This is a genomic window from Chryseobacterium binzhouense (assembly GCF_007474545.1).
Classification (GTDB): Bacteria; Bacteroidota; Bacteroidia; order Flavobacteriales; family Weeksellaceae; genus Chryseobacterium; species Chryseobacterium binzhouense.
On the sequence record NZ_VKOG01000003.1, the window covers coordinates 173,015 to 288,357 of the forward strand.

A 115,343-nucleotide genomic window follows, 5' to 3' on the forward strand; every position below is an offset into this window, starting at 1 on the left:
TGGGCAAGGAAAATTTTAAGCCCGTTTTCTAAGGTGTATATTCTTACCTTATTTTCATCATGCTCTACTGTAATGTATTCATAATTATTTTTATCAAATTGTGTCTGTTCAGTATATTTCTTATGCATCATAACAAAAAAGATGAATTCTGATTATTCAGAAATCTTACAAATTTACGGATTAGAAAGTGGAATGTGGGATATTAATGATGATGATTGAGAAAATTGATAAACAAATTCTGAATCTATGATAATGTACAAGTCTTTTTACATTCAGCTATATCTGTGATGAACAATTTTTAAGCTTGATGAAACCAATTAAATTATAAATCTCTATCCCGTAGTCAGGTTATTTACCCAATGAAAAAGCCGTCTGCGAATAGAGACGGCTTTAAAATTTATTTTGTCCAGTTGATTTTTGAATGTTGCACTTCTTCAGAATTGGTTCCGATCATGATGTCAAACTCACCCGGTTCCCAATCGTAATTTAGTTCTCCATTGTAAAATTTAAGCTGTTCTGGGGAAATATCGAAAGTGATTTTCTTAGATTCTCCTTTTTTAAGCATAACTTTCTGGAAGCCTTTCAGCTCTTTTACAGGTCTTGTAATACTTCCCACCATATCTCTGATGTACAGCTGTACAACCTCAGCTCCGTCATAATTCCCGGAATTTGTTACGGTAACTGAAGCCTGAATTGTCTGATTGCCTTTTGGATTTGCATTCGACACCGTAATATCAGAATAATTGAATTTTGTGTAGCTTAAACCAAAACCAAACGGATATAAAGGCGTATTACACTCATCCATATAATTGGAACGGAATCTTTCATACTGACATTTATCTACCTTATCTTGAGCTAAAGGACGACCTGTATTTTTTGAATTGTAGTAGATAGGAACTTGTCCCAAACTTCTTGGGAAAGTCATTGGCAGTTTTCCCGAAGGGTTAACTTTTCCGAAAAGAACATCAGAAATCGCATTTCCTGCTTCTGAACCGGCAAACCAAACATTAAGAATTGCATCCGGAACATCTTTCATATTCGTTAAAGCTAAAGGACGCCCCGTGAAAAGGACTACCACAATTGGTTTTCCTGTTTTCTTCAATTCGTTTAACAAATCAATCTGAGACTGTGGAATTGTAATTTCAGTTCTTGAAGAAGACTCACCGCTCATCTCTGCAGATTCTCCGATGGCCAAAACAATAACATCTGCTTTACTGGCAACATCTACTGCCTCTTTTAGTAAAACTTCTTTGGAACGGTTATCTCTGTCGGTTTTTTTACCGTGCGCTGCATAAATATCTTCCAATTTTGCATCGTAATCAATATTGGCACCTTTTGCCGAAATAAACTTTACATCTTTCCCGTAGTTTGCCTGCAAACCTTGCATTAAATTGACTGCATTAGCATGTTTTGCTGCTACACTCCAAGTTCCTGCCATATTCATTGAGTTGTTGACCAATGGTCCTATAACGGCGACAGTTGCAGACTTTTTCAAAGGAAGAACCTGATTGTCATTCTTCATCAAAACCATAGACTGTGCTGCTGCACTTCTCGCGATGTTGCGGTTTTCTAAATTATAAACTTCTTTTGCTGCTAATTTTGCATCGCCGTAACGGTAAGGATCATCAAATAAACCTAAATCATATTTTGCTTCAAGAATTCTTTTGGCTGCCATATCAATTTCAGCCTGAGTAACTTTCCCTTCCTGTAAAGATTTTTTAAGTGTTGTTAAAAACCCTTCACCTACCATATCCATATCCACTCCCGCTTTTAAAGCTAAAGCTGAAACCTGCTGCAGATCACCCATTCCGTGATCTACCATTTCGTTGATTCCAGTATAATCGGTTACTACAAAACCTTTGAAATTCCATTTATTTCTTAAAACTTCTGTCTGCAACCATCTGCTTCCCGTTGCCGGAACTCCGTCTACTTCATTGAAAGAAGCCATCACAGAAGCTACACCTGCATCTACTGCAGCTTTATAAGGTGGAAAATACTCGTTGAACATTCTTACATGACTCATGTCTACCGTATTGTAATCTCGTCCTGCTTCACCCGCTCCGTACAATGCAAAATGCTTTACACAAGCTAAAATAGTATTGCTAAGAGATAAATCTTTTCCCTGATAACCATATACCATGTGCTTTGCAATTTCGCTTCCCAAATAAGGATCTTCACCAGAACCTTCAGAAACTCTTCCCCATCTTGGTTCGCGGGAAATATCAGTCATTGGAGAAAACGTCCAGTTGATTCCGTCTACAGAAGCTTCTTTTGCCGCCACTCTCGCTGACTGCTGAATGAGATTCATATCCCAGGAAGCTGCAAGTCCCAAAGGAATTGGAAAAGTAGTTTCGTAACCGTGAATAACATCCATTCCGAAGATCAAAGGGATTTTCAGACGACTGTTTTCAACAGCAACTTTCTGTACGGCACGAATTTTATCCGCACCTTTTATATTGAAAAGTCCTCCGACTAAACCTTGTTCCACTTTTTTTCCGATGTCTGAACTTTTAGCCAAACCTGTGGTAAAATCTCCTGAACTTGGTAAATTGAGCTGTCCGATTTTCTCGTCTAAAGTCATTTTTGCCAAAAGACTTTCTACGAAAGCTTTCTTTTTAGCCTGATATTGTGCGGTCTGAAAAGACTGAACTGGTTTCGTGACGATCTCCTGCGCTGAAAACATAGGCGCAAGAGCTAATGCTGCTATTACAATTAAATTTTTACTCATAACTTCTTCATTTTTTGAGGAACTTGTGAATCTCAGATCTCATAATTCCTATACCTTAATACTATTTCTTTCGTTTAATACTCAATGATTCTTTTTAAAGCAAAGAAAAACTAAATAGTTAATTTCTCAAAGTTTTTTATCATTTAATTACGCTGATGCTTTTTCTTTTTGACAGCATCCATTCGTATAACTTAGGATTTGAATAGGTAGAATCCCAAGAATTGTGATTGTCATTTGGGAAAATTGTTAATTCTGCCGTTGGATTGATAGGATGAAGTTTTTGGTAAAAATTAAAGGCATTTTCCGGTAAAACCACATCATCCATCCCGCCGTGAAAGATTTTCATATTTAAATTTTTGTACTGATGAATATTGGCATACATTACGCGGTCTGTAGGCGCACAAACCGAAACTACCGCAGCAAACATTTCAGGATGTTCCATTGCTAATTTTAATGTTCCCCATCCTCCCATAGAAAGTCCTGTAAGGTAAATTCTGGAGTCATCAATTTTATGCTTTGACTGAATTTCTTTGATTAAATGATATACGGTTACCGTATCCCACCACGTATTTTCAGGACATTGAGGTGCCAAAATTGCAACAGGCTCTTTGATGAGATTTTTGTACGTAAACGGACTGTGCGCTTTTACTTTTTCGAGATCGTTTCCCCTTTCTCCGGAGCCGTGTAAAAACACGATCAATGGAACATTTCCTTTTGCATTTTGAGGATAATCTAAAATGTAGGAAATTTTTTCCTGTCTTTTGATTTCTTTATTGAGTTCTGTTTTTATTTCCTGAGCTGTTGTAATTGTGGTAAGCCCGAAGAATAAAACAGGAAGTAATTTTATGCTTAATTTCATTTAATATTTTTAACATTGATATTTTAATTAATAAGTCGCTCCTATGGAGCTTTCTTAACTGGTCTTATTTTGCTATTAACTGATCGCTCCTCCGGAGCTTTTTGCCATTAAGTTTTCTATATTCTGCTTTATAATCCTTGTCAAGGTTTGAAACCTTGACAAGGATATTTTTGCAGTTCTTTGTTATTAGCCCCGATAGAAGCGGCATCCTTTTTTGTTGCAGGCGGAGTGAAGCGGAGACTGCAACAAAAAAGATACAGCGGATAGCGGGAAATAGCTCCTAAAAAAATTATTTGATGTTATATTTCTCTGATTTGAAACTTAACTTCTTTAATCCTTGTTGAATTTCCGGTGCGTTCATGAATAATTTCCAGAGAAATCCTGTGCGGTAATTTTCGATCATCGGCGCAATTGTACCCTGATCTATCGCTAAATATCTTGTCGTAAACCAATTGTCATAATGAATAGAAGTTGCATCATAAGGTCCTGCAGAACCAATAAATTCAGGCTTTTGAGTATAAATAAATCTCAAAAATTCCATAGATTCTTTTGGTGAATACGGAAAACTGCTCAATGCTGCTGTAGGAGTAATTACTCCGTGATCATTCTGCGGAAAATGTGCATTGTAGCCTGTTCCACCGTTTTTATTGCGTGTGTAACTTGCCGTTAATCCCCAATAATTGGGTCCGTAACCTTTCCACTGCTTTGGATTTTCTAAGCAGTATTTATAATCAATAAGTACCTGATTTTTATTTAAATCGAAGTAATTTTTGATAAGTTTATCTGATAAATTCGTAGGATCTAAACCGATATAGGAATAATGCGCCCAGAATAGAGGCCCGCCATATTCTTCGGCTCCGTTGTGTTTCACATACATCGGCAGTCCGTATTTTTCTTTATCTGAAAGGTAAGTTCCGTTTCTTGTCCAGCCTTTGTAATACGTTTCTGCGTCGATAGAATACGTAGGCGACGAAGCAGCGAGAATGTAAGTAATCAGACATTCATTATACCCCTGCAAAGGAAAATTCATATCCCATTGATATTCTGGTGACCAATGCCAGTACAAAACTTTTTCTCCACCCTTGGTGTACCAGTTCCATTGAATTCCTTTCCAAAGTTCGTCACACTTTTTGGCTAAAGCTTTTTCCTCGGTGTTTCCGTTTTTGAAATATTCGCGAACCATCAAAATACCTGAAGTTAGAAATGCCGTCTCCACCAAATCTCCTCCATTATCTTTTTTTCCGAAAGGAACGGTTTTGCCTGTCTCTCCGTTGATCCAATGTGACCAGGCTCCTTTGTGACGCTCGGCTTTCGCCAGAAAATCCATCATGGTTGTGAGCCTTTTAACAGCTTCCTTTCTTGGAACAAAGCCTCTTTCAACTCCAACTAATATTGTTGCCAAGCCAAATCCTGAACCTCCTGTTGTAATAACGTGCTTGTCTTTATCGGGATAAATATCGTCTTCGTGGTAGCGCTCTCTCCCTAAAAAGGAATTGGGTTCTGCGTAATCCCAGAAGTATTTGAGTGCATCTTTTTGAACTTTGTCCATCAACTGCTCGTCAGTTGTGTTGGATTTGACAGCAGCTGTGTCTGAAATATTCTGACTGATCTGGTTGTTTTTGCAGGAAATTACGGCTAATGCTAAACCTCCTGTCAGTAGTATCTTTTTCATTTTTAAATTTTATGGTTAAAACTTAACTGAAGATTTTAAACTTCAGCTAAGCAAATTTTGATTTTATTAAAATCCGTATTGCGATGAATGAAAGCCAAGCTTGATTAAACCTTGTTTTACATCCGGCGCATTCATAAATAATTGCCATAAAAACTGAGTTTTATGGTTCTCTATCATAGGAGCAATGGTTCCCTGATCTATTGCCAAATACCGTGGTGTCACCCAATTATAATGTACAGAGTATGCATCATAAGGTCCTGCTACACCGATATACTTATTATAATTTTCGTTATAAAGAAACCTCAACATATTCATACTTTCAACTGGTGTATAAGGCATATTTGAAAGTGCTGCCGTAGGCGTGATGATTCCTAAATCATTGCTTGGCTGATGTGCAGCGTAATCATGACCTCCTGTGAGCGGATTTCTGGAATAACTTGCTGTAAGTCCCCAACTTTTTGAATTGTAACCCAGCCAGCCTTTCGGATTTGCCACGCAGTATTGGTACATGATTTTTGCATGATTTGTAGTAGCATTGCCGTAATTGACATATTCATCCGATAATCCTCTAGGATCTAATCCCATAAATGAATAATGTGACCAAAACATAGGACCTACATTTCCGGGTGCTGTATTATGACTGACTACTAATGGGAGACCATATTGAGAAGTTCCATTGACAATAGCACCACTTCTCGCCCAACCTTGCTGATAAACCGGTTTGGTAATTGTATGAGTCGGAGAAGCTGCTGCCATTACATATGTAATTAAAGTTTCGTCAAAACCTTTCAACTGCATATTCATTTCAAAATTATAATTTGGAGACCAATGCCAATACAATGTGTTTTCACCTTTGGTGTACCAACTCCACTCGATTCCTTTGAAAAGTGTATCTGCTTTTTGCGATAATGCGATCTCCGAAGGATCTGTAGAGTTTTTGAAATATTCTCTTACACAGATTAAGCCCTGAGCTAAGAAAGCTGTTTCTACCAAATCTCCGCCGTTATCTTTTTGACTGAATGGGATTACCTGACCATTGTTTCCGTTCATCCAGTGAGGCCATGCTCCGTGAAAACGGTCAGCGTTCTGAAGGAAATTCAATGCAGTTGATAATCTTGAGATAGCTTCAGCTTTCGTAACGTAGCCATTTTTAATACCTACCAGAATTGTCATTAATCCAAAACCAGATCCTCCCGCTGAAACAACGTGAGCATCTTGTCCCGGATTATCGGTATGGTATCTTTCTCTGGCCAGTTTAGAGTTACTTTCTGCATAATCCCAAAAATATTTTAATGCATCTTTCTGCACCATCTCGATGAGCTGGGTGTCGGTGTATTGGGTAGGCTGCGTGACAATAGGATTTTCGTTTGTTCCCTCTTCAGAAGAGTCAGAAGAACAACTGCCACATAGAAATATGGCAGTTGCTATTGTTAATATGGGTTTTAAATTCAAAACTATTTTTTGTTTACAAATAAATCATTTATTTCAGTACTACTTAAAGCACTATCATACATTCTAAATTGATCTAAGTTTCCTGCCCAAGGTTTCATCCAACTATCTGTACCAGATTGACCACCAAGATTAAAGCCTGTTACTTTAGTAGCATCCATATTAACTCCCCCATGTGTTCCCCAAGTCTTTGGAGTTCCAAACTGAACACCATCCTTATAAAATGTCAATGAAGAGTTATTAGCATTATAAACAAATGCACAATGATGCCATTGATTATCAAAAAAACCAGAAACCGGAACTGCATTTCCTGCACCTTCCCAAGTAAGCCAAGTATCAACTTTATTTTTATCTACTAAAATCATTTTTACAGCAATACCATTTGATGTAGATTCATTCATGAGCATCATAGAACCTTTTGACCAATGCCCATTAGATGAAGGAATACTGAAAATATGTTCTGCATTGTTTGTAGTAGCTCCATGTTTCATCCAATACGAGATAGTAAAACTACTTGCTTTAGCTGCAAAATCATTAGGATTAAGATATTTCAAAAATGCACTTGAAGATCCTTTGTATGCCTTTCCTGAGATACCAGCTTCACTTTGAATAGATTTATCTGGAGTAAAAGATGGGTAGCCCGAAAGTTCTTCTGAAAACTGATATCTTAATCTGCTATCCTCTTTATCAAAAGGAACATAAAACCTTAATGATCCGGCTGGTAAAACAGCATTATCCTGAGGATAGTCTTCCAACTCTGGTCTATCCAAATCTTGACATGACAAAACAGCTGCAGATATTGTATATAATGCACCTATGTTGATTAAAAACTTTTTCATTCTAAGCATTTTAAATTAATAATTTGGATTTTGAACTAGTACACCTTGAGCTTTATCGATTGCTGTTTGTGGAATAGGGAAATACTTATTTTTATCCTGATAACCTTTTGATGAAAGAACATTTATCGCATCTCCCCATCTTACTAAATCATAAAATCTTTCAAACTCCATAGCAAACTCTACCCTTCTCTCGTGTTTAATTGCTGCTAAAGTGGCAGTAATGTTTGATAAGCCTGCTCTTGATCTTATCATATTAAGATAAGTTGTAGCTTTTCCTGCATTTCCAGACTGTAAAGCAGCTTCGGCAGCTATTAAAATAATATCAGCATATCTTATAAGTTTAATATTTTCCCAATGATTTTTATTTTGAGCATAAAAAGTTCGTTCAGAAGGTAAAGTATAGGCTTTTCCATTCCAATATTGTTGTGCCAGTGGAGGAGAAGATGGTAATGTTAAATTGGGAGTATTATAAATATCTGGACCTCCAGAAGTAAGGATAGTAGTTTTTTTTCTAAGATCCCCATTTTCATATATTGAAACTAATTCTGTTGACGGCACATTGAAACCCCATCCTAAATCCCAAGTTCCTGAACCTCTAACCCCTTGTGATTCATAGAAATTATTGGTATATTTTGTTGGAAAATCATATGTCTTCTGAACCTCTAAAATAGATTCTTTTGAATTATTACCCGCTTTTGTAAACTCAGCATCATAGGAGCTATTTAACTGATACATTCCAGAATTGATAACAAATTCTGCATACTCTAAAGCTTTAACATAATTTCCTTGGTATAAATACAACTTTGACAAAAGAGAATTTGCCAATCCTTTCGTTGCTCTTCCAAGATAAACTGAAGGCCATTGATTAGGCAAAATATTTGCAGCTTCTTCTAGATCTTTTTTTATTTGTGTATCAACTTCAGCTATAGTTTTCTTTGGAGCAATTTCGTCTACTGGTGTTGCAATTGTTTTTAATATTACAGGTATTTCGCCGAAATCTCTTCTCAATTCAAAATAGCAGAATGCTCTGATTGCCTTTGCTTCCGCAATATTAACTAATGTCCCAGATGATGTGTCCCCTGAAGCTTCTGCTGTATTTATTAATTCATTGGCATCATAAATAATTTTGTAATGACCATTCCAATCGCTTGTGATGTTTCCATTTGTAGCAACATAAGCAAAGTTATTAAAAACATTTCCGTCTGTAGCACCATCATTTGTTGTACTTCCTTTCTCATTATCATCTGCACGAATGCAATGTGTCCAGACATAAGAAAAATCACTTACACCGCCTTGAGTTCTTAAACTAGAATAAAGACCGAACGCTTTTGCTTCAAAACCACCTAACGGCACTTCACCAACAGTAGGTCTGCCTTCAGGCTTTAAATCTAACCAATCTTCACCACAGCTGTTAAAAGATAAAACTGCTGCAGAAAAAGCTACAGTATATAAAATTTTGCTAAGATTTTTTATTTTCATTATTTTCTTTTTTAAAATGTTGCACTAATTCCAAAACTAGTTATTCTTGGATTTGGATATCCGCTGTTATTAATTCCAAACCTTGTTGCAGAACCTCCAAATTCTGGCGTGAATCCGTTTACACGATCCCATGTTTTCAGATTTTGTACGTTTACATAGAGTTTTAATCCTTCAAGTTTATATCTTCCTACAAGCTCTTTACTAAAGTTATAACCTACTTGTACATTTCTAATTCTAAAAAAACTTCCATCTTCTATCATATAAGTTGAATTTTCTCTATTGTATGCTGATCCAGTATAGCTTCTTGGTTCCCAATTAGATGTACCAGGTCCAGTCCATCTATCCATTCTCTCACTTCTATAGTTAAACGGAGCAAAAGAACTACCATTTCCCCAATCTCTAAATACCTCATTACCATAAACTCCATAAAAATCTGCACTAAAAAACACTCCTTTATAATCAGCACCTACACTAAAACCATACGTAAAATCAGGAGTAGGATTACCAATCATTGTTCTGTCATCTGGTGTTATTTGACCATCTCCATTAATATCTCTATATTTTAAATCACCTGGTCCTGGTGTCCCAATCGTGGAAGTTGGGGAAAGTAAAATATCAGCATTAGTTTGATATACTCCATCTACAACATAACCATAAAATGCTCCAATTGGCAATCCCTGTTTATATATTGATGGTCCATTTATAGAATAGTAACCGTCTTCATAAGTGTTCAAAACCTTTGTTTTTGTTGTTGTCAAATTACCATTGATGTAATAAGAAAAATTTTCACCTACTTTATCTTTCCAGCCAATTGTAAATTCGTACCCTTTTGCTTCTATAGAACCTCCATTGATGAAGAAATCAGGATTTCCTGGAATAAAAGTTAATAAATCTTCAGTCCTCTTATTGTAATATGCAGCGTCTACTGACAATCTTCTGTTTAAAAAGCTTGATTCAAATCCATATTCGTATGATTTTAAATGTTCCCAACTCAAATCAGGCGTTGTTCTAAATTCTGGTACAAATGCCGGATAAAGATTACCATTAAAAACACCAGTTCCCCCTTCCAAGAAAACAGGATACCCAAAATAGCTTCTCGGTGTATATTGATTACCTAGATCTCCGTAAGAACCTTTCAATTTAAAGTAATTGATGAAAGATAAATTTTTCATAAAATCCTCCTTGGTTACTTCCCAAGCAGCACCAACTGACCAGAAAGTATCAAATCTATTACCTGGAGCTAGCATAGAAGAACCATCCCTTCTTAAAGACCCATTTAACATGTACTTGCCTGCAAAATTGTATAACATTCTACCAAAAAAAGAAACTTGTCTCTGTTTATATTGACTGGTATTAATTGATTTAGTAGCAGGATCAACAAAATCTGAGCTTAGATACCAGAATCTTGGATCATTTGGCATTTGCCCCATAGGATTTGTTAAACTGCTTCGAGCATTACCGGACATTGAAGTAAACTCTCTATTTACTGTTTCAAAACCTGCCATCACAGTCAAATCATGCTGTCCAAATTTATTTTTATAGGTCAATAATTGATTTTGTTGGAAAGTTAAATCTCTGTTTTCAAATTGATTTACTGTGGATAAAATTCTTCCAGAATATGGTGCTATGCTGTTTGTTTCAGGAATATATACGTTAAACACAGGTTCATATCCTCTACCTGAACCATTTCTATAGGTTAAGAAATAATTTGACCTAAATGTAAAGTTTTTGAAGAAATCAAATTCTATGTAAGCATTAGGGTTAAACTGAAAGTCTCTATTTCTCTGCGTAAACCTGTGACCTTCTACCAAAGCAAGAGGATTACCAATCTGTGCAGCACCTAATTCTTGAGGTAAGGAATTGTATAAACCAAAATACTGACCCGGAGTCATATTTATTGGGGAAATAACAGGTGTTGCGTTTAGTGAAGATCCAAAGCTTCTCAACTGAGGTAATTTGCCGTATGAGCCTGTAAATCCAAGACCTGTTCTTATAGAATTGGAAATTTTCAGATCATCGTTGAATTTAAAAGTTAATCTTTCATATTCTTCATACTTTATAGAACCATCTTCTTGTTGATAACCAAAAGAAAAACTCATTCTATTCTTCTCACTACCATTAGCTATAGTTACATTATGCTGATTGATTATGCCTCCTTTTTTACTTATCTCATCTATCCAGTTGGTATCACCGTTGAATAATCCAAAATCATAAGCAGGCTTATTTTGCTGAAGTAAATCTTCGTTATACAAAGTTTTAAATTGTGCAGCATTAGTAAGATCAGGTCTGTTATCAAACGATTTTACTCCAATAGATGAATTTAAAGTAATACTTGTTCTTCCAGTTTTCCCTCTTTTTGTTGTAATAATTATAGCACCATTTGCCGCCCTGCTTCCAAAAATAGCAAGTGATGATGGATCTTTCAAAACCTCCATGGATTCTATATCGGCAGGATTTAGGAAGTCAATATTGTTTGCAAATACTCCATCTACAATATAGACAGGATTTACACCATTGATGGTTACAGTACCTCTAATCCTTACATCCGCTTGTGAACCCGGCTGTCCTGAGTTTACAATAGATAAACCTGCAACTTTACCTTGTAATGAGTTCAATGGGTTAGATGCTGGCTTATCAGCAACTTCACCACCATCAACCTTAACAATGGATCCGGTTAGATCACGTTTTTTCGCAGTACCATACCCAATCATCACCACCTCCTCTATTTTCTGCTCTTTGGCGACAGTGTCCTGAGGAGTAGTCTGTCCGTTGACGTTCATTCCGAAGTAGAGAACGGCAATAAGACAGGAATACTTTAAATTAGTTTGTTTCATATAGTTTAATTTTATCTTGTTTTCTTTAATGTCGTCAGTTTGTTATGTTCAAAATAAGACATTATCTCAAAAATAGAAAAATTTATGAAAGTTGTTAATATTTCTTAAAAAAATTTTAATAAAGCTAGTTTTATTAGTTTATTTTTAAATTATCCACAATTTTAACTAATTCTTTTTTTATTTATATGGATAATTTTATCAATTTCACATTACTTTTTTTTTCATTTTTTCATAATGAAGCAATAAAAAGATCCAAAAATGACAGCAAGAGTTCTTTTTTGAAATTTTTAACAAAAAAGGGCATTAAATTTGTCTTAAGTTTAGGCTTGAAAAAATCTCATTATAGAAGTTTTTTGATGCAGAGTTTATTGTAACTACCTTTGGAGTTTTAAAAGGAATCAACAGTAACTCTTATTATTTTATTAATAACAACAGTAATCTCTACTATGAAAAAATATATTTTTGCTGCAATTATCATTTTTAGTACAACAGCAGTAATTACTACAAGTGTTCAGTCGTGTTCTACGCTTGCCACCACAGATTTAGGTTTAGCGGTCATCAAAAGAGTTCTACTGGGTGGCATCAATAAAGGAGCCAATATCTACGGAAACAAAGAAGCTTTTCTACAAAACAATCTTGTAGACAAGGCTTTACCGGGCGAACTAAGAAATATTAATTCAACTCTGGAAAAAATTGCACCCTCTCTTGTTGCCAAACAAAGAGAATATATTGCCGAAGCTGCAGCCTACACCGTACAAATATCCAAGCCTATTCTGGAGAACGCAGTCAACAGTCTTAATGCACAGGATGTCACACGCATTATTCAGGGAGAGAAAGGAACTGCTACTTTAATTTTGAAAGAAAAAACTCAGGCACAGCTTATCCAGGCTATTGCACCAAGAGTTGAGCAGGAACTTAATAAATATGGCATTGTAAAGACAATCAATACCGCTCTTTCGGGAAGCAATTTATTGGGAAGCCTTTTAGGAGGAAATACAAATAATGTCAACGCAGGCGGACTGAGCATTCTGGCTTCCGAACAGATTGTGAACGGACTTTTTAACATCATTGAAGATCACGAAAAGCAAAATTCTGCGACCCTTCTCGGACCTTTCGGGAAAAAATAATTTTTACTATCTTTAAGTATGGAAATATTACAAGGAAATAACCACGCAAGTCCTGAGGATTTTTATAATTCTTTAAAGGAAAAACTGGAAAATAATCATGATTTTCCGGAAGATTATCTGTTCAAATTCATCATTCCGACCGATGAAGCCAAGATTACCGAAATCTATAAAGTTTTCGACGGCATCAAATTTACCATGAGCAACCGCGAGAGTAAAAACGGCAAATATACTGCCTGCAACATCAATGCGTTCGTTTTGGATGCAGATCAGGTAGTATTTATTTATCAGGAAGTGGCAAAAATTGAAAATGTTATTTTGTTATAGAATAAAAATTTTTAAATTACAGGGTCGGCAATTGCCGGCCTTTTTTGTTTACAAATAATGCATCAACCAGCGGAGCAATCCGGAACTTACAAACACTGTTGTTTTAAATCAAATAAGTTCTCAGGAGTTTCTATATAACTTGCACGAGAATTCAATCATAGCCCTTCGGAAGCTAAAAAAGATTGTTTAAACAAATGAAGAAGTCAGGACGTTTACAAATATGTTTTGGATGATGGAAATTTTTAATATTACACTTTGCTAACGTAAACTTCAGGCTCGTGCTGGGATTTTTTAATACAAGCAAGATATTCGTACCAGTGAAGGAGAAATTTCCTTATTGGACTGAGCTAAAAAGAAACATTCACTTAAACGCTTTTACATTTTTCCCTTTATTCAGGCAACCATGACAGGATTTTTAGCGTCTTACAAATAAAGAACGCAATTGTTTTCAGAAACATTTTTTGTCTCTTTTTGATCAACCTAAAACATCACTGTCATGAAAAAAACATTCTATATTCTAGCACTTTCAGCAGGCACATGTTGTTTTGCGCAAACAGATCAATTAGCCGTTTATGCAGGTGTCGAGATGCAGCCTGCAATCCGCAGTTATCAGCCTGCCTCACAATTCAATGCGAGAGCTTATCTTAATGAAAAAATTTCTTTGGGTGGTGCCGTAAGTTTCGCTCTGGAAAAGCACCCTCAGAATTTTGGCTTTTCAGCAGAAAGAACCCGCTCTCAGCATACCACGCTCAACTTTATGGTTCAGAATGATTTTGCGAATACCGAAAAGCTTTTTTTTAGTACTTATCTTTCTAGCGGAATGTATCTTGTGGCACTCGTCAATCCCGATGACAAAACGAACGAAATTTTTTATAATGATCTGGACGGTGTCTGGAACGCAAATCCGTATAAAGTTCCCAGAAGACTCAACCGCGACTTATTCTATAACATTCAGGGCGGATTTGATTTTTCCTACAGACTTACTACGATCAGCAAACAGAAAGTTTCACTTTACCTTACGTCACGGGCAGGTTACCAGTTCGTTTTCGGAAAAGGAGATTTCTCTACCGGAAGCCAGTTCACAAAACCTGTCTTTTCTTTGGGTGTGACCTTTAAAGCAAATAAATAAAAAGCAAAAACACATCAATGGCAGGAATATGAAAAAACTCAGCGGTCTGCTGAGTCATTATTTACGATGGTTTTTCACCTTTCTTTACTTCCGAATTTTTCGCTGCTTTTACCAGTTCATTCGTATCACTGTAGAGCAGTTGCCAACCGGGAACATTCTTCATTGCCGTTAAAAGACCGAGGTAGGTTTTCAGGTTTTTCTCAAGATCTTTGCGGATGGCACTTGCACTCGTCATTTGTCGGAGGTCTGCATTGGCTTCTGCCTGATCTGCAAACTGTACTTCAAAATCTTCATGTTTGGTTTTCATATCTGCGAAAGCCGTATTTAAGGAAAGAGCCGTTATTTTCTGGCTGTTTTCGTGAGTTTCCAGTTCTTCGATCAGTTTTTTTATCTGTGCGGTTTGTGAAGAATAACTTAAACGATCCAGATTCAGCCCAAAGGTTTTGAAGATGCCGTACAAATCCTCCGCCAACTGATAATTGGGTGCAGAAGACAGCTTTCGGTAACCGTTGAGAAAGGCTTTCAGATTGGTATAAGCGACATCCCTTTCATGATCTGCTGTGGCAACATCTTTTCCTTTTCCGCTGTAGATTTGTTTGGTGTAGACCTTATCGTATTCGGTGTAAGAGTTTTGCAGAGTTGTGGTAAGAGGATGATCGGTAATGACAGAATATTTGCCCGACTGACTGTTGGAAATAATTCTTTGAGCTAAAGTCGCAAGATCTTTAGTGCTCAACTTAGTGAGTGTAATTTTCATACGTTTGTGTTTTTTAATTAATAAATGATATTTCAAATATATAAAAATTAGAATATTATTTAATATTTCTTTACTTACTAATTCTCAAAAAAGGTCTTCGACAGGCTCAGACTGACAATCCTAATACTACATGTATATGATAACCTGTCAGGTTGAGCTTGTCGAAACCTTTGCGGTTAATTATAGCGATTTAAAAAGCTGAAAAACTTCTTTGGTTACAAACAGACTTGTTTCAAACCAACGGAGTGCTCCGGAAGTTACCAACAGGTTTGTTTTAAACTAAAGAAGTCCTCCAAAGGTTTCCCGCAACTTGTTGGAGACTTCCGAAGGACTACAGAAGTTACAGATAACTTTGTTTTAAACAAAATGAAGATGTAGGAGGTTTGTTTTAAGGGTGTTTGTGAGTTATTGCTTATACGAGTGGTTTTAATTCAACTACTAAGTGAATTTCCGTTAAAATACGGAATTGTTTATCATATATGTTTAATATATTTGAAGATCATAATATTAAATTTACTTAAAAAAGAATACAAGTCATGAGTAAAATATACAATTACTGCGCATTTTACGTTAAAGAACCATTTAGCGAATCATCATTAAGAGCTTATGCAACTGAAGATTTTTGTTATTATAATATGTTAAAAGCTTGGAAAGGTTTTGACAGTACATTTCCATTTAGTAATGCACACGACACAACATATAATGTTCGTGATAGTAGTGATTGGGAAAATACACTAAAGCCAAGACTTCGTGAAAGGTTAAGAAATTCGAAAAATATTATTTTATTTCTAAGTGATCATACTCTAAATTCTAGAGCTATAAATGAAGAGATAGACTACGGAATTAACACTTTAAACTTACCAGTAATTGTAATATATCCTAATTTGAAAAATAAAGAAGATTTATTAACTTCTGATAAAAATATAAACAATAGAGTAAAATCTTTATGGAATAAATTACCCATTTTTAGAGACTCAAAATTTAAGGTACCTGTATTACATATACCTTTAAATAAAGAAACCATAAGAACTGCTTTAAATAATTCTGATTTTAGATATGGTTCAGCTAAAAAAAATGATGACTATACTTATAAACAATAATCAATGAAAGTTAAATTTTTAGATAAAAATGTTAGAAGCAAATTTTGGTTTCTGTTTTCAGTAATTTCAGGTGTTTTATCTTTTATATTATTATTTAATATAATTCCAGAGGAACATAAAAATTATTTAAAATATCTCGGATATCTATCGTTTGGTTTGTTAATATTGGCGTACTTCGGAATTTGGATTTATGCAAATAAACTTACTAACATAAATATAAATATAGATGGAAGTAATGTAAATATTAAATGTGGTGATTTATTTCTAGAAAATGGTCTTAAAACAATTCCTTTCAATGAGTTTTTTGACACTATTGTTGATGATAAAATTATATCACAAAGCTCACTTAATGGAATTTTTATTGATCGTTTTTTCCAAAATAAAGTTTACGATCTTGATAACTTTATTGCTACTCAAACAGATAACTCAGATGTTATTGATAATCAATTCTACAGAAAAAAGGGTGGGAAAAATGTAAAATTTAAGTTAAGTACAATTTTTGTCTATAATGATTTTGTAATTACTGCCTTTGCCAAATTTGATGAGTATAATAGAGCGACGTTAACAATGCCTGAATATATTGAATTTTTAATCAATTTTTGGGACAGAATCAATCGCGTGTATGCTCAAAAAAATGTTTCAGTTCCAGTTTTTGGATCTGGTATTACTCGTTTAAAAGAACATAAAAACATTAATGACGAAGATTTATTAAAGATAATGATTTGGACATTTAAACTAAGTGAGATGAAATTTAAATATCCTGCCAAATTGACTATTGTTATACATAAAGACAAAATAGATCAGATTAATCTATTCAATCTTAAATCAATTGAATCAGGATTGTAATTTTTAATTATGTAGAAATTATTTACAGTTTTTTAATAAAAAATAACACCCATTTTATATGAAAGTTTTTATAAGTTGGTCTGGAGAGAGAAGCAGGCAGGTTGCTGAATTGTTGGACGATTGGATTCAATGTGTTATCCAAGTTGTTGACCCTTGGATGTCATCAAAGGATATAGATCGTGGAGCTTTATGGTTTACCGAAATATCAGATCAATTGGCAGCAACTGGAGTAGGAATCGTTTGTTTAACAAAGGAGAATAAAAACAAACCTTGGATTTTATTTGAATCTGGTGCTTTAGCTAAAGGATTAAATTCTAATAGAGTATGTACATTTCTCATAGATTTAACTCCGAATGATTTGGAAAATCCTTTGGCTCAATTTAATCATACATTTCCAACAAAAGAAGGTGTATGGGAATTAGTTAGAACTATTAATTTAACATTAAAAGATAGAGCACTTAAAGAATCCATTCTTGAAAAAGTTTTTAACACATATTGGCCACAGTTTGAAAGTAAATTTTCTACTATTATAATTAATACTCCAGAAAATGAAAATTTGGAAAAAAGAGATGAAAGTGATATAATGGGCGATGTATTATCGACAGTTAGAATGTTAGATAGAAGACTTAGAAACATGGAATCATTTAACAGAAATAAATTACAATCGGCTGATTCAAATCATATTAATAGAAGAGAATTGTTACAATTAATAAAAGATCATCTTGACGCAGGATTCACCAAAGATTTTATTAAACAGCTTCTAAAGGATAAATACAACATTCCAAATATTACAATTGCAAGAGAAATTGATGCAATATTAAATATGCAAAATGAAGCCGAAGGTGAATGAAATAAGCTTGATCTTTTATTATTAAACACAAAGAAAATTATAGATCAGCATTATCACAAAATGAGTCCGTCTCGGAACTCTACGAAGTGGGTTGAGAATCTCTTAAATGAAAACCATTCTCAGACAGGAGGTCGAGAAAAAAGACAAAAAAAGGCTGTTTTCACTAGTTGTGAGACAGCCTCTATTATTTCTGTTATTGTAAGCAAAGCGAAGCAATCCGTTTAAAATAGTTGTGCAGATTCAACAGATTGCTTCGTCGTTCCTCCTCGCAATGACGTTTTTAAAACAAACTCTCATCCACAAAATTCGGAAGCGTTACTTTCAAATTTGGTTCAGCTTCCATGGCTCTTTTAATGGCGAAAACAGCACCTTATTTCTGACAAAGTTAATCTCACCATTTTATCTTTAAACAAAAAAAAAGACGTGTGGAGATTCCCCTCCTCCGGAGGGGTGGATTAATTTTCAAAAGAAAATTAAGACGGGGTGGTCAGTTCCATTTTGAAAAAAACGTAACTTCGTTCAAAATAAAAACATAAATGTTAGAAAAACAGATTTTAACACACGTAAACGGCATTATTATCTATCGAAACTCCGTTGAAAACCTGCCTTACAATCCTCTACTTAAGCCTTTAGCAAAGAAAAAAGAAAATTAGGAATTCTGTCAGAAGTGTTATTCTGGAAACAGGTTAGAAGTAAAACTTTTCACCATATTGATTTTGACAGACAGAGAATTATCGGTAACTATATTGTTGATTTTTATGTGAAAACTTTGGGACTTGTGGTTGAGATTGATGGGACAAGTCACGACTTTAAACAAGAATATGATTTGGAAAGAACAAAGTTTCTGGAAAGTCTGGGTTTGAAAATTTTTAGAATTACCGATTGGGATGTAAAGCAAAATCTCCCTTTAGCAATGAAAGATCTCGAGAATTTTATTGTTGAGAATTATAGTTGATGTTTATTTAAATTAACAGGGTGGCTTGCTTCATTCAACATAACCACCCCGTCAATTCGTCTTTGCCGAATCGCCACCCCTCCAAAGGAGGGGAATTCTTAGTCAAAGAGATTTTCATCCACAAAATTCGGGAGCATAACTTTCAAATTTAATTTAACTAAAACACTGAGTTTACAATATCTCTAAACAGCAGAAAGCAAAAGTTTATCTAAAAAAATGTAATTTTGCGAAAATGAACAACAAAAAGCTTTACATTATAGCAGGTTGCAACGGTGCTGGTAAAACAACAGCTTCGTTCACTATTTTGCCTGAAATTCTGGACTGTAAAGAATTTGTAAATGCAGATGAGATTGCAAAAGGATTATCGCCTTTTCAGCCGGAAAAGGTTTCTTTCGAAGCTGGAAGGATAATGCTTAATAGAATTAATGAGCTATTATCAGAAAATGAAAACTTTGCTTTTGAAACAACATTATCCACTAAAAGCTATAAAAGTAAAATCATCGAAGCAAAGGCAAAAGGTTACAGAGTAACTTTACTGTTTTTTTGGCTTCAAAATATTGAGTTAGCTAAAGAACGTGTAATAACAAGAGTTTCTGAGGGCGGACATAATATTGAACCGGAAATTATTGCAAGAAGATATATCCGAGGAATTAAAAATCTATTCGATATTTATCTTCCTATTGTTGATGGAGCTTTAATTTTTGATAATTCCGAAGGGCAACATCAATTTTTAGCTGACAAACAAATTGATGGCTTAATGAACATCATAAATCACGAAAAATTTAACCTTTTAAAAAACTATTATGACAACAATTGAAATTCAGATAGAAGAAAGAAATAAAATACTGAAAGGGCTTGAAAAAACGTACGAAAAACTTTTGGAATTTAAAAAAAATAAAAAAAGTGAACTAGTAGTTCTGCGTGACAATAAGATTGTGAAAATCAAACTTTAATAAATTATTATATTATATAGAAAAACCTGCCTCACAGCAGGTTTTTTTATATCTGTCATTGTAAGCAAAGCGAAGCAATCCGTTTAAAATACTTGTGCAGATTTAAGAGATTGCTTCGTCGTTCGTCCTCGCAATGACATTTTAAAACAAGCTCTCATCCACAAAATTCGGGAGCGTCACTTTCAGATTCGGTTCTGCTTCCATGGCTCTTTTAATGGCGAAAACAGCACCTTCATTTCTTGCCCAGCTTCGTCTTGAAATTCCGTTATTTACGTCCCAGAAAAGCATTGATTTTAATCTTCTGTCGGCATCATCGCTTCCATCGAGCAACATCCCGAAACCACCGTTAATGACTTCGCCCCATCCTACTCCGCCTCCGTTGTGGATGGAAACCCAGGTTGCTCCACGGAAACTGTCGCCAATCACATTGTGAATCGCCATATCTGCCGTAAATCTCGAACCGTCATAAATATTGGAAGTCTCTCTGTACGGAGAATCTGTCCCCGATACATCATGATGATCTCTTCCCAAAACCACCGCTCCGATTTCTCCGTTGGCAATAGCTTTGTTGAAGGCTTCAGCGATTTTCATTCTTCCTTCCGCATCGGCATATAAAATTCTTGCCTGCGAACCGACCACGAGATTATTTTCCTGCGCTTCTTTGATCCACTGAATATTGTCTTTCATCTGCTGCTGAATTTCTTCCGGAGAAGTTTTAATCATTTCCTCTAAAACTTGGCAGGCAATTTCATCCGTTTTCTGCAGATCTTCCGGTTTTCCGCTTGCACAAACCCAACGGAACGGTCCGAAACCATAATCAAAACACATCGGTCCCATAATATCCTGAACGTAAGAAGGGAATTTGAACTCTCTTCCCAACGTAGGATGATCTGACATTACATCGGCTCCGGCTCTTGAAGCTTCCAGTAAAAAGGCGTTTCCGTAATCAAAGAAATACGTTCCTTTTTCTGTATGTTTATTGATGGCTGCAGCGTGTCTTTTCAAAGTCTCCTGAACTTTTCCCTTGAATAATTCAGGGTTTTCTGCCATCATGATATTGGATTCTTCAAAGCTTTGTCCGGCAGGATAATATCCTCCCGCCCAAGGATTGTGAAGCGAAGTCTGATCGCTGCCAATATCAATTTTTATGTTTTCCTGATCAAATTTTTCCCAAACCTCAACGATGTTTCCAAGATAAGCCAGAGAAACCGATTCTTTATTTTCCTGCGCTTTTCTTACTCTTTCTACCAGTTTATCCAGATTTTCATGGATTTCGTTCACCCATTTCTGGTCGTGACGAATCTTGGTAATCTTCGGGTTAACTTCTGCACAAACCGTCACACAACCTGCAATATTTCCTGCTTTTGGCTGTGCTCCGGACATTCCGCCCAAACCTGAAGTCACGAACAATCCGCCTTTTGGTGCTTTATTTATTTTTCTGAATGCATTCAAAACCGTAATTGTTGTTCCGTGAACAATTCCCTGCGGACCGATATACATATAACTTCCCGCAGTCATTTGCCCGTACTGCGAAACCCCCAAAGCATTGAATTTTTCCCAGTCATCGGGTTTAGAATAGTTAGGAATTACCATCCCGTTTGTCACGACCACTCTCGGCGCATCTTTATGCGAAGGAAATAATCCCATCGGATGACCGGAATACATCACCAGAGTCTGTTCGTCCGTCATTTCAGACAGATATTTCATGGTTAAAAGATACTGCGCCCAGTTGGAGAAAACTCCTCCGTTTCCACCGTAAGTAATCAATTCGTGAGGATGTTGCGCTACAGCATAATCCAGATTGTTCTGAATCATCAGCATAATCGCTTTTGCCTGCTCAGATTTTCCGGGATATTCAGAAATTGGTCTGGCTTTCATTTCGTAATCCGGACGAAAACGGTACATATAAATTCTTCCGTATTCATCAAGTTCTTTTCTGAACTCCAGAATTAACTCTGCATGAAATTGAGGTTCGAAATACCGTAAAGCATTCTTTAATGCTAATTTTTTTTCTTCTTCCGTTAAAATTTCTTTACGTTTCGGAGCGTGGTTGATGTTGGTTTCGTATGGTTTCGGTTGTGGCAGCTGGCTTGGAATACCCTGCTGTATTTGCTCTTTGAAAGTCATAGTTCAGTTTAAAATTCTTTGGTTGAATGCTGAAATTATAGTTCTAAAATCAAGGTTTTAAAGATATAAAGAAAAATTTATACCTGAAACAGGCTTCGACATGTGTTTTAAAAAGCTTTTGAAGCAAAAAGTATTTCACAAAATCATCAGGTTTTTTATATTTGGCATCTGCGGAAGTGTTTGTATGAAACTTTACAGAATCCAGATAGACCGAAGAATTATTTATTAAATATAACTGTTTTACAATCAATATTAAAATACACATCAAATGAGAGAAGAAAACCTGAATAAACTGAAAAGTATTTTTTCTGACCTAAAAAGTGAAGAACAAAAACTGAAAGAAAGTCTGGAAAAGAAGAAAACCGAAGAAGATCTTTTTCTTGAAGAGTTCAAAAAACTCTGCAAAAATATTATTGATCCCAAAATGCAGGAATTCAGAAGAATGCTGAGAGAAAACGGTTTTGGATGTAAAATCTCAGTAAATGAGGAAAACCGGGAAGGAAAAGGAATCAATTCCAGAGCTCATATCAAACTTCAGATTTCCAGAAATCCTGATTCTAATTTTTATACCAACAGTAAATTTCCGCATATCATGTTTATCGGAAATATTGTTTCCAAAAGAATCGAAATTCACGAGGATACTATTTTTCAGAACGGAACAGGAAGTGCCGCTCTTAAAGAGCAAACTTATTCTATAGAAAATCTTAATGAAGAAATTACAGAGCAGGAAATCTTGCATTCTATTGAGAATATTCTGATGAATAAATAGCCAAGATTTTCAGGTTTAGAAAAATAATCAGTAAAAACCAGTTTAATAAAAAAGGAGAATCATTTCTGATTCTCCTGTTGGTAGCGGGGACACGACTCGAACGTGCGACCTCCGGGTTATGAGCCCGACGAGCTACCTACTGCTCTACCCCGCGGTATATTTTCTGAAACGTTTACCGAAAACGTTATGCTTAGTAGCGGGAACCGGACTCGAACCGATGACCTTCGGGTTATGAGCCCGACGAGCTACCTACTGCTCCATCCCGCGATATATTTTTGCACTCTAAATGGTAAGTGACCTTAGTAGCGGGGACACGACTCGAACGTGCGACCTCCGGGTTATGAGCCCGACGAGCTACCTACTGCTCTACCCCGCGATATTGGACTGCAAATATACGAATAATTCTTAAAAATGCAAGTTTTTCTTTTAAATAAGGCATATTCTTTGATTCAATCTAAATATTCGTACATTTGTTTATGGCAAAAATTTTAAAAATATATCCAGATAATCCTCAGGAAAATCTTATCAATGAGGTAATTAAGACATTGAATAATGGTGGACTTATCATCTACCCTTCTGATACGGTATATGCTTTGGGTTGTAATATTTTTGACATTAAAGCAATGGAAAAACTTGCCCAGCTAAAAAAGCAAAAACTGGAAAAAGCAAAATTTTCTATCATTTGTAATGATCTGAGCCATCTTTCGGATTTTACAAGACCTATTGATACTTCTATATTCAGATTTCTGAAAAGCCATCTTCCGGGTCCGTTTACTTTTATCCTTGATGCCAACAAAAACCTGCCTTTAGCCTACAAAAACCACAAAACTATCGGGATACGGGTTCCTGATCATCCTATCCCGCAGTTAATTGTAGAAAAACTGGGACACCCTATCGCTTCTACGTCTATTAAAGATGACGACGAGATTATTGAATATTCTACTGATCCCGAACTCATTGCTGAAAAGTACGATCATCTGGTTGATATTGTGATTGATTCCGGCTATGGAGATAATGTAGCATCAACCATTGTAGATCTAACTTCCGGTGAACCAGAGATCATTCGTCAGGGAAAAGGAGAAATATAGATCTGCTTTAGAATGAGTTTAAACGGTAGATATTCTTTAGGTATAATCCTCACCTTTGTATTGCTTACTGCTTTTATGCTGTACTCAATGCCTGTTATCAATATTTTTTTCCAGTATAAAGCAGTAACACCAGATTTGTTTTTTTATAACAGACTTTCGCTATGGCTGGTTTTAGCATTGGTTTTATTGTATAATTTCTTTATAGAAGACAGATCTTTTTTCGTTTGGGAAGATAAAAAATATTCTTTTCTGTTTTATTTGAGTGCTGTTGCCGTATTGTATCTTATATGTACAATTGGCGGTGCTCTTCTGAACGGTATTATCATTTTTCTGACAGAAGAAAAAATCAGCAAAAGACTCGCAGAGTTCAAAATTTTATTTCAAGACAATTATCTGCTAATAGCATTTACCTGTCTTACCGCAGGAGTGATTGAAGAACTGCTGATAAGGGCTTACATTCAGCCAAGAATTGAAAAAATTTATAACAGTCCGATGCTGGGCGTGGTGGGTTCTGCACTTTTGTTTGGACTTCTTCACAGTACTTACGGAACAATCGGGCAAGTTGCGGTTCCGTTTTTTATAGGACTTGTTTTTGCCATGTTTTATAAAGTATATTCCAATATTAAAATTCTGATCATCTGTCATTTTCTTATTGATTTCATTTCTTTGATGATGATGAATCTGATCGATATTAAACACTTATCTTTATTATAGTTATGAAAATTATAACTTCTCCCGCAAAACTGATGAATGTAGATTATTCAACTGATCTTCTTCGTTCCACAACACCCAAATTTATTGATGAAGCAGCATTAATCCAATCTTATTTAAAAGAAAAAACTCCCAAATATCTTTCAGAATTAATGGAAATTTCGTCTAAACTCGCTGACGAAAACTGGGAAAGAAACCAAAAATGGAAAGCCAAACCAACGGCAAAAGAATCATGTCCTGCCCTATTTGCTTTTACGGGAGAAGTTTACAGGGGTTTAGATGCCAAAAGCTTAGATAAAAAAGCCGTGGATTATCTTCAAAAAAATCACCGAATACTTTCCGGATTGTATGGATTACTAAAACCTTCTGACAAAGTAATGCTTTACCGTCTGGAAATGGGAAGAAATTTTGAATTTGAAGAATATAAAAACCTCTACAGCTTCTGGACAGAAAAAGTAACTGATCTGCTTAATTCTGAGATGAAAAAAAATGAAATCCTTCTTAACCTTGCAAGCAACGAATATGTAAAAGTAATTGACCGAAAAAAACTGAATCATCAGATGATTAATTTCGATTTTTATGAGCTGAAAGAAGGAAAACTGAAAACCATTGTTGTTTATACCAAACATGCAAGAGGTCTCGTCGCAAGATTCTGCGCAGAAAATAATGCTGAAACGCTGAACGATGTAAAAGCATTCAACTATGAAGGCTACAGAATTGATGAAGAAAAATCAACGGATAACCATCTTGTTTTTGTACGATGAAATTTGAAAAAATAAAGAAAATTTTTGCTCAAAACATTTCTGATTTATATGAAGAATCGGAAAACCGTTTTATGTTTCAACTGTTTGCCGAACATATTCTGGGCTGGAATACAATTCAACAAAGACAGTTTTCAGATAAGGAAATCTCAGAAGAACATGAAAGAAAATTCAGACACATTATTTCAGAACTAAAAACAGGAAAACCTTATCAGCAGATTTTGGGTGAAACTGAATTTTACGGAATGAAAATTTTTGTGGATGAAAATGTGCTGATTCCACGTCCGGAAACGGAAGAGCTGCTGGAAATTGCACTACAAAAAATCCAAAGTTCTGAACTCAAAATTCAGGATATGAAAATTCTTGATATCGGAACCGGGAGCGGAATCATTCCTTTAGTTTTGAAAAAACATTTTCCTGAAGCTGTAGTTTACACCGTTGACTTCTCTGAAGAAGCCTTGAAAACTGCCAGAAAAAATGCAGAATTTCATCAGTCTGACATTCATTTCATTCATGCTGATTATCTTAATTACGATCTGAAGCAGAATTTCGATATTATTATTTCAAATCCACCTTATATTGGAATAAATGAAGAAACTGAAATTGCTGATGCTGTTAAAAACTTTGAACCCACAATGGCGTTGTTTTCTCCTACTTCAGATGCGCTGATTTTTTATAGAAAAATTGCAAAAGATGCAAAGAAATATCTGCATAAAAACGGGTTTGTATTTCTTGAAATCAATCAGAAATTAGGACATGAAACATTGGCTTTATATGAAAAAGATTTCACTGAAGCGGAACTAATAAAAGATCTTAGCGGAAATGACAGATTTATAGTAGTTAAAAAATAAAGACTGAATAAAGATTGAACTCCTACAAGGTTGTCTTTTCTCTGCATTTTTTTACGGCTAAAAGGAAATTTCGATATTATATCTGAAAGACTCAAAATTATTTATGGGCAGCAATATTGTTTAAAATCCATTCCAGCTGCACATCTTTTTTATCAATTACATCCTGCAAACTTTCTATGACTTCAACATCAGGAACAACGCCCCGCTGTTTCCCTTCAAACTCAATGTTAGGCTGCACCAAAAGCAAGCCAATCGGAAATTCTATTTTAGAATGGGGTAACTTTTGATAAGAATAAAATCCTGCTACCGTTCCGTCATTGGCGCCTCCCGTTTCTTCACCTACCAAAACAGCTCGTTTGTTATACTTTAATTTTGACGAAATTACCGATGAGGCAGAGAAACTGCTTCCGTTGATGAGTACATATACTTTCCCTGAAAAAGCATCTTCTTTAGGCTTTGTAGATTTATTTTCTTTCCTCTTGTAATACACAATTCCGTCTTTGCCTTTGTAAACATTAAAAGCCTGATAAAAAAAGTAACCGGGATAAGCCAGACTTTTGAAAGTATACTGCAGCGGATTGGCTTTTCGAAAATAATTGGTTCTGAACGGACTCATTCTGGAGGTTAATTCTGAAGGTTTGATCAGGACAAAAGGTTCTTTCGCAAGATAAGAGTAGAGATTATTGATCTCAGAAAGCGAGCCTCCGTAATTGTTCCTGATGTCAATAATCAGATAGGAAGATTGGGCATTTTTAATTTTAGAAAATGTTTCTTTATAAAATTTCTGTGAGAAAGTTCCCGAAAAGCTCTTGATCTTCATATATGCAACCGTACTGTCTCTGTCCAGAAATTTAAAACTCCTGTTATAAGAATTGCTGAATGCTACATAATCGTTGATCTTTTTTTCAGGAGTTCTTTTTCGGTCTGTTTTTTCTTTTTCGAGCTCTTTTTCGTTCTTTGATTGTCGTTTTAAAATGATTTGCTTTCTTTTGTTTTCATAAAGCGTTTCAATTTTTGCGCTGTCCAGAATTCCTTTTTCAGCAACATAAAAATTAAAGAAAACATCGTTCAGATAATAAGGCTGGAACGTCGTATTTTCACCATCACTATTGATTAATTTACTATATTTTATGATATATTTTGAAACAGGTTCATCATTAATACTCAGGAGTTCTGTTCCCGGTTTAATATTCTCAACAGAATCTTTATTCTCTGTAAAATAAAGATGCTCACCCTCAAGACGGTACTCAAATCTTCCGAAAAGTCCTTTTTTATTTTTCAGTGTTTTAATTTCTTTTTTTGAAAATCTTTTTGCAGGCATTCTAAGAGAAAGATGACCTTCTTTGATCTGCGCAATAACAGGCTGCAATTTGAAATAAAACTGTACAGAATTGAGCGGCTTATTTATCGTATTTTTGATGCTGTCAAATTTATAATCAAGTTCCTTTTTAGAGATGTACCAGTATAGTTTTGGATGAAGCTGCTGAAGTTTAGAATAAGCAAAGTCTACATCTTTTCTGAGATTTTCCGGAGAGATCATTTCCAGTCTCTGCTCGTTATAGTTTTTCACAGAAGTACAGGAAGAAAAAATGACTGCTAAAGCAATAAAAAAAAGATATTTCAAGGTTAAGCGGTTTAAAAAATAAAATTACTAAAACTTTATTGAAAATAAAAAGTAAAACAGAAACTCATCCGTCAGTTAAAAAAGTTGATTAACTTTATCATTATTAAGAATCATTCATTATTGTTTTATATTTAAAAAAAAAAAAACAAATGATCTATTTTTTAATTATTATTGCTGTACTATTTGTATCGGCTTATTTCATTCTTTCATCAGAAGTTTTCGGAGCAAATCCGAAAGGAAAACGCCGGGAAAGAATTTTACAGTCTAAAAACTTCAAAAACAAGCAGTTTCAGAATCAGAGTTTTACTCCTCAGTTTGCAGAAGGCTATTCTATGCCCAAAGTAATGTCAGAATTTTTTTTAGGCAAAAAAGATCCTTTATTGAAGCCTGCCCAGGCTATACCCGCAATACATTCAGACCTGAAGAATTTACCTCAGGATAAGGATGTTTTTGTCTGGCTGGGACATTCTTCTTACTTCTTAAAAATTGAAGGTGTTTCGTTTTTGATAGATCCTGTTTTAAGTAAATACGGCTCGCCTTTTCCGATATTTAACAAAGCTTTTGAAGGTTCAGATATCTTTAAACCTGAAGATATTCCTGCTATTGATTATCTTGTCATTACCCACGATCATTACGATCATCTTGATTTTCCTACGGTAAAAGCAATCCGCAACAGGGTTGAAAAAGTCATTCTTCCTTTGGGAGTCGGAGCGCATTTTGAAAGATGGGGATATTCTGAAGACCAGCTAATAGAAGAAGACTGGGACGCTGTTGTTGAGCTTAAAAAACAATTTAAGATTACCTTTACACCCGCAAGACACTTTTCCGGAAGAAAATTTAGCCGAAACAATACTTTATGGACATCCTACGTACTTCAGTCATCTTCAATGAAGATATTTTTGGGCGGCGACAGCGGCTATGATACCCATTTTAAAAATATAGGAAAAAATTTCGGACCTTTTGATCTTGCCATTCTGGAAAACGGACAGTATAATGAAGCATGGAAATATATTCACGCGCTACCGGAAGATGTGATACAGGCAAGTCTTGATATCAATGCAAAGAAAATAATCCCTGTTCATTCCGGAAAATTTGCACTGGCGCTTCATCCCTGGAACGAACCGCTTCAAAAAGTGACTTCTTTGGCAAAAGAACACAACATTAAAGTTTTAACACCGAAAATTGGCGAAGTTTTAGAACTCCACAATGATGAAACATCATTCGAACGGTGGTGGCAATAACTTAATCGTGCCAGATTCCTTTATATCTTTTCGGGTGATTTTCTAGCTGTTGCCTTACAAAATCGCATTCCGGATCTATCATCAGATCTTTTTCTTCGGCATAATTTACAAGCTTGTCTAAAAGCAGCTTTGCAAAGCCATGCCCTTCATGCTTTTCATCAATTTTTGTATAGTAGACATTCAGAAGCCTCCCGTCTAAAGAGATTGACATATACCCAACTTTTTCATCATCTATAATAAGTTGAAGCTCATCTTGATACGGAGATATTTGAAATTTAATATTATTCATAATAACTTATTTATAATGGTTGATATTGAGATCGTTTTCATTTTAAAACTACAAAAATTTAATGAATATTTCAAACTAAAATTTGTAATTTAGATAGCGTATTGAAATATTATAGATTTTAATAATTAATTTTAAAAATATAATTAATTTGATCTATCACGTAAATTATCTTTAAAAATTAAAAAACTATCCTTAACAATTATTCTTATTTTAATTTTGAAATATTAATTGAAAAATAAATTATTATGAATAACCAAGACTCAGGTAAATGCCCTTTTCCTCACGACGATTTTTCGAAAAAAAATGATCCTAATCAAGGAGAAACCATTCACAGCCAGAACGAAAAAAATCCTGTTACGCCAGATGCTTCCCACAGCAGTCCGGGAAAATGCCCCGTTATGCACGGTGCAAATACAGGCACAGACCAATCAGTGATGAGTTGGTGGCCCAAAGCTCTAAATCTTGACATACTTCATCAACACGATAAAAAAACCAACCCTCTCGGAGAAGATTTCAATTATGCAGAAGAGTTTAAAAAACTGGATCTTGAAGCTGTAAAATCTGATCTGAAAAACCTGATGACTGAAAGTAAGGAATGGTGGCCTGCAGATTGGGGACATTATGGAGGATTGATGATCAGAATGGCGTGGCACGCTGCAGGAACATACAGAGTTGCTGACGGAAGAGGTGGCGCAAATACGGGAAACCAAAGATTTGCCCCGTTGAATTCATGGCCAGATAATGCTAATTTGGATAAAGCAAGAAGACTGCTTTGGCCTATTAAGAAAAAATATGGAAATAAATTATCCTGGGCAGACCTTATGATTCTTGCAGGAAATATAGCTTATGAATCTATGGGCTTTAAAACTTTTGGATTTGCAGGCGGAAGAGAAGATATATGGCATCCTGAAAAAGATATCTACTGGGGAAGCGAGAAAGAATGGCTTGCTCCAACAGGAAGCGAAGGAAGCCGATATTCCGGAGAAAGAGATCTGGAAAATCCTCTTGCTGCTGTGATGATGGGATTAATATACGTAAATCCTGAAGGTGTTGACGGAAATCCTGATCCTTTGAAAACCGCTCAGGATATGAGAACCACTTTCAAAAGAATGGCGATGAATGATGAAGAAACAGTAGCTCTTACAGCCGGCGGACATACCGTAGGAAAAGCTCACGGAAATGGTGACGCTTCCACTTTGGATAGTGATCCTGAAGAAGCCGGTATTGAAAACCAAGGTTTTGGATGGATAAATCCTAAAGGCGGCGGAGGAAATACAGTAACCTCCGGAATTGAAGGAGCATGGACAACCCATCCGACAAGATTTGATAATGAATATTTTGATTTGCTGTTCAAATATGACTGGGAACTGAGAAAAAGTCCGGCGGGAGCATGGCAGTATGAGCCTGTAAATATTGCCGAAGAAGATAAACCTGTAGATGCCCACAATCCTGATGTACGCAGAAACCCTATGATGACCGATGCAGACATGGCTTTGAAAGTAGATCCTGAATACAGAAAAATTTCAGAAAAATTTCGTGAGAATCCTGAATATTTTCAAGATGTCTTTGCCAGAGCATGGTTTAAACTTACGCACAGAGATCTGGGTCCAAAATCAAGATATCTTGGAGCTGATGTTCCTGCGGAAGATCTTATATGGCAAGATCCTATTCCTACAGTAGACTACACACTTTCTGATGATGAAATAGAAGCTTTAAAAACAAAAATTTTAAGTTCGGGGTTGAGTAAGGCTGAGCTGATCAATACCGCTTGGGATTCCGCAAGAACATTCCGAGGCTCTGACTTCAGAGGCGGAGCAAACGGAGCAAGAATTCGTCTTGAACCCATGAAAAACTGGGAAGGAAACGAGCCTGAAAGACTTAAAAAAGTTTTAAATGTTCTCGAAATGATTCAAGCTGGCTCAGACAAAAAAATAAGCATTGCGGATTTAATTGTTTTAGGAGGAAGTGCAGCTGTAGAGCAGGCTGCCAAAGAAGCCGGATTCGATGTAAAAGTTCCTTTTGCACCAGGAAGAGGTGATGCTTCTCAGGAACAGACTGATGTGGAATCTTTTGCAGAGCTGGAGCCATTACATGATGCATATAGAAACTGGCAGAAGAAAAACTATGTTGTAACTCCGGAAGAAATGATGCTCGACAGAACTCAGCTCATGGGACTTACTGCACCGGAAATGACCGTTCTTATTGGCGGAATGAGAGTTCTGGGAACCAATTTTGGCGGGACCCGACATGGTGTTTTCACAGAAAATACTGGAGTTTTGAGTAATGATTTCTTTGTGAATCTTACGGATATGAACTACAAATGGCAGCCAGCAGGAGAAAATTTATATAATATTGTAGACAGAAAGTCTGGCGAAACAAAATTTACCGCAACCAGAGTAGATTTGGTATTTGGTTCCAATTCTATCCTGAGAGCGTATGCAGAAGTGTATGCACAGGACGATAATAAAGAAAAATTTGTAAAAGATTTTGTCAAAGCCTGGACTAAGGTAATGAATGCCGACCGCTTTGATCTGAAATAAGCATATTTCATCATCATATTAATAATCCTTCATTGTTTTTAAACTTTGAGGGATTTTTTATTCAAAAGATTAAACTTTTCTTATTTTTGTGAAAATATAAATACTCGGTCTTGAAGAATCACTTAATCATCTTTTCTACTGCTTTATTCGGTGTTTTTGCCGGGTGGATCGACGTTAAAGGTCAGGAATCTAAAGAAATTCTGGAACTGAAGAGTAAACTGACTTCTGCAAAAAGCCCTAAAGATAAACACATCCATTATTTGCAGCTTGCTAACGCTTACGGAATGCAAGGGAAAACAGATAGTGTTTTTGTTTTTTTAACCAGAAGCGAAGAAAATGCTAAGAAAATGAATAATAATGATGAGGCCGGTAGAATAAATATTTTTCTCTCACAATTTTTTTTGCAGAAAGGAGATTTGAAAAATTCTGAAAAATACATTAACGAAGCTCATCTTTTGTTAGCCAATTCCAAAAATTATGACCATGTAGGATTACTAAATTATGCCACAGCTGGTGTAAACATCTTTAAAAAACAATATACCAAAGCCACGGAAAATTACAAAAAAAATATCCGTTTGTATGATGAAGGCAAGGAAATAGACAAAAAATATGTCACCATGGCTTATCAGGGATTGTTCACCAATTTAATCATTCAGAGCAACTTTAGAGAGGGCTATTTAGAATCGAATAAGTATATTGACTACGTAAAGAAAAACGAACCAGAAAAGTTAGATATTGCCTATCTTTTGTTGGGTAGTTTTTACATGAGTGCTAAAGATTACGACAAATCGCTCAATTCATATCAAAAAACAGTTTCTTTGTCCAAGAATCAGGATTTAGTAAATCTTTGTTATGCTTTTTTAGGAATTATTTATGCCGAAAAAAAAGAGTTGGATTTAGCAAAAAAATATACCGATAAAGCCAATGCGTTTTTTAAAGGAGGCAATAACAATATTGCTTTAGGAAGTATTTACTACGGTTACGCAAGTATTTTTTTACAGGAAAACAAATTAGATCAAGCGGAAGAATATATTAAAAAAGCAATTGTAATTGCCCCAGAAAAAGACATTTCATCTACTAAATTTTCATACATTTCTAAACAGAATGAAATTTTGCTTAAAAAATTAACGCAATCGGGTTCTAATATGAGCGATGTAGAGAGAAAACAAAAATTAGAACTACTTCTAAATGATTTAAAAGAGAACTCCCAATTTTTAGAATCTACTGATACTTTCCTAAGTCCAGAACTTATTATTACTAATTTTGATAATCTATCGAAAGTAAACGAAGAATTGGGAAATTATGAACAAGCTCTTTTTTATCGAAAAAAATACATTGATAAAAAAGAAGAAACGTACGGTTTGGATAAAATGAAAGAATTTCTGAATACCCAATCTGATTACGAATTGCGTGAACAAAAAGCCAAAATAGAACTTCAGGAAGCTACTAAACGTATTCAGCTGCAAAAAGAGATTGAACTAAAAGCCTTAAAGTTCGAGTACGAAAAAAAACAAGCCGAAGCCAAGACCGAAGCCGAAAAGAAAAGATTGCTTTTGGAAGAAGACCTGAAACGCAGAGAAATAGAGCTTACCTATGTTCAACAAAAAAAAGCAGCAGAACAAAGATATATTCAGGAGAAAAAATTAGCTCAAATTAATCAAGAGAAAAAAGACGCCATTGCCAAAGCAGAATTAGAAACCTCAAAATCCGAAAAAAATATGTGGGCAATTGGTGCTGGTTTGTCTTTGTTGCTGTTGGGTTTTGCAGGCTTTTCTTATAACCAAAAGCGTAAAGACAATAAGAAAATAGCCGAAGAAAAACAAAAATCTGAAAATCTTCTGCTGAATATTCTTCCGCATGAAGTGGCAGAAGAGCTGAAAGAAAAAGGTAAAACAAGTGCAAAACATTTTGATGAAGTTTCAGTTTTATTTACCGATTTTGTCAATTTCACTGCAAATTCAGAAAGAATAGGTGTACAAGAAGTTCTTAATGAACTCAACATCTGCTTTACAGAATTTGACAAAATTATGGACAGATATAATCTGGAAAAAATAAAAACCATTGGAGATGCTTATCTTGCGGTAAGCGGATTACCGGTTTCTAATGAAGAGCATGCAGAAAACGCAGTTAATGCGGGATTGGAAATTTTAGATTACATCAAAAAGAGAAAGGAAAATAATCCCAATGCTTTGGATATAAGGATTGGAATACATTCAGGACCAGTGATTGCCGGAATTGTCGGAGTGAAAAAGTTTGCATACGATATCTGGGGAGACACCGTAAACACAGCGGCAAGAATGGAGCAAAACAGCCAGAAAGGCAGGCTCAATATTTCTGGCTTTACATACGATTTGATAAAAAACAAATTCGTTTGCGAATACAGAGGTAAAATAGAGGTAAAAGGAAAAGGTGAACTGGATATGTATTTTGTAGAAAAATTATAATTGTGATTACAAAAAACTCACTATTTCAGCCAACATATTTTCTGATTATCTTTACAGATTGATAGCGTATCAATCAGCAAATTCTACCAACTTAAAATATAAAGGTTTGAAAAAAAGTCTACTTCTCCGACTGCTTTATATTGCAATAATATTAATGCAACATTTTTATTCTGCGCAAAACACTGCGGAGAATCTTCAGATTTTATATGAAAAAGAAGTAGAGGAAGGCTTTGCCATTGAGGGAAAATGTAAGTTTTCCACAAATGACAATCCAGCTTTTGCCCAAACAAATTTTAATGATTCTCAATGGAAATTTATTGACTTCACTTCACGTGATCTTTTAAAGAAAAGTCAGGTTTTTTGGTTTCGATATCATTTTAAAATCGACAGCACCCTTATCGGAAAACCTCTTTTTTTAGAGGTTAACCAATCCGGAGCTTCCGAAATTTTTCTTAATGGAAAAAAAATAAAAACCCTTGGTAAAATTGGTGTAGGAGAAAAGCAGATTTCAAAAATAAAAGACAGTAAACCTTTAATAATCTCCTTTGATGGTACCGGAAAAAATGTATTGGCAATTAGATATAAACCATCCATAGAAAAAAATGGGGTTTCATCGGTGAATTTTGGGTCTAAAGCAATAAATATCACTTTTTCTCCGGCAAACGCTTACGTGGAAAACAAGATGTCTATTTCCAGAAATATCAACTTTTATACAATGTTGATTTGCGGTATTTTTCTTGCGTTAGGATTTATACATCTTTTACTTTTTATTTTTTACAGAAAGGCGGTTTACAACTTTTATTTTTCCACTTACAACCTTTCAATTTGTGTGATGAGCTATATGGTTCTTCTTATCTATGAGATTGAAGATCCTGCAAAATTCAGACTTTATCTCCTTATTGCTTTGTATGCACTTATCATATTCGGTGGCTCTTTAACAGGTTTTGTGAATACGTTATTCGGAAAAAGCAGATTGAGATTCAGAATTATGCTTGCAATTCCGGTCTTACTGATCATCATTCACTTTTTCTCACCAGAAATATCCTTTATTTTCTGTATTTTTTATTTGTTTTTTGCAGCCATGGAATCCTTTTATCTTATTATAAGAGCCATGATAAAAAGAGAAAAATCAGCTTTTATCGTTGGAGGCGGAATTCTAACTTTCTTTTTGTTTACTGTAATTACATTGGTCGTTTTCCTGTTGGATTCTTTTAATATTGTAGATGCAGACAATATTATGGATACGGACGGGATGGGATATTTTGCGCTCTTCGTTTTCATTAGCTTTCCTGTTTCTATTTCAGCTTATCTTGCATGGCAGTTTGCAGCAACCAATTTAAGTTTGAAAAAACAGCTTGACGAGGTAAACAGACTTTCTGAAATCAATCTTTTGCAGGAACAGGAAAAACAGCATATCTTACAAAACCAAAACGACATTCTCGAAAAACAGGTAGATGAGAGAACAAAAGAACTACAGGTTGAGAAACATAAAACAGAAACGTTACTGCTCAATATTCTTCCGCAGGAAGTTGCCGAAGAACTGAAGGAAAACGGAAGTTCAGAAGCTAAATATTATGACGAGGTGACTGTCTTATTTACAGACTTTGTAAATTTTACTCAAAACTCCGAAAAAATGGGAGCCGAAAAAATGCTTGTAGAACTCAACGATTGTTTTACCGCATTTGATCTGATCATGGAAAAACATGGTCTGGAAAAAATAAAAACCATTGGAGACGCTTATCTTTCGGTCTGCGGGCTTCCAAATCAGAATCCGCAACATGCATATCAAACGGTTTTGGCAGCTTTAGACATTTTACAATTTATTGAAAACCGAAAGAAAACAAATCCTGAAACGCTTGAAATAAGAATTGGGATCAACTCAGGATCTCTGGTTGCAGGAATTGTTGGTCTCAAAAAATTTGCATACGACATTTGGGGAGACACCGTAAATACTGCCGCAAGAATGGAACAAAACAGTGAAAAAGGTAAAATCAATATTTCTGATTCTACTTATCAGCTGATTAAAGACAAGATCATCTGCGAATACAGGGGTAAAATAGATACCAAAGGAAAAGGTGCGATGGATATGTATTTTGCTCTCCAAATAAAAAACAATTAAAAATTTTTTATCTTTATTTTTGAATATGGAATACGAAAAAATAAAAAAAGTTATACTCCAGAAATTAAAGGAAAATCTTCCCGAACATCTTTCTTACCACAGTGTACTTCATGTGAAGGACGTTATTGATGCAGTTCAGAAAATAGCAGTTTCTGAGGGAATTTCCGGTGAAGAGATGGTTCTTCTCAAAACGGCAGCTTTATTCCATGATACCGGATTTTTGTACGGCGCAAAAGACCATGAGGAAAAGTCATGCGACATTGCTAAGGAATATCTTCCGGATTACGGATACAGCGACTCTCAGATTCAAAAAATAAACGGAATGATCATGGCAACCAAAATTCCGCAGTCACCTAATAATCACCTGGAACAAATCATGGCAGATGCAGATCTGGATTATTTGGGAAGAGAAGATTTTTTTACCATCGGAGACAAACTTTTCGAAGAGCTTACCATGTTTGGAATTGTAAATTCTGAGCGTGACTGGAATCTTCTGCAGGAAAAATTTCTGGAAAGTCACCACTTCTTCACCGAAACAGCCATTAAAACACGTAATCAGAAAAAACAGGAAAATTTAGACATTATTAAATCTAAATTAAATTCATAAGCATGAGTTCTCAAAAACCGCACGGATCATTATTCAGCATTTCAGATATAATCTATCTGCTTTTAGGAGTTATTTCAACAAGCATTGCCCTCAAAATTTTCTTGGTTCCCAACCATTTTCTGGATGGCGGAGTAACCGGCATTTCGCTGCTTTTCCATGAAGTAAAACATTGGAATCTAGGTATTTTACTTATTTTGCTCAACATTCCATTCGTTCTTTTGGCTTATTTCAAAGTAAGCCGGCACTTTGCCATACGCAGTACTGTTGCGATTGTTCTTATTGCATTGATACTTAATTTTGTCCACTTTCCTGAACTTACACACGACAAATTATTGGTTGCTATTTTCGGAGGTGTTTTTCTGGGAATCGGTATTGGATTATGTATGAGAGGTGGCGGAACCTTCGACGGCATGGAAGTTTTGGCATTAATGACTTTCAAAAAAAGTAGTTTCAGCATTACCGAAATTATTTTGGGAATGAATATCATCATTTTCGTGATTGCCGCATCATTTTTAAAGATTGAGACCGCATTGTATGCTATTCTTACCTACGTCATTGCCAGTCAGATTACCAAATATGTGATCGAAGGAATTGAAGCCTACACCGGAGTCACCATTATTTCGGGGAATAGTGAAGAAATAAAAAAAGCTTTAGTTCTTACTTTGAACCGCGGAATTACTGTTTACAAAGGCGAAAGAGGATTTATGAAAGAAACTTTTGAGCAGAGTGCAGATGTAGATATTATTTTTACCATTGTGACCCGACTTGAAGTGAGAAAACTTCAGAATATTGTAAAATCTATAGATCCAAAAGCATTTATTTTCACCCAAACCGTACGTGAACCGCAGGGAGGAATCGTAAAAGAAATCGTAAAACATTAATCAAATCTGATTAATGTTAAGCTTTTTCAGGAGCTATTTCCGGCTATACACTATATCTTTTTTGTTTTCCCGGACTGATATTCCATCTTAAAACAAAAAAGGATGCCGTTTCTATCCGGGCTGTAAAAAAAACCATAGCTTTTACCATTTTGGAATCAAAAGACTAAGTTTATATTAAACTCCAAAAAATTCTTTAAGAGCTTCTACATTCTTTTTATCATTTCCAATAAAAATCTGCTTATCCGTAAGAAAAACCGGACGTTTTAAAAAAGTATAATGATCCAGAATCAGTTCTTTAAAATCATTTTCCTTTAAAGCTTTTACATCCAGACCTCTGAGTTTTATCTGCGTAGATTTTTTGCTGAATAATGATTCGTAAGATTGACTTTTATCATACATTTCGTCCAGCTCTTCCTTAGTAACCGGCTCTTTTTTGATCTCTCTCACTTCCCAGTCTGACAGATCAAACTGTGCTAAAATCTTTCTGCACGTATCACAAGTATTCAGATAAAAAACTTTCTTCATGATTGATAATTTAGGTCAAAGAAACAAAATATTCAGCAAAATTAAAATCTGCAAAATAAGATTTTAGGTAAAATCTTAAAAATTATAAATATCTTTATTCAAATTAAAACAAAATGGAGAACAAACCGGTTACTTTTCAGTTTATTTCAGAGCCTTCGGATGTCAACTATGGCGGAAACGTCCACGGTGGAAGCGTAATGAAGTGGATTGATCAGGCTGGCTACGCCTGTGCAACTACCTGGAGCGGCAATTATTCTGTAACAGTATATGTTGGCGGAATACGTTTTTATGAACCCATCAAGATCGGAGAAATTGTAAAGGTTGAAGCGCAGGTGATCTACACAGGTTCTTCCAGCATGCATATTTCGATCAATGTATTTTCGAGAAATCTAAAGCAGCCGGATTTTGATAAGAAAACCCACTGCATCATCGTTTTTGTTGCAGTAGATGAAAATGGTAAAAAACTTCCGGTTCCTAAATGGATTCCCGTTACCGAAGAAGAAAAAAAACAGGAGGAATATGCTAAAAGGCTGATGGAGCTCAGAACTCAGATTGAGAACGAAATGAAACCTTTTCTTTGATGGAGAGAAAAGATTTCATAAAACTTTCAGCTTTGGGCATTCTTGGTTTATATTCCTGTCGGGTTTCGAACATGATCACAAAAAAACCTTTAGCAATACAGCTTTATACCATCAGAGATGCTGTTTCACAAAATCCGGAAAAAGCACTGGAAAAACTGGCACAATTAGGATTTAATCAAATTGAAATTTATGGTTACGATGGTTTATTTTTCGGGAAAAACCTCAATGAATTTAAAAAGATTCTGAAAAACACAGGTCTGAAAGTCATTAGCTCACACCACACAACAGGAGTTGTACAGTCAGGAAGAGGCAGTCTGATGAACAATTGGGAACAAACTGTAGAAGACTTGCAGTCTTTAGACATTAAATATATGGTTTGTTCATATATTTTTCCTGAAGAGAGAACCATGGAAAATTACAAAAAGCTTCCTGATTTGCTTGAAAAGTCTGGTGAAGCTACCCAAAAAGCAAACATTCAGTTTGCTTATCATAACCATGATTTCGAGTTTGATGCTTTCGATAAAAAAAACAGTGTTTATGATTTCATTTTAAAAAACACTTCATCAAATATGGTGAAAATGGAGCTTGATCTGTACTGGATTGCAAAAGCAGGACTCAACCCTATAGATTATTTTGAAAAATATCCCGGAAGATTTCCTTTGTGGCACGTGAAAGACATGAAAGCAGAAAATCAGGATTTCACTGAAATAGGAAACGGAACTATTGATTTTGAAACCATTTTCAGGCATAAAGAAAAAGCAGGATTAAAGCATTGGTTTCTGGAGCAGGATTCCAGCGATAAAAATATATTTGAAAGCATTGTCTTGAGTAAAAAATTTATCCAGCAAAACAATTATTTTGATATATAATGAAAAAAAGCCAGAACAATTCTAATTCTGGCTTCCTATATTTACTATAAAAATTCTAAATCAACTCACCATACAGGTCAAATTCTTCGGCTGAAGTAATCTTGACATTGGCAAATTCACCAATTGAGATATACTTGTTTTCGGCAGAAACCAATACGGTATTGTCCACATCCGGAGAATCATATTCAGTACGTCCTACAAAATAATTTCCTTCCTTACGGTCAAAAATGCACTTGTAAACCTCTCCTATTTTTGCCTGATTCTTTTCCCAGGAAATCTGAGACTGAAGTTCCATGATCTCTTCTACTCTTGCTTCTTTTACTTCCTGCGGAATGTCGTCTTCTAAAACATAAGCAGTAGTATTTTCTTCGTGAGAATAAGTAAAGCATCCCAATCTGTCGAACTTCTGCATTTTTACCCACTCTTTCAGTTCCTGAAATCTTTCTTCAGTTTCTCCCGGATAGCCAACAATTAAAGTTGTTCTGATTGCCATATCCGGAACCTTCTCTCTGAATTTGGTCAAAAGAGCATCCGTCTTTTCGTGAGTCGTTCCTCTTTTCATGGATTTAAGCAAATCTGAATTGATGTGCTGAAGCGGAATATCTATATAATTACAAACTTTTGGTTCTTCACGGATAATATCCAGTACATCTTCCGGAAAACCACTTGGAAAAGCATAATGAAGACGAATCCATTCGATTCCTTCAACTTTTACCAGCTCTTTTAAAAGGTCGCCTAAAGCTCTTCTTTTATATATATCCAAACCGTAATACGTTAAATCCTGAGCGATAAGAATTAATTCTTTTACTCCGACCTTTGCGAGTTTTTCAGCTTCTTTCACTAATTTTTCAATCGGTGTAGAAACGTGACCGCCTCTCATCAAAGGAATTGCACAGAAAGAACAAGGTCTGTCACAACCTTCAGATATTTTAAGGTAAGCATAATGTTTTGGAGTCGTTGTTAATCTTTCTCCAACCAATTCATGTTTGTAATCTGCTCCTAAATGTTTCAACAAAATCGGAAGATCCCTCGTTCCGAAATATTGGTCTACATCAGGAATTTCTTTTACTAAATCCGGCTTATATCTTTCGGAAAGACATCCTGTAACGAAAACTTTTTCAACCTCACCTCTGTTTTTAGCTTCAACAAAATCAAGTATTGTGTTGATTGATTCTTCTTTAGCATTGTCTATAAAGCCACAGGTATTGATCACCACAATGTCTCCTTTGTCTTCGTGCACAACTTCTTTTCCGTTGGCTTTCAGCTGGCTCATCAGCACTTCAGAATCGTAAACATTCTTGGAGCATCCTAATGTGACGATATTTATTTTCTTCTTCCCTACAGATTTTGTGCGCATTTTATATTGAATAATAAGTATTTAAGTATTTTTTGTGGCTGCAAATTTAAGAATAAAAAAAGAACCGAAAGATTCGGCTCCCTATTTAGATTTATTATAAACACTTTAATAATTTTTTTCGGAAAATAATGGTGCATTTTGATCCTTCTCTGAAAGAATCATGTCTTTCTCATCTAATTTCCAGTCTATACATAAAGTAGAGTCATTGAATTTTACACTTCCTTCAGAATCTTTATTGTAAAAATTATCACACTTATAAGAAAAAACGGCAGTTTTACTAATTACAGAAAAACCATGGCCAAAACCTCTGGGAATATATAATTGAAGTTTGTTTTCGGCAGATAGCTCAATCCCGAACCATTGTCCAAATGTAGAAGAATCTTTCCGAAGATCTACCGCTACATCCCAAACACTTCCTTCAAGACATGAAACCAGCTTTGCCTGTGCGTGATCACCTTTTTGTAAATGTAAGCCTCTTAAAACACCATAAGATGATTTTGATATATTATCCTGAACGAAATGTCCATTCATACCTGTAAGTTCTTCAAATTTTCTTTCATTAAATTTTTCAAAAAAATAGCCTCTATCGTCCTCAAAAATTGTTGGTTCGATAATATAACAGTCTTTTAATGGAGTGTGTTTTATTTTCATAAATTTTTATACCGTGAGATTATTCATAAGTAAAATACATTATTGCAATAATGAGCCCATTGTTTTATACAAAAAAACATTAATTACTATTAAGTGTGAAAACAATTTTTAATGTTTTGAAAATGATTTTTACGTCAAAAAGCACAGAGTAATTTTTGATATAATACAAATCATATTCTAATTTTTCAAGATTATCTTCCGGTGTAGCTTTTGGCAGGTTTACTTGTGCCCATCCCGTAACTCCAGGTTTGATAAGATGTCTCAAATCAAACATTGCATTTTCTTCATTACTTATTTTCACATAATACGGTCTTTCTGGTCTCGGACCTATTAAACTCATATCACCTTTTAAAATATTCCATATTTGTGGGAGTTCATCAATTTTTGTAAGCCTCAGAAATCTTCCTACCATATTTATTCTTTGATCGTTGTTGGTTGTAAAATCACCACTATGTTTTAAGACCATTGTTCTGATCTTGTAAATTGTAAAACATTTTGAATTTTTACCTACTCTCTCCTGACTGAACAAGACGCGACCTTTCGATGTAATTTTTACTAAAATAAAACCAAAAACTATTAAAGGAATGATGATAGGTAAAAGAAGTATACTTACAAATAGATCAATTGCACGTTTTAGACTAAATTTTTTCTGATCTTGACCAATGGTAAAAATATCATCAACCAAATATTCATTTTGTAATCTTACTAAAGGGATACGTTTGTTTACATACTCGTAAAACTCATGTGCATCATATACAGGTATTCCTTTTTTGCGTGCTGATACAATCTCATTGGCAATATTTTTGTGCAAATGATTTACATTGGTTGTCTCTAATATTATACATTTAATATTAAATTTATCCAGATACTCTGATATTGTGATTCTTGATTGTGAAGAATCATAGGCAATCGCTTTATACTTTTTCTTAAATTTTTTATCGCTAAATAACTTTAAAGAAATATCACTTACATTGATGAAAAGACATACCTTTACAGACCCATTTACCTTAAAAACCTGCCTGTTCTCTTTCATTGCCACAAAAGCTTTTGTTAAACTTTTTTCCACTTAAATCATGTTAAAATTAAAGACATGTTCTTATGCTGTTTACAAATGTATAAAAATACGGAAAAAGTCTTATTTTAAATTTGCTAAACTATTAATAATATTAAATTTTACCAAATAATCTTATCAAGTTATGTATTATAAATTTCTAAATAATCAGTTACCATATTATTAATAGTAAATTTTGAATAATACTTTTCTAAAGAATTTTCTGCGAACTTATTGTTAATATTTTCATTGCTTAGAATATATTTAATTTTTTCAGCAAAAATCCTATTATCATTAGGAATTGTATAACCATTTTCATTATTCAAAACAATTTCAGATATACCTCCCACATTTGATGAAACTATAGGTTTTCCATAACTTAGCGCATCTACCAATACAATGGGTATACCTTCATAATTTGTAGGAAGAACGAATAAATCTGCTAATTGTATATATTTTTTTGCATTTGGTATAGCCGGAATACAAAATACATTATCCGGAAGCTGCGCATAATCTTTATCTGTACCTATCCAGACAAAAGCATATTCAGGCAATAGGGCTGCAATTTCTAAAAAACTATCAAACCGCTTTTGAGGAGATACTCTGGCAATACACATTACCACTTTTTTGCCTCCAAAATCTTTGAGAAACAAGTCTGATTGTAGTTTTGGTTTTTTAACACCATTATAAACTATAAATAATTTTTTTCTAATCCCTTCATTAATTATGTTTTTTTTATCATATTCGCTCGCAAGCACAATTGCCTTACATCTGTTTTTCAGCAATCTTTCAAGAGGTAAAAATTTTCTGTACGCAATTCTTATTGAGTCAAATCCATGAACCGAATAAACAATTTTATCTTTAGGAAAAGCCAACCGCCCTAAAACTCCAATTTTTGATGAGTGAAGGTGTATCACATCAGGTTTAAACTTTCTGTATAAATTTCTTAATTTAAAAAAAGTGATTAAATCTTTAACAACGGAAACATTCCTTACAATTTCAGAAATTTTGATCTTTTTTATTCGATTGTCTAATGCACTCCACATGGGACCATCTTCACCTGCTGCTATGGCAATTTCATGATCTTGACACATAGAATTAGCCAAATGGATAACTACCGATTGTGCACCTCCAAGATCAGAACGGGTTATTACATGTAGAATCTTCATATTTATAATCTATTACAAAAATGTATAATTTAGTTTAAATTCTAATATAAAGAGAATATTTTTTTTTCTCTAATTGTACTTTGTTTCTTTTCTTGACAAGAATTTCCTCTAACCCCAAAAGATTAAAAATTAAATATATAAAGGTAGAAACAAGATATTTTAAAGAGAATGATAGATATCTTAAAGAAAATGTGTGTGTTTTTATTATATAAAAAACTCCTGACAAGCCTTTAATATATTTTTTATAATACTGATCACCGACTTCTCTGTAAAAGAGTAATGGTTCTGTTATTATTCTAAAATTATATTTATCTTTTGTACGTAACCAAAGATCAGTATCTTCTATTCTATAAGCTAATACGTCATAAGGGTTACTTTTAAACCACTCTGTTTTTGCCATTACAGTGGGGTGGATAAATGTATTTGCTGTTTCAAGATAATTATCTCCTATTTTTCTCCTTAATCCTACAACTTGATCATTCTGATCAATTGAATACACATTTGTACCTAAAACATCTATATCTGGGTTTTCTTCAAATACATTTAATTGTTTCTCAATCCTCTTAGGATGCATTATATCATCAGCATCCATTCTTGCTAAAAATTCTGTATCTACAATTAGAGGTATCTGATTAAGACGATTTCCGAGATTAATATTCTTACCATCAGAAATTAGTTTCACTCTCTTATCATAAAGATATTTTTGAGCAATTGATAACGATGAATCTGTAGAACCATCGTTTATTAAAAGTAATATAAAATCGGAAAAGGTTTGGGCAAGTACAGAAAGTATTGCTGATTCAAAATAGTCTTCAGCATTATAGAAAGGAATTGCAATAGTAACTTTTGGCATCTTTTACTGTATTCTACAAATATAAAAAAACAATCTTATAGATTTTTAACTCATAGCTAGTTAAAAATTAAAGATTAGTTGATTTATCAATATTATTAAGAGCATCAGAAAATCTTTTGGCGGAATTGTTCCAACTTTTTTCTCCAAAAAAATACTTTTGTTCTATATTATTACTTATTTTATTTCTTAAATCATTGTTTTCATAAATTTCTATTATGGCTTGTGCAATAGCATTTGAATCTTTTGGTTCTATAATTATTCCTGTTTCCCCATTCTGCACCATTTCGGGTAATCCTCCCACATTGGTTGCAATAACAGGCTTTTTGAATGCGAAAGCAGACATTATCACCCCGCTTTGAGTAGCATCTGTATAAGGACAAACCACAACATTGGCTTGATTAATAAGCTGCGCAAGATTTTGGGGATCAATATAATTATTAATAAAAAAAATATTTTCGAATGATTCATAAGGTTTTAAATCAAAATCAAAATCTCCACTTCCTGCAATAGTGAGTGAAATCTTACCCTTATATTCAGGATATGATGACAAAATTGTAACAAAACCATCTAATAAATATTTAATCCCTTTATATGGCGATATTCTTCCAAAAAATAACACATTAAAGGATTTTGCTTCTACATTTTTATAATCATAGAATCTTAGAAAGTCATAAACCCCAAGAAAGGATGTAGAAATATGTTTAGGATTAAAATGATAATATTTTATAAAATCATTTTTTTGATTTTCATTAAGTAAAATCTTATGATTAATAAGATTAAAATGCAGCTTTCTCAGATACCTGTCTATAAAATAATTTTCTCCGGAATGTAAAAACGGATCATGTACGATCATAAGCATCTTTTTTCGGAAATTTAATGTTGACACAAAGTAGGTCAGCATATAATTATCTATTATTATGACATCAGGATTAATTTTTCTCACCCACTGATTAACTTTGTATGAAATGTATAATTTCTTTAATATATTAATATTTCTTGTTCCCTTTATTACATATGTTTTATCTAAGTTTATAAAGTCTTTTATATGTTGTAACTCTTCTACATTTTTACCTGTTGTAATAGTTTCCCGGAGTTTAGACCTATCTAGAAAATTACTCACTTTATATAATGCTTCAATAAAGAAGTAAACATCATTATTTTTACTTAAAGCGTTTACCAATGAAGCGTTAGCATCTAATGCAAATGCCGAAAGAAATGCAATTTTCATATTATTTTTTTTGAGGATTAAGAATTTTATCCAAATGTTTATTTAAAATATAATATGCTCTACTTATAGTTGGCTGATTCCATAAAATATTTTCGTATTTCCTGATGATATTATTGTTTGAATTTAACATTTTGTAAATCCCAAATAGAAATAAAATGACAGCAAAAATTATTTTAAATACTCTCTCAAGATTAACGTATAAGTAAGGATAAAGTATCCAATATGACATTACAAAAAGAGTTGTCATCCTATCTATCAATACAGAATATTCTGACAAGAATAAGTAAGTTAGGGTAAAGATAAAAAACAAGTTATAAAATATATTTGTTAGATAATCATCCATAATATATTCTGAAATCTTATCATAAAACTTATACAATAATATAAAAGTGAAAAACTTCTCTATATATCCCATTGTAATCCCATAACCTGTGCTATATAAATCGTCTTGTGAATAAAATTTTGCCATTAATGCATATTCACCACCAAGTAAATCGCCTATGCCTGTAACTAATGGAGTAATATATTTAATTTGTCCCAGATACAATATATTCCCTACAATGAATGCTCCCCATACTACTTGTTGTGGAATTTTCTTGTGAAGAAAAAAATAAAGCGGAAAATAAAAAATCGCAGATGTATGAAAAAAAAGACCTATAATGTTACAAATATAAAATTTTAATGGATTACGCTCTTTTATAAATTGCAAAGAATAGATAAAAAGAAATAATGATTTTGAATTTCTCATTAAGTTAAACTCAATAATAAGCCCTGAAAATATAAAAAACATTATAAAACTTAATACATATTGAGGCGAATATTTTTTAAAGAAATAATTCAAGAAAAGTACATTAATAAGAGAAGAAACAAACTGTAAAAAAAAATAATCTGGATAAATACTTTTAACTAAAATAACAAAGATTTTAAACCCTGGCTCTACCTTTAAGATATAGTCATTATTTATTCCTGAAAAAAAATTTGATATACCTGCAGAATCTGTAATCACAGGCGCATCTTCAAAAATTGGATAGTAGACAACAAAATCAGTATCCATGTAGCCTCTTAATCCAAAGAAAAAGGAAAATAAAACAATACAAATATACCGTATGATAATAATGTTGCTATCACTTTTTCTCATTCTATTTTCCCACAGAAATAGAATGAAAAATGCACTAAAAAAAAATATATATGGTATAGAATAATTATAACCAAATGTAGGCTCCATTAATTAATCGATTTTATATTTTACAATCTTTAATTGACTTAGATTTTTTTTGGTATAATTTTAAACCTTCAATATAAGCATGTAAAGCTATCTTCCATTGCTTTCTGGAATATTTAAAATATAGGATAATAAGAATGTAAAGAAAATTATATCCTAGTACATACCATACATATAGGGGTTTGTAGTTTTTTAAAGAAAAATAGACTAAATTCCTCCATAAAAATCTTACAGAAAAATCACTCATTTTTCCTGTAGAAGAAGATTCATTATGATAAACAACGGAAGAGAAAATATACCATAGTGACTTTTGATACTTTTCTATTGCTCTGTATACAAAATCCGTATCGTCATAATAAACAAAATAGTTCTCATCCATTAATCCTACATCATTAAAAACATTTTTTTTCACAAGCATAAAGCATGTAGGGGCATAAACTACTTGTTTATCATAATCAAACTGACCTATATCTTCTTGTCCTTCTCCATACTGAATTGTAATCCCATTACGCAAGTTGTATCCACCACCGGCTGCCCAAATTTTATTAGTTCCATAAAAATAGATTTTCGGAACTACCATATCAGCATCTCTCACTAATAATCCATTTCTTAATTGCTCTATTGAATCAGGGTTTAACACAATATCATTATTGGATATTAAAAAAAAATCACAATTATCTTTTAATGCTTTTTTAATCCCAATATTATTCCCTTTTGCCACACCGTAATTAGCATCATTTTCAATTATTATAGTTTCAAATGCGTAATGATCTTTTAACCTCTTTGATAATTCTAAAGAACCATCGGGAGATAGGTTATCTACGATATATAAAACAAAGTTGCGGTAAGTTTGTTTACTTAAACTTTCAAAAAATTCAGTAAGAACAGGCTCACTATTATACAATATAGTAATAATTCCTATTTTTTCATTCATTTGTATAATCCTTTATTTTTCATTTCTTCAATAGAGGATTCGTACATATCATAAGGAACTTCTTGTTTATTAACCCAATCAGTAAATTCTTTAATTCCTTTATTAAAATCCCATTTCGGTTCAAAATTTAAATCTTGTTTTATTTTTGAAATATCTGCAAAATTATGTCTAATGTCTCCGAGCCTATAGCTGCCAGTAATATTGATCGGCACTTTGGCTTTATAATACTCTGTTAATTTCTCTGCAACCGTTAAGACATCTGTTGCTATACCTGTACCTACATTATAGATTTTTCCATCAGCATTCTCATTTTCTAAACCTAGTAATGTTGCCTCAACAACATCATCTATAAAAACAAAATCTCTTGTTTCCTTTCCGTCTTCAAATATATTAATAGGATTATTATTCTTTATTCTAGTAGAAAATATAGATAATATTCCTGTGTAAGGATTTGAAAGAGATTGTCCGGGACCGTAAACATTTTGATATCTGTAAGCTACTGCAGAAATATTTAAGGACTGACAGACAGTAAGAACCAACTGCTCTTGATTCTGCTTTGTAATACCATATACTGAAGTTGGGTGAATCTTACTATCTTCAGAAGTAGGTAGCAATTCTACGTTTTTATTACAAATAGGACATTTACATAAAAAATCTCCATTTTTCATATTACTATCTTCTCTAGATAGTGGATATACTATCCCATGTTCTGTACATAAATATTTACCTTCACCATATATTGCCCTAGAAGACGCAACAATCACTTTTTTAACGCTATGAACAGAATTGGCTAATAAATCAAGAAATAATGCAGTTCCTCCAATATTTATATCGGTATATTTTTGAATTTCATACATAGACTGACCAGTACCTGTTTCAGCAGCTAAATGTATAACCGCTTCCTGATTTTCTAAAGCATCAATCCAATCTTGTTTTGACGTTACTGTACCTTTTATAAAATTAACCTTATTTAAGATTTTTTTATATAGAGGAGATGTAATGATAGGATTTTCGCCATGAATCTGAGGTGAAAGATTATCCAAAACGGTTACATTAATGCCTTTTTCAATTAGTCTTAATGCTAAATTAGAACCTATAAATCCTGCCCCGCCTGTAATCAAAATGTTTTTCATAAATAGCTTTTTCTTAGTAAGAGAATTTAAATTTGAATAAAATTACCTTTATCATCTGTTTTGAGCCATTCTTTTTTATCAAAAGAATATCTTTTAATAATTTTTGCGGGTGATCCGGCAATTACACAATAATCTGGAAAGTTACCTCTTAATACAGCATTGGAACCTACCACACAATGATTACCTAAAATAGTTCCTGGCTGAATAACTGCACCATAACCAATAAAGCAATTTTCTCCAATATGAGTTTTGCTAATTATATTCTGCTGATCCAATATATGTTTGCCAATTTCCTTATAATTATGATCTAAATTACTAATAAAAACATTTCCTGAAATTGTACAATTTCTTTCTATACATAATTCTAATTTACAACTTATTATATGAAAATTTTGTCCAATATTTGCGTTTTCTTTTATTGTAATAGTACCTCCATTGTGTGTTTCTATACGACTTCCGGGATAGATTGTTACACCTTTTTCGATTTTTACACCGCCGCCATTATAAATAAATATTGGAGATACCAAAGTTGATTTAATGTGTATATTTATAATTTTAAAACGAACTGGAATCGTGCGAATTATTCTTTCGATAAAACTTATCTTTTTATGATCAAAAATATTCATAAATAACAAATCAATTTATCTTTTTTAAGACAAAACGTATAACATCGCCATCTTTTATTTCATTTAATTTTTTAGCAAATTTATTGCAATCTTTAATATATTTTGAAGAAAGTGAAAGGCTGTCACTATACTTTAAGTTTCGCAAATATTTTTCACTTTCTATAAATTGGTAAGCACCGGATTCGTAATGCTCTTTTTCAATTACAAAACCTGTATTTTGTGATAAAATATTCATACTTTTAACAGTATGAATATAAAAATGCCGAGGAGCATCAAGCTGAAACCAATTTACACCATATTTACGCCAAGCATAACTATCACAAACAGGAACTTGAATTAGAACTTTACCATCATTATTTAAAAGTCTGTGGAGTTCTTTCATTACACCGAACTGATTATCCATATGCTCAAGTACACCGCTCATCATAATGAGTGAATAATTTCCCTCATGTTCAAAAATAGTTTCTTTATATACTTTACCTGAATTTTTATCTAATATAATTTCTTTTTCAATAAAAGGATCTATTCCACTTAAATTTTTAAAACCCCAAGTCGCCATCTGTTGAAGAAAAATACCATTCCCACATCCAACATCTAGAATGGGTGATGTCAATTTTGTTTCTTTTAACACAGAAAGTAAATTCGACTCTTTTTGATAGAAAAAATTATGCTTAATTATTTTTTTGTAATACAGTTTAAATAATATATTTTTGATAAAAGATTTATAATTTTTAGCAGGTAAATTCTTAAATGAATAATATTTATCAATAGGATAATATTTTGAAATATCCAAAGGAGGTTCATTAATTTGGAGACAACCACAAGATGAACATTTAAAATACAAAAAAGTATCATCAAATCCAAACATCATTTCACGACCTATAAATTCTGTATTATTTTTAGAATTATTACATATTCTACATATATATTGTACACTCATTTCTTAATCATTTGGCGTTTATTTATTAATCTTTTAATTATTTCATTTTTCAAAATTAATGGTAAAAATAAAAATATAAGTAATAATAAAAGAATTGCTTTGGTTTCATCCCAATATATATTCAAAAAACGAAATATGAATATACACAAAACATATATTAAACAAAATAATACGAATTGTAATTTATAATTCCAAGAAAATATTTTAATATAGCTTATCTTAATTTTACTTCCATAGCTATAAATCAAAATTATTGACGAAACTGCTATTGAAATACCCCATGCTAAAACTACTCCATAGCCGTAGAAAGAGTTCCCAAGCAAATATCCAAGGATCAAATTAATTAAAGCCATGCCGATATGTATTGACAGCAAAATAGTCAGTCTCCCCTCGGCAAGACAGCTAAAGTAAGCCGGTCCACATAATATATTAATTAAATTAGAAGCTATCAAAATTAGCATTGATAATGAAAAATCATAATTAAAACTACCAATCCATATTATTGAAATTAATGGAATTGCTAACATAAACAAAGAAGATAGCGGTACTGTTATAAGTAAAAGAACTTTATTCATTTTCTGATAAAACTCTTGAGTTTGTGCGCGCGTTTTAATCTTATAATTTTGAACGATTACAGGAACAACAACCTGATTTGTATTTACAAGCAAAGCTCTAAATTGATTAACAGCTTTACTTGCCATTTCGTAATGACCTACAAATGCCAGTCCCCCAAACTTACTTAAAAGTATTTTTGTGGTAGGCTCACATAATAATTGTGCTATAGAAATCGCTTGAAATTTATAACCATAGTTGAAAAGCTCTTTGAAAGATTGCGAACTCCATTTCCAATTTACAATATTATTATCCTGACTCAGTTTTAAAGTAAATATTATAGCTGAAATAAGAATGAATAATGATTGTATAAGTTGTGCAATCGCAACACCTATTATATTATATTCTGGAGTTAAAAATAATACCAGTATCAGCATTACTATTCCTGAAATAATAAAAATGTAGTTTCTAATATAATTTTTTTGATGTCCCTCTAAAACAGATGTAAATATGCCGCCTACAGCATTTATTGTTAAAGACGCTAATGAATATGGTAATATATTCATTGCTATATTTATAAAGTTTTCATCTACCACATAAGGCAAAATTATTTCTGCGAATAAAATAATGATTACACTTAATAGCGAAAACAAGGTAATCATTGAAATAGTAGATGTAAAAATGAGTTTACCTATTTTAGTTCTATCATCACCTATTAAATATTCAGCTACAAATTTTACAAGACCAGATGTAAATCCTAAGTTTGCTAAATTTGCTATAGATGAAAATGATAAAATCAGTGACCAAATTCCTAATTGTTCTGCACCAATATTCTCTAAAAGATATTTATACAGAAAAAAGTATAATACTCCGGTAAAACCAACCTGAAAAACAGTTGAAATAGCATTAATAGTAAGCTTTTTAGAAGAAAAATTCATCGTAAATTATTTTTTACAACTAAAATCTTTGCCACCATTTTTTTTCATCAGCATTATTATAGCCGTATCCAAATTTGTTGCCATATCCAAAGTTTGTCTCACTTACTCCATTTACGACTATAGCAACGTTATTCAGTTTCTTTTCTTCCACATTTACGTTCAAAAATTCAAAATAACTTTTCTCGGTAACTTCAGATCTCGTTACATACACAATAACATCTGACTTGTCTGCAATAAGGAAAGAATCTGTTACCAATAAAAGAGGTGCAGTATCCAAAACAATATATTTATATTTATTTTCTTTTTTTACTGTTGCTAAAAGCTCATTCAATTTTCCGTTTTGAAGTAGATCAGTCGGATTAGGCGGAATAGCTCCTGAATAAATAAGATCACAGTTTTCATTATATCCGCTGGAGTGAATAATATTATCAATAGATACCTCATCACCACTCAGAAATTCAGTCAGTCCTTTGGCAGACTTCATCGATGGATTATATCGTTGAAGTTGTGGATTTCTTACATCAGCTCCTATAACTAGAACCCTATCCCGTGAGGATGCTAAAATTACAGAAAGATTAGTAGAAATAAATGTTTTTCCTTCACCTTTAACGGATGATGTGACCATAATAACATTAGAATCTTTTTTTGGAAGCAGAAATTTAAGATTTGTAACAAAGATTCTGAAAGCTTCTGCCATTGGAGAAACATCATTAAATGAAACTAGAGGCTCATTTCTATTCTTTAGCTTTGGAATTTCAGCAATTACAGGTAGTTTTGTTAGTTTGTTGATATCTGATCTATTAAGAATAGAACTTTGTAAAAGCAATTTAGCATATATTATTGAAAAAGGAATTATTAATCCTAAAACGGCAAAAACACCTAAAATAACCATTTTTCTTGGTGCAACAGGTTTTTTAAATATAAAAGCTTTATCAATAATTCTTGCTTTTTCTGCTGTGATTTCCATGCTTATTGCTGCCTCTTCACGTTTTTGCAATAATAATAGATACAAATTTTCCTTTATCTGTTGTTGACGCTCTATACTTCTAAATAGTTTTTCCTGACCAGGAATTTTGCTTATCATAGATTCCGAACCTCCTAACTGAGTTTCTACTTTCTTTCTGGCCAATTCTAATGTGGTAACATTTCTTTGTAAAGACTCAGAAAGAGAAGATTTCATTTGCTCAATCTGTTTATTCATATCTTTTACAAGCGGATTGTCTGGTGTTGCCTCTTGTAAATACTTATTACGCTGTAATACCAAAGCATTATAGTCCTGAATGGCATTTAAGGCGGCTTCATTTTCGAGCCCTATATTAAGTGGCAATACATCACCTGTTCCCTTTTTATTTAAAGAACTTCTTAGGAATTTATTAAGTTCCATCTGTGTTCCTAATTCTAATATTTGAGCCTTACTTTGCTCTTTCATCTGAAGGTTAATCCTCGCTTCTGTTGGAAGATCTACTATATTATTCCCAGATTTAAAGCCTTGCTTCTGAGATTCCACATCACCTAATTCCCTGGAAATCAATAAAATTCTTTCATCAATAAAATCTTTTGTCTTCTTTGATTCAATATTTTTATCGTTGATGGCATAAACATTATATTGTCTTACAAGGCGATTTAGAAAATCTTTAGCCTTATCTTTATTTTCAAAATCAACAGATAATGTTATTATAGTCCCATCTTTATCCATCAAATCTACTTTTAAAGCTTCCTGATAGTCAACAACAGTATTATCAAAACTTGAATAGTAAAATATAATATCCGACATATCTACTTTATACGGAGTTCTATATTTAGGATTTTTTGAAATAATCAGTGTCGCAAATGGTAGACTTGTTGTCTTATTATATGTAGTAATAATATCTTTATCAAACTCTTCGGATGATAATATAATATTATCACCTTTCGTCTGAATAGAAATAGGCTTCTTCGGAAGTTCAATATTTTCCTTTTCCTTAATAATATTTATAATGTATGGATTAGATTCTCCATACAATTCTAATTTTTTTAGACTTTGTTTTGCATAAAATGTTATTTGAAAGTTAAGTTCTCTCAGAACATCTTCTACAATTGATTTAGATTCAAAAACTCCTACTTCATTTTCAATACTACTGGTTCCCATTCCATTTAGTCCCCCCAAACTTTGAAGTACTCCTATATCACCTGCTGCTGCAGACATCTTTTTTGCATCTTTAATAAGTACAGAGGTCTGGGCTTTATAGACAGGTGATTTTGATTTAATATAATAAATTGCTGCAAGTAATGCCAGAAAAACTGTGGCAACAAAATACTTCCAGTTTCTTAAATATGGTGTTAGAAGCTCTTTTATATTAATTTCTTTCTTATTACTATCCATTTTTTTGGATTAATGCTTAAATATTAATTTTTATAAACGATTGCAAATATATCCATTATTTACTATAAAAAGCAGTATTGACAAAGGATAATTTACCATAATCTTTACTTATCATAAAAAATTTTAATGGTGTATAATAATACAAAAAAAAACTTAAACAGAAATAAGGCTAACATATTAATCTACAATATATAAGTAATCATCACTCCGCCTCTTGTAGGAATTATTTCTCCGCTTTTATTCCAGTTCTTTGCACCATCATATCGTTCTCCGTTATCTTTCAAATATCCTTTATACAATGACTGAGTAAGTCCGACACCACCAAAAACGTCAATTCCCAGCTTATCATTTATAATAAAGTGATAACCGCCACTAATTCCCAATATAAAAGCCAGTCCTTTCTGGTAACGATCTGTTACACGGACAGTCCCATCCGGTAATAATTCCGGAACTCCATTTTCATCAACTACAGGCGCAGGATTGAAGTAGTTCCACTTTTGTAAATTAAAAGCACCAACAGATCCGTAAATTCCAAGATGCCATTTCTTCATGACTTCACCAAAATAATACCTGCCTTCCAAAGTACCCATGTAGATCTGAAGATTTTTCCCGCTAAATGATTTCCAGGGAGAAACAAAAACTTCAGCCTGCAAAGATATTTTTTTATTCAAGGATCGCTCTGCTGAGGCATTAAAAATTCCGAAAGGAACAAAAGGCGCATTAATTTTAACCTGTGTTTGAGCTTTTACTGATAAGACAAAAAATAATATAAGTACTGTACAAATTTTTTGCACTAGTCTTAAAATGCAGATTTTTAAAAACATTAATTTATTTTAAAATGAGAAAAAAGGTCTTCAGCAAAATCTGTGCATCTTTTTTAAATGAAAGCTGATAATAGTAATCCAGATTCATTTTTACTTTCTCAGGAAAAAGAATACTATCGTTATATTCCAAAGGATTTTTCTGCTGTTTAAGGATATCCTCTTCATTACTGAACTTTATTCCAGCTTCGCTGGTAAGACCAGGCTTTAAATTTAAAATCAATTGATTTTCGCCTTCCAATGCGTCATAATATCCGGGAATGTCTGGTCTTGGACCAACAAAAGACATATCGCCTTTCAAAATATTAAATAACTGAGGCAGCTCATCAAGTTTTGTTTTCCGCATCCATTTTCCAACAGAAGACTTTTTAGAGGTTTTAGCATGATAAGTTCTTAATTTGTAAATAACAAAAGTTTTACCGTACCGCCCTACTCTTTTCTGTGTAAATATTCCCGGAAAGCCAGTATCGAAAGATGAAATTATAATCAATAATAAAAATAAAGGCAGCAGAGTAATAATTGATATAAGACTTAGTCCGTAATCCATCATTGCTTTCCACCAAGGGTATTTTTTCACGTTGCATTTAATTGTCCGGTAAAGATATGATAAAGAAATATCTTTTTTAATATTACCTATTTAATTATTTATTACGAAAAAGAGCCTTACAAAAAAAGTAAGGCTTGCCAAATGCAAGATGTGTAAAATCAGTTATTATTCTTAACAAGAATCCAGCCGGTAAATGTTCTTCCATCCGGAAGCGTAATGACATACCAATAGCTTGATGTAGGAATAGGTCTGCCTGCAATTGTACCGTCCCAAACAATCTGCGTATTGGTATTTTGTTCAAAAATAAGATAACTATATCGGTCAAAAACTTTCACATTAGTCATTTCCTTTCCAAATACCTGAAGATTTTTCACAATCCATTTATCATTAAAACCATCACCATTTGGTGTAATGGTATTTTTAATATCTAAAATTACTCCGTCTTTTTTTACAATACATTTCCCTTCAGCATATTTTACATAAAATGTTGTAATTCCGGTTGGAAGATTATAGAAAATATTGCTGTCCTGCCAGTTGAAACCATCTATGGAATATAATATAGGCTGTGAACCCGTAGCAATCACCGTAAAAGTATTACCATTTGCTGTAAGCTGTTGTATTACGGGAACATCATAATATTTAGCTTCGAATGTTGCAGTAAAAGAGCAGCCACTATCAGAAACCACAGTTACAGAATAAATTCCCTGTAAAACAGCATTAGAAAGAGTATTTCCTGTTGATACGATTTCTACCGCAGGATTAGTCCATGTATAACTTATAATAGTATGTCCTTCAACATTTAATGTAAAGCTGAAGCTTTCCCCCGGACAAAAAAACTGTGTAGGGATTACAAAAGAAGGAACAGATTTTAATGTAATATTTATTGATGCAATATCGGGGCAAAAACCAGGCGCACTTACTTTTACAAAAACAGTATTAGGCATCGTATTTTGATTAAAAGTAAAATTTGAAGGATTGGAAACTGCATTGATCCCTGAATTGAGGTCTGAAAGCGACAAATAATAAGTAAACACAGCATTACTGCCGCTAAATATCTGATTTTCAAATTGTGTTAAATTTAAATTCTCTACGCCGTCATTTCCGTTATCACAAATATTATTCATTAGAAAAGGTCCTGCATTCTGAAGCGTAACTTTACTTCCAGCTGTAAAATTAATACTTGCCACATCATCACAGCCGGGAATATTGGTAACCTTTACCCATATTTGCTGAGGAAATGGCTGTGCAGAAAAGTTTTGGGGATTTGCTATTGGGTTTGTTCCATTTAAAGCATCCTGTTGAGTAAGATAGTAAGAAAAGGTATTGATTGAATTAGGAATATCAACATATAACTGAGTAAAATTATTGAGATTAACTTCAAAAATGCCGTCTAAATTATCGTCGCATATAATGACTGTTGAATTAATCGCTTTAGGTGGAAAATAAGTATTGAGCTGAATTGGCGCAACAGAATAACAGCCAGTAGTTTTTGATTGAAATCTTGCCCAGATCTGAACTGTAGAAATACTAGTTACTATAGTGTTGCCGATCTGCGATGACGAATTCCCGGAATTGGCATCAGCTGAATTCAGATAGAATGAAACATCCATATCAGATAAAGGCTGAGAATTTTGAGAAGCTACAAACAATTGGGAAAGAGCATCATTCAACTGAAAAGTTTCATTCAGATTAAAATCTTCATCACATTGATTGAGCACTGCATTATTCAATACAATTGCGGGCAGAAAGGTCATCTGGACAGTAAGTTGAGTAACAGAAAAACATTCACTGCTATTAAATTTAGTTTTAACAAAAACGGTGGCATTTCCAGGAACCGGAAACTGAGAAGGATCTGAAATCTGTCCTGAAAATGTTTGCGTTAAAGCATTATAAGAAGTATAGTAAGTAAAAGTTACTCCGGAACCGGTGTATATTTGTGGCTGAGCCTGCAATAGATTGTAAACTTCAACACCGTCATTATTATTGTCGCAAATATTGGTAAGAGAAATCGTCACATTAGGATTCACATTTGGTGTCGGAGTAAGACTGACTGTTATAGGATATACCTGAATACAGTTATAAGAATTTATTCTAACAAAGATCTGTTGATTCCCATTAATATTTACAGTGCTGATTGGATTTGTATTGTTTTGTGCATTAGCCTGAGTGAGAAAAAAAATTACCGTTGCATTCTGATTGCCAATGATTTGACCTGAAAACTGATTTAATAGAACATTTTCGGAGTTATCATTATTAAAATCACAGATGGTAAAATTTGATTGCACAATGACTGGATGCACAAGATTTACATTGATTGCTCTTACCGTATAACAGTCATCATCCTGCTCAAAACGAACGAAAAACGTCTTGGTAACTAAATTGCCGTTGTCTGTGATAATCTGATTCGGAGAAATGGGTGTAAGACCCTCCATAGCAGCCAGATAATTATCATAAAATTCTGTAACAGGTACAGTTAAAGGCTGCGTAAGCATATTGGAAGATAGTGTAGCGAGATTAACTGTAATATCTTCCGAACCATTAAAACAGATATATTCATTTTTATCATTAGCCAAAATTTCGGTAAACGTAATATTCATATTAACAGGAACTACGGCAAAACATCCCCCCGGAATCTGCACCCTGATAAAAATTGTATAAATTCCTTTCTTGATACTTCCCAATGGAGTTCCGCCACCCTGAAAAGCAGCTGCTGCAGTCTCGTAAGGTGTAAAAGAAACCCCAGGCTGGTTTGATATAAGCGGTCCCAGATTAACTGCAAAATCAAATTCTTCAAAATTATCTGCATTAATGTCACACATAGTCAAAACAAATGAAATAGGTGAGTTGACATTGACACCTGTTTTTAAAACAAAATTCACAGGTCCCAGTATATAAGTACAACCCAAAGACTGTATACGAACCCAAATTTTTGTTCCCGACGAAATATTTGCAGATGTAACAGCTCCTGTATTATTTTGAGCATCATTCTGTGAAAGGAAATATGAAAATCCGGTAGTTCCAACAGGAAAAATTTCATTATTAATAAGATTTAGGTCATAGTTTGCCTCAATTCCATCATTATTGGTATCACAGACAGAAATAACATCGGTTATAAGATTATATGTCTTAAAATTTAATGTAAGAACAGCTGTTCTGTAACAATCAGGGATTGATGGGTTCTGAATTCTCACATATAAAACCGAATTGGAATTGAGAATATAATTTGTTGAGATACTGTTGGTATTATTTTGTGCATCCTGAATGGTATTATAGAATGTAAAAATAAAATTAGAAGGATTCTGAGAAGTAAGGTTGGGTCTGAAATCATTCAGGTTCAGCGTGATGGGAGAGTTTCCGCAAAAATCCTGACTATAATTTTTAGACGAAGGATAAGCAGGATCAAAACTAAGATTAAAATCATCAGATAATGTCAAAATACTGTTTCCGCAGATATTAAAGTTGACATTGGCTGTGTAAAGTTCATTCTGTGTAGGGCAGAGAGTTGCAGTAATACCTGTGGCTACAATTTGTCCTGAAGAATCTAGCCAGTTTACCTGCGGCTGTATGTTGGCTCCTGATGGCGAAAATCGCCACGCTTCCTGTGAAGCCTGCCAGTTTCCTGTATTTCTTGATACCGGAGAATATCCCAGACTACCATCATCATTTATTATACCTATAAGAGCATTCTCAAATTTCCTTGTTGCACAAGGCTGTGGCTTAGATCCTATAAAAACATCTACTACATTGGTTGTTTCATGCAGAACAATCTGCGATGAAGATCTTTCTGTACATCCGGCAATTCTTCCTTCAAAAAAATTAATAACAAACTTTCTGTTAGGATAGCTTCCGGTTACAGAATAATAGATCTCTGAAGCATCAGACGAAGAAAAAACCATATCATGATAAGCTCCGAAAATTGAATTTTTAGGCAAACTTGCACTTGGGTTTTGCCATGCGACATTAGGATAATTGATATTTCCTAACTGGCTTTCATCAAATGTAATCATGCCGTTGGAACCTACTACAACAGATTCAAAATATTGATTGAAAAAGCAGAATTTAAATGGAAGATTAAGCTTTGCTGCAAAAAGATCATCATAATTTGCGTTGATTGGCGTCCCCTGATTAAAAGGAATCACAGGGAAAAAATTTTCTGAAGTTGTTTCATATGAAGTTGTCTGCTTAATCACTGGATATTCTACCCCAAGTGTGAAACAGCCATTTGCATCCAGATTATTTACACAGGTTACATTAAAGTTTTCATTTCCTGAAGCATCTGTTACTTTAACAGCAATAGGAGCCTGAGCAAAATATAAAACAGCAAAAAACAAACAAAAAACTGATAAAAATTTTGTCATTGATTTGGCTTAAATATGATTATAAAAAATGTTATGGATTAAAAACACCATAATCATTGCTTAACAAAAATAATAAATTACATAGATGAACGAATAAATTATAAAATTAAGTGGTAAAAATTCACAAATCAATACACATAAATAGTTATTTATAAAAATAACCAAAACAAAACCACCCTTTAACTTTTATCGTTTTTCAGACATATCGGGCATAAAAAAGTGAGAGTGAATTAATATTTATATAAAAAAAGACCGCATCACTCAAAGTAATGCAGTCCTTTATATTATTATTTTAATATTTAAACCAGCTTCATCAAAACATTATCATCAATTTTTTCCACTTTTACCATACCATGTTTAGTAAGATTTTTTGAAGCTTTATCCCATTTTTTACCGGATAACTGGCTTCTTTCTTTCACTTCTGCTAAAGAAAATGCATTTTCCTGAGAATTTAAAATCTCCAGAATTACTTTTTCATCTTCTCCCAATTCAATCTGCGGAACCACTTTTTCAGGTCTCATCTGAGGGAAGAATAAGACTTCCTGAATAGATGGATTATTCGTCAGGAACATAATCAGTCTGTCCATTCCGATTCCCAGACCGGAAGTTGGCGGCATTCCGTATTCCAAAGCTCTAAGGAAATCTTCATCGATAAATCCGGTTGCTTCATCATCACCTTTCTCTGATAATTTCAGCTGCTCTTCGAAACGTTCTCTCTGATCAATCGGATCATTTAATTCTGAATAAGCATTTGCGATTTCCTTACCACAAACCATCAATTCAAAACGCTCTGTAAGACCATCTTTGCTTCTGTGTTTTTTGGTTAAAGGTGACATTTCGATCGGATAATCAGTAATAAATGTCGGCTGTATGAAATTCCCTTCACATTTTTCGCCAAAAATTTCATCAATTAATTTTCCTTTCCCCATCGTTTCATTTACCTCGATTCCGATAGATTTTGCAAAGTCGAATAATTCCTGCTCCGTTTTACCTGTAATATCAAAACCTGCATATTTTAGGATTGCTTCTGTCATAGAAATTCTTGGATAAGGAGCTTTCCAGCTGATCGTGTGTTCACCGAATCTAGATTCTGCACTACCATTTACAGAAGTTGCACAGAATTCCAGCAATTTCTCTGTGAAATCCATCATCCAGTTGTAATCTTTATAAGCCACATAAATTTCCATTGCGGTAAATTCCGGATTATGGGTTCTATCCATTCCTTCATTTCTGAAATTTTTCGAGAATTCGTAAACGCCATCAAATCCACCAACGATCAATCTTTTGAGATATAATTCGTTTGCAATTCTTAAATATAATGGAATATCTAAAGCATTGTGATGTGTAATAAACGGTCTTGCTGCTGCTCCACCGGGAATTGACTGCAAAATTGGCGTTTCAACTTCAAAATATCCTGCATCGTTGAAGAAAGTTCTCATGGCATTGAACAATTTTGTTCTTTTCACGAAAATTTCTTTCACATGAGGATTTACCGTTAAATCTACATAACGCTGTCTGTATCTCATTTCCGCATCATTGAAAGCATCATGCACTACTCCATTCTCATCAGTTTTCGCAAGCGGCAGCGGTCTTAAAGATTTGGTAAGCAAAGTGAAATTTTTCACCAAAACTGTTTTTTCACCAACCTGAGTAGTGAACAGCTCACCTTCAACTCCGATGATGTCACCAATATCTAAAAGGTGTTTATATACATCGTTATATAAAGTTTTATCTTCTCCGGTACAGATTTCGTCACGGTTAAAGTAAACCTGAATTTTCCCTGTAGAATCCTGCAACTCAGCAAAAGAAGCTTTCCCCTGAATTCTGCGTGACATCAATCTTCCCGCAATTTTCACCTGTTTACTCTCAGAAAAATTCTGTTTTATAGATTCGGTAGTATCTGTAATTACATATTCATCTGCCGGGAATGCATTGATTCCCATTTCAACAAGCTTATTCAGCTTTTCTCTTCTAATGATTTCCTGTTCTGATAATTGCATTGTAAATTCAATTTTTTCGAATTGCAAAAATAGTGAATTTAAAGGTTTTATGGAAGTTAAATTTTATGATAAGATTTTACCCGGAATTTAGATAACTTCTATCACATCGCCAAATTGCAGCCCGGCTTGAGTGGAGCTCTTTTTGTGAGGAGGTACGACGAGCAAAAAAGCGGGAACGGAAGACGGAAATTGCTGCCCAAAAATAATTTAAAAAACTTTCCTTTCAGTTTTAGGAATAAAAGTCCAGGCTAAAATCCTGCTCATTTTCTGACCTTGAGACATTTCAATCGTTTTGATTTCTGCTGCTTTTAGTTTATTTAAAAGTGCATTCAACTTGAAAAGATTTTCTTTTTTTGAAACCAAACAGGTAAACCACAACACTTGGGGCGAAAACATAGCACTTTCTTCAATCATTTTAGAAACGAAGCCAATTTCTCCACCTTCGCACCAAAGTTCAGATTGTTGTCCGCTGAAATTCAGATTCGGATTTTTAATTTTAGATTTATTGAGATTTTTTGTTTTCCTCAAATTACCTTTCAAAGCAGATTCTTCCGAATCATGAAATGGGGGATTGCACATTGAAAAAGCAAACTTATCTTCAGAGGAAATGATATTTTTAAATATAAAATTTGAATTTTCCTGAAATCTTAATTCAATTTCAGACGATAAATCGGGATTTTGACTTAAAATACGTTGTGCGTTTTGGAAAGAATCTTTATTGATATCAGTTCCGAGCATACTCCAGCCATAAGATTGATGTGCAATTAAAGGATACACTAAGTTAGCTCCGGTTCCGATATCCAACCCTTTTACAGAAAAACCTTTTGGAATTTCGAGATGATTTTCAGCCAGCAAATCGGCAATATAATGCACGTAATCTGCTCTTCCGGGAATAGGCGGACAAAGATTACCATCCGGAATATCCCAGTTTTTGATTCCGTAAAAATGCTGCAGCAAAGCTTTATTAAGCAATTTTACCGCTTTCGGAATACTGAAATTGATGGTAAGGTTTCCGTAAGGATTTTTATAAACATAATGCTTCAATTCCGGCACACAAGAAATCAGAGAATCAAAATCATAAGAATTTCGGTGCAGATTCCTTGGGTGCAGGTTTGATTTTTCAGAAGACATTTACTTCTTCTGTTTTAGGATATATTCTACCATTTTTTTGGCATCCTCCTTTGAAAACTGGGAATGAGGCGCCATCGGTACATCTCCCCAAGCTCCGCTTCCGCCTTCAATTATTTTGGAAGCAAGTTTTTCAATATCTTTTTCGGAATATCGGGCGGCGATTTCCTGATAGGAAGGTCCAATCATTTTTTCAGTCACATTATGGCATGACATACAGTCGGAAGTCTCTATCAAAGCCTGTCCGGAAATATTTTTCACTACTGGAGAAGGTACGTCATCCGTATCTGTTTGCTGAGCTTCCAAGTTTTCTTTTTTAGAACAGGAAAGTAGAAATAAGGTCGCCGTTACTGCCAAAAACAAATGTTTCATTATTTTGCAGCTGTAGTATCTATCGCAGCAGGAGCTGGTGCCGCTACTGGTGCAGAATCAGTTTTTGTTGAAGTAGAATCAGTTACAGTTGGAGCAGCAGGTTCTTCAAGCATGATATTGCTGTCCTGTAGAGATTTTTCTTCTTTTTTTGAGCAGCTTACTGCCGCTAAACTTACGATGAATACGATTGCTAAAACTTTTTTCATTGTTGATTATAATTTGATCACAAAAATATGAAAATATTATCTTTCACCACCACCTTAAGCTCCTAATTTGGTAAAGAACATTTTTTGATTTTTTTATTTGTGGTTTCAAAAAAATATATACATTTGCAGTATGATTATCTCAAACAACAGAAATTGGTGGTGGCTTTCAAACTCTTCGTCGGGTCTGAAACTATTGTCGTGTTGTTGATCATATTACAGCAGGAATAATATTAAAAATATAAATAAGACTTTGACGTGATACGTTGAAGTCTTTTTTGTTTATATCTCAAACAGCTATTAAAAATGAAACAAAATGTTCGATAAAAAAATATCAATAAAAACAATTTCAAAAAAAATATTGGGAGATCTTCATACTCCCATGAATATTTACCTGAGCCTTCGTGACAACTTCAGGGACACCATTCTTCTGGAAAGCGCAGATTCTAAAAATCCGCAAAACAATTTTTCTTTTATAGCGATCAATGCCATTGCAGGAATTGAAGTTAAAAATATATCCGAATTTGAAGTAAAATTTCCCGGTCAAAATCCTGAAAAAACATCTTTGGAAAACATAGACTTAACCAACCTTCTGCATCAGTTTTCAAAAACTTTTCAATATGAAAAAGTGAATGAAAAAATAGAAGAAACCGCACAAAGCCTTTTTGGGTATACCAGTTTTGAAGCTGTGCAGTTTTTTGAAGAAATCAGATTTAAAGATCAGACTCCGGAAATTGAGATTCCGATTCTTCGGTACAGGCTTTATCAATATGTGATTGCCATTAATCATTTTAATGATGAAATGCACCTCATCGAAAACCAGATTAACGGAATAAAATCTGATTTCACAACTGTTGAAGATTTAATTAAAAATAAAAATGCAGTAATTTATCCTTTTGAAAAAATCTCTGAAGAAAGTTCAAATCTATCTGACGAAGAATATATTGAACTTGTAAAAACCGCACAAAAACACTGTATGAGAGGAGACGTGTTTCAACTGGTACTCAGCCGCAGATTTCAGCAAAGATTTAAAGGTGACGAGTTTAATGTTTACCGTGCGCTTAGAAACATCAATCCGTCTCCTTATTTGTTTTTCTTCGATTATGGCAATTACAAACTCTTCGGATCAAGTCCTGAAAGCCAGCTTATTATAAAAGACAACAAAGCGATTATTCATCCTATTGCAGGAACATTTAAAAGAACAGGAGATCTGGAAACCGATCTGCAATCTATTGAACATTTAAAAAAAGATCCGAAAGAAAATGCAGAGCATACGATGCTGGTTGATTTGGCAAGAAATGATCTTGGAAAACTGGGAAAAAACATTACCGTTACCAAGCTAAAGGAAATTCAGCTTTTCTCACATGTTATTCACATGGTCAGCGAAGTTACGGCAGACCTTCAGGAAAATGCCAATCCTTTTGAAATCGTTGCCACTACTTTTCCTCAGGGGACTTTAAGCGGTGCTCCAAAACATAAAGCATTACAGCTTATTGACACTTATGAAAAAGATTCAAGAGGATATTACGGCGGATGCATAGGAATGATCGGGTTAAACGGCAACTGCAATCAGGCAATTATGATTCGTACTTTCCTCAGTAAAAACAATACTCTTTATTATCAGGCAGGCGCCGGATTAGTGGCAAAATCTGATCCTCAAAGCGAACTTCAGGAGGTAAACAATAAACTTAATGCACTGAAAAAAGCAGTGGAGAAAGCAGAAAAACTGGTTAAATAAAAAAGAAAAAAAATGGATAATATAAAAGCAGCCAAAGTATTGGTATTCGACAATTACGACAGTTTCACCTACAATTTGGTGCAGATGATCGAAAAAATACTGAACCAGAAAGTTGACATCGTAAAAAATGATAAAATTACTTTGGAAGAAATCAACAGATATGATAAAATAATTATTTCTCCGGGACCGGGAATTCCTGAAGAAGCAGGAATTTTATTAGATCTGATTAAAAAATACGCTGCAACAAAAAGCATCTTGGGAGTTTGTCTCGGTCAGCAGGCTATCGCAGAAGCTTTTGGTGGCAGTTTAATCAATCTTTCAGAAATTTACCATGGTGTTGCTACAGAAGCAATTCGTGTAAAAGACCACAAAATCCTCAGAAATCTCCCCGAAACGCTGGAAGTAGGGCGTTATCATTCCTGGGCGGTGAATCCTGAAGATTTTCCTTCCGAACTGGAAGTTACCAGCGTAGATAAAAACGGAATGATCATGAGTCTTAAACATAAAATCTTTGATCTTCATGGAGTACAATATCATCCCGAGAGTATTTTAACGCCCAATGGCAAACAAATTTTAGAAAATTTTTTAAGCTAGAAGTCAGAAAATTATAAACAAAGAATTATAAAATAAATAATAAAACTTCTCGCTGTAACCACTAAAACAATGAAACAAATATTACAATATCTTTTCAATCACCATACCTTGTCAAAGTCAGAAGCAAAAGCTGTACTTATTGATTTGGCTCAGAATAAATTCAATTCTACAGAAATAATTGCTTTTATGAGCATATTTCTCATGCGAAATATCACACTCGACGAACTTGAGGGCTTTCGCGAAGCACTTCTTCAGATGGCTGTTCCCGTAAATATTGATTCTGATAATGCTGTTGATATTGTAGGAACAGGAGGTGATGGTAAAAATACCATCAATATCTCAACTTTGGCAAGCTTCATCGTTGCAGGAGCCGGACAAAAAGTTACCAAGCACGGAAATTACGGCGCTTCAACAGTTACCGGTTCATCCAATGTGATGGAAGAACTGGGATACAGATTTAAAAACACTTCCGAAGAATTGCAGGAAGACTTGGAAAAAGCCAATATCTGCTTTCTCCATGCTCCTTATTTTCATCCAGCACTAAAATCTGTGGTAGAATTGAGAAAATCTTTAGGTTTAAGAACTTTTTTCAATCTATTGGGTCCGCTTGTTAATCCTGCAAAACCTCAGTTTTCGGTAATAGGAGTTTACAACCTTGAAATTGCCCGCATTTATCAGTATTTACTTCAAAAAAAAGATCACAATTTTACTTTAGCGCATGGTTTAGATGGGTATGATGAGATAAGTCTTACACAAGACACCAAAATCATTACAAAAAACGGCGAAAACATCTATTCAGCTAAAGATTTAGGTTTTAATTCGGTATCTCCTGAAAGCATTAAGGCAGGTGACAATTCTACACAAACAGCTTCTATTTTTAGAAACATACTCGAAGGAAATGGTACTGAACAGCAAAACGCCGTCGTGTTAGCAAATGCTGCAGTTGCCCTTTTCGGCACAGGAAATTTCGGAAGTTATGAAGACTCCCTTTTGGCAGCCAAAGAAAGTCTGGAAAGCAAAAAGGCTTTGCAATGTCTTAAAAATCTTATTTAGAATTTTTATGGCGACAATTTCCGTCTTCCGCTCCCACTCTTTTGCCGCAGCTTTTCCAGCAACAAAAGGAGTTCCGCTCAAGCCGGGTCGCAATTTTGTCAAAAAATAAAATTTGGTCAAACATACAACTTAACGACTTGAAAGCAGTCTGTTAATAAAAATAAATTCACTGCTTTGTGCTAAAATCAGAAAAATGAACATCCTAGATAAAATCATAGAACGAAAAAAACAGGAAATTGCAGAAGCAAAATCCAGAATTCCACTTGAAAAACTAAAAGATTCAGCGTTTTTCGGAAGACCGACTTTTTCGTTAAAGGAAACCATCAAAACGAAATCGGGAATCATCGCAGAATTCAAACGAAAATCACCAAGCAAAGGGATTATCAATGATAAAGTTTTGCCTTTGGAAGTTGTTTGCCAATATGAAAAATTTGGTGCGAGCGCAGTTTCAATATTGACGGATGAAGATTTTTTCGGTGGAAGTTTTGATGATATTTTAAGCGTTAGAAATCATCTTCATATACCGATTTTGAGAAAAGATTTTATGATTGATGAATACCAGTTTTATGAAGCCAAATCTATAGGAGCCGATGTTATTTTGCTGATTGCAGCTTGTCTTTCACCAATTCAGGTTTCCGAATTTACAGAATTGGCACATTCTATCAACCTTGAAGTTTTGCTGGAAATCCATTCCGAAGATGAGCTGAAACATATCAACAACAATGTTGATTTTGTTGGAATCAATAACAGAAATTTGAAAGATTTTAAAGTCAATTTGCAGCATTCTGTCGATTTGAAAAATCAGATTCCGAAAGACATTTTGTCTGTTGCAGAAAGCGGAATTTACAACGAAGAAGATTTCAGATTTCTGAAAGAACAAGGATTTGACGGTTTTCTGATAGGCGAATATTTTATGAAAAATGAAAATCCCGGAGAAAAATTTGAAACTTTTATAAAAAGTATGATGTAAAATGCATAAGTATGAGTACAAATAACCAACAACTAACAACCATTAACCATCAACCAAAACTAAAAGTTTGCGGATTAACAAAACTCAATCAGATTAAAGAATTGATTGATCTAAAAATTGATTATCTGGGATTTATCTTTTATGAAAAATCGCCACGTTATGTTCTTAATCATTTGAGTTTAAAACAGATTTCAGAAATTAATCACCAAGGAAAAGTTGGCGTTTTTGTAAATGAAGAATTGGAAAAAATCATTAAAATTTCAGAACAGGCAAACTTGAATTTCATTCAGCTTCACGGTGATGAAACTGAAGATTTTATTTCAGAATTAAGAAAAAAGCTAAATTCAGAAATTAAAATTATAAAAGTTATTAGGATTGGAAGCGAGAAAACAGAAGTCAAAAGTGAAATTAAAAAAGTCTTCGACTCCGCTCAGACTGACAACCACCAACCAAAAACCATCAATTATCTAATGTTCGATACCGATTCCAAAGCTTTTGGCGGAACAGGAAAAACTTTTGACTGGAATATTTTGAACGAAATTGAAATTCCGATTTCTTATTTTTTAAGTGGCGGAATTTCGTTGGAAAATATTAATGAATTATCAACCATCAATCATCAACCAATTGCTCTTGATATCAATTCAAAATTTGAAATCGAAGCTGGTAATAAAGATTTAGAAAAAATAAAAGAATTTATAAATCTGTTAAAAAGTCCCAAAGGGATATTTTAGCAAAGAATAGGATGGAATCTTATTTAATTAAAATTTAAGATATGCCACAGTCATTAGTCAAAAATTACGTTCACATTATTTTCAGCACAAAATATCGTGAAGATTTTATTGATGAAAATATTGAAATAGAATACAATATGGAATATGATGAAAAATATCTCTGGGATTAATTCGTAATTCCTTGACTTTTTATGGATAGGATTGTACCCCCTATTCTTTATTAAATTGTCCCTTTGGGACTACCTAAAATATTAATTAAAATTATGAACTTTCAAAACCCAGATAAAAACGGTTACTACGGAGAATTCGGCGGTGCTTTCGTTCCCGAAATGCTGTATCCGAACGTTGCCGAATTACAGGAAAAATACATCCAGATCATCGAATCCGAAGAATTCCTGCAGGAATTTCAGAATTTGCAGAAAGATTATGTCGGACGTGCTACTCCACTCTATTTCGCAAAAAACCTGAGCGACAAATACCAGACGCAGATTTATCTGAAAAGAGAAGATCTGAATCACACCGGAGCGCATAAGATCAACAACGCTTTGGGACAGGCATTGCTCGCTAAAAAATTAGGAAAACACAGAATTATTGCAGAAACAGGAGCCGGACAACACGGCGTTGCAACGGCTACAGCTTGTGCTTTGCTTGGTTTGGAATGCATCGTTTACATGGGTGAAATCGACATCCAGAGACAAGCACCCAATGTTGCCCGAATGAAAATGTTGGGCGCCAAAGTTGTTCCGGCAACATCGGGTTCAAAAACCTTAAAAGACGCTGTGAATGAAGCTTTGCGAGACTGGATCAATAATCCTTCTACAACACACTACATCATCGGAAGTGTGGTTGGTCCGCATCCTTTTCCTGATCTGGTGGCGAGATTTCAATCAGTAATTTCAAGAGAAATCAAAGAACAATTAAATGAAAAAATCGGCAGGGAAAATCCGGATTATGTGATTGCCTGCGTTGGCGGTGGAAGTAATGCAGCAGGAACTTTTTACCATTTTGTAAACGATGAAAATGTTAAAATAATAGCCGCTGAAGCTGGCGGATTTGGTGTAAGTTCCGGTAAATCGGCGGCAACGACTTTTCTTGGGACTATCGGTATTTTGCACGGAAGCCAAAGTCTGGTGATGCAGACCGAAGACGGACAGGTTATTGAACCACATTCGATTTCAGCCGGTTTGGATTATCCGGGAATCGGACCGATGCACGCCAATCTTTTCAGTTCAAATCGAGCAGAATTTTTCAGCATCAATGATAACGAAGCTTTGAAATCGGCTTTTGAGCTTACCAAAATCGAAGGCATTATTCCTGCTTTGGAAAGTGCTCACGCTTTAGCAGTTTTAGATAAGAAGAAATTTGCGAAAGATGACGTGGTTGTGATTTGTCTCAGCGGACGTGGCGATAAGGATATGGAAACTTATTTGAAACATCTTTAAATCTGTAAAATGTAAAACGTATTAATGTATTTATGATTCTCAATCGTTAATACATTTTACGTGAATACTTTAATACATTAAACAAAATGAAAAAACTAAACATATATTTCACAGCCGGCATTCCAAAGCTGGAAGATACAGGCAAGATCGCCAGATTAATCCAAGATTCGGGTGCGGATATGATGGAAATCGGAATTCCGTATTCTGATCCGGTTGCAGATGGACCTGTAATTCAGGATGCGCATTCTCTGGCTTTGAAAAACGGAATGTCTATCAAAAAACTTTTTGAACAATTGGCTGAAATCAAAGAATCCGTCACTATTCCGAAGATATTAATGGGTTATCTGAATCCTGTTCTTCAGTTTGGTTTTAAGAATTTTTGTCAGAAATGTTCGGAAGTAGGAATTTCGGGATTGATTATTCCTGATTTACCTCCGATTGAATTTGAAAATAAATATGGGGAAATTCTTAAAAAATATAATCTAAACTTCACTTTTCTCGTGACACCGGAAACGCCGGAAGAGCGCATAAAATATCTTGATTCCCTAAGTTCAGGCTTTTTATATGCAGTAAGTTCATCTTCTACTACAGGTAACGAGAATGCTGTTTTGAAAAATGAAAATTACCTTGACAGATTAGCTTCATTAAAATTAAAAAATCCTGTTTTCATTGGTTTTGGAATAAAGAATAAGTCGGATTTTGAAAACGTGACGGAAAAAGCGCAAGGTGGAATTATCGGAACCGCTTTTGTAAAGATTTTGCTGGAAAATAAAAATTGGGAAAATGAAGCTGCCAATTTCATTCATTCTGTAAAAGCATAAAAATCACTAAATTTGTTTCATTAAAATATATAATGAATACACATCAGAATAAAGTTGTAGAATTTGAAGATTTGGGAACCAAAGACTATCAGGAATCCTGGAATTATCAGGAGTCTCTGATGAAAAATATTATTGATCTGAAAATCAAAAACCGTGATCTTCCGGAAGAACAGCACATCACAACGCCCAACCATTTCCTTTTGGTAGAACATCCGCATGTCTATACTTTAGGCAAAAGCGGACATGAGGAGAATATGCTTGCAGGAATTGATAAATTAAAAGAGATTGAAGCCACTTTTGTAAAGGTAAACCGTGGCGGAGATATTACTTATCATGGTTTTGGGCAGATTGTCGGGTATCCTATTCTCGATCTGGAAAACTTCTTTACCGATATTCATAAGTATATGCGTAACCTAGAAGAGGTGATCATAAGAACCATTGCTGAATTCGGGCTGAAAGGTGAGCGTTCTGAAGGGGAAACCGGTGTCTGGCTGGATGTTGGAAAGCCTTATGCCAGAAAAATCTGTGCAATGGGTGTAAAAGCGTCAAGATGGGTAACCCTGCATGGTTTTGCACTCAATGTAAATACCGATATGCGCTATTTTGAATATATCATTCCGTGCGGAATAAAAGACAAACAGGTAACTTCTTTGAAAAGAGAACTTGAAAGAGAACTGACCTCTGAAGAAATGGAAGGCATAAAAGCTAAAATCAAAAAACATTTTGCTGATGTTTTTGAAGCAGAATTGATGATCAAAGCCATGTAATTCTTTATACTCCTTATTAATTTATTTCTTATAATCAAAAATCAGCATTAATTTTTTTTACCGACTTTTGCAACCTTTTCCATAATTTGAACATTCATGAAACTTTGTATTGCCGAAAAACCAAGTGTTGCCAGAGATATTGCTAAAGTTTTAGGCGCAACAATGCCTAAACAAGGTTATATGGAAGGAAACGGCTATTGTGTGACATGGACTTTCGGACATCTTTGTACGCTGAAAGAACCTCACGACTATGGTCCGCAATACAAATCGTGGAATCTTTTTCTGCTTCCCATTATTCCTCATCAGTTTGGAATTAAACTGATACCAAATAAAGGAGTGGAAAATCAGTTTAAAGTCATTGAAAAACTGTTAGAAAACTGTGAAGAGGTCATTAATTGCGGGGATGCCGGACAAGAAGGAGAACTGATTCAGCGGTGGGTTCTGCAGAAAGCAAAATGCAATAAGCCGATCCGTCGTTTATGGATTTCTTCATTAACGGAAGAAGCTATTAAAGAGGGTTTCGCCAATCTTAAACCTGCTGAAGATTATAAAAATCTATATCTTGCAGGAAATGCAAGGGCCATTGGAGACTGGCTTCTGGGCATCAATGCAACCCGTCTTTTCACCAAAAAATTCGGCGGAAATAAAGCAGTTCTTTCAATCGGAAGGGTTCAGACTCCTACTTTGGCAATGCTGGTACAGCGCCAGAAAGAAATTGATGCTTTTACCATAGAAGAATACTGGGAACTGAAAACCAAATACAGGAATGTAGTTTTCAATGCCGCTATAGACCGCCTCAAAACTTTAGATCGTGCCGAAAAAGGGCTGGATTATTTAAAACAAAATCTATTTGAAATTGTTTCTTTTGAAATTAAAGAAGGTAAAGAAAAAAATCCGAGACTTTTTGATTTGACCGGGCTCCAGGTGGAAGCCAATAAAAAGTATGGCTATTCTGCGGAAAATACCCTTAATTATATCCAAAGTCTCTACGAGAAAAAGCACGTAACCTATCCTCGTGTTGATACCACTTATCTTGCTGAAAGTTTATATCCGAAAATTGAAGGAATTCTGCGAAGCATGAAGTTTTATCAGGATCTGATTACTCCCCTACTTCAGGAACCAATTCCTAAGTCGAAAGCTGTTTTTGATGACACAAAAGTGACTGATCACCATGCAATTATTCCGACAGAAGTTCCGCCTTCGCAAAATTTAACCCGGGAAGAAAAACTGATTTATGATTTAATAGCCAAACGTTTTATCTCGGTCTTTTATCCTGAATGTAAAATCTCCAATACTCTGGTAGAAGCAAAAGTAGGAACAATACCTTTCAAAACCAGCGGAAAGCAGATTCTGGAACCCGGATGGAGAATTGTTTACTCCAAAGAACCCAAAGAAGAGCCTTCTGATAAAGAAAAAGACAAGGATGAGGAACAGACTATTCCTGAGTTTGTTGCCGGAGAAACCGGACCGCATGATCCTATGATACATCAGGGAAAAACTTCACCACCAAAACCTTATACAGAAGCAACCCTTCTTCGTGCTATGGAAACCGCAGGAAAACAGGTAGATGATGATGAACTTCGTGAAATGCTGAAAAATAACGGGATCGGAAGACCATCTACCCGAGCTAACATTATCGAAACACTTTTCAAAAGAAAATATATTGAAAAGAAAAGAAAAAACCTCATCGCAACACCAACAGGAATTCAGCTGATTGATACGATTGAAGACGAACTGCTGAAAAGTCCTGAACTAACAGGAGAATGGGAACTTAAGCTCCGAAAAATTGAAAGCGGTGAATATGAAGCCAACCAGTTTAAAGAAGAGCTGATCCAAATGGTCACCAATCTTACCAAAAAAGTAGTCGACGGAAAAGGAAAAATCATCACATTGGAAGAAGAAAAATCCGAAACCAAAGAAAAGAAAAAGAGAGAACCGGCTGTAAAAAAAGATTTGCCTGCATGGGAAGAAACAAAATGTCCGAAATGTAAAGATCATCATTTGATGAAAGGTAAAACCGCTATCGGATGTTCGGATTTTAAAAACTGTGGATTTAAAATTCCGTTTGAAATATTTGGTAAAAAACTTTCCGAAAAACAATTGATGGATCTTATTTTAAAAGGAAAAACCTCCAAACTGAAAGGTTTTAGTTCACATCCTGAAAATATAACAGAAGGAATTATTTCTTTATCTTCCGAATTTTCAACGGTTTTAGTTTAAAACAACAGAATGCGGGATAATTATTTAATGATCTAATTAATATCCCACATTCTGTAAGACTTCAATTCCCGAAACATTATTTCAAATAAAGTTTCATTCTTGCCTCATATTCCGGTTTGGTTTTCAATAATTTCCAAATCTTTTTGTCATCAGGATAGCTGATTCTGTAGTACATGATTTTATCCGCAGAATATTTAAAATAAGGATGATTTTTCAGCCACTCTTCAGGAGCATCAACCAAAGTATATCTCTCTACTTTAGAATTATCGAGCGGAGCAATATTTAAAAGTTTCTGAACCAATTCTTTATCTATATTATACGTTTCAAGAATCTGTTCTTTGGTCATGAATCCGCCAAGCTTTTTGCGAAAACCGATCATAGAACCTGCACTTTTCTCATCCAGTCCAAATTCCAAAAGCTGTTTAAAAGTTATCGAATTCAGTTCAGCTTTTGTGAAATCTGTTTTTTCCTGTTTTATTTCTGCTTTTTTCTGCTCAGAATTTTTTGCAGCTGTTGAAGGATCAAGTCTAATAAATGGTTTTAAGCTTTCAAATTTTTCCTGGGAAATTACGAAACAGTTTTTAAGATCGTCCAGAGTTTTAAAACTGCCTTTTAGATTTCTGTCACGATAATTTACAATCACATTAGCCTGTTTTTCAGAAAATCCAAGATTTTCCCAGCCTTTTTTATCTAACTCATTCGGATCAAAAGCTGTAAGTTTAATTGGTGACTTAGATGGTGTGGCAAACGATTTAAAATTTGCAGGAGTTTTAGCAGGCAGAATAATATAAGGTTCCAGCTTTTGGTAGTTTTCATCGCTGATAATAAAACATTCTCTGAATTTTTCTTTGCTTATAAAACTTCCACCCAGATAATCTCTGTACTTTAAAATAGCTGCAGATTGCTTTTCTGAAAAACCCATTGTCTGCCAATCGCTTTTAGTGAAATGATCAGGATTAAATTTACCATTAATGATCAAAGATTTTTTCTTAAAATTTTCAGAATGATAGTTAGATCTAGATTCAGAGCTGTTTTCAGGAAGCAGCAAAAATGGTTCAAGCTCATTGTATTTTTCCGCTGAAACGGCAAAACACTTTTTGAACTGCGCTTTGGAAATAAAATTACCGCCGACAATTTCTTTATACTTTAAAATAGTTTTAGTTTGTTTTTCGGAAAAGCCAAGCTTCTGCCACTGATTTTCATCTAAATCGTTTGGATTGAAGGCTGAAAAGATTTTAGAAGACGAATTTTCCGTAACAAAGGTAATTTCAGGAAATTTTTCTTTCTTTGTTGCTGAATATTTTTTGAAAGCAAGTAAAGTCAGGAGCACAACTCCAAGCACAGCCATTTTCTGATAATAATTTTTCCTCATCTTTTATGTTTTAATAAACTAAAGATAAGAATTATTTTCTATGCTGAAAATATTGAATATTATTTTAAACTAACAGAAAAGCAATTATTAAATTTTTATTCCTCATTTTTTTCTGCCAAAGAATCTTTCAGTTTCAAAAGTTCAGCTTTTACAAACTCCAGTCTGTCAATAATAGTGACTGTTTCAGAAATTTTACTGTTGGTAGTCAATGCGATTTTGGCTCCATCCAATGTGTAACCTTTTTCTTTTACCAAATGATAAATGATTTTAAGATTTTTGATGTCTTCCGGAGTAAAATAGCGGTTTCCTTTTTTATTTTTTTTAGGCTTAATGATGGGAAACTCCTGTTCCCAATACCTTATCAATGAAGCATTTACATCGAATGCTTTAGCAACTTCTCCTATCGAATAATACAGTTTGTCGGGTAAATTTATCTTCATTACGTTGAATCCTGAAAATTCAAAGATAAATATTTTTGAAACTACAGTACAAATCGTACATTGTAATCTTTAAAATTAAAAAATGACAAAGGAGAAAGTTTTGGGTATTGTTGGTTTAATTTTGGTATTATTCAGTTGCCAATCAACAAAATATAAAAATATGTTTGAAGAAAACACCGAGCCAAAATTAATTTCAGATCAATTCAGTTTTACAGAAGGTCCTGCTGCCGATAAATCAGGAAATGTTTACTTTACCGATCAGCCTAATGACAAAATATACTTTTGGGACTGGAAAACCAATAAGATTGAACTTTTTTCGGACAAGACTGGTCGTGCCAACGGAACTTTTTTTGACGAGAATGACCATCTGATTACCTGCTCAGACAATGAAGGTGAAATCTGGAAAATCAGTAAAGACAAATCTGTAGAAGTTCTTTCTAAAGGTTTTGAAGGAAAAAGACTAAATGGACCAAACGATTTGTGGCTGGATGATTTTGGCGGAATTTATTTTACAGATCCGTTATATGAAAGAGATTACTGGGAAAATTTTAAAGTAGAAATTCCTGAGAAAAATCTTTATTACAGAAATAAAAACGGTAAAATATCAAAAATTGAGACTTTTGTTCAGCCTAACGGAATTATTGGAAGTAAGAAATTAAAAAAACTGTATGTTTCCGATATTGATGGCGGCAAAACGTACGTATATGATATTTTGGGAGAAGGACGGCTGTCTGAAAAAAAACTATTCTGCGAAATGGGCTCAGACGGAATGACACTTGACCAGGAAGGAAATCTTTATATTACGGGAGATGGTGTTACTGTTTTTAATAATAAGGGTGAAAAAATTCATCATATTAAAATTCCTGAAGACTGGACCGGAAACGTTACCTTCGGAGGAGAAAAAAATAATATTTTATTTATTACAGCTTCAAAATCTGTCTACACTTTACCTACAAAAACCAGTGGTTTACATTAAAATTACTGGTGATCGTAAAAACTTACAGAGAAAATTCAGGGAATGATCAGTATTGATGATTCCCTTTTTTAATATTTATTGCTCCACTTCTTTTTAAGTTCGTCCCCAATCTTTTTTTCCGTAGCATTATTTCCGGGTTCATAAAATTTCACATCTTTTATTTCTTCGGGTAAAAAATCCTGATCTACAAAATTTCCTTCAAATGAGTGAGCATATTTGTATTCTTTTCCATAATCCAGATCCTTCATCAGTTTGGTTGGAGCATTTCTCAGATGCAGCGGTACAGGTAGATTTCCCGTTTTTTTCACGAAAGCTAAGGCTTCGTTAATTGCTGCATAGGCAGAATTGCTCTTCGGGGAAACTGCCAGATAAATTGCCGTTTCGCTCAGTAAAATTCTCGCTTCAGGATTTCCTATCACATTGATTGCCTGAAAACAGTTGTTTGCAATAACCAAAGCATTCGGATTGGCAAGACCAATATCTTCTGAAGCTAAAATCAGCATTCGCCGGGCAATAAATTTAATATCTTCACCACCTGCAATCATTCTGGCAAGCCAATATACCGCTCCATTTGGATCACTTCCGCGCATAGATTTTATAAATGCCGAAATAATATCATAATGCTGTTCACCATTTTTGTCATAAAGCGCCATTGTTTCCTGTAAAACTGACATCACATCGTCATTGTCAATCTCGTGCTTACCTGAATTTTTAAACTGGTTCAGAACCAATTCAACAGAATTAATCAGTTTTCTGCCGTCACCTCCGGAATATTGAATGAATGCTTCTTTTTGTTTGATGATAAAATCTGAATTTGCATCCTTATTGAATCTTTTAACAGCAATTTCAATAAGCTCTTCCAATTTCTCGTAGCTTAAAGCTTTCAGAATATACACCTGACTTCTGGAAAGCAGTGCGGAAACTACCTCAAAACTAGGATTTTCTGTTGTTGCACCTATTAAAACCACCCACCCTTTTTCTACCGCATGAAGCAGCGAATCCTGCTGAGATTTATTGAACCGGTGAATTTCGTCAATGAATAAAATCGGAGATTTTCCTGAGAAAAGATTTTGCTTTTTGGCATCTTCTATTACATCGCGAACATCTTTCACTCCAGAGGAAACCGCAGAAAGTTTGAAAAATTTTCGTCCGGATTTTTCTGAAATGATTTCTGCTAAAGTTGTTTTACCTGTTCCCGGCGGTCCCCAAAGAATAAGAGAATTTAAGGTGTCATTCTCCAGCATTTTTCTTATCGTGCCTTTTTCGCCGGTAAGATGTTCCTGTCCTAAAACTTCATCTAAAGTTTTGGGTCTTAACCGTTCTGCTAATGGAATATTTTGAGCCAAAGTGATTGATTTAAAATAAATTTGAGAAAAATTCCGCTGATTTTGTATACAAAGTTTATAATCGACCAACATATTGTTTTACACGACCAAAGCCTTATTTCAGCACTGAAACTTACAACAAATTTAAACTAATTTTCAATTTTTTACGCTATTTTTGCAATGTTTTGAAATTAACATTGAATAAAATCATCACGTTTCCGCTGGTAATTCTCATCAGATTTTACCAATGGTTTATTTCGCCTTTACTTCCGAAAAACTGCCGCTACGAGCCTACATGCTCACATTATATGGTAGAATCTTTACAGATTCACGGCATTTTTAAAGGATTCTGGCTTGGTGTGAAAAGAATTTCAAAATGTCATCCGTGGGGAGGAAGCAGTTATGATCCTGTTCCGCCTAAAAAATAATAAGCTAAAAAATTTCATAATGAATAATTTATTCTTTCGAATTTATCTTTTGATTTTTGCATTTTTTGTGCAGAATATATTTGCTCAAAATTATCCGGATGGCGTTTCTGATGCCAATCTGGTAGTCAATAATCAGGCAGTTCCCGTTAAAGTTTTTTCTACCACAGATGCGCAGACTTTTGCTGAGTTTGCCGGAAAAAATACTGCCAACAGCTTAATTATAGTCAATACTGCCAATCTTGAATCTAAAGGCGGATGGGGAGCTTTTTATGACAATTCTTTTGCAGTTCTGAAGCAGAATGGCTATCAGTTTTTAAATGAAGATTTTAAGCCGACAGAAAATAAAGCAGATTTCAAATATATCACTAAAATCAAGCAACCACTGAAAGAAGAAGATCAGGTTTCGCTTGATACAACGTATAAAATCTGGGATCCTTCCGTAGGTATTCATTTAGGTCCGGTTACGCTGCATTATTACAGTCTGATGTTTGTTTTTGCATTCGGATTTGGATATATACTGATGAAGAAAATATTTGACATTGACCATGTTAATCAAAAATATCTTGATCCTCTTTTTACATGGACTTTGCTTGGAACAATTTTGGGAGCGAGATTGGGACACGTGATCTTTTATCAGCCAGAGCTCTTCAAAGAGGATTTTTTAAGTGTGTTTTTGCCGATCAGAACAAAACCAGAACTGGAGTTTACAGGATTTTCAGGACTTGCAAGTCATGGAGCAACCATTGCCTTAATATTTACAACATTATATTATTCATTTAAAATAATTAAGAAAAATCCGTTTTGGGTTTATGACAGATTAGGAATTGTAGTTGCTCTGGGTGGTGCTTTTGTACGTTTAGGAAACTTTTTCAATTCAGAAATTGTGGGAAAGCCGGCAGATCCCAATTCACCATTTGCGATTCTCTTTCCACAGATGAGCGACGAATACGGAATTACTGTTCCAAGATTTCCGGGTCAGCTTTTTGAAGCGACAGGATATGTATTATTGTTTGTTCTTTTGTGGTTTCTGTACAGAAAAACCGATAAAAAATATCAGCAGGGCTGGTTATTCGGATTGTTTTTTATCATACTTTGGGCCATCAGATTTTTTGTGGAATTTTTGAAAGAACCACAGGGAAAAGAATTTATTTCTATTGCGGGACTCAATACAGGTCAGGTTTTATCTATTCCTTTTATGATTGCAGGTTTATTGATCATGATCTACTCAAAGAACAATAAAATTGCTCCTGAAGCCGATAAAACTTTTTAAGCTAAAATATCAATTATACAAACCGTCTTCTCATAAGACGGTTTTTTTGTAAACTTAGTGATGATTATGCTGAACAAAAGTGAATCTATGGTACATTTTTAATCTCTGTTTTTGCGGAAATTACTTAACTGACATTTAAAATTTTATTAATTTTAACCTGAGTTCGGGATAAGTTTTCTTAAACGCAACGTTAAACAAAGAGATTAATTATTAAGAATTTAGCTTTTATATACAAAGGCGTAAAACTTATCAAAATAATACCATTTTTGTCTTTTTTAATAAATGAAGTGCCTTTATTTAGCTTAAAAACTTTCAAAAAGTAAAAATCTTTTGTTTTTCTTTGCATAAATTAATATGATGCTATAAATCAATTATTTAAATTTGTTTCTTATCCCGAACTGAGGTTAATTTTAGAAACTCCTAAAACTTCATTATATGGCTTCACAAAAATCGCTCTCAGAACAACAGACTTTTGAAATTTTGAATATTTTGAAAAAAAGATTTGATCAGCACAAAAATCGTCATCTTAATATGGACTGGACAAAAATTGAGGACAAATTAAATGACAATCCTTCGAAACTTTGGTCTCTTTACCAAATGGAAATTTCCGGAGGTGAACCTGACGTGGTAAGTGTTGATGAAAATACCAATGAGTATACTTTTTTCGATTGCTCTGCTGAAAGTCCTAAAGGAAGGAGAAGTTTTTGCTATGACCGTGAAGCTCTGGACTCAAGAAAGGAAAATAAACCTCAAAATTCAGCAATTGAGTATGCTTCAGACATGGAAATAGAAATTCTGAATGAAGAACAATATCGTTTTCTTCAAACTTTGGGAGAATTTGACCGTAAGACATCAAGCTGGATAAAAACACCGGTCAAGATCAGAAATCTGGGCGGTGCCTTATTTTGTGACCGTCGCTACGATGCCGTTTTTACTTATCATAACGGAGCTTCTTCCTACTATGCTACAAGAGCCTTTAGAGGGTATTTAATTGTTTAATTGCAACAATACCGTAACTTATAGACACAAAAAAACCGCTGATCTACAGCGGTTTTATTTATAATCAAAAATCTACCAGATTTTAATTCTTTCTTCAGGTTTTTTATACAATTTATCACCCGGTTTTACATCAAAAGCTTTGTAAAAAGCATCTACATTGATAAGAGGTCCGAAACTTCTGAAATATCCAGGAGAATGCGGATCTGTTTTTACCTGATTCACCATATACTTTTCGCTTGATAAAGTTCTCCATACTGTTGCCCAGCTAAGGAAAAATCTTTGATCCTGAGTATATCCGCTGATGTTCCCCGGATTCCCTTTATCTTTAAGATACATTTGTAATGCATCATAAGCAATGCTTACTCCACCCAAATCAGCAATATTTTCACCATTGGTAAAAGTACCATTCACAAAAGTTCCTTTTACAGGTTCATATTTATCATACTGAGCTGCCAAAGCTTTGGTTGCTTTCTCAAAATTAGCTTTGTCTTCAGGAGTCCACCAATCCACAAGATTACCGTCTGCATCAAACTGCGCACCAGAATCATCAAATCCGTGGCTCATTTCATGACCTATTACTGCTCCGATAGCACCGAAATTCACCGCAGCATCAGCTTTAGGATTAAAAAACGGAGGCTGAAGAATTGCAGCAGGGAAAACGATCTCGTTATATACAGGATTATAATAAGCGTTCACCGTCTGCGGAGTCATTCCCCACTCTGTTTTATCTACCGGTTTTCCTACTTTCTCAAGTTCTTTGTTATACTGCCATTCAGCAATATTCTGAAGGTTAGCATAAAGGTTTCCACCTTTAGATTCAGGAACGATTTTTAATTTAGAATAATCTTTCCATGTATCAGGATATGCTACTTTAACGGTAAATTTATTCAGTTTTGCCATTGCTTTTTCCTTAGTTACAGGAGACATCCAAGCCAAATTATTGATATGAACAGCAAAACTTTTCTTTAGATAATCTATCAGCTCAACCATTTGGGCTTTTGCCTCTGCCGGAAAATATTTTTCTACGTAGAGTTTCCCGAAAGCTTCACCCAAAGATCCGTTGATCAACTCATACCCTCTTTTGTTCAAAGCTCTCTGTTCCTGCTGTCCTCTTAAATATTTACCATAAAAGTTAAATTTTTTGTTTCCTAAGTCTTCGCTCAGATACGAAGCACTTCCGTTGATCATGTGAAACTTAAGATAATCTTTGATTACAGGAAGATTTTTTACATTCACCAACTGGTCAAAGTTTTTATAATAATCCAATTCACCAATGATTACTCTGTTGGTATTTACCCCTACTTTCTTCAAATATGAAGTAAGGTCTATATTTTTTACCAAACCTGAAAGCTCAGCCATTGTCTTCGGATTGTACTGTAATGTATTATCCCGGCTCTGCTCATTGGTAAGCAGGTGCTTTGCAATATTTTTTTCGTAGTTGATGATTCCTTTTGCTGCTTCAGCAGAGTTTTTGTAACCTAGCTCTGCAAGCATGGAAGCTACATATTTCTCGTATTCTGCAAGAGCTTCTGTATTTTTGGCATCTTGTTTCTGGTAATAGTCTCTTCCCATTCCCAAAGTAGCATCGCCCAGATAAACCGCATTCATATTAGAATCCTTAAGATCTGCATAGACTCCCCATGCGTAGAAATTATTTTCACCGTCTTTCGTTACTGAAGTTAAATAATTTTGTAAATCTGTAAGATTTTTAATTGCATCAATTTTTTTGATGTTTTCCTGGATTGGCTTAATTCCGTCAGCATTTCTCTTATCCATATTCATGTACGTTGCGTACAGATCCTGAATTTTTTTTCCTTCGCTGCCTTCAGCAAATTTATCCTTCAGAAGAGAATTTAAAATTGTCATGGAATTATTGTCGGTGTCCTCCGCCAATTTGTTGAAACTTCCCCAAGTTGGTTTATCTGAAGGAATTTGAGCTGTTTTCATCCAGCTTCCGCTTACGTAATTATAGAAATCATCCTGCGGACGTACTGATTTATCCATCAGGCTAATATCTAAACCATAATCTTTCTGTACTGTCTGACTTGATTTTGTCTGAGCAGTAAGTGTTGTCTGTGAACAAACCCCGGCTAATAAAAACAAGGAAAATGTTAGCTTTTTCATATGTAGATTTTATTGTTTTTTTTAAATTAAATACATGCTTAAGGTGTTTCTGCCTGAGCCGCATTATTTTTCATCGGAGTTTGTGTTTAAAACAACAGATTGTTTTTAGTAACGATATGTTCTGTTATTTTGAGATAAGTATCTTTTTTTAATTATTTGTTACTCAAAATTAAATTAATTTGAATAGATAAACCACAAATTATTTTTCAATTAAAATCCCGACTAAATCCTGAATAATTTTCTGAGAAACAAAATAAGCAAAATCCTGTCTTTCCAAATATGGAAGAAAAAGTTTGAAGGTTTGAGAATCATTTTTGACTCTTATAGAATAATAAACCGTTCCTACCTCTTTACCGTCTTCACCTTTACCAGGACCGGCAACCCCCGTAGTAGAAAGAGCAATATCTGTCTGAAAAAGTTTTTGGCAGCCTTCTGACATTTCTCTTGCTACCTCTTCGCTTACCACTGTAAATCTTTCTATTGTACTTTCAGACACATTAAGAGTCTTGATTTTCATTTCTGTAGCATAAGTAACAATTCCCCCTGTAAAAAATTGGGAACTTCCGGGATTTGAAGTAAGCATTTTTGCCAGTTCTCCACCCGTACAGCTTTCTGCGGTAGAAATAGCCATTTTCTTTTCGTTTAAAATTTCAGCCAGAATTTTCTCTATTTTATCTTCCTTTGTTGCAATAATATGGTCACCGATGATCGGAAATAACTTTTGAATTTGATTTTCCAGCTGAATTTGTAGAAACTGTTCGTTCTCACCGCTTGCAGTAAGCTTTAGTTTTACCCGGGTTCCGATTGGAAGATAAGATAATGCCATATTATCCGGAAGCTGCAATTCCCAGTTTTCAATCCTATCTGCCAGAATACTTTCAGGAATCCCAACTACAGACACTATTCTTGCAACAATATATTCTAAACTGAATTTTTGCTTTAAATAAGGAATAATCTGATCCTTAATTAAAGGTTTTACTTCATAAGGAACTCCCGGCAAACTGAAAGACAGCTTATTTCCGTTGGGCATCATCATACACGGAGCTGTACCATAATGATTCTGAAAAACCGTACATTTTGTAGGCACAAAAGCCTGTTCGCGGTTTCTTTCTAAAATTTCTGTTCTTCCACGCTTTTCCATGTAAGCCTTAAGGTGTTCAAAAGTAACCTCATCCAGCGCAATTTCATCATCAAAAAAATCTGCCAGTGCTTTTTTTGTTTTATCATCTCTTGTCGGACCCAAACCGCCTGTTGTGATCACCAGATCAGCAAGTTCAAATGCCGATTTAAGGGTATTTTTTATTATTTGTATTTCATCGGAAATAGTAAAAATCTGTACCACTTTTATTCCTATATTTTTGAGCTCTGTAGCGATAAAATTGGAATTGGTATCAATGGTGTTTCCTGAAAGAATTTCGTCTCCGATGGTAATAAGTACGGCACTTTTCATACATTAATTTTATATGCAAATGACGTAAATTTCTTCTTTGCAGACAAAAGAAAATGATTTTTTATATCTTTGGATGCAACAGACAATTATTATAATTATTTATGCTAAAATATGATGATGCTTCATGGCATTCCGGAGAAAATTTCCCTGAAGATGTGCCTCGTAAAAACTGCGCCACACACATAGGAATGTTTCTGAGCTGGTGCATGGAAAACAATCTGATCTCGGATAGCCTAAAAGAAAGAACTGCCAATGAAATTGAAAAATTAATCCAGAGAAAGATCACCGGAGCAGAATTTATCCTTACAGCAATGGATGGAAAATTGTCAGAATCTGATCTGAATAAATTCGGAAACAGTTTTGCCAAAGATTACTATGCAGACGATACCGATTTTGGAAATCAATACAGTTCTTTTGCTGATGATTATATCAATCTTTTTGATACAAAAGCAGAACAAAATGGAGAATCTTACAAAAGTTTTTATCATATAGAAGACACCCATGAAAACTACTTTTTGATGCGGCAGATGATTGATTACCGTTTTGAAGAATGGAAGGTTTATAAAAATCTGAATTAAAAATCCGATCTACTTTATGCAGACCGGATCTTCTTTTTTTACTGCAATAAGACAGGCTTATTTTCTTACAGTCCATTGTTCAAAAAAATCTTTTACTTTATCCAAACTATAGCCTTTGTTTTCCTCCAGAACATCGCTTTGCTGTATATGAAGCAACTTTCCGCTCTCATCAAGAACTATAAAGACAGGATAGCCAAATTTTTCACCCGGATTGCCAAATTTTTCAAAAACCTTTTCATTTTTGTTTTCCGGCGAATAGTTTAGATGATAATATAAAAAATTAGCATCTACCATTTCTTTCAGTTCAGCATTGGTCTGCACAAATTGGTTAAACCTAAGGCACCAGATACACCAGTTTCCTCCTGCCTGTATCATAATGTTCTTTTTCTCTTTTTTTGCTTTTGCTATAAGATTTTCCAGATCTTTTTCTGCGTCAGCTTTCGGATTGTAAGGCTTGGGTAATTTCACTTTTTCTTCAGCCGCTTTTTTCTTGGCTTCAAGTTCTGCATGTTCCGTTTTTATCAATAAAGCCTTATCGGTTTCCTTCTTATCTGTCGTGTCTTTTAATTGCTGAGAATAAGTAAAAATTCCCAGACCTAAAAACGCTGTTAAAAACAATTTTTTCATACTATAAAAATAAAAAAATAAGTGTAATTATAAGCAAATTTAAAACCATAATAATTTTATCACTAAATTTGTCTGTTTTATGAATTTTCTGATCAAAATACTTTACCTGATTTCTAAATTGCCCTTAAGAATATTATATATTTTTTCGGACATCATTTTCTTCCTGAATTTTTATATTGTGGGATACCGAAAAAAGGTTATTACTCAAAATTTAAAGAATTCATTCCCGGAAAAATCTGATGAAGAAATAAAAGAAATCAGAAAGAAATTTTATCTTAATTTTTCAGATTATCTGGTAGAAACGATAAAGTCTTTCAGTATTTCCGAAACTGAATCGCGTGTGCGGATGCAGCATATCAATCAGCAGATTTTTCATGATGCAAAAGCTGAAGGAAAGAATGTTATCCTTCTTGCCGGTCACGTTTTCAATTGGGAATGGATCAACGCACTTGCAACTTTAACTCCGCAAAAAAACACACATCCCGTTTACAGAAAGGTAAACAGCAGTTTTTGGGAAAATCAGATGAAGAAAGTGCGTAACAAATTTGGAAATGAAGCGCTGGAAGCTAATGAAGTTATCATCAATATTTTTCGTAAAAAAAATGACGGCGAGTCTGTTTATATGTTTGTTGCAGATCAGACACCGTACGTGACAAGTGTAAATTATGGTCTGAAGTTCCTCAATCAGAGAACTCCTGTTTTCATTGGTTATGATAAACTGGCAACAAGAATGGATTTGGTTTTTATCTACTGCGAAATGAAAAAAGTAAAAAGAGGTTTTTATCAGGTCAATTATCACAGAATATATCCGGATGGTGAGAAATTCGTCAATAACGAAGTGGTAAAAAAATTCCATCATTTGCTGGAAAACACGATCCATAAAAATCCAGACAATTACCTTTGGTCTCACCGAAAATGGAAATATCAGGATGCTATAAAAACTTATGACGAAGAATAATGACACAAAAATCTCAAAAAATTGCCGTTGTCATTTTAAACTGGAATGGTAAAAACTGGCTTCAGAAATTTCTTCCTAGTGTAATTAATCATTCTTCGGAAGCAGACATATATGTTATTGATAATCAATCAACCGATGATTCCGTTGAATTATTGCATAAAGAATTTCCTACCGTACAAATTGTTATTAATAATAAAAATTTAGGATTTGCAGGCGGTTACAATGAAGGTTTAAAAAAAATTGATGCGGAATATTACTGTCTTCTGAACTCTGATGTGGAAGTAACAGAAAACTGGATTACGTCCGTCTTAAATTTATTTGAGCAAAACCCATCCATTGCAGCAATTCAGCCTAAAATTTTATCCTACGAAAACAAAAGCAAGTTTGAGTTTGCAGGCGCAGCAGGCGGATTGATTGACAATCTGGGCTATCCTTACTGCAGAGGAAGAATTTTCGATGATGTAGAAGAAGATTTAGGACAATATGATGATGAAACAGAAATTTTTTGGGCTTCAGGATGTTGTCTTTTTATCCGCTCAATAGATTTTTGGAAACAAAATGGCTTTGATGAGAGATTTTTTGCCCATCAGGAAGAAATAGATCTTTGCTGGAGATTAATTAACTCTGGAAAAAAAATATACTATACTGGAAAATCAAAAGTTTACCATGTGGGTGGAGGAACTTTAAACAAACAAAGCGCCCGAAAGACCTTTCTTAATATGAGAAACAATCTTTCCATGATGCTGAAAAACATGCCTTTTCCCAAGCTTCTGCAAGTCATTTTTTTCAGAATGATATTAGATGGTGCCGCCTCTTTTTATTTTGGATATAAATACGGAATTGCTCATTTCTGGGCGGTAGCAAGAGCCCATTACGGATTTTACATCCATATTCCTGGAACAATTAAACGCCGTCAAAAAAATCAAATTGCAAATTTCCATCAGTCTAAATGGCTTATTTTCAGGCATTTTTTGCGAAATAATACAGTTTAAAAACTTATATCAACCCGAACATGGATTTTTGTGCATTAGATTTTGAAACAGCAACACACGAGAGAAATTCTGCGTGCGAACTGGGTATTTGCGTAGTTCAGAATTCTACTGTCGTTGAAACAAAAACATGGCTTATTAAACCACCCAGTTTTCCATATTTTCATCAGAGAAATATTGATGTACACGGTATTTATCCTGATGATGTAAAAGATGCTCCCACTTTTGAGGATATATGGTACGAAGTTGAAGAGATGATGTACGGAACTTTAATGATTGCTCACAATGCGAGTTTTGATGCAGGAGTGTTAAAAGGATGTTTCAATCATTTTGGAATTTTTGCTCCTAAAATTAATTACTTATGCAGCATTCAGCTTGCCAAAAAATCATGGAACTATTTACCCAGATATGGATTAAAACATTTGGCAGAGTACCATAACATTAAATTTAAACATCACAGGGCTGGAGATGACGCGGAAGCATGCGCAAAAATCTCTCTTTTAGCTTTTGAGAAGCTATTTTTGACAACCAATGAAGAGATATCCGACTTTATGAAAGGAAAAATTAAATCCATTTAGATCAGTTGCTCAACACTTCCGAAAGAAGATCAAATTTAGGAATATCAATTTCAAAAGTTTCGTCTGTTTCAATATTTTTTACAAGGTATTTACCCGACATATTCCCAACTCCGGAACGAAGCATTACATTAGAAAAGTAAGCAAAATCCGCATCAGGTTCTATATCTGGAGTTAGTCCTATGACACCATCACCTACAACCTCAGTAAAACCGAAGCCTACATCAAAAATAAGCCACTTTCTCTTGAGAACTTTAATAGGGAAATCTCCTTTATTCTCAATAATAATATTGTACTTAAAAACGAAACGGTTTTCTGATGGATAACTGTTTTTGATATCATATTCGGGAACTACCGAAACCACTATATTCGAAGTAATTTTAGAAAACATCTCATTCAATTTGAGGTAAAAGATACAAAAATCTCGCCTTTTTAGGGGCGAGACTATATTAAATAATGATAAAAGAAATAATCTATTATAAACCTAGACCTTTTCTTTCGTCACCGTTCATCAAAATTCCTACAGGATTGTCAATTGCTTCTTTTACTGCAACAAGGAATCCTACAGATTCTTTACCGTCAATAATTCTGTGATCATAAGACATCGCAACGTACATCATCGGACGAATTACCACCTGCCCGTCAACTGCAACCGGTCTTTGGATAATATTGTGCATACCTAAGATAGCAGATTGAGGAGGATTGATAATTGGTGTAGACATCATAGAACCGAATGTACCACCATTGGTAATCGTAAAAGTTCCGCCTGTCATTTCATCAACCGTGATTTTACCATCTCTTACTTTTGTAGCCAAATCCTTGATATTAGCCTCAACACTTGCAAAAGACATATTTTCTGCATTTCTCAAAACCGGAACCATTAATCCTTTCGGACCGGAAACCGCAATTGAAATATCGCAGAAGTCATAATTTACTTTAAAGTCGCCATCAATTGATGCATTTACATCCGGATACATTTGTAATGCTCTTGTTACTGCTTTTGTAAAGAATGACATGAAACCAAGTCCTACTCCATGTCTTTGGGCAAATTCTTCTTTATATTGCTTTCTCAATCTGAAGATTTCAGACATGTCAACTTCGTTGAAAGTCGTCAGCATTGCAGTTTCGTTCTTTACAGAAACCAATCTCTGAGCAATTTTTCTTCTAAGAACTGAAAGCTTAGTAGTGGTAGTAGATCTAGAACCTGTTGCCGTCATTGGATTTCCTCCTAATGCAGGAACAGCAGCTAATTCTGCATCAGATTTAGAAATTCTTCCATCTCTTCCGGAACCAGAAACCTGAGTGGCATCAATTCCCTTTTCATCAAGAATTTTTTTAGCAGCAGGAGAAGGAGTTCCTGTAGCGTACGTTTGAGTTGCGGTTGCTGCAGCAGGTTTTGGAGCTTCTTCCTTTGCAGGTTCAGCAGCTTTCGGAGCCGTTTCCTGTTTTGGAGTTTCTTCAGCTGCAGGAGTTGAACTTCCTGCCGGTTTTGCAGCATCTCTGTCGATTAAACAAACCACTTGCCCTACCTGTACAACATCACCTTCTTCAGCTTTTAAAGTAATTACACCACTTTCTTCAGCAGGCAATTCAAGAGTTGCTTTATCTGAATCTACTTCAGCGATGGGTTGATCTTTTTCAACATAATCACCATCTTTTACAAGCCAGGTTGCAATTTCAACTTCTGTGATTGATTCGCCCGGTGAAGGAACTTTCATTTCTAAAACTGACATATCGTATTTTTTATTTTTTTAATTTTTGTTTTTTTTGAACTTTAAGGAATAGATAAAAGATTAACTTCTAACCTCTAATTTCTACCTTCTAATTATTAAGCTGTAACAGGTCTTTTTGCAGGAGCATCATCTCTGTCAAATACTCGATTGATCACTAAATTCTGATTTTTCTCAAACATTTTATGACTTCCCGGAGCAGGTGCACCGCTTGGAACCGGAGCAACTATCTGAATTCCTGTATCTCTGAAGTTTCTAAGAATATAAGACCATGCTCCCATATTTTCTGGTTCCTCTTGTGCCCAGATAATTGATTTTACATGATTATACTTCGTAAAGATCTCTTCTATTGCATCATTTTGTAAAGGATACAGCTGCTCAAGTCTTACTATTGCAATATTTTCGCAATTTAACTCTTCCTGCTTAGCTAAAAGTTCAAAGTATAATTTACCTGAACAAAGCACTAATTTTTCTATTTTCTTAGGATCTGCGTTTGGATCATCCAAAACAGGCTGGAAACTTCCATTTGCAAAATCTTCAAGCGGAGAAACTACTTTAGGATGTCTAAGCAAAGATTTCGGACTCATTACAATTAAAGGTTTTCTGAATGACCATTTTAACTGCCTTCTCAGTAAGTGGAAATAGTTTGCCGGAGAAGTAACATTGGCAACCACCATATTTTCGTTGGCGCAAAGCGTTAAAAATCGTTCAAGTCTTGCTGATGAGTGCTCTGCTCCCTGTCCTTCCGAACCGTGCGGCAAAAGCATAACCAAACCGTCCTGAATCTTCCATTTCTCTTCTGCTGCTGCTAAATATTGATCAACAATAATCTGAGCGCCATTTACAAAATCTCCAAACTGAGCTTCCCAGATCGTAAGTGTATTTGGCGATGCCATCGCATAACCGTAATCAAACCCTAAAACTCCATATTCGGAAAGATGAGAATTGTAAACATCAAATCTGCTTTCAGATACATGTCTTAACGGAATGTATTCTTCTTCTGAATCTTCAGTTTTTACGACAGCGTGTCTGTGAGAAAAAGTTCCTCTCTCTACATCTTCCCCAGAAATTCTCACATTATGACCTTCTACCAAAAGCGTTGCATAAGCCAGCCATTCTCCTATAGCCCAGTCTAGATTATTTGCTTCAATTGCTTTTATTCTGTTTTCAAAAAGTCTGGTAATTTTATTGATAAACTTTTTATCTGCCGGAAGTGTAGACATCTTAATTGCCAATTCTTTCAGCTTATCAAGATTGTATTTTGTATCAACAGGTTCTAGTACAGCTCCTCTTTTAGCAATCGGAAAATTCGTCCAGTCTTCTGCCATGAAAACATCCATCACGTTTTTCTCAATTTCTTTTGATGCATCGAAATTCTCATCTAAAAGAGCTTTAAATTCTGTCTCCATTTTTGCGATCACATCATTAGACGTAATGCTGTCTTTCAGGAGCTTTTCTTTGTAAATTTCTCTTGGATTCGGATGTTTGGAAATCAGTTTATATAAATTAGGCTGTGTAAATCTTGGCTCATCGCCTTCATTATGTCCATATTTTCTATATCCTAATAAATCAATATACACGTCTTTTCCGAACTTTGCTCTGAAATCAGCCGCAAAATGAATAGCATGAACTACCGCTTCTGCATCGTCTGCATTTACATGCATTACAGGAGATTCCGTTACTTTTGCAATATCTGTACAATAGGTAGAAGATCTTGCATCCATGTAATTAGTTGTAAACGACACCTGATTATTTACTACGATATGAACAGTTCCGCCCGTTTTATACCCTTCCAATGTCATCATCTGAGCTACTTCATAAGCAATTCCCTGTCCTGCAATTGCTCCGTCACCGTGAATAACGATCGGTAATATCTTAGAATAATCTCCTTTGTATTTATCATCTACTTTTGCACGGCAGATTCCTTCCACTAGAGCCGCAACGGTCTCAAGGTGAGACGGATTCGGTGTTAAATTGATAGAAACCTCTTCTCCTGAAGCTGTTTTAACTATTTTGGATGAACCTAAATGGTATTTCACATCACCTGAAAACACATCTTCTTCAAATTCTTTTCCTTCAAATTCCGAGAAAATCTGTTTGTAAGATTTACCGAAAATGTTTGTCAACACATTTAGCCTTCCTCTGTGAGCCATTCCTAGTACAACCTCATCCACTCCCAGCATAGAAGACTTGGAAATCAGTTGATCCAATGCTGGAATCAAAGTTTCTCCACCTTCAAGTGAAAATCTTTTTTGTCCGACAAACTTTGTATGCAGATAGTTTTCAAACGCAACTGCCTGATTTAATTTTAATAAAATTTCAGTTTTTTCATTGGCATTAAGTACTGGATGATTTTCATTAACCTGAATCCACTTTTTGATAAAATCTTTCTCTTCAACATTGTTGATATGCATATATTCTACCCCGATTGAATCACAGTAAATATTCTGCAGGTGAGTGATAATATTCTGAAGCGTTGATGGTTCTTTCATCCCTGTTTCGGTAGCGCAGTTGAATTTCGTATTCAGATCTGCACTGCTTAATCCAAAATTTTCGATATCTAAAGTCGGAGTATAATGTCTTCTTTCTCGAACGGGATTTGTTTTGGTAAACAAATGACCTCTTGTTCTGTATGCTTCGATAAGGTTTACTACCTTAAATTCTTTTTTGATATGATCAGGAATTTCACCATTAGATGCAGCCTGAGATACCTGCTGTACCACCGGTGCAGAATTTCCCGTATTTTGTACGTACTGGATGCTTTCATCGTCACCGTAGTTTTCCAGTGCAAAATCAAACCCTTGAAAAAAGGCTTTCCATGATGGTTCTAAAGAGTCAGGAAATTTTAAATATTGTTGGTATAAATCCTCAATTAATTGAGAATGAGCTGCGTTTAGGAATGAAAATCTGTCCATTATTACAGTTTATCTATTATTAAATTTTGTTTAACGTATTAATCCTCAAATTTAATAAAAAAAACCGACTTGGGAATGACAAAAATAATATTGAATTTTTTTGTCTGGATTTTATTTGTAAACCGATAATGAAAGTTTCATATTGACCGCATTTCCTTCGGATGGAGATTCTATAAAAGTCTGATACACATCACCAAATCTCATCTCGTCTTTCTTAGCCTGCTGAATGAGCTGCTGGATCGCTTTTATTCTTCCTTCATAAGATCCTTTATAATAAATCACATAATTTTGGGTTGGACTTACAGATCTGAAACTGAAGTTATTGTCGGTGATTCCGATTTTTTTAGACAACGGGATGCCCAGAAAATAAGAAACCTCCTTATCTTTGAAATTGTCTGCATCTGTAATGAGAACAGGATACCCTATTTCATCATTTTTCTTACCAAGATCCATCGTCACAAAGTTGTTGACTTTATTAAAATTCATGACGATGTTTTTATACAAAGCATCTTTTTTGTTTGAAGTACTGACATTGACACCCAGAATCATTTTTTCATCTTCTTTTTCCACCATCACACTGTCGTATTTGATGGTAGCAAGCATATTGTCTTTTTCAACTTTATTGCTCAGAACATTCTTTAAGTTGAGCATACTTTTATCAATATTATCGGCAAATTTATCTTCTGTCCAAAAATTCTGAGCTCTTGACAAAAGCGGCAGTTTTGGAGTATGCACAAACCAGGTTATTTTTGTTTTTTCGGTGGAAATCGGAGTAAATTTAACATCTATCAATGTTGGATTTTCGTCTTCATCTTCAAAAAGCTGATACCTCAAAGTCTTATTAGGATTTGAATATCTGATAAACATTTCACCTCCGTCTTTACTTGTAGGATCATTGTAGCTTATTGCACTTCCCTGTCCCTCATAAGGGAGATAATAATCTATTACGATATTTTTTGAGCTTGCAAAAAAATTGTTCCAGCGGGTGAAATTCTGAAGATTATCAAACTGATTAAAAACTTTTTCCAATGGAAAATCAATTTCTTTTTCAATCGTAAATTTCTTGCTTTCATCCACAAAAAAATACATAGAAGCTGCATAAACTCCTATCAGCAAAGCTATAATAACCGTTGTAATTTTGATAAAACGCATCGCACAAAAGTAATACAAATAAAAAAAGTGACCAATATATGATCACTCTTGTTTTTATTTTTGTTGGGTGATAGAAATTTGATATTAGATGTTTAAGATCCGACTGTAAAATTTTTAATAATAAACTAAAATCATTATTTCTCACAGCACCCAGCCTTCAGCATTAAGCTTCCTGCCTTTATCCTATATGTGTTCCCGGAGTTAGTACCGCTCCTTTTTTCACAACAACAATTCCGTCCTGCACAGAATGCGTTCCATAATCACCATCCTGCAGGTGTTTTCCGCCAATGATTCTTACATTGTCACCAATATAGCAGTTTTTATCTAAAATTGCTTTTTCAATATAACAGTATTTTCCGATTCCCATATTAGGAAGACCTTTCTTGTCGTTATTGATAATTTCCGTTGTATTCTGATAAAAATCGGCTCCCATGATGTACGAATTAACAATTGTACTTCCTTTATCAATTCTTGTACGGTTTCCTATTACAGAATTTTCTATTTTATCTGCCAAAATTATACAGCCATCACCAAAAACCGCTTTACTTACGTAAGAACCATTTACCTTAGAAGGCGGAAGCATTCTGGCACGGGTAAAAATTGGCGAGGAAGAAAACAGATTAAACTGCGGAAAATCCTGACAAAGATCCAGATTGGCTTCGTAGAAAGATTCAATGGTTCCGATGTCTGTCCAGTAACCTTCGTATTGGTAGCTCAAAGTTGTATATTTCCCTATAGAGCTCGGGATAATATCTTTTCCGAAATCATCACCAGCTCCTTCTTCAAACATTTTCTTGAGAATGGATTTGGTGAAAATATAAATCCCCATCGAAGCAAGATATTCCTTACCCTGCATTCTGTTGTTTTCAGAAACTTCAGACTGAAGACCATTTAGTGAATCGAAGCCAGGCTTCTCTATAAATGAAGTGATATTCCCTTCATCATCAGATTTTAAAATTCCGAAGCCAGTTGCATCTTTAGCATTTACGGGAATCGTTGCAATCGTTACATCTCCTCCTTTTTCAATATGGAAATCCAGCATTTCTCTGAAATCCATCTGATATAACTGATCTCCCGAAAGAATCAAAATATATTCATAATCGTACTTTTCCAAATGTTTCATAGACTGCCTTACGGCATCCGCAGTTCCCTGAAACCAGCTGTCGCTGTCAACATTCTGCTCAGCAGCCAGAATATCCACAAAACCTTTGCTGAAAATATCAAAATGATAAGAATTTTTGATATGTGAATTTAACGATGCCGAATTAAACTGTGTCAATACAAGAATTTTATTTAATCCTGAATTTAAGCAGTTGGAAATTGGAATATCTACCAATCTGTATTTTCCCGCAATCGGCACAGCAGGTTTTGATCTCGTATACGTTAATGGAAAAAGTCTGGTTCCTCTCCCACCTCCTAAAACAATTGAAATAACATTTCGGTTCATAAATTATTTGTGGTTTACTTCTAGATTTAAAATCTATTAAATGGTTTATTATTATTTATTAGTTTTCCGGTAATTTTTTTGCTTCAAGCTTTTCTATTTCGTCCTCTGCTAGCTTTTTGCTTTTGTTAAGGCTTTCCAGCTTTTGTTCTTTCTTTTCTATTTGGTTCAGTATTTTTTTCTCTTTAGATTTTTCATACTGTATTTTCAGTTCTGATAATTCTGACTGGACTTTGGCTGATTTCTCATTCAGGTTATCCAAATATTTATTGTAAAATTTCAACAGTTTTTCCGAAGCCATCAGTGGCTGTGAAGCCAAAAACCTGTTAAATCTTCTCTGTTCTTCATTAATTATCATCATACGGTTTTGATGCTGCATGGTGCGCATCATATTATTATGATTCTGAGCCATCAATCCTTTGGATAAAAGTAAAAATGCAGTAACAGACAAAAGTCGGGAACTCATTAATTTGTTTTAGTTTTTATATAAAGCTATATATTTTTCTGCTGATTTCTCCCATGCAAAATCAAATTTCATGTTAGAAATTACCAATTCATCCATTTTTGTTTTGTCTTTGTAAATCTGAAGACCTCTGCTCATCGCATGAACAATATCATCTACTCCCGGATAAGTGAAATTAAGCCCTGAACCTCCTGTAGAAATATCTTTTACCGTATCTCTCAAACCTCCTGTATAACTTACAACAGGAACGGTTCCGTATCTCATGGCGTACATTTGATTGAGTCCGCAAGGTTCTACCCGTGAAGGCATCAACAAAAAATCTGCCGAAGCGTATATTTTATGGGAAAGATATTCTTTATAGCCAATATCTGATGCAAAATTAGAGTAAACGGAATCTAATTCTTTGAGCTGCTGTTCCAGATAAGGATTCCCAGAACCCAATACGATAATATTTAAACCTCCAAAAGTTTGCTTGATGCTTCGCCATATTACATCCGGAAGTAAATCTGCCCCTTTTTCGGTAGCAAACCTTCCGATAAATGCAAAAAGGGGAAGGTTAGGATTAAGACCATATTCATTACAAAGTTTTTCTTTGTTTTTTCTTTTAATTTTAAGTGCATTTTTAATATTAAAATTAAAATCAATCATCGGATCACTCTGCGGATTCCAGACATCGGTATCAATCCCGTTGATAATCCCGAAAGCTTTTGAAAACTCTTCTCTTACAAGACTTTCTAATCCCCTGAAGCTTACAAAAAGCTCTTCAAGATAACCTTCAGAAACCGCCGTAAAAGCATGACAGCATTTAATCATGCTTGCTAAAGGACAAATTAAACCATTCCAGTCTAAAAGTCCCCATTTATATTGATCAAAAGAAGGCATATACCTTGCCATTTCCCAACTCATCATTCCCTGATATTCTCCATTGTGAATGGTTCCGATAGTTTTTACCCCCTTCAGAAAATCGAACTCGCGACAGTTTTCTATCATAAACGGAACCAGACCTGTGTGATAATCATGACAATGCAATACATCGGGACGAATTTTCATAGCAGAAAGCCAATGCAGAATTCCATGCTGAAAAGCCAGAAACTGAAAATTTTCATCTTGATAACCGTATGGATTTTCACGGTCAAGCAATCCCGGGACCTTCACCATATACAGTTCAAATCCTAAAACATTTGTACGCTCTTTCAAGACCTGAACCTGCAGCATATTAGGTCCCTGGTGAATGAATCCGTCAAAAACAGTTTCAAAATCATAATCATAAACAAAATGTTTGTTATACCAAGGCATTACCACCTTTGCATCAATATCTTTTATTTTGTTCTGATATTTTGGAAGTGCTCCTACAACGTCTGCAAGTCCACCCACTTTAGCAACAGGATAACATTCTGTGCTGAGATGAAATATTGTCATTTTTATTTTTTATGCTGTTTAATTCTGTTTAATTTATACTTTTTATCTTTTTTCTGTTTCAAAACAATTCCTGCCAAAGGCGGAAGGTTAATAGATATTGATTGATTTCTATTCATCCAGAGTTCATGATTCTCCCTAAAAATATGGGCATCTACACCGCTGCCGCCATATTTTTTGTCATCAGAATTCAGAATCACCTCCCACGATGTTCCGCTATTAACTCCGATAGTATAATCTAAAACCAGCGGGGTGAGGTTAAGAACAATCATCAAAACATCATCCCTTTTTTTTCCCTTTCTTAAATAAATAAAAACAGAACGATCCGTATCGTCTGCTTCTATCCACTCAAAACCATCGGTTTTAAACTGATTTTCAAACAAAGCAGTTTCATTTCGATACAAATGGTTGATATCTTTCACCAATGTCTGCAGACCTTTATGAACAGGATATTCCAGTAAATGCCAATCCAGACTTTGTTTAAAATTCCATTCGCTGGTCTGCCCAAATTCATCGCCCATAAATAGAAGCTTAGCTCCCGGATGCGTAAACATGTATACATACAAAGCGCGAAGATTGGCAAATTTCTGCCATTCATCACCTTTCATTTTGTAAATCAGACTCGCTTTTCCGTGCACTACCTCATCATGAGAAAGAGGAATCATGTAATTTTCGTTATACATGTACATAGACGAAAAAGTAAGCTTATGATGGTGGTGTTTTCTGTTGATGGGATCTTCTTTAAAATAAAAAAGTGTATCGTGCATCCAGCCCATCATCCATTTCATGCCAAAACCGACTCCGCCATCATGAACAGGTTTTGTAAGCAGCGGAAAATCTGAACTTTCTTCTGCAATAGTCATGATATTATTCCCAAACTCTTTATAAACAGCAGTATTGAATTCCTGCAGGAAAGTTTTAGCTTCAAGATTCACATTTCCTCCAAAAATATTGGGCTCCCATTCTCCTTCATTTCGAGAATAATCCAGATGCAGCATAGAAGTTACAGCATCTACACGGAGTCCGTCTGCATGATAACGATCCAGCCAGAAAACCGCATTAGAAATAAGAAAAGATTTTACCTCATTTCGTCCGTAATTAAAAATATATGATTTCCAGTCGGGATGAAAGCCCTTTCTTGGATCTTCATGCTCATAAAGGTAAGAACCGTCGAATCTGTGCAAACCATTGGCATCGCCCGGAAAATGTGAAGGCACCCAATCTAAGATTACTCCAATATCATTTCTGTGAAGCTCATCAATTAAAAACATTAAATCCTGTGGAGAACCAAACCGTGAAGTGGCAGCGAAAAAACCCGTAATCTGATATCCCCAACTCGGATCATAAGGATATTCCATCACCGGCATAAACTCAACATGAGTAAAACCCATTTCTTTAATATACGGAACAAGTTTTGAAGCAATATCCCGGTAGTTAAGAAATTTTTCCGGATTATCTTCGTTTCTAAGCCACGAACCCAGATGCATTTCGTAAACAGAAATTGGCGACTCCATACTGTTTTTTTTCCAGCGTTTTTCCATCCATTCAGCGTCATTCCATTCATACCAATTGGTAGAAACCATAGAAGCTGCCTGTAGGTTCTGCTCCCAGCTCAGTGCATAAGGATCACTTTTTTCTAATATTTTCCCCTGATGTTCTATCGCATATTTGTACAGCGTTCCCCATGTTAGCGCAGGAATAAAACCTTCCCAAATACCAGATTCGTCCCATCTCGGGAACAGAATATGCTCACGGTGATTCCAGTTATTAAAATTGCCTACAACAGAAACTTTTTTAGCATTCGGAGCCCAAACTGAAAAATAAACTCCTTTTACACCTTCTCTTTCTACCGAGTGCGACCCGAATTTTTCGTAGAGTTTATAATGTTTACCTTCTTTAAAGAGATAAATATCCTGATCTGTAAAAAGGGTAAAAGGTTTAACAAAATTCATCATAATTGGTTTTTACATTCTGCACAACATCATATCTTCCAAAATCATGCGATAACAATCAAATATATACAAAATTTTAGTTTTACCCATGTGTTTTTAAGTCAATTTTAAAAGCATTTATTTAAAAAAAATTTATACTTTTATAAGTTTATAACAGATAAAACACGAGATGAAGTTTATACTCACAACTGCTGAAAATGATGCAAGACCTGTTTTCATAACCGGAAATTTCAACAACTGGAATCCCAAAGATTATGATTATCAGCTGAAAAAAACGGAAGACAACACTTTCTGTATTGAAATAGATAATGAAAGACTCCCTGAAATTATTGATTATAAATTTACCAAAGGAGGATGGGAAAATGTGGAACTGGACAAATACGGAAACATCACAACAAACAGAAAAGTAAACAAAACAGACAATGAAACTACAGATTTTGTAGAAAAATGGAGGCTCAACTGGGGACCTTTTAAAGATGAGTTTTTTCCTATTGTTGAAGTTATTTCTGAAGAATTTTATATTCCGCAACTGGATCGATACCGTAAAGTCTGGGCGCTTTTACCATATGATTATTATGTATCAGAAAAAAAATATCCAGTTCTATACCTTCAGGATGCTCAAAATTTGTTTAATGAAGGCAGCCCTTACGGAAATTGGGAAATTGACAAAAAACTTTCCATTCTCTCTGAATACGGAAGAGGTGATCTCATCGTAATTGCCGTAGAACATGGCAGCGAAGACCGTATAAAAGAATATATTTTTGACAATGACCATGTTGCCAATGGTTCTGAAGGAAAGAAATACATCCGGTTTATTACCGACACGTTGAAACCTTTTGTAGATCAGCATTACCGCACAAAAAAAGATCGTGACAATACAGGAATCGGCGGAAGTTCTTTAGGTGGACTTATCAGTATTTACAGCGGATTTCTTTATCCTGAAGTTTACTCTAAACTGCTGATTTTCTCACCTTCGCTTTGGGTAGAGCCTAATAATAATTTCCCGATGATGAATTTCAGAACTCCCTACAAGACAAAAATTTATCTTTATGGAGGTGAGCAGGAAGGATCGAAAATGGTAAAAAGAATCAAAATCTTTGAAAATTATCTTAAAAAATGGGAAGAAAAAAATCTTTTTGATTTTGAATTTAAAACAAGCATCAATCCCGATGGTTCACACAGCGAATTTTTCTGGTCACAGGAGTTTCCGAGAGCCGTAGAATGGCTTTTCTATAATAATACAGAAAATCCTGTAGAAGTAAAACCTCATCAGCAAGAAATACTAAAATAACTAAAAAATGAAATTATACAATAAGATAAACAAGCATTACAATCAGATATTCCAGCTTTTTACTGAAGAATCATGGAGCAGTAATTCAAAAAAATACAATAATAATACAGCACTTTTTTTTTCGGGGAAAAAAAATGAAATTTTCGTCCAAACCAGTAAAGACAGTGTTACTTACTTCATTGGATTAGGAAAGGAGGATCTTAAAAATTTTGAGTTTCAGCAAGCAGGCTTGAAGTTTTCTCAATCACAAAAAAATAATATTCAACCTGTTTCCACACTTTTGTGCGCAGATTTCATTTCAGAAAAACAGGCTGCAGAATTCATCAAAGGACTTTATTTAGGAACTTATTCCTTTCCTTTTCAAAAAACCCATCCCGTTTGGAACGACTCTTTTGAGTTGCATTTCGGAAACTTGAGTCAGAAAAAACTAGATAAAATTTCAGAAAAAACACTTGCAATCTGTGAAGGTCAGTTTGCTTGTCAGGACTGGCTCAACAAACCTGCTAATTTTAAAAAGCCTGAAGCACTTAGCGATTATCTAAAAAATATAGCAGCAAAAAATAACCTGAAATATACCGTATTCAATAGAAAAAAATGTAAAGAACTTGGTCTAGGAGCTTTTTTGGCCGTAAATCAGGGAAGTGCTTATGATGCCGCCTTTACTATTCTGGAATACAAATCTTCAGAAAAAAATGCAAAAACTTTCGGGCTGGTTGGGAAATGTGTATTATTTGACACGGGAGGAATCTCTATTAAACCTTCTGACAATATGCATTACATGAAATCCGATATGGGCGGCGCAACAGCCGTAATAGGAGCATTGATCTACGCTTCAAAAATGCAGCTTCCCGTCAATATTACAGCTATTTTACCGATCACCGATAATGCGGTTTCAGAAAACTCATATCTTCCAAGTGATGTAATTACCGCTTACAACGGTAAAACAATTGAAGTCCTTAACACCGATGCAGAAGGCAGAATGACATTAGCAGACGGATTGTCATATATGGTTAAAAATTACAAAACTGATGTTCTGATTGATTTGGCAACGCTTACCGGAAGTTCCGTAAGAATGTTTGGCGATACTTGTGGCGCAATGTTTTCTAATAATGATGACCTAAAAAGCCTTCTGATCAAAAGTGGAGATAAAACCAACCAAAGACTTTGGAATCTGCCGCTTTGGGATATTTGGATGGATGATTTCAAATCAGATGTTGCAGATTTTAAAAATATTTCAATGAAACCTATCGGAGATTGTATTGTCGCAGCAAAATTTTTAGAGCAATTTATAGAAAATCATCCCAACTGGGCGCATCTTGACATCGCCGGAGTTGCTTTCGGAAATGTAGGATATGCAAAAGAAAAGGCTGCAACAGGCTACGGAGTGCAATTATTAGCCGATTTAATTGAAAATTATCATTAAAAATTAGTTTTTTTCAAAATTTCTCTGTATAATTGATTAGTAAATTTTCAAAAGCTCAGTGATTATTAAAATTTAGTATTAAATAATCAATAAATAAAAGCTTTTATTTTTTAAAATTTAACAAAATTTAAAAATCACTATATGAAGGAGAAAACTATCGTATGTATTTCGTGCTATTATAAAGGATACGATTTTATGGACGAAATGAAAAATCTCGGCAATAAAATTATCCTGATAACATCCGAAAATTTAAAAGAAAAAAACTGGCCGTGGCATGCAATAGATGAAGTTTTCTATATGCCCGAAATAAAACCTTCAGTATGGAATCTTGATCATCTTGTACAAGGCTTTTCTCATCTGATGAAAAGCCGCAAAATAGATGCTGTTATTGCACTGGATGATTATGATGTGGAAAAAGCAGCTTTAGTGAGGGAAACTTTCCGGATTCCGGGAATGGGACAGACTACTCACCGTTATTTCAGAGATAAGCTTGCTATGCGCCAAAAAGCAAAAGATTCGGGAATTAATGTTCCTGAGTTTACGGCTATTTTCAATGATCAGGAAGTAAGAGATTTTACTGAAACAGTCCCCGCTCCATGGGTTTTAAAGCCAAGATCTGAAGCTTCTGCATCAGGAATTAAAAAATTAAAAAATCAGGAGGAGCTATGGACAGCATTGGACGAACTAGGAGAAGAAAGACATTTGTTTCTTTTAGAAAGTTTTAAACCCGGTGATGTTTATCATGTTGACAGCCTTACTTTTAACAAAAAAACAGTATTTACTTCAGCTTCAAAATATCTTGCTCCACCTATGCAGGTTTCACATGAAGGCGGAGTTTTCAGAACTAAAACCTTAGGAAGATATTCAGAAGAATTTAAGGCTTTGGACGAAGTTAATGCTAAAGTTTTATCAAGTTTCGGACTGCAAAACGGAGCTACTCACACCGAGTTTATCCGTAGTAAAGAAAACGGAAAATGGTATTTCCTTGAGACTTCGTCCCGTGTAGGCGGAGCACATATTCCAGATCTTGTGGAAGCTTCAAGCAACATCAATATCTGGCGTGAATGGGCAAAAATAGAAGATGCCCTCCTTAAAGGAAAAGATTACGAAGTAGCTAAACCTACAGGCTATTATTCCGGTTTGATTGTTGCCTTAATCAAAGATATATCTCCGAACTATAAGGACTTTGAATGTGAAGAAGCCGTAAAATTTATCCCTATTGATTATCATGTCGGGATCGTATACAAATCTAACGATGCCAATATCGTTCAGGAAAGACTGGATACTACTGCAGAGAAAATTCATGCGGAACTTCTTAATATTATCCCCCCTAAAGACAAACCGACAAGCTAACAAGTTAGAAGTTAGAAGTTACTAAAATTATTTTTTAGTACTTCAATATATTCTGTCGTTATTAAAAATCAAATATTATTAAAACTATATATGCCAAAAATAGAACACACTGATTATTATTCCCACATCCTTGGAACAAGTCTGAAAGTTGAAGTTACGGGACATTACGGCTATCCGATCATCATGTTTCCGACTTCACAGGGACAATATACCCAAAACCATGACTTTCACCTTAACAGCAGCATCAATTATTTTGTAGAACAAGGGAAAGTAAAACTTTATAACATTCAAACCATTGATGCATGGAGTTTTTATGACGAAAAAATATCTCCACAGCAGAGAATAAGAAATTATGAAAAATATGTACAGTTCTTAATACAGGAGTTTGTTCCTTATATCCAGAAACTCCATCAGACACACAGAGTTGCCGTTGCAGGAGCAAGCTTTGGTGGTTATCATGCGGCTAATTTCGCATTCAGATTTCCTGATGTTGTGTCGCACTTATTCTGTCTTTCGGGTGCTTTCAGCATCAGGAACTTTATGGACGGATATTCTGATGAGCTGGTTTATTTTAATTGTCCGCGCGAATTTGTAAAAAATGATGAAGCATGGAAATACAAACATATGCATATTGTTCTAAGCACTTCAGACGAAGACATCTGTAAAGATAAAAATATTGAAATGGCGGAAATTTTAGCTTCAAAAGGAATAGATTTCTGGTATGATGAAAAAAAATGGATCAACCACGACTGGCCTTTATGGAGAATGACTTTCCCTAATTATATAGAAGCTTTTTTCTCTTAAAAATAAACTAAAATAAAAACATTAAAAATAAAAAATTATGGCAAAGAAAGTAGGAATATTATTCGGAATGGAAGATACTTTTCCCTGGGCATTTATTGATAAAGTGAACGAAATGGGTGGCGGAGAAATCATTGCAGAACCCGTAAATATTGATAAACTTGAACAAGGCGCAGATTACGGATATGCAGTTATTATCGACAGGATTTCTCAGGATGTTCCTTTTTACAGAGCATACCTTAAAAACGCAGCGCTCCACGGAACCTATGTGATCAATAATCCTTTTTGGTGGAGCGCAGACGAAAAGTTTTTCAATAATGCATTAATGTCAAAACTGGGAATTCCGTTACCTAAAACAGTATTGCTGCCTTCCCATGAAAGACCGACCAACACTTCAGAAACATCTTTCAGAAATCTGAAATTTCCTCATGACTGGGATTATATTTTTAATTACGTAGGATTTCCGGCGTATATGAAGCCGCATGATGGCGGAGGCTGGAAAAGCTTCTATAGAGTGGAAAATCCTGAAGATCTTTGGGAAAAACTTAGCGAAACCGAGCAACTGGTAATGATGGTTCAGGAAGAAATCGTATTTCAGGATTATTACAGAGTATACTGTCTCGGACAGAAATACGTTCATATTATGCCTTACGAACCAAGAAATCCGCATCATTTGAGATATGCTACAACCCACCAGACAGAAGGTGAGGATTTAAAAAAACTGTTGAAAACGATACATGATTATACCATAAAAATGAATCAGGCTTTAGGATATGATTTCAATACTGTAGAATTTGCTGTGAGAGACGGCATTCCTTACGCGATTGATTTCTGCAATCCTGCTCCGGATGCTGACAAAAATTCTGTAGGAGAAGAAAATTTCGCATGGATTGTAGAGCATGCTGCTAAATTAGCTATTGAAAAAGCTAAAGAATATGTTCCGGGAAAACCCAATATCTCTTGGGGAACATTTGTAAAAAACTCAGTTAAATAATTCAATCAGACCATAAAAAAAGCACAAAAATGCATCAGTTTACTATCGGAATCGAGGAAGAATATCAGATTATTGATGTTGAAAGCCGCGATTTAATATCTCATGTTTCGAAAATCATTGAGGGCGGAAAATCTGTTTTAAGTGAAAACTTAAAGCATGAAATGCACGAATCTATGATTGAGATGGAAACCGGAATCTGCCAGAATATTCAGGAGGCAACAGCTGAGCTTACCAACCTGAGGAGGCATCTCATTAAAACTGCACACGAACAGGGACTGCGTGTATCAGGAGGTGGAACCCATCCTTTTTCCAATTGGGAACACAATACAATTACCAATGGCGAAAGATATAATAAAATTGTTGATGATATGGGTGATGTGGCGAGAGGAAACCTAATTTTCGGGTTGCATGTTCACATTGGGATTCCAAATCGTGAAGAAGGGGTGAGAATTCAGAATGTTATGCGTTATTTTCTTCCTCATGTCTATGCACTTTCAGTAAATTCACCTTTCTGGATCGGAAGAAATACGGGATTTAAATCTTACCGTCAGGAAATTTTTGTGAAATTTCCAAGAACGGGTATTCCAAGTTTTTTCAACTCTTTGGCTGAGTTTGACAGCTATGTAGATCTTTTGGTAAAAACCGGAACTATTGATAACGCCAAAAAAATCTGGTGGGATCTGAGAGTTCACCCTTTTTATCCAACCATTGAGTTCAGAATCTGCGATATGCCTTTAAGAATTGAGGAAACCGTATGTCTTGCTGCCATCATGCAGAGTCTTGTCGCAAAAATTTACAAACTTCACCAGCAAAACTTAAGCTTCCGAAGCTACAGAAGACTGCTTCTGAATGAAAACAAATGGCGCGCTTCCAAGGATGGTATTCATTCTAAACTTATAGATTTTGGTAAAGAAGAATCTGTACCTTATCCTGATCTGCTGAAAGAACTTCTTGAGTTTATTGATGATGTAGTAGATGATCTAGGGTGCAGAAAAGAAGTAGAATACGCATGGAAAATACTGGAAAACGGAACAGGAGCCGACAGACAGCTTAAAGTATATCAGGAAACAGGAGATCTGAAAAAAGTAGTTGATTATATGATTTCTGAAACAGAATACGGAATCACTCACAGCGAAAATGCTTTGTAATTTTTTAATAACTTTGCCTAAATTTTAAAATTATGACAGAGGTAAGAATTGCGTTGCTGGATATGAACAACAACCATGTCAATCAAGGATTTAGAAATATTAAAGAAATTTCGGAAGCTTTTAAGCAAGAGTCAAAAGAAGAAATTTCCATCCGGACTTTTGATGTAAGATACAAAAATGAAATTCCGGCAATAGAAGATTTTGACATATTTATTTCTTCGGGAGGTCCAGGAAACCCTCACAGAGAAGGTCATGAATGGGAAGATCAGTTTGCAGATTTTCTGGATGCTGTGTATAATCATAATCTTCAAAACGAAAACAAAAAATATCTTTTCCTGATTTGTCATTCTTTTCAATTGGCAAGTATTCATTGGAAATTGGGCAATATCTGCAAAAGAAAATCTTATTCCTTTGGCGTGATGCCCGTTCATAAAACCGAAGAAGGTAAAAACGAGTTTTTATTTAAAAACCTTCCGGATCCTTTCTATGCAGTAGATTCCAGAGCATATCAGTTTATAGAACCGGATGCAGACCGTTTTGAAGAACTGGGAATGCAGATTGTTGCGATTGAAAAATTCAGACCGCATATCAATCTGGAAAGAGCGGTAATGGCAGTTCGTTTTTCTGATGAGATTTTCGGAACCCAATTCCATCCTGAAGCAAACCCTTCTGGAATGATTGAAAATCTCAAGGATGAAAAAAATAAAGAAGCGATGATTGAAAACTACGGAATGGAAAAATATCTTGAGACGGTTGACCGGATGAATGATGAAGATAAGATTGTCTTAACACAGGCTCAGATTTTACCGAGATTTTTACGTTCAGCAAAAAAGAATATTTTAAAAAAAAATGAAGCTTTAGTCTGAACAAATTAAAAATAAACAATGAAAATCGAGCATAACTGCTCGATTTTTTAAATCACAAAAAAGAAAAAGAATATGATTTCAAAATACAGAAAACAGTTTAATCAGGAATTTTCTCAGGAAAAATACGAAAAGGTAAAAAATTTAATTAAAGAAAAAAGCGGGATCGAATCAGGATTTCGGCTGTCAGAAAGCCCTCTTTTTCTAACGAAAGAATTTGAAGCCAAACTTCTGGATGCTAGCGAAAGCATTATCGACCAAATCAAAAATCTCCGTGAAGGTATTCTGGAAAAAGCAATTCCCGAGAACTGCAAAGTACCGAATGACACCAGACAACCCCATTTTTTCACCATAGATTTTGGAATCTGCAGAAGCGAGAATGGTAAGATTGAGCCTCAATTGATAGAACTTCAGGCTTTCCCTTCTTTGTATGCTTTTCAGAAAATTTTTGAAGATACTCTTTGTGAAGTCTACCCTTTTCTTTCCGAAATTAAAAACAAAATGACTTCGGAAGAACTGAAACAACATTTAACAGAATTAATCATCGGAGACGAAAATCCCGAAAATGTTATTTTACTTGAAATTTTTCCTGAAAAACAAAAAACATTGATTGATTTTGTTTTAACTGAAAAACTTTTAGGAATCAAAACGGTTTGCCTTACTAAAGTAAAAAAAGAAGGCAAAAAACTTTTCTACGAAAATGAAGGAAAGAAAACTGAGATCAAACGTATTTATAACCGTGTAATTTTTGATGAACTGGACAAGATTCCGGATCTTAAAATAGAATTTGATTTTCGTGAAGAGGCAGATGTAAAGTGGATCACCCATCCTAACTGGTTTTTCAAAATTTCAAAATTTCTTTTACCCATGCTTAATCATCAGTTTGTACCGAAAAGTTACTTTCTGCATGAGTTTCCGAAAACTGAAAATCTTGAAAATTTTGTATTGAAACCTCTATTTTCATTTGCAGGAAGCGGAGTCAATCTAAATCCGACAACAGAAATTACTGATGCTATTGAGGATAAAGAAAATTACATCTTACAAAGAAAAGTAAACTACGAACCGATTTTTGAAGACATCAACGGTGAATTTTCAAAAGCTGAAATCCGTTTATTGTACATTTGGAGAGAAAATGAAGACCGCCCTGTTCTTTTGGAAAATCTCGGAAGAATGACGAAAGCAGCAATGGTAAATGTAGATTTCAATAAAAAAGACGCTATCTGGATCGGAAGTTCTAATGCTTTTTTTGCTGAAGAATAATCATATGTTGAAAATAAATTTCGGCGGCATCTTCGATGCCGCCGAAAATTTTAACTTCTTTTATTTTTAATTAAATCTTGCCATCTTCAAGCAATTCTCTTGCCTGATAATCCTGTACCAGATCAATAGCATTCGAAATAACATCACTCAACGCGGTGATGAAAGTTCCTTCTTCAGCCATACTCATTGCATGTTTTAGTGCTTCAATTTCTTTTGGAATAATCTCATAGCTTACATCTCGACCTGATTGCTGAATACCGTCTATAATCAGACCGTTGATCTCATCTTCCGTTCTTCCGCGCAGATGTTTTTCGTTACGGATGATGATATAATCAAACATTCTTCCGGCAATTTTTCCGCAAAGTTTAATGTCTTCATCTCTTCTGTCACCCACTCCGGAAATGATTCCTATCTTTTTAGTTGACTCTACATTTTTCAGATAATCTTCAATAGCTTCATAACCTGCAGGATTATGGGCAAAATCAATTAAAACTTTAAAGTTTTTAAATTTAAAAACATTCAGTCTTCCGGGTGTAAGCTGTGCACTGGGAATAAAAGTGCGCAGAGAGTTGGAAATATCCTCAATTCCAAAACCATACAGATAACATGCTAAACTCGCTGCTAAAATATTAGAAATCATGAATTTAGCCTTACCTTCCATTGTAATAGGAAAATCTTTAGCCTTTCCGATTCTTATTTTCCAGTCACCTTTTTTGATGGTCACAAAACCTTCTTCATAAACACAGGTAGTCCTTCCCTCTTTTGCAAATTTTTTGATATGCTCATTATTTTCGTCCAGACTAAAAATAGCCACTTGACTCGGTAAGTCATTGATGATCCGCATAGAATATTCATCATCAGCATTCATTACACTCCATCCGTTTTTCTTCACGCTGTCAAGCACTACCCTTTTTACCCTTGTAAGATCTTTAAGATTGTGAATATCATTCATTCCTAAATGATCTTCTTTAATATTGGTTAATACACCGATATCACATTGTCCGAAACCTAAGCCCGAACGAAGAATCCCTCCTCTTGCAGTTTCCAGGACAGCAAATTCCACCGTTGGATCTTTTAAAATAAATTCAGCTGAAATAGGACCAGTTGTATCTCCTTTTGTCAGCATCGTATTCTGTATGTAAATTCCGTCAGAAGTTGTGAATCCTACTCTGTAGCCGTTACTTTTAACGATATGGGCAATAAGTCGGGTTGTGGTTGTTTTTCCGTTAGTTCCCGTTACTGCAATAATAGGAATAGTAAAAGGTCTTCCCGGCGGATAAAGCATATCAACAACAGGAGCAGCGACATTTCTTGGCAGTCCTTCGCTCGGAGCAAGGTGCATTCTGAAACCGGGTGCCGCATTAACTTCAATAATAGCACCGCCGCTTTCTTTCAATGGCTGCGTCAGATTTTCCGCCATGATGTCAATTCCACATACATCAAGCCCGATAATTTTCGAGATCCTTTCTGCCATTGTGATATTTTCAGGATGTACCATGTCGGTTACATCAATAGAAGTTCCGCCTGTAGAAAGATTCGCTGTGGATTTCAGATAAACGACCTCTCCTTTTTGAGGAACTGTTTCCAGCGTATACTGAAGCTTTTCCAGTAATTCCAGCGTGTCTTTATCAACATTGATTTCCGTTAGGACATTTTCATGACCATATCCCCTTCTAGGATCCTGATTTTCTTTATCAATAAGGATTTGAATATTAGACTCACCATCTCCTACTACATGAGCAGGAACTCTTCTTGCGGCAGCCACCATTTTGTTGTTGATGACCAAAACTCTGAAATCGTAGCCTGTAATATATTTTTCTACAATTACTTTTTTAGAATATTTCTGAGCATGCTCCAGACCAATTAATGCAGAGTCAAAATCATTTACATTAATAGAAGACCCTTTTCCGTGATTGCCGTCTAAAGGCTTGATCACCACAGGAAAACCAATCTTTCTGATAACATTTCTTAATCCGTCCTCATCTATTACCAAATCTCCCATCGGAACAGGTATAGCAGCATCATGAAGCATTCTTTTTGTAAGTTCTTTATTGCACGCAATATCTACAGCAATAGAACTGGTTTTCCCTGTAATTGTTGCCTGAAAACGCTGTTGATTAACACCGTATCCTAATTGCACCAATGAGTTGCTTCCCAATCTTATCCAGGGAATTTTTCTGGAAACTGCCTCTTCTACGATACTTCCTGTAGAAGGTCCCAATCTCACACGTTCTCTGATTTCCTTAAGCTTTTGAATACAGGCATTAATATCGTATTCTCTATTTTCAATAAGAGCTTCGGCAATGGCAACAGACTGTTCGGCTGCGTAAATTCCGGCATTTTCTTCTATATAGTCAAATACAACGTTGTAAACACCCGGAGTTTTTGTTTCTCGGGTTCGTCCAAAACCGGTATCCATTCCTGCAAGAGTCTGAATTTCGAGAGCAATGTGTTCAATAACATGTCCCATCCATGTTCCGGTTTCTATTCTGTGGAAAAACCCGCCTTTAACGCCTTCTGAACAGCGATGGCTGATAAGCGAGGGCAGAAGCTTTTCTATTCTTTCTCTGAAACCATCAATTTTATTGGTAGGAAAATTTTCCATCTCCTCAAGATCCAGTCTCATCTGGATCAGCTTTTTTCTTCTTATACTCCAGATATTCGGACCGCGAAGCGCCTGTATTTTTTCAATTTTCATAGTTTAGCTCAAATAATTTTTTCTAATTAATAAATACATCATTTCAAATCAAAGATAATGCAAAACATGAAAAAAATACGCACCACCGTTGAAGATTTATGAAAAAAAATATTTAATAGTTAAGATCTTTAAAATCAAACTAATTACTTTAAAAAACTTTATTAAATTTCATCAACAATGAATAATTTTCTACTTTTGTAAGCATGAAACCTGTTGGAAAATTAATTATTATCGGCGGAGCGGTGAATAAAGGCAGCTTTACCGAAACAGATTACGATCAGAATGTTGAAAAAAATCTTAACTTTTTCGAAAGAGGAATTCTAAGAAAAATCATTACTGAATCTAAAAACAAAGAAAATTCTATTATTGAAGTGATAACTACCGCTTCACAGATTCCCCAAATTGTAGGAGCAGAATACAAGAAAGCTTTTGAATTTTTGGGAGCTAAGAATGTAAATATTCTGGATATTCATAACCGTGAAGAAGCCAATTCTGACGCTATTGTAGCAAGAGCCAACGCAGCAGATGTGGTAATGTTTACGGGCGGTGATCAGCTCAGACTGACTTCTATTCTTGGCGGGACAAGATTTCACGATGCTATTTTGCTGAAATATCAGGAGCAGGATTTTATCTACTCCGGAACTTCCGCAGGTGCAGCAGCAGCTTCTGAAAACATGATATACCAAGGAAGTAGTTCCGAAGCTTTGCTGAAAGGAGAAATAAAAACAACGCAGGGATTAGGTCTTATTGATAATGTCATCGTTGATACGCATTTTGTTCAGAGAGGAAGAATAGGACGGCTTTTTCAGGCTGTCGTAAGCAATCCGAGAACTTTGGGAATTGGTCTTGGGGAAGATACGGGTCTTTTTATTCATAACGATGTCATGACTGCAGTGGGATCCGGACTTGTGATCATTGTTGACGGAAGATTTATAAAAGATACCAATCTTACCAATATTAATCTTGGAGAGCCAATTTCAATTGATAATCTTACCGTTCATGTAATGTCTATGAATGATCACTATGATCTGAAGACAAAAACATTAACGATTGAAAATTCTCAGTTTAACCCGATTCCACAAACTTAAAAGCAATTATTGATTAATAACAGCTTATCAATTATCATCTTATCAGACTACATTATGAAAATCATCATACACGGCGGATTTTTTTCCGAAAGCGACCAAAGCAAGGATACCAAAATCGCCAAGCAAAACTCTTTGAAAGATATTGCTGAAAAATCTTTTAACTATCTAAAAAATAATTCGGCTGTAGAAACAGTTGCTTTTGCAGTTTCGCTTTTAGAAGATGACGAACTGTATAATGCAGGAATAGGCTCACAGATTCAAAGTGACGGCATCATAAGAATGAGTGCTGCCTTAATGGACGGAAACACCCAGAAAATGAGCGGTGTTATCAATATTGAAGATGTGAAAAATCCTGTTTTTGTTGCTCAGGAATTAATGAAAGAAGAAGACAGAGTCCTGGGAGGAATCGGAGCTAAAAAATATGCTTCCGAACATGGTTTTGAAAATTTTTCTACAGAAATACCACAACGCAGAAGCGAGTATGAGGCAAAACTGCAAAATGGCGGAAAAGGAACTGTTGGATGTGTAGCTTTGGATAAAGATGGCAGACTTGCTGTGGCAACCTCAACAGGCGGAAAAGGCTTTGAAATTCCCGGAAGAATTTCAGATTCTGCTACTGTAGCAGGAAATTATGCCAATGAATTTTGTGCAGTAAGCTGTACCGGTGTGGGTGAAGATATTGTAAGCAATGCAACGGCAGCTAAAATAGTAACTCGTGTAACAGACGGTTTAAGCTTAAAAGATGCTTTCGGTAAAACATTCTCCGAATTAAAGCTCATCGACGGTTTTGCAGGTGCTATCGCAATTGATAAAAACGGAAATATTTTTCATCAGGATTCTCATCCCACAATGGTTTTCGCAAGTTTCGACGGAACTGATTTTGAGATTTTTGAATAAAAATTAACATATTTTTATTACTGTCTTCTGGTTTTTTGGCACGTATTTTACATACTTATTATTAACAAATTTAATATTATAACATTTTAAAAATCAGAAATCATGGGAAATAAAACAAGCGGACTTTTAGCTTTATTAGGACTAGGTGCATTAGCTTACTGGAAGTATAAAAAATCTACTCCTGAAGAACAACAAGCTGTAAAAGACAAAATCAATAATGCGAAAGATAATATCAACAAGTGGGGAAATGATTTAAAAGATAAAGCCAATGAAGTTGTTTCTCAGGCACAAAATAAAATGGATGAAGCTAAAACAAAAGTAGAAGATACAGCTTCCAACATTTAGAAAAGCGACATATATATTATTCAAAACATTCATATACGAAGAAAGTCATCATCACGATGACTTTTTTTGTGCTTTAATAGAATAAACCATAGGAATTTTATTTCCAAATCTTTTAGTGCGCCATTTTCCTTTTTCAAATTCTTCAATATGTTTGAAGCAAGGATAAGGAGACCAGTCGAACTCCTTAAAAGTTTTGATTTCTAAATTTTTGCTGATTAAATTCTGTAAAACTTCAGATAAAGAATGATTCCACATTACATAATCCTGAACAATATCGGCAGAAAAATCTGCGTAAGTTCCCTCATACGTCTCTGAGATTGGTTTTTCATTAAAATAATTATAAGATACTTCTGTAAAATCATCATCATACATCCAAACTACAGGATGAAACTCCGCCATGATAAAATGTCCGTCTGGTTTCAAAAAATGCGAAACCACATTTGCCCATTTTTCAAGATCGGGCAGCCAACCAATAGTTCCGTAGCTGGTATAAACAACATCAAATTTTTCATGCAGAATATTGGGTAATTCATAAACATCAGAACAAATAAATTCAACTTTTTCATGGCATTTTTCAGCTAGACTTATTCCTGCCTCAATGGCCTTATCAGACAAATCTACCGCCGTGACTTTTGCTCCCATTCTTGAAAGTGAAATGGAATCCTGTCCAAAATGACATTGAAGATGCAAAACAGATTTGCCTTTAAGATCATCTAAAAGTTCCAGTTCTATTGAATTTAAAGAAGTACGTCCTTTTATAAATTCATCAACAAAATAAAAATCAGATTGAAGGTGCGTTTCTACCTTTGCATTCCATGAGTTTTTATTGATTTCGAGATAATTTTCCATAGATATTGATTTAGTTATTCATCATTTAATTTGATAAAACGAAATTTAATTTTTATTAATAAGCTTTATATCATTTATTTAATCTGACAAAGTCATTTATACACTTTTTAAACTGCGGTAAAGAGTATTAAATGATAAATGTACTAAATATTCTATTGACAGATGTTTTGTAACAAAAAACTCTTTAATATGTGTACTACCTCATTTGCCAAATTCATTTAAAAACTTATCTTTGCAAAAATTTTGGTTTCCAAGAGATTGGAACTAAGAGGGAATTGGGCGAAAATCCCAGACTGTCCCCGCAACTGTAAATCGTATAAAAAATTTTCTGCAAAAAACCACTGTGTACAACGGGAAGGTGCAGAAAAACGAAAGTCAGGAGACCTGCCAGAATTTAAATATAAAAAGAATTGCTTTCGGAGGAAAGGCAAATGTATTATG

Annotated in this window: 101 protein-coding genes, 3 tRNA genes and 1 riboswitch (2 of these 105 running past the window's edge); of the genes, 52 read left to right on the forward strand and 52 right to left on the reverse strand. The window is 34.5% G+C overall.

Going from position 1 to position 115,343, the window contains the following annotated elements:
- The 8 genes from FNE73_RS09460 to FNE73_RS09495 form a co-directional block, all read right to left on the reverse strand.
- Nucleotides 1–131: the start of a M16 family metallopeptidase gene (locus tag FNE73_RS09460; RefSeq protein ID WP_143884374.1), read on the reverse strand. Its footprint begins 2,737 nt before the window's first position; the window shows 131 of its 2,868 coding nt (coding positions 1–131); its start codon is at nt 129–131; the stop codon falls past the left edge of the window.
- 266 nt (nt 132–397) lie between these two features.
- Nucleotides 398–2,728: a beta-glucosidase BglX gene (gene bglX, locus FNE73_RS09465; protein ID WP_143884375.1), complete on the reverse strand. Its 2,331-nt coding sequence runs from the start codon at nt 2,726–2,728 to the stop codon at nt 398–400.
- A gap of 139 nt (nt 2,729–2,867) precedes the next feature.
- Complete coding sequence (locus tag FNE73_RS09470; RefSeq protein WP_143884376.1) at nt 2,868–3,587, reverse strand: carboxylesterase family protein; 720 nt, start codon at nt 3,585–3,587, stop codon at nt 2,868–2,870.
- A 289-nt stretch (nt 3,588–3,876) separates the two neighbouring features.
- Nucleotides 3,877–5,259, reverse strand: coding sequence for a glucoamylase family protein (locus tag FNE73_RS09475; protein WP_143884377.1), 1,383 nt, complete (start codon nt 5,257–5,259; stop codon nt 3,877–3,879).
- Nucleotides 5,260–5,325: 66 nt separating this feature from the next.
- Entirely contained in the window at nt 5,326–6,711 is a 1,386-nt protein-coding gene (locus FNE73_RS09480) for a glucoamylase family protein (protein WP_228429998.1), read from the reverse strand.
- Between the two features lie 2 nt (nt 6,712–6,713).
- Complete coding sequence (locus tag FNE73_RS09485) at nt 6,714–7,478, reverse strand: LamG domain-containing protein (RefSeq protein WP_228430001.1); 765 nt, start codon at nt 7,476–7,478, stop codon at nt 6,714–6,716.
- Between the two features lie 84 nt (nt 7,479–7,562).
- Nucleotides 7,563–9,026, reverse strand: a complete 1,464-nt coding sequence (locus tag FNE73_RS09490; protein WP_143884379.1) for a RagB/SusD family nutrient uptake outer membrane protein — start codon at nt 9,024–9,026, stop codon at nt 7,563–7,565.
- An 11-nt stretch (nt 9,027–9,037) separates the two neighbouring features.
- Nucleotides 9,038–11,860 carry a SusC/RagA family TonB-linked outer membrane protein gene (locus FNE73_RS09495; RefSeq protein ID WP_143884380.1) on the reverse strand — a complete coding sequence of 941 codons (2,823 nt, stop codon included), beginning with the start codon at nt 11,858–11,860 and terminating at the stop codon, nt 9,038–9,040.
- Between the two features lie 446 nt (nt 11,861–12,306).
- Here FNE73_RS09495 and FNE73_RS09500 point away from each other — a divergent pair, with 446 nt between their 5' ends.
- From FNE73_RS09500 to FNE73_RS09510, 3 genes are all read left to right on the forward strand, one after another.
- A complete protein-coding gene (locus FNE73_RS09500; RefSeq protein WP_143884381.1) occupies nt 12,307–12,987 on the forward strand; it encodes a DUF4197 family protein in 681 nt (226 codons plus the stop codon).
- A gap of 18 nt (nt 12,988–13,005) precedes the next feature.
- Nucleotides 13,006–13,311, forward strand: coding sequence for a DUF493 family protein (locus tag FNE73_RS09505; RefSeq protein WP_130913624.1), 306 nt, complete (start codon nt 13,006–13,008; stop codon nt 13,309–13,311).
- Nucleotides 13,312–13,807: 496 nt separating this feature from the next.
- Nucleotides 13,808–14,440, forward strand: coding sequence for a hypothetical protein (locus FNE73_RS09510; protein WP_143884382.1), 633 nt, complete (start codon nt 13,808–13,810; stop codon nt 14,438–14,440).
- 61 nt (nt 14,441–14,501) lie between these two features.
- Here FNE73_RS09510 and FNE73_RS09515 read toward each other — a convergent pair whose 3' ends face one another.
- The gene (locus FNE73_RS09515; RefSeq protein WP_143884383.1) at nt 14,502–15,197 is read right to left on the reverse strand and encodes a DUF6261 family protein; all 696 of its coding nucleotides are present in this window, start codon (nt 15,195–15,197) and stop codon (nt 14,502–14,504) included.
- Between the two features lie 536 nt (nt 15,198–15,733).
- Here FNE73_RS09515 and FNE73_RS09520 point away from each other — a divergent pair.
- The 6 genes from FNE73_RS09520 to FNE73_RS16735 all read left to right on the forward strand — a co-directional run bounded on the left by FNE73_RS09520 (nt 15,734) and on the right by FNE73_RS16735 (nt 19,901).
- Nucleotides 15,734–16,297, forward strand: a complete 564-nt coding sequence (locus FNE73_RS09520; RefSeq protein WP_143884384.1) for a TIR domain-containing protein — start codon at nt 15,734–15,736, stop codon at nt 16,295–16,297.
- A 3-nt stretch (nt 16,298–16,300) separates the two neighbouring features.
- Nucleotides 16,301–17,143 carry a macro domain-containing protein gene (locus tag FNE73_RS09525; protein ID WP_143884385.1) on the forward strand — a complete coding sequence of 281 codons (843 nt, stop codon included), beginning with the start codon at nt 16,301–16,303 and terminating at the stop codon, nt 17,141–17,143.
- 58 nt (nt 17,144–17,201) lie between these two features.
- Nucleotides 17,202–17,993, forward strand: coding sequence for a TIR domain-containing protein (locus tag FNE73_RS09530; protein WP_143884386.1), 792 nt, complete (start codon nt 17,202–17,204; stop codon nt 17,991–17,993).
- A 667-nt stretch (nt 17,994–18,660) separates the two neighbouring features.
- Nucleotides 18,661–18,948, forward strand: a complete 288-nt coding sequence (locus FNE73_RS09535; protein ID WP_262711338.1) for an endonuclease domain-containing protein — start codon at nt 18,661–18,663, stop codon at nt 18,946–18,948.
- 178 nt (nt 18,949–19,126) lie between these two features.
- Entirely contained in the window at nt 19,127–19,765 is a 639-nt protein-coding gene (locus FNE73_RS09540; protein WP_228430035.1) for a zeta toxin family protein, read from the forward strand.
- Nucleotides 19,752–19,901 carry a hypothetical protein gene (locus FNE73_RS16735; protein ID WP_185147325.1) on the forward strand — a complete coding sequence of 50 codons (150 nt, stop codon included), beginning with the start codon at nt 19,752–19,754 and terminating at the stop codon, nt 19,899–19,901. Before FNE73_RS09540 ends, FNE73_RS16735 begins: the two co-directional genes overlap by 14 nt.
- A 141-nt stretch (nt 19,902–20,042) precedes the next feature.
- On the opposite strand, the gene FNE73_RS09545 is transcribed toward FNE73_RS16735, so the two are convergent.
- Nucleotides 20,043–22,028 (reverse strand): urocanate hydratase, encoded by a 1,986-nt coding sequence (locus tag FNE73_RS09545; protein ID WP_143884388.1) that lies wholly within the window; start codon nt 22,026–22,028, stop codon nt 20,043–20,045.
- Nucleotides 22,029–22,296: 268 nt separating this feature from the next.
- On the opposite strand from FNE73_RS09545, the gene FNE73_RS09550 reads away from it, so the two are divergent.
- Entirely contained in the window at nt 22,297–22,797 is a 501-nt protein-coding gene (locus tag FNE73_RS09550; RefSeq protein WP_143884389.1) for a hypothetical protein, read from the forward strand.
- A gap of 78 nt (nt 22,798–22,875) precedes the next feature.
- On the opposite strand, the gene FNE73_RS09555 is transcribed toward FNE73_RS09550, so the two are convergent.
- The 3 genes from FNE73_RS09555 to FNE73_RS09565 all read right to left on the reverse strand — a co-directional run bounded on the left by FNE73_RS09555 (nt 22,876) and on the right by FNE73_RS09565 (nt 23,173).
- Nucleotides 22,876–22,951 (reverse strand) — tRNA-Met (locus FNE73_RS09555).
- Nucleotides 22,952–22,991: 40 nt separating this feature from the next.
- Nucleotides 22,992–23,064, reverse strand: a tRNA-Met gene (locus tag FNE73_RS09560).
- A 36-nt stretch (nt 23,065–23,100) separates the two neighbouring features.
- Nucleotides 23,101–23,173 (reverse strand) — tRNA-Met (locus tag FNE73_RS09565).
- A gap of 100 nt (nt 23,174–23,273) precedes the next feature.
- Here FNE73_RS09565 and FNE73_RS09570 point away from each other — a divergent pair.
- The 4 genes from FNE73_RS09570 to prmC are packed head-to-tail and all read left to right on the forward strand — an operon-like array spanning nt 23,274 to nt 26,208.
- The gene (locus FNE73_RS09570; protein ID WP_089742678.1) at nt 23,274–23,885 is read left to right on the forward strand and encodes an L-threonylcarbamoyladenylate synthase; all 612 of its coding nucleotides are present in this window, start codon (nt 23,274–23,276) and stop codon (nt 23,883–23,885) included.
- A gap of 12 nt (nt 23,886–23,897) precedes the next feature.
- On the forward strand, nt 23,898–24,599 hold the full coding sequence (locus tag FNE73_RS09575) for a CPBP family intramembrane glutamic endopeptidase (protein WP_143884390.1): 702 nt from the start codon (nt 23,898–23,900) through the stop codon (nt 24,597–24,599).
- Nucleotides 24,600–24,601: 2 nt separating this feature from the next.
- Nucleotides 24,602–25,360: a peroxide stress protein YaaA gene (yaaA, locus tag FNE73_RS09580; protein WP_143884391.1), complete on the forward strand. Its 759-nt coding sequence runs from the start codon at nt 24,602–24,604 to the stop codon at nt 25,358–25,360.
- Nucleotides 25,357–26,208, forward strand: coding sequence for a peptide chain release factor N(5)-glutamine methyltransferase (gene prmC / locus FNE73_RS09585; RefSeq protein WP_143884392.1), 852 nt, complete (start codon nt 25,357–25,359; stop codon nt 26,206–26,208). Before yaaA ends, prmC begins: the two co-directional genes overlap by 4 nt.
- 97 nt (nt 26,209–26,305) lie before the next feature.
- Here the strand turns inward: prmC and FNE73_RS09590 are convergent, their stop codons facing one another.
- Complete coding sequence (locus FNE73_RS09590; RefSeq protein WP_228430004.1) at nt 26,306–27,832, reverse strand: S41 family peptidase; 1,527 nt, start codon at nt 27,830–27,832, stop codon at nt 26,306–26,308.
- 149 nt (nt 27,833–27,981) lie between these two features.
- On the opposite strand from FNE73_RS09590, the gene FNE73_RS09595 reads away from it, so the two are divergent.
- On the forward strand, nt 27,982–29,073 hold the full coding sequence (locus tag FNE73_RS09595; RefSeq protein ID WP_143884393.1) for an MBL fold metallo-hydrolase: 1,092 nt from the start codon (nt 27,982–27,984) through the stop codon (nt 29,071–29,073).
- A 1-nt stretch (nt 29,074) separates the two neighbouring features.
- On the opposite strand, the gene FNE73_RS09600 is transcribed toward FNE73_RS09595, so the two are convergent.
- Nucleotides 29,075–29,362, reverse strand: coding sequence for a GNAT family N-acetyltransferase (locus FNE73_RS09600; RefSeq protein WP_143884394.1), 288 nt, complete (start codon nt 29,360–29,362; stop codon nt 29,075–29,077).
- Nucleotides 29,363–29,607: 245 nt separating this feature from the next.
- Between FNE73_RS09600 and katG the strand changes: the two genes are divergently transcribed.
- The 5 genes from katG (at nt 29,608) to FNE73_RS09625 (ending at nt 37,953) form a co-directional block, all read left to right on the forward strand.
- Entirely contained in the window at nt 29,608–31,902 is a 2,295-nt protein-coding gene (katG, locus tag FNE73_RS09605) for a catalase/peroxidase HPI (RefSeq protein WP_143884395.1), read from the forward strand.
- A gap of 110 nt (nt 31,903–32,012) precedes the next feature.
- Complete coding sequence (locus FNE73_RS09610) at nt 32,013–34,346, forward strand: adenylate/guanylate cyclase domain-containing protein (RefSeq protein WP_143884396.1); 2,334 nt, start codon at nt 32,013–32,015, stop codon at nt 34,344–34,346.
- Nucleotides 34,347–34,452: 106 nt separating this feature from the next.
- On the forward strand, nt 34,453–36,465 hold the full coding sequence (locus tag FNE73_RS09615; protein WP_185147326.1) for an adenylate/guanylate cyclase domain-containing protein: 2,013 nt from the start codon (nt 34,453–34,455) through the stop codon (nt 36,463–36,465).
- Nucleotides 36,466–36,490: 25 nt separating this feature from the next.
- Nucleotides 36,491–37,072 carry an HD domain-containing protein gene (locus FNE73_RS09620; protein ID WP_143884398.1) on the forward strand — a complete coding sequence of 194 codons (582 nt, stop codon included), beginning with the start codon at nt 36,491–36,493 and terminating at the stop codon, nt 37,070–37,072.
- A 2-nt stretch (nt 37,073–37,074) separates the two neighbouring features.
- Nucleotides 37,075–37,953 (forward strand): YitT family protein, encoded by an 879-nt coding sequence (locus tag FNE73_RS09625; RefSeq protein ID WP_143884399.1) that lies wholly within the window; start codon nt 37,075–37,077, stop codon nt 37,951–37,953.
- Nucleotides 37,954–38,127: 174 nt separating this feature from the next.
- On the opposite strand, the gene FNE73_RS09630 is transcribed toward FNE73_RS09625, so the two are convergent.
- Complete coding sequence (locus FNE73_RS09630) at nt 38,128–38,478, reverse strand: arsenate reductase family protein (protein ID WP_143884400.1); 351 nt, start codon at nt 38,476–38,478, stop codon at nt 38,128–38,130.
- 113 nt (nt 38,479–38,591) lie between these two features.
- On the opposite strand from FNE73_RS09630, the gene FNE73_RS09635 reads away from it, so the two are divergent.
- Together FNE73_RS09635 and FNE73_RS09640 are read left to right on the forward strand one after the other, a co-directional pair.
- On the forward strand, nt 38,592–39,059 hold the full coding sequence (locus FNE73_RS09635; RefSeq protein ID WP_143884401.1) for an acyl-CoA thioesterase: 468 nt from the start codon (nt 38,592–38,594) through the stop codon (nt 39,057–39,059).
- On the forward strand, nt 39,059–39,928 hold the full coding sequence (locus FNE73_RS09640) for a sugar phosphate isomerase/epimerase family protein (protein ID WP_143884402.1): 870 nt from the start codon (nt 39,059–39,061) through the stop codon (nt 39,926–39,928). Before FNE73_RS09635 ends, FNE73_RS09640 begins: the two co-directional genes overlap by 1 nt.
- A gap of 55 nt (nt 39,929–39,983) precedes the next feature.
- Here the strand turns inward: FNE73_RS09640 and rimO are convergent, their stop codons facing one another.
- The 20 genes from rimO to FNE73_RS09740 all read right to left on the reverse strand — a co-directional run bounded on the left by rimO (nt 39,984) and on the right by FNE73_RS09740 (nt 64,376).
- Nucleotides 39,984–41,285 carry a 30S ribosomal protein S12 methylthiotransferase RimO gene (gene rimO / locus FNE73_RS09645; protein ID WP_143884403.1) on the reverse strand — a complete coding sequence of 434 codons (1,302 nt, stop codon included), beginning with the start codon at nt 41,283–41,285 and terminating at the stop codon, nt 39,984–39,986.
- 105 nt (nt 41,286–41,390) lie between these two features.
- Nucleotides 41,391–41,936: a dTDP-4-dehydrorhamnose 3,5-epimerase gene (gene rfbC, locus FNE73_RS09650; protein WP_143884404.1), complete on the reverse strand. Its 546-nt coding sequence runs from the start codon at nt 41,934–41,936 to the stop codon at nt 41,391–41,393.
- A gap of 79 nt (nt 41,937–42,015) precedes the next feature.
- Entirely contained in the window at nt 42,016–43,002 is a 987-nt protein-coding gene (locus FNE73_RS09655; RefSeq protein ID WP_185147327.1) for a sugar transferase, read from the reverse strand.
- 128 nt (nt 43,003–43,130) lie between these two features.
- Nucleotides 43,131–44,156 (reverse strand): glycosyltransferase, encoded by a 1,026-nt coding sequence (locus FNE73_RS09660; RefSeq protein ID WP_143884405.1) that lies wholly within the window; start codon nt 44,154–44,156, stop codon nt 43,131–43,133.
- Between the two features lie 34 nt (nt 44,157–44,190).
- Nucleotides 44,191–45,009 (reverse strand): glycosyltransferase family 2 protein, encoded by an 819-nt coding sequence (locus FNE73_RS09665; RefSeq protein WP_143884406.1) that lies wholly within the window; start codon nt 45,007–45,009, stop codon nt 44,191–44,193.
- A 67-nt stretch (nt 45,010–45,076) separates the two neighbouring features.
- Nucleotides 45,077–46,237, reverse strand: a complete 1,161-nt coding sequence (locus FNE73_RS09670) for a glycosyltransferase family 4 protein (protein WP_143884407.1) — start codon at nt 46,235–46,237, stop codon at nt 45,077–45,079.
- A 1-nt stretch (nt 46,238) separates the two neighbouring features.
- Nucleotides 46,239–47,462 carry an EpsG family protein gene (locus FNE73_RS09675; protein WP_143884408.1) on the reverse strand — a complete coding sequence of 408 codons (1,224 nt, stop codon included), beginning with the start codon at nt 47,460–47,462 and terminating at the stop codon, nt 46,239–46,241.
- Between the two features lie 13 nt (nt 47,463–47,475).
- The gene (locus FNE73_RS09680) at nt 47,476–48,393 is read right to left on the reverse strand and encodes a glycosyltransferase family 2 protein (protein WP_143884409.1); all 918 of its coding nucleotides are present in this window, start codon (nt 48,391–48,393) and stop codon (nt 47,476–47,478) included.
- Nucleotides 48,390–49,526, reverse strand: coding sequence for an NAD-dependent epimerase/dehydratase family protein (locus FNE73_RS09685; RefSeq protein WP_143884410.1), 1,137 nt, complete (start codon nt 49,524–49,526; stop codon nt 48,390–48,392). Before FNE73_RS09685 ends, FNE73_RS09680 begins: the two co-directional genes overlap by 4 nt.
- Nucleotides 49,527–49,552: 26 nt before the next feature.
- A complete protein-coding gene (locus FNE73_RS09690) occupies nt 49,553–50,152 on the reverse strand; it encodes an acyltransferase (RefSeq protein WP_143884411.1) in 600 nt (199 codons plus the stop codon).
- Nucleotides 50,153–50,162: 10 nt separating this feature from the next.
- Nucleotides 50,163–51,092: a class I SAM-dependent methyltransferase gene (locus tag FNE73_RS09695; protein ID WP_143884412.1), complete on the reverse strand. Its 930-nt coding sequence runs from the start codon at nt 51,090–51,092 to the stop codon at nt 50,163–50,165.
- Nucleotides 51,089–52,582, reverse strand: coding sequence for an oligosaccharide flippase family protein (locus FNE73_RS09700; protein ID WP_143884413.1), 1,494 nt, complete (start codon nt 52,580–52,582; stop codon nt 51,089–51,091). The genes FNE73_RS09695 and FNE73_RS09700 overlap by 4 nt, the downstream gene beginning before the upstream one ends.
- Before the next feature lie 19 nt (nt 52,583–52,601).
- A complete protein-coding gene (locus FNE73_RS09705; RefSeq protein WP_143884414.1) occupies nt 52,602–54,944 on the reverse strand; it encodes a GumC family protein in 2,343 nt (780 codons plus the stop codon).
- 182 nt (nt 54,945–55,126) lie between these two features.
- Nucleotides 55,127–55,768, reverse strand: a complete 642-nt coding sequence (locus tag FNE73_RS09710; RefSeq protein WP_143884415.1) for a DUF3575 domain-containing protein — start codon at nt 55,766–55,768, stop codon at nt 55,127–55,129.
- Nucleotides 55,769–55,772: 4 nt separating this feature from the next.
- Nucleotides 55,773–56,342 (reverse strand): sugar transferase, encoded by a 570-nt coding sequence (locus FNE73_RS09715; protein ID WP_317129879.1) that lies wholly within the window; start codon nt 56,340–56,342, stop codon nt 55,773–55,775.
- A gap of 128 nt (nt 56,343–56,470) precedes the next feature.
- Entirely contained in the window at nt 56,471–60,670 is a 4,200-nt protein-coding gene (locus FNE73_RS09720; protein WP_143884416.1) for a T9SS type B sorting domain-containing protein, read from the reverse strand.
- A gap of 299 nt (nt 60,671–60,969) precedes the next feature.
- A complete protein-coding gene (lysS, locus tag FNE73_RS09725; protein WP_143884417.1) occupies nt 60,970–62,670 on the reverse strand; it encodes a lysine--tRNA ligase in 1,701 nt (566 codons plus the stop codon).
- A gap of 207 nt (nt 62,671–62,877) precedes the next feature.
- Nucleotides 62,878–63,801, reverse strand: a complete 924-nt coding sequence (rlmF, locus tag FNE73_RS09730) for a 23S rRNA (adenine(1618)-N(6))-methyltransferase RlmF (RefSeq protein WP_143884418.1) — start codon at nt 63,799–63,801, stop codon at nt 62,878–62,880.
- Nucleotides 63,802–64,170, reverse strand: a complete 369-nt coding sequence (locus tag FNE73_RS09735; RefSeq protein WP_143884419.1) for a c-type cytochrome — start codon at nt 64,168–64,170, stop codon at nt 63,802–63,804. It abuts the gene before it with no gap.
- Nucleotides 64,170–64,376, reverse strand: a complete 207-nt coding sequence (locus tag FNE73_RS09740; RefSeq protein ID WP_143884420.1) for a hypothetical protein — start codon at nt 64,374–64,376, stop codon at nt 64,170–64,172. Before FNE73_RS09740 ends, FNE73_RS09735 begins: the two co-directional genes overlap by 1 nt.
- Nucleotides 64,377–64,689: 313 nt before the next feature.
- On the opposite strand from FNE73_RS09740, the gene FNE73_RS09745 reads away from it, so the two are divergent.
- The 10 genes from FNE73_RS09745 to FNE73_RS09790 all read left to right on the forward strand — a co-directional run bounded on the left by FNE73_RS09745 (nt 64,690) and on the right by FNE73_RS09790 (nt 74,709).
- The gene (locus FNE73_RS09745) at nt 64,690–66,111 is read left to right on the forward strand and encodes an anthranilate synthase component I family protein (RefSeq protein ID WP_143884421.1); all 1,422 of its coding nucleotides are present in this window, start codon (nt 64,690–64,692) and stop codon (nt 66,109–66,111) included.
- A gap of 12 nt (nt 66,112–66,123) precedes the next feature.
- On the forward strand, nt 66,124–66,705 hold the full coding sequence (locus tag FNE73_RS09750) for an anthranilate synthase component II (RefSeq protein ID WP_143884422.1): 582 nt from the start codon (nt 66,124–66,126) through the stop codon (nt 66,703–66,705).
- A gap of 69 nt (nt 66,706–66,774) precedes the next feature.
- A complete protein-coding gene (trpD, locus tag FNE73_RS09755) occupies nt 66,775–67,758 on the forward strand; it encodes an anthranilate phosphoribosyltransferase (RefSeq protein ID WP_143884423.1) in 984 nt (327 codons plus the stop codon).
- Between the two features lie 193 nt (nt 67,759–67,951).
- Entirely contained in the window at nt 67,952–68,728 is a 777-nt protein-coding gene (gene trpC, locus FNE73_RS09760) for an indole-3-glycerol phosphate synthase TrpC (protein WP_143884424.1), read from the forward strand.
- 11 nt (nt 68,729–68,739) lie between these two features.
- Nucleotides 68,740–69,459 (forward strand): phosphoribosylanthranilate isomerase, encoded by a 720-nt coding sequence (locus FNE73_RS09765; protein ID WP_228430007.1) that lies wholly within the window; start codon nt 68,740–68,742, stop codon nt 69,457–69,459.
- A gap of 41 nt (nt 69,460–69,500) precedes the next feature.
- On the forward strand, nt 69,501–69,629 hold the full coding sequence (locus tag FNE73_RS16970; RefSeq protein ID WP_262711339.1) for a hypothetical protein: 129 nt from the start codon (nt 69,501–69,503) through the stop codon (nt 69,627–69,629).
- A gap of 93 nt (nt 69,630–69,722) precedes the next feature.
- Nucleotides 69,723–70,901, forward strand: coding sequence for a tryptophan synthase subunit beta (trpB, locus tag FNE73_RS09775; protein ID WP_143884425.1), 1,179 nt, complete (start codon nt 69,723–69,725; stop codon nt 70,899–70,901).
- 86 nt (nt 70,902–70,987) lie between these two features.
- Nucleotides 70,988–71,722, forward strand: a complete 735-nt coding sequence (trpA, locus tag FNE73_RS09780) for a tryptophan synthase subunit alpha (protein WP_143884426.1) — start codon at nt 70,988–70,990, stop codon at nt 71,720–71,722.
- Between the two features lie 32 nt (nt 71,723–71,754).
- A complete protein-coding gene (gene lipB, locus FNE73_RS09785; protein ID WP_143884427.1) occupies nt 71,755–72,489 on the forward strand; it encodes a lipoyl(octanoyl) transferase LipB in 735 nt (244 codons plus the stop codon).
- 96 nt (nt 72,490–72,585) lie between these two features.
- Nucleotides 72,586–74,709, forward strand: coding sequence for a type IA DNA topoisomerase (locus FNE73_RS09790; RefSeq protein WP_143884428.1), 2,124 nt, complete (start codon nt 72,586–72,588; stop codon nt 74,707–74,709).
- 76 nt (nt 74,710–74,785) lie between these two features.
- Here the strand turns inward: FNE73_RS09790 and FNE73_RS09795 are convergent, their stop codons facing one another.
- Both FNE73_RS09795 and FNE73_RS09800 read right to left on the reverse strand, forming a co-directional pair.
- Entirely contained in the window at nt 74,786–76,081 is a 1,296-nt protein-coding gene (locus tag FNE73_RS09795) for a helix-hairpin-helix domain-containing protein (RefSeq protein ID WP_143884429.1), read from the reverse strand.
- A 95-nt stretch (nt 76,082–76,176) separates the two neighbouring features.
- The gene (locus tag FNE73_RS09800; RefSeq protein WP_143884430.1) at nt 76,177–76,521 is read right to left on the reverse strand and encodes a MerR family transcriptional regulator; all 345 of its coding nucleotides are present in this window, start codon (nt 76,519–76,521) and stop codon (nt 76,177–76,179) included.
- 82 nt (nt 76,522–76,603) lie between these two features.
- On the opposite strand from FNE73_RS09800, the gene FNE73_RS09805 reads away from it, so the two are divergent.
- A complete protein-coding gene (locus tag FNE73_RS09805) occupies nt 76,604–77,497 on the forward strand; it encodes an SMP-30/gluconolactonase/LRE family protein (RefSeq protein WP_143884431.1) in 894 nt (297 codons plus the stop codon).
- Between the two features lie 68 nt (nt 77,498–77,565).
- On the opposite strand, the gene FNE73_RS09810 is transcribed toward FNE73_RS09805, so the two are convergent.
- The gene (locus FNE73_RS09810) at nt 77,566–78,843 is read right to left on the reverse strand and encodes a replication-associated recombination protein A (protein WP_143884432.1); all 1,278 of its coding nucleotides are present in this window, start codon (nt 78,841–78,843) and stop codon (nt 77,566–77,568) included.
- A 176-nt stretch (nt 78,844–79,019) separates the two neighbouring features.
- Here FNE73_RS09810 and yidD point away from each other — a divergent pair, with 176 nt between their 5' ends.
- The 3 genes from yidD to FNE73_RS09825 all read left to right on the forward strand — a co-directional run bounded on the left by yidD (nt 79,020) and on the right by FNE73_RS09825 (nt 81,519).
- A complete protein-coding gene (gene yidD / locus FNE73_RS09815) occupies nt 79,020–79,250 on the forward strand; it encodes a membrane protein insertion efficiency factor YidD (RefSeq protein ID WP_228430010.1) in 231 nt (76 codons plus the stop codon).
- Nucleotides 79,251–79,674: 424 nt separating this feature from the next.
- Complete coding sequence (lgt, locus tag FNE73_RS09820) at nt 79,675–80,520, forward strand: prolipoprotein diacylglyceryl transferase (protein ID WP_143884630.1); 846 nt, start codon at nt 79,675–79,677, stop codon at nt 80,518–80,520.
- A 435-nt stretch (nt 80,521–80,955) separates the two neighbouring features.
- Complete coding sequence (locus FNE73_RS09825; RefSeq protein WP_143884434.1) at nt 80,956–81,519, forward strand: DUF4256 domain-containing protein; 564 nt, start codon at nt 80,956–80,958, stop codon at nt 81,517–81,519.
- A 72-nt stretch (nt 81,520–81,591) separates the two neighbouring features.
- On the opposite strand, the gene FNE73_RS09830 is transcribed toward FNE73_RS09825, so the two are convergent.
- Nucleotides 81,592–83,643 (reverse strand): M13 family metallopeptidase, encoded by a 2,052-nt coding sequence (locus tag FNE73_RS09830; RefSeq protein ID WP_143884435.1) that lies wholly within the window; start codon nt 83,641–83,643, stop codon nt 81,592–81,594.
- Nucleotides 83,644–83,842: 199 nt separating this feature from the next.
- A complete protein-coding gene (locus FNE73_RS09835; protein ID WP_143884436.1) occupies nt 83,843–85,093 on the reverse strand; it encodes a CinA family nicotinamide mononucleotide deamidase-related protein in 1,251 nt (416 codons plus the stop codon).
- Between the two features lie 101 nt (nt 85,094–85,194).
- Between FNE73_RS09835 and FNE73_RS09840 the strand changes: the two genes are divergently transcribed.
- Entirely contained in the window at nt 85,195–85,671 is a 477-nt protein-coding gene (locus tag FNE73_RS09840) for a DUF7832 domain-containing protein (protein WP_143884437.1), read from the forward strand.
- 57 nt (nt 85,672–85,728) lie between these two features.
- Here FNE73_RS09840 and FNE73_RS09845 read toward each other — a convergent pair whose 3' ends face one another.
- Nucleotides 85,729–86,298, reverse strand: a complete 570-nt coding sequence (locus tag FNE73_RS09845; RefSeq protein ID WP_143884438.1) for a thioredoxin family protein — start codon at nt 86,296–86,298, stop codon at nt 85,729–85,731.
- Between the two features lie 79 nt (nt 86,299–86,377).
- Here FNE73_RS09845 and FNE73_RS09850 point away from each other — a divergent pair, with 79 nt between their 5' ends.
- Genes FNE73_RS09850 through FNE73_RS09860 form a run of 3 tightly spaced genes read left to right on the forward strand, consistent with a single transcriptional unit; the run spans nt 86,378 to nt 88,823 of the window.
- Complete coding sequence (locus FNE73_RS09850; protein WP_143884439.1) at nt 86,378–87,256, forward strand: lysophospholipid acyltransferase family protein; 879 nt, start codon at nt 86,378–86,380, stop codon at nt 87,254–87,256.
- A complete protein-coding gene (locus FNE73_RS09855; RefSeq protein WP_143884440.1) occupies nt 87,256–88,248 on the forward strand; it encodes a glycosyltransferase family 2 protein in 993 nt (330 codons plus the stop codon). Before FNE73_RS09850 ends, FNE73_RS09855 begins: the two co-directional genes overlap by 1 nt.
- Before the next feature lie 20 nt (nt 88,249–88,268).
- Complete coding sequence (locus FNE73_RS09860; protein ID WP_143884441.1) at nt 88,269–88,823, forward strand: 3'-5' exonuclease; 555 nt, start codon at nt 88,269–88,271, stop codon at nt 88,821–88,823.
- Nucleotide 88,824: 1 nt separating this feature from the next.
- Here FNE73_RS09860 and apaG read toward each other — a convergent pair whose 3' ends face one another.
- The 8 genes from apaG to glgB all read right to left on the reverse strand — a co-directional run bounded on the left by apaG (nt 88,825) and on the right by glgB (nt 99,892).
- On the reverse strand, nt 88,825–89,211 hold the full coding sequence (gene apaG, locus FNE73_RS09865; protein WP_143884442.1) for a Co2+/Mg2+ efflux protein ApaG: 387 nt from the start codon (nt 89,209–89,211) through the stop codon (nt 88,825–88,827).
- Between the two features lie 85 nt (nt 89,212–89,296).
- Nucleotides 89,297–90,553 carry a 2-oxoglutarate dehydrogenase complex dihydrolipoyllysine-residue succinyltransferase gene (gene odhB, locus FNE73_RS09870; protein WP_143884443.1) on the reverse strand — a complete coding sequence of 419 codons (1,257 nt, stop codon included), beginning with the start codon at nt 90,551–90,553 and terminating at the stop codon, nt 89,297–89,299.
- A 95-nt stretch (nt 90,554–90,648) separates the two neighbouring features.
- Complete coding sequence (locus tag FNE73_RS09875) at nt 90,649–93,465, reverse strand: 2-oxoglutarate dehydrogenase E1 component (RefSeq protein ID WP_143884444.1); 2,817 nt, start codon at nt 93,463–93,465, stop codon at nt 90,649–90,651.
- A gap of 111 nt (nt 93,466–93,576) precedes the next feature.
- A complete protein-coding gene (locus tag FNE73_RS09880; RefSeq protein WP_143884445.1) occupies nt 93,577–94,617 on the reverse strand; it encodes an SRPBCC family protein in 1,041 nt (346 codons plus the stop codon).
- Between the two features lie 178 nt (nt 94,618–94,795).
- The gene (locus FNE73_RS09885; protein ID WP_143884446.1) at nt 94,796–96,064 is read right to left on the reverse strand and encodes a glucose-1-phosphate adenylyltransferase; all 1,269 of its coding nucleotides are present in this window, start codon (nt 96,062–96,064) and stop codon (nt 94,796–94,798) included.
- Between the two features lie 58 nt (nt 96,065–96,122).
- On the reverse strand, nt 96,123–96,527 hold the full coding sequence (locus FNE73_RS09890; RefSeq protein WP_143884447.1) for an aminoacyltransferase: 405 nt from the start codon (nt 96,525–96,527) through the stop codon (nt 96,123–96,125).
- Between the two features lie 9 nt (nt 96,528–96,536).
- Nucleotides 96,537–97,943 carry a glycogen synthase gene (locus FNE73_RS09895; protein WP_143884448.1) on the reverse strand — a complete coding sequence of 469 codons (1,407 nt, stop codon included), beginning with the start codon at nt 97,941–97,943 and terminating at the stop codon, nt 96,537–96,539.
- 2 nt (nt 97,944–97,945) lie between these two features.
- Nucleotides 97,946–99,892, reverse strand: a complete 1,947-nt coding sequence (glgB, locus tag FNE73_RS09900; protein ID WP_228430013.1) for a 1,4-alpha-glucan branching protein GlgB — start codon at nt 99,890–99,892, stop codon at nt 97,946–97,948.
- A gap of 169 nt (nt 99,893–100,061) precedes the next feature.
- Between glgB and FNE73_RS09905 the strand changes: the two genes are divergently transcribed.
- From FNE73_RS09905 to FNE73_RS09940, 8 genes are all read left to right on the forward strand, one after another.
- Nucleotides 100,062–101,183, forward strand: coding sequence for an alpha/beta hydrolase (locus FNE73_RS09905; protein WP_143884450.1), 1,122 nt, complete (start codon nt 100,062–100,064; stop codon nt 101,181–101,183).
- Between the two features lie 7 nt (nt 101,184–101,190).
- Nucleotides 101,191–102,606: a M17 family metallopeptidase gene (locus FNE73_RS09910; RefSeq protein WP_143884451.1), complete on the forward strand. Its 1,416-nt coding sequence runs from the start codon at nt 101,191–101,193 to the stop codon at nt 102,604–102,606.
- 141 nt (nt 102,607–102,747) lie between these two features.
- The gene (locus FNE73_RS09915) at nt 102,748–103,959 is read left to right on the forward strand and encodes an ATP-grasp domain-containing protein (RefSeq protein ID WP_143884452.1); all 1,212 of its coding nucleotides are present in this window, start codon (nt 102,748–102,750) and stop codon (nt 103,957–103,959) included.
- Nucleotides 103,960–104,049: 90 nt separating this feature from the next.
- Nucleotides 104,050–104,763, forward strand: coding sequence for an alpha/beta hydrolase-fold protein (locus tag FNE73_RS09920; RefSeq protein ID WP_143884453.1), 714 nt, complete (start codon nt 104,050–104,052; stop codon nt 104,761–104,763).
- Between the two features lie 37 nt (nt 104,764–104,800).
- A complete protein-coding gene (locus FNE73_RS09925) occupies nt 104,801–105,754 on the forward strand; it encodes an ATP-grasp domain-containing protein (RefSeq protein WP_143884454.1) in 954 nt (317 codons plus the stop codon).
- A gap of 29 nt (nt 105,755–105,783) precedes the next feature.
- On the forward strand, nt 105,784–106,902 hold the full coding sequence (locus FNE73_RS09930) for a carboxylate-amine ligase (protein ID WP_143884455.1): 1,119 nt from the start codon (nt 105,784–105,786) through the stop codon (nt 106,900–106,902).
- A 32-nt stretch (nt 106,903–106,934) separates the two neighbouring features.
- Entirely contained in the window at nt 106,935–107,768 is an 834-nt protein-coding gene (locus tag FNE73_RS09935; RefSeq protein WP_185147328.1) for a type 1 glutamine amidotransferase, read from the forward strand.
- 72 nt (nt 107,769–107,840) lie between these two features.
- Nucleotides 107,841–109,025 carry a hypothetical protein gene (locus FNE73_RS09940; RefSeq protein WP_143884457.1) on the forward strand — a complete coding sequence of 395 codons (1,185 nt, stop codon included), beginning with the start codon at nt 107,841–107,843 and terminating at the stop codon, nt 109,023–109,025.
- A gap of 70 nt (nt 109,026–109,095) precedes the next feature.
- Here FNE73_RS09940 and cphA read toward each other — a convergent pair whose 3' ends face one another.
- Entirely contained in the window at nt 109,096–111,723 is a 2,628-nt protein-coding gene (gene cphA, locus FNE73_RS09945) for a cyanophycin synthetase (RefSeq protein ID WP_143884458.1), read from the reverse strand.
- A 203-nt stretch (nt 111,724–111,926) separates the two neighbouring features.
- Between cphA and FNE73_RS09950 the strand changes: the two genes are divergently transcribed.
- From FNE73_RS09950 to FNE73_RS09960, 3 genes are all read left to right on the forward strand, one after another.
- Nucleotides 111,927–112,811, forward strand: coding sequence for a cyanophycinase (locus FNE73_RS09950; protein ID WP_143884459.1), 885 nt, complete (start codon nt 111,927–111,929; stop codon nt 112,809–112,811).
- A 54-nt stretch (nt 112,812–112,865) separates the two neighbouring features.
- Nucleotides 112,866–113,708: an isoaspartyl peptidase/L-asparaginase gene (locus tag FNE73_RS09955; protein ID WP_143884460.1), complete on the forward strand. Its 843-nt coding sequence runs from the start codon at nt 112,866–112,868 to the stop codon at nt 113,706–113,708.
- Between the two features lie 102 nt (nt 113,709–113,810).
- Nucleotides 113,811–114,053, forward strand: a complete 243-nt coding sequence (locus FNE73_RS09960; protein ID WP_143884461.1) for a YtxH domain-containing protein — start codon at nt 113,811–113,813, stop codon at nt 114,051–114,053.
- A gap of 51 nt (nt 114,054–114,104) precedes the next feature.
- Here the strand turns inward: FNE73_RS09960 and FNE73_RS09965 are convergent, their stop codons facing one another.
- Entirely contained in the window at nt 114,105–114,902 is a 798-nt protein-coding gene (locus tag FNE73_RS09965) for a class I SAM-dependent methyltransferase (RefSeq protein WP_185147329.1), read from the reverse strand.
- A 227-nt stretch (nt 114,903–115,129) separates the two neighbouring features.
- Nucleotides 115,130–115,308: riboswitch (cobalamin riboswitch) on the forward strand.
- 32 nt (nt 115,309–115,340) lie between these two features.
- Here FNE73_RS09965 and FNE73_RS09970 point away from each other — a divergent pair.
- Nucleotides 115,341–115,343: the beginning of a TonB-dependent receptor plug domain-containing protein gene (locus tag FNE73_RS09970; protein ID WP_143884463.1), read on the forward strand. It continues 1,827 nt past the right edge of the window; 3 of the gene's 1,830 nt are visible here — the first part of the coding sequence; it begins with the start codon at nt 115,341–115,343; its stop codon lies off the right edge, out of view.

Coding starts and splice junctions, on each gene's coding strand:
- bglX (WP_143884375.1), bottom strand. CDS start 2,728: ATGAGTAAAAATTTAATTGTAATAGCAGCATTAGCTCTTGCGCCTATG.
- FNE73_RS09470 (WP_143884376.1), bottom strand. CDS start 3,587: ATGAAATTAAGCATAAAATTACTTCCTGTTTTATTCTTCGGGCTTACC.
- FNE73_RS09475 (WP_143884377.1), bottom strand. CDS start 5,259: ATGAAAAAGATACTACTGACAGGAGGTTTAGCATTAGCCGTAATTTCC.
- FNE73_RS09490 (WP_143884379.1), bottom strand. CDS start 9,026: ATGAAAATAAAAAATCTTAGCAAAATTTTATATACTGTAGCTTTTTCT.
- FNE73_RS09495 (WP_143884380.1), bottom strand. CDS start 11,860: ATGAAACAAACTAATTTAAAGTATTCCTGTCTTATTGCCGTTCTCTAC.
- FNE73_RS09500 (WP_143884381.1), top strand. CDS start 12,307: ATGAAAAAATATATTTTTGCTGCAATTATCATTTTTAGTACAACAGCA.
- FNE73_RS09505 (WP_130913624.1), top strand. CDS start 13,006: ATGGAAATATTACAAGGAAATAACCACGCAAGTCCTGAGGATTTTTAT.
- FNE73_RS09510 (WP_143884382.1), top strand. CDS start 13,808: ATGAAAAAAACATTCTATATTCTAGCACTTTCAGCAGGCACATGTTGT.
- FNE73_RS09515 (WP_143884383.1), bottom strand. CDS start 15,197: ATGAAAATTACACTCACTAAGTTGAGCACTAAAGATCTTGCGACTTTA.
- FNE73_RS09520 (WP_143884384.1), top strand. CDS start 15,734: ATGAGTAAAATATACAATTACTGCGCATTTTACGTTAAAGAACCATTT.
- FNE73_RS09525 (WP_143884385.1), top strand. CDS start 16,301: ATGAAAGTTAAATTTTTAGATAAAAATGTTAGAAGCAAATTTTGGTTT.
- FNE73_RS09530 (WP_143884386.1), top strand. CDS start 17,202: ATGAAAGTTTTTATAAGTTGGTCTGGAGAGAGAAGCAGGCAGGTTGCT.
- FNE73_RS16735 (WP_185147325.1), top strand. CDS start 19,752: ATGACAACAATTGAAATTCAGATAGAAGAAAGAAATAAAATACTGAAA.
- FNE73_RS09545 (WP_143884388.1), bottom strand. CDS start 22,028: ATGACTTTCAAAGAGCAAATACAGCAGGGTATTCCAAGCCAGCTGCCA.
- FNE73_RS09550 (WP_143884389.1), top strand. CDS start 22,297: ATGAGAGAAGAAAACCTGAATAAACTGAAAAGTATTTTTTCTGACCTA.
- FNE73_RS09570 (WP_089742678.1), top strand. CDS start 23,274: ATGGCAAAAATTTTAAAAATATATCCAGATAATCCTCAGGAAAATCTT.
- FNE73_RS09575 (WP_143884390.1), top strand. CDS start 23,898: ATGAGTTTAAACGGTAGATATTCTTTAGGTATAATCCTCACCTTTGTA.
- yaaA (WP_143884391.1), top strand. CDS start 24,602: ATGAAAATTATAACTTCTCCCGCAAAACTGATGAATGTAGATTATTCA.
- prmC (WP_143884392.1), top strand. CDS start 25,357: ATGAAATTTGAAAAAATAAAGAAAATTTTTGCTCAAAACATTTCTGAT.
- FNE73_RS09595 (WP_143884393.1), top strand. CDS start 27,982: ATGATCTATTTTTTAATTATTATTGCTGTACTATTTGTATCGGCTTAT.
- FNE73_RS09600 (WP_143884394.1), bottom strand. CDS start 29,362: ATGAATAATATTAAATTTCAAATATCTCCGTATCAAGATGAGCTTCAA.
- katG (WP_143884395.1), top strand. CDS start 29,608: ATGAATAACCAAGACTCAGGTAAATGCCCTTTTCCTCACGACGATTTT.
- FNE73_RS09620 (WP_143884398.1), top strand. CDS start 36,491: ATGGAATACGAAAAAATAAAAAAAGTTATACTCCAGAAATTAAAGGAA.
- FNE73_RS09625 (WP_143884399.1), top strand. CDS start 37,075: ATGAGTTCTCAAAAACCGCACGGATCATTATTCAGCATTTCAGATATA.
- FNE73_RS09630 (WP_143884400.1), bottom strand. CDS start 38,478: ATGAAGAAAGTTTTTTATCTGAATACTTGTGATACGTGCAGAAAGATT.
- FNE73_RS09635 (WP_143884401.1), top strand. CDS start 38,592: ATGGAGAACAAACCGGTTACTTTTCAGTTTATTTCAGAGCCTTCGGAT.
- FNE73_RS09640 (WP_143884402.1), top strand. CDS start 39,059: ATGGAGAGAAAAGATTTCATAAAACTTTCAGCTTTGGGCATTCTTGGT.
- rimO (WP_143884403.1), bottom strand. CDS start 41,285: ATGCGCACAAAATCTGTAGGGAAGAAGAAAATAAATATCGTCACATTA.
- rfbC (WP_143884404.1), bottom strand. CDS start 41,936: ATGAAAATAAAACACACTCCATTAAAAGACTGTTATATTATCGAACCA.
- FNE73_RS09660 (WP_143884405.1), bottom strand. CDS start 44,156: ATGAAGATTCTACATGTAATAACCCGTTCTGATCTTGGAGGTGCACAA.
- FNE73_RS09665 (WP_143884406.1), bottom strand. CDS start 45,009: ATGCCAAAAGTTACTATTGCAATTCCTTTCTATAATGCTGAAGACTAT.
- FNE73_RS09670 (WP_143884407.1), bottom strand. CDS start 46,237: ATGAAAATTGCATTTCTTTCGGCATTTGCATTAGATGCTAACGCTTCA.
- FNE73_RS09675 (WP_143884408.1), bottom strand. CDS start 47,462: ATGGAGCCTACATTTGGTTATAATTATTCTATACCATATATATTTTTT.
- FNE73_RS09680 (WP_143884409.1), bottom strand. CDS start 48,393: ATGAATGAAAAAATAGGAATTATTACTATATTGTATAATAGTGAGCCT.
- FNE73_RS09685 (WP_143884410.1), bottom strand. CDS start 49,526: ATGAAAAACATTTTGATTACAGGCGGGGCAGGATTTATAGGTTCTAAT.
- FNE73_RS09690 (WP_143884411.1), bottom strand. CDS start 50,152: ATGAATATTTTTGATCATAAAAAGATAAGTTTTATCGAAAGAATAATT.
- FNE73_RS09695 (WP_143884412.1), bottom strand. CDS start 51,092: ATGAGTGTACAATATATATGTAGAATATGTAATAATTCTAAAAATAAT.
- FNE73_RS09700 (WP_143884413.1), bottom strand. CDS start 52,582: ATGAATTTTTCTTCTAAAAAGCTTACTATTAATGCTATTTCAACTGTT.
- FNE73_RS09705 (WP_143884414.1), bottom strand. CDS start 54,944: ATGGATAGTAATAAGAAAGAAATTAATATAAAAGAGCTTCTAACACCA.
- FNE73_RS09710 (WP_143884415.1), bottom strand. CDS start 55,768: ATGTTTTTAAAAATCTGCATTTTAAGACTAGTGCAAAAAATTTGTACA.
- FNE73_RS09720 (WP_143884416.1), bottom strand. CDS start 60,670: ATGACAAAATTTTTATCAGTTTTTTGTTTGTTTTTTGCTGTTTTATAT.
- lysS (WP_143884417.1), bottom strand. CDS start 62,670: ATGCAATTATCAGAACAGGAAATCATTAGAAGAGAAAAGCTGAATAAG.
- rlmF (WP_143884418.1), bottom strand. CDS start 63,801: ATGTCTTCTGAAAAATCAAACCTGCACCCAAGGAATCTGCACCGAAAT.
- FNE73_RS09735 (WP_143884419.1), bottom strand. CDS start 64,170: ATGAAACATTTGTTTTTGGCAGTAACGGCGACCTTATTTCTACTTTCC.
- FNE73_RS09740 (WP_143884420.1), bottom strand. CDS start 64,376: ATGAAAAAAGTTTTAGCAATCGTATTCATCGTAAGTTTAGCGGCAGTA.
- FNE73_RS09745 (WP_143884421.1), top strand. CDS start 64,690: ATGTTCGATAAAAAAATATCAATAAAAACAATTTCAAAAAAAATATTG.
- FNE73_RS09750 (WP_143884422.1), top strand. CDS start 66,124: ATGGATAATATAAAAGCAGCCAAAGTATTGGTATTCGACAATTACGAC.
- trpD (WP_143884423.1), top strand. CDS start 66,775: ATGAAACAAATATTACAATATCTTTTCAATCACCATACCTTGTCAAAG.
- trpC (WP_143884424.1), top strand. CDS start 67,952: ATGAACATCCTAGATAAAATCATAGAACGAAAAAAACAGGAAATTGCA.
- FNE73_RS09765 (WP_228430007.1), top strand. CDS start 68,740: ATGAGTACAAATAACCAACAACTAACAACCATTAACCATCAACCAAAA.
- FNE73_RS16970 (WP_262711339.1), top strand. CDS start 69,501: ATGCCACAGTCATTAGTCAAAAATTACGTTCACATTATTTTCAGCACA.
- trpB (WP_143884425.1), top strand. CDS start 69,723: ATGAACTTTCAAAACCCAGATAAAAACGGTTACTACGGAGAATTCGGC.
- trpA (WP_143884426.1), top strand. CDS start 70,988: ATGAAAAAACTAAACATATATTTCACAGCCGGCATTCCAAAGCTGGAA.
- lipB (WP_143884427.1), top strand. CDS start 71,755: ATGAATACACATCAGAATAAAGTTGTAGAATTTGAAGATTTGGGAACC.
- FNE73_RS09790 (WP_143884428.1), top strand. CDS start 72,586: ATGAAACTTTGTATTGCCGAAAAACCAAGTGTTGCCAGAGATATTGCT.
- FNE73_RS09795 (WP_143884429.1), bottom strand. CDS start 76,081: ATGAGGAAAAATTATTATCAGAAAATGGCTGTGCTTGGAGTTGTGCTC.
- FNE73_RS09800 (WP_143884430.1), bottom strand. CDS start 76,521: ATGAAGATAAATTTACCCGACAAACTGTATTATTCGATAGGAGAAGTT.
- FNE73_RS09805 (WP_143884431.1), top strand. CDS start 76,604: ATGACAAAGGAGAAAGTTTTGGGTATTGTTGGTTTAATTTTGGTATTA.
- FNE73_RS09825 (WP_143884434.1), top strand. CDS start 80,956: ATGGCTTCACAAAAATCGCTCTCAGAACAACAGACTTTTGAAATTTTG.
- FNE73_RS09830 (WP_143884435.1), bottom strand. CDS start 83,643: ATGAAAAAGCTAACATTTTCCTTGTTTTTATTAGCCGGGGTTTGTTCA.
- FNE73_RS09835 (WP_143884436.1), bottom strand. CDS start 85,093: ATGAAAAGTGCCGTACTTATTACCATCGGAGACGAAATTCTTTCAGGA.
- FNE73_RS09840 (WP_143884437.1), top strand. CDS start 85,195: ATGCTAAAATATGATGATGCTTCATGGCATTCCGGAGAAAATTTCCCT.
- FNE73_RS09845 (WP_143884438.1), bottom strand. CDS start 86,298: ATGAAAAAATTGTTTTTAACAGCGTTTTTAGGTCTGGGAATTTTTACT.
- FNE73_RS09850 (WP_143884439.1), top strand. CDS start 86,378: ATGAATTTTCTGATCAAAATACTTTACCTGATTTCTAAATTGCCCTTA.
- FNE73_RS09855 (WP_143884440.1), top strand. CDS start 87,256: ATGACACAAAAATCTCAAAAAATTGCCGTTGTCATTTTAAACTGGAAT.
- FNE73_RS09860 (WP_143884441.1), top strand. CDS start 88,269: ATGGATTTTTGTGCATTAGATTTTGAAACAGCAACACACGAGAGAAAT.
- apaG (WP_143884442.1), bottom strand. CDS start 89,211: ATGTTTTCTAAAATTACTTCGAATATAGTGGTTTCGGTAGTTCCCGAA.
- odhB (WP_143884443.1), bottom strand. CDS start 90,553: ATGTCAGTTTTAGAAATGAAAGTTCCTTCACCGGGCGAATCAATCACA.
- FNE73_RS09875 (WP_143884444.1), bottom strand. CDS start 93,465: ATGGACAGATTTTCATTCCTAAACGCAGCTCATTCTCAATTAATTGAG.
- FNE73_RS09880 (WP_143884445.1), bottom strand. CDS start 94,617: ATGCGTTTTATCAAAATTACAACGGTTATTATAGCTTTGCTGATAGGA.
- FNE73_RS09885 (WP_143884446.1), bottom strand. CDS start 96,064: ATGAACCGAAATGTTATTTCAATTGTTTTAGGAGGTGGGAGAGGAACC.
- FNE73_RS09890 (WP_143884447.1), bottom strand. CDS start 96,527: ATGAGTTCCCGACTTTTGTCTGTTACTGCATTTTTACTTTTATCCAAA.
- FNE73_RS09895 (WP_143884448.1), bottom strand. CDS start 97,943: ATGACAATATTTCATCTCAGCACAGAATGTTATCCTGTTGCTAAAGTG.
- glgB (WP_228430013.1), bottom strand. CDS start 99,892: ATGAATTTTGTTAAACCTTTTACCCTTTTTACAGATCAGGATATTTAT.
- FNE73_RS09905 (WP_143884450.1), top strand. CDS start 100,062: ATGAAGTTTATACTCACAACTGCTGAAAATGATGCAAGACCTGTTTTC.
- FNE73_RS09910 (WP_143884451.1), top strand. CDS start 101,191: ATGAAATTATACAATAAGATAAACAAGCATTACAATCAGATATTCCAG.
- FNE73_RS09915 (WP_143884452.1), top strand. CDS start 102,748: ATGAAGGAGAAAACTATCGTATGTATTTCGTGCTATTATAAAGGATAC.
- FNE73_RS09920 (WP_143884453.1), top strand. CDS start 104,050: ATGCCAAAAATAGAACACACTGATTATTATTCCCACATCCTTGGAACA.
- FNE73_RS09925 (WP_143884454.1), top strand. CDS start 104,801: ATGGCAAAGAAAGTAGGAATATTATTCGGAATGGAAGATACTTTTCCC.
- FNE73_RS09930 (WP_143884455.1), top strand. CDS start 105,784: ATGCATCAGTTTACTATCGGAATCGAGGAAGAATATCAGATTATTGAT.
- FNE73_RS09935 (WP_185147328.1), top strand. CDS start 106,935: ATGACAGAGGTAAGAATTGCGTTGCTGGATATGAACAACAACCATGTC.
- FNE73_RS09940 (WP_143884457.1), top strand. CDS start 107,841: ATGATTTCAAAATACAGAAAACAGTTTAATCAGGAATTTTCTCAGGAA.
- cphA (WP_143884458.1), bottom strand. CDS start 111,723: ATGAAAATTGAAAAAATACAGGCGCTTCGCGGTCCGAATATCTGGAGT.
- FNE73_RS09950 (WP_143884459.1), top strand. CDS start 111,927: ATGAAACCTGTTGGAAAATTAATTATTATCGGCGGAGCGGTGAATAAA.
- FNE73_RS09955 (WP_143884460.1), top strand. CDS start 112,866: ATGAAAATCATCATACACGGCGGATTTTTTTCCGAAAGCGACCAAAGC.
- FNE73_RS09960 (WP_143884461.1), top strand. CDS start 113,811: ATGGGAAATAAAACAAGCGGACTTTTAGCTTTATTAGGACTAGGTGCA.
- FNE73_RS09965 (WP_185147329.1), bottom strand. CDS start 114,902: ATGGAAAATTATCTCGAAATCAATAAAAACTCATGGAATGCAAAGGTA.